Here is a 104,929-nt window from a genome sequence, read left to right as displayed (position 1 = left end):
CGCATCCGACGAACGATCTCGATCATGGGGCTGTGTCGTGGCCACAGCCACAGCCTCCCATCACCCCATGATCAAGATCTAGCCCTGTAGTACTAGGGCGCTCCGGACGGCCGTGCCGCGTATCGGGGTCATGCGCCGATCATGGCACGGCCCGCCCGCGGGACTCCGTCATCGCCCGCGGGACTCCCTCATCGCCCGCGGGACTCCGTCGTCGCCCGCGCGCGGGGCGTCCGCGCTCCCGCACGGGGCACAGGCCGTCGACGGCGGCCACGGTCACCGCACGGGTACGGAGCGAGTTCTCCCTTCCGCCTCACGGAGAGTCGTGTGACACTGTCGTCCCGTCCGCGTGCGGACCTCCGCACCATCCCCCCACGAGAGATGCGCCATGCGTTCTCTTCCTCTGCCGCTCGCGCTCACCGCGCGTCTGCTGCCGGTCGCCGTGCTCGCCTCGGCGGGCTGGGCGCTGGCCTCCGGCCCGCTCGCCCCGGCGTCGGAACCGGCCGCCCAGGACAGGCCGCCGCGGAAGTCGCAGGCGACGTCGGGGCCGTCCGAGTCGGCGGCGCCCGTCGCGTACCGCAGCGCGCCCGCGCCCTGCGGCAGCGTCGCCGGGAAGACGGTGGCCTCGCTGGTCCCGGGCGCGAAGGCGGTCGGCAAGGAGATCCCGTCGACGGACGAGTCCCTGCGCCGCACCTGCTCCTGGAACGCCCTGAAGGGCTACGACTACCGCTGGCTCGACGTCTCGTACGAGATCAAGGACGCGGAGAGCACCGCGGACACCGCGTTCGGCGAGCGGACGGAGAGCGGCGAGGCGGGCGAGGCCGAGTCCGGCCTGGGCGACGAGGCGTACTCCACGGTCGGTCTGACCACCGAGGACGAGCAGGAGACCCGGGAGGCGGTGGTCACCGTCCGGGTCTCCAACGCGCTCGTGGTCGTCACCTACAACGGCAGCGACTTCGAGACGAAGAAGGCGCCCGCCGCCGCCGGCATGCGCGAGGGCGCGCTGAAGGCGGCGAAGGAGGCCGTGGCCGCCTTGGACGAGGCCGACGAGGACTGACGCCTTCCGGACCCCTGGGGAACCGGCCGCCTCCCCGGGGCGCGGCTCAGCCCCGCGAGCTCCCCTGGCTTCTCCTGGCTCAACTGCCGAGCGGTCCGGGCGGCGCGGACACGGTCCCCGATCTGCCGGCGTCGGGCGATGACCCAGTCGGGCAGGGGATCGGATGGCACACATACACGCTGGTCAACAAAGTGATCATTGTCTGTACCACCCGTGGTACAACCGCACGGGCGGCACCACTCCGCCCCTCATGAGCGGCCCCCTCCGAGAACTTCCCAGGCGACCGGAGGGCGGACCAGCAGCGCCCACGGACCGTGGCTGGGGGCGTTGTCATCTCCACTTGATCTTTACCGCATCCGCGTCCCAGTATGTGCCGTCAGGCTGGCGTCCCGGCCGCGCCGGATACACCGTGACCGTCATCATCCAGTCCAGCACCGCGCGCTTGCGCGACAGGTCCAACGCGCCCCAGGCCGCCGCCACGTCCTCCGCGCCGACGAGGCCGGCGACCGGATTCACCTGGACCGCGGTCCGCAGCGTCGCCTCCGCCTTCTCCCGCCGGGCCCGCGCCGCGGCCGTGGCCACCCGCCACTCCTGCATGTCCATCTCGCCCGCGCCGAGCGCTTTCGCCAGCTCGTCCAGCATGGCCCGCGACTCACGGAGATCCCGCTGCGCCTCGCGCGTGTCCACCGGGTCCTCCCGCTGCGCGAGGAGGTCAGCGGCGTCCGGCCGCGACAACCGCTTGATGATGTACGACTGCACCCACTTGTCGAGCTTGTCGAGGTCCCGCGTTACGCACCCCTTCTCCCGGCACTTGTACTCCTTGCGGACCGTGCCGGGCGCCAGGCCCTTCTTCTTCTGCGCGCCCTTCGAGTTGGCCTTGAGGGTGCCGCCGCACGGGCCGCACAGGTAGATGCCCGACCCCAGGTGCTTACGCACGTTGGACGCGGTCGGCATGCGGGAGGGGTCGTCGAGGACGGCGCACAGGCTGCGCCATGTCGGCTCGTCGACTGCGGCGTCCCACTCGGACGGGCCGGCTTCCTGCCCGCGGTGCTGGAGGATGCCGGCGTTGCGGGGACGCCGCAGCATCTGCCCGAGGTTGCTGCCCTCCCACAGGGCGCCGGTGGACGTGCGCAGGCCGCGCAGGTTCAAGTCCGCGGCCACGGACCGGACGGAGGCCCCGGCGAGGATCGCCTCGGTGGACTCGCGGATGACGGTGATCTCCTCGGGAACCGGGGTCACGCCGTCCTCTTCCCAGCCGTACGGGCGCGGCCCGCCGCTCCACTCACCGCGCTGGACCTTCTGCTCGCGTGCTCGCCGCTGCCGCTCGATCATCCGCTCGACCTCGTAGCGGGCCTGGACGCCGAGCTGCCGGGCGATCATGCGGCCGGTGGCGGTGGTGAGGTCGAGGTGGCCGGCCTTGACGGTGCGGGTCTCGATGCGGCGGGGCTCGCAGACGTCGATGTACTCCTCCAGCTCGACGGGGCGGCGGTGGAGGCGGTCGGTGTGCCAGGCCAGGACGGTGCCGTAGGCGCCGGCGCGGAGGTCCTCGAGCATCTGCTCGTAGTCGGGGCGCGGCTTGCCGCTGTAGGCCGACAAGTCGTTGTCGGCGTAGACGCGGACGACGGTGAGGCCGAGCTGCGCGGCGAGCTCTTCGCAGTCCTCGCGCTGGCGGTCGATGCCGAGTCCGCCGCCTTCGCGGTCTTCGCTCATGCGGCAGTAGATGCAGGCGAGTTCGGGGTCTGCGGGGTCGTGGCGCATGCCCGGCATGATGACACGTTAGAGGGGGGTTCCGCGAGTATTCGGTAGGCCGAGGCTCTGGCCCCACACCTGGGCGCGCTGGCCCTTCCCGAAGCGCGTGAAGTCCGGGATGTTCAGCGACAGCGTGGCCCAGAAGCCGATCATGCCTATCAGGCCGGGGAAGAAGACCGGCCAGAAGTTGGCGCCCCAGCCCAGCTCGGAGGGGCGGCTCAGCAGGGTGCCGAGGCCGCCCGCCCTGCCAGCGATCCACACCAGCAGGACGACCGCGCCGACGAGGACGAAGGGCGCGGCCCAGTTCTCGAAACGGCGCAGGGTCTCCATGCCCCGGGCGATGACGGCGAGTTCGAGGAGCCAGAAGAGGCCGAAGCACACCCACAGCGTCCACGGCTGGCCGGCGACCCGCGCGGCGCCGGTCCAGCCGCCGAAGATGTTGCCGAGCAGCAGGAAGATCCCCTGGCCGCCGATCCAGGTCTGGATGCCGAACCAGCAGCAGGCCACGGCGGCCCGGATCAGCGCGGGCAGGTTGGCGCCGCGCAGCCCGAAGGAGGCGCGCGCGAACACCGGGAACGGTATGCCGTACTTGGGTCCCGCGTGCCCGGTGAGCAGCATCGGGACCAGCACGATCAGGTTGGCGAGCGCGATGGTGAACACCGCCTGGCGCCAGTCCATGCCGAGGGCGATGAGGCCGGAGGCGAGGGTCCAGGAGGGGATGCAGTGCGCCATGCCGATCCACAGGGCGACGAAGTTGTACGTCGTCCAGTGGCGGTCGGCGACGGGGACGGGCCGCAGGTCGTCGTTGGCGAACGGGTTGCCCCCGGAGGAGGTCTGCGGGAACGCCCCTGGGGTGAGTTCGACGCGGCCCTCGGCGTCCACGGTCTGGGTCGCCGGCGGCCCCGTGGGAACGGTGTCGGTCATGAGCAGGCCAATCGTGAGACGGGACGGGAGTGGCCGTGCGGGAACGGTGGAACCGTGCGGGTGGCGCCGTGCGGGGCGTGGGCGGAGCCGTGCGGGGGCAGGGGATGGAGTTGTGCGCGGCGGGCGAAGCCGTGCGGGTGCGGTCCCAAGGGGGCGGGCGGGTGCCTCAGGAGGTCCGGGCGACCGCCGGGATCACCGCCGTCCCGTAGACGTCGACGACCCTCTCCTGCGCGTCGTGCATGGCGTACACCGCGAACTGGTCGACGCCCAGCTCCCGCAGGGCGTTCAGCTTCTCGACGTGCGCCTCGGGCGGGCCGATCAGGCAGAACCGGTCGACGACGTCGTCGGGCACGAACGCGGTGTCCGGGTTGCCGCTGCGCCCGTGGTGCGCGTAGTCGTAGCCCTCGCGGGCCTTGATGTAGTCGGTCAGCTCCCGCGGCACCGCCTCGGAGCGGTCGCCGTACTTGGCGACGAGGTCGGCCACGTGGTTGCCGACCATGCCCCCGAACCAGCGGCACTGCTCGCGGGCGTGCGCGAGCGCCCCGGGCGAGTCGTCCTCGGTGACGTAGGCGGGCGCGGCCACGCAGACGGTGATCCCGGAGGGGTCGCGTCCGGCCGCCGCCGCCGCGTCCCGGACCGCCCGGACCATGTACGCGGTCAGGTACGGGTCGGCCAGCTGGAGGATGAAGCCGTCGGCCACCTCGCCCGCGGTCCTCAGCGCCCTGGGCCCGTACGCCGCCATCCAGACCGGCAGCTCGGCGCCCGGCCGCACCCACGGCAGCCGCAGCGGGGTGCCGTCGACCTCGGCCTCCTCTCCCCGGGCCAGGGCCCGGATGACGCGGACGGCCTCGGCGACCCGGGCGAGGGTGTCGGGCCTGCGCCCGGCCACGCGCATCGCGGAGTCGCCGCGGCCGATGCCGCACACGGTGCGGTTGCCGTACATGTCGTTGAGGGTCGCGAAGGTGGAGGCGGTGACCTCCCAGGTACGGGTACCGGGATTGGTCACCATCGGGCCGACCGTCAGCCTCCGCGTCTGGGCGAGGATCTGGCTGTAGATCACGAAGGGCTCCTGCCAGAGCACGGCGGAGTCGAAGGTCCAGCCGTAGCGGAAGCCGTTGCGCTCCGCGCGCTTCATCAGGCTGATCACCCGGGAGGCGGGCGGGTCGGTCTGCAGGACGAGTCCGAAGTCCATGATCACCACTCCTGGTAGGGGCGCCGAGGGTGCGGCTAGTGCCGTGACCGGAAAGGTCTGCCGTGGGCTCGCGGCGTCCGGTGCGGTGCGTCGCGAGGCGGAGGACCACCCTCGTACCGGGCGTACCCGGGTGGTTCCGACAACGCGGCGTGGGGGTCCCCCCTGCTCGAAGAGCCAGGGGGAGTGCCGTGCCGGGCGTCGTGAGCCGGTGAACCTTTCCGGTCACGGCACTAGCTCAGGTACTGGCAGGTGGAGCGGGGGGTGTAGGTGCCGTGCCCGGCGCGGCCGGTGAACTCCCGGCCGGTGACGACGAACTCGCCGCGCGACAGGACGGTCTCGACGCGGCCGGTCACGCGCCGGCCCTCGTACGCCGAGTAGTCGACGTTCATGTGATGGGTCTCCGCGGAGATCACCTGCTCGGCGTGCGGGTCGTAGACCACGACGTCGGCGTCGGCGCCCGGGGCGATGGTGCCCTTCTTCGGGTACAGGCCGAACATCCGGGCCGGGGTGGCGCAGGCGATCTCGATCCAGCGGCGGCGCGAGATGCGGCCGTCGACGACGGCCTGGTGGAGCAGGTCCATCCGGTTCTCCACGCCCGGCAGGCCGTTGGGGATCTTCGAGAAGTCGCCCCGGCCCAGCTCCTTCTGGCCGGAGAAGCAGAAGGGGCAGTGGTCGGTGGAGACGACCTGGAGGTCATTGGTGCGCAGGCCCTGCCACAGGGCGGCCTGGTGGTCCCTGGGACGCAGGGGTGTGGAGCACACGTACTTCGCGCCCTCGAAGTCCGGCTCGGCGAGGTTGTCGGTGGACAGGAAGAGGTACTGCGGGCAGGTCTCGCCGAACACGTCCAGGCCCTCGTCCCGGGCACGGGCCAGCTCGGCCACCGCCTCCCGCGCCGAGACGTGCACGACGTACAGGGGCGCGCCGGCGACCTGCGCGAGCCGGATCGCCCGGTGCGTGGCCTCGGCCTCCAGCAGCGCCTTGCGCACCTCGCCGTGGTACCGGGGGTCGGTCTCGCCGCGCGCGAGCGCCTGCTCCACGAGGACGTCGATCGCGATGCCGTTCTCGGCGTGCATCATGATCAGCCCGCCGTTCCCGGCGGCCTGCTGCATGGCCCGCAGGATCTGCCCGTCGTCGCTGTAGAAGACGCCGGGATACGCCATGAACTGCTTGAACGAGGTGACGCCCTCGGTCACCAGGAGGTCCATCTCCTTGAGCGTCTCCTGGTTCACGTCGGAGACGATCATGTGGAAGGCGTAGTCGATCGCGCACCTGCCGTCGGCCTTGGCGTGCCAGGCGTCGAGGCCCTCGCGCAGCGGGCGGCCCACGCTCTGCACGGCGAAGTCGACGATCGTGGTGGTGCCGCCCCAGGCGGCGGCGCGGGTGCCGGTCTCGAAGGTGTCGGAGGCGTAGGTGCCGCCGAAGGGCATCTCCATGTGCGTGTGCCCGTCGACGCCGCCCGGGATCACGTACTTGCCGGTCGCGTCGACGGTCCGCTCCGCCGTCCAGGCGCCGGCGGCCGGGGTGCCGGTCGCGGCGAGGGCGGCGATCCGGCCGTCCTCGATCAGGACGTCGGCGTGCATCTCGTCGGAGGCGGTGACGACGAGGCCACCGCGGATGACAGTACGGCTCATGCTCCCTCTCCTTCCGGTGGTGCGTGTATGCGCTGGGCAGGGCCCGTGGGGCGGGCCACGGGGCGGCGCCGTTCCGCGGGGGTGAAGGACGGGGCGGGGGCTCCCCGGGCCGGGCGCCGGACCGCCCGGCCCGGGGACGACGCGGGGAGCGGACGGCCGTGCTACCGCACGCTCCTCAGCGCCCGCTCCAGGATCGCGGCGCCCTCCTCGGCCTCCGCGACGGTGAGCGACAGGGGCGGGGCGATGCGGAGCACGCTGGTGTCGTGGCCGCCGCCCTTGCCGATCAGCAGGCCGCCCGCGCGGGCCGCCTCCAGCACCTCGGCGGCCGCCTCCGGGTCGGCCTCGTCCGTGCCGGGGCGGACCAGCTCGACGCCGATCATGAGTCCGCGCCCGCGCACCTCCCGTACGCCGGGCAGTCCCGCCGTGGCGGCCCGCAGCAGCTCGGCGAGGAGGCCGCCGACGCGCCGGGCGTTGCCCTGCAGGTCGTGCTCCAGCAGGTACGTGAGGTTGGCGAGGCCCGCCGCCATGGTGACCGGGGAGCCGCCGAAGGTGGAGATGGAGTTGGCGTCGAGGCAGTTCATGATCTCGGCGCGGGCGACGACGCCGCCGACCGACATGCCGTTGCCGATGCCCTTGGCGAAGGTGACCATGTCGGGCGGGCCGTTCTGGGCGTGCGCCTGCCAGCCCCAGAAGTGGTCGCCGGTGCGGCCCCAGCCGGTCTGCACCTCGTCGGCGATCCACAGCACGCCGCGTCGCTGCAGCACCTCGCGGAAGGCCGCGTACAGGCCGTCGGGCGGCGAGGTGAACCCGCCGACGCCCTGGACCGGCTCGGCGATCAGCGCGGCGGGCGGGCGGACGTGGCCGAGCAGGTCCTCCAGGTCGGCCACGCACGCCTGGACGAACGCGGCGTCGTCGAGGTGGGCGTAGGGGCCGCGGGTGCGCACGCCGCCGTGCACGTACAGCGTCTGCAGCGGCGACAGGGCCGTCGGGGACCAGCCGCGGTTGCCGGTGACGCCGACCGCGCTGAAGGAGCGGCCGTGGTAGCTGTTGCGCATCGCCAGGATCTGGTTGCTGCGGCGGTAGGCGGTCGCCAGCAGCAGGGCGGTGTCGTTGGCCTCGGTGCCGGAGGTGGTGAAGAAGACCCGGGCGTCGGGGATGCCGGAGATCTGCGCGATCCGCTCGGCCAGCTCCACCATCGGGCGGTTGAGGTAGAGCGTGGAGGAGTGGATGATCCGCCCGGCCTGCTCGGCGACCGCCTTGGTGACCTCGGGCAGCGCGTGCGCGGTCATCGTGGTGAGGATGCCGCCGAAGAAGTCGAGGTAGCGGTTGCCGTCGGCGTCCCACACGTGGCGGCCCTCGCCGTGCGTGAGCTCCAGGGGGTCGCGGTAGTACAGCGCGAGCCAGTCGGGCAGGACGGCGCGGTGGCGGCGGTGCAGCTCCCCGGTCACGGCCGCACCAGCCCCTCGTAGGCGTCGGGCCGCCGGTCGCGGTAGAAGGCCCACTGCTGCCGGACCTCGTCGATCAGGCCGAAGTCCAGGTCGCGCACGACGAGTTCCTCGCTCTTGTCGTCGGCGACGTCGCCGACGAACCGGCCGCGCGGGTCCACGAAGTAGCTGGTCCCGTAGAAGTCGTTGTCGCCGTACTCCTCCTGGCCGACGCGGTTGATCGCGGCGACGAAGTACTCGTTGGCGACCGCCGCGGCGGGCTGCTCCAGCTGCCACAGGTAGGCGGACAGGCCGCGCGAGGTGGCGGACGGGTTGTAGACGAGCTGGGCGCCGTTGAGGCCGAGCTGCCGCCAGCCCTCGGGGAAGTGGCGGTCGTAGCAGATGTAGACGCCGATCTTCCCGACGGCGGTGTCGAAGACCGGCCAGCCCACGTTGCCCGGCTTGAAGTAGTACTTCTCCCAGAAGCCCTTGACCTGCGGGATGTGGTGCTTGCGGTACTTGCCGAGGTAGCTGCCGTCCGCGTCGATCACGGCGGCGGTGTTGAAGTAGAAGCCGGACTGCTCGACCTCGAAGACGGGGACGACGATCACCATGCCGGTCTCGCGGGCGAGCGCCTTCATGCGGGTGACGGTCGGGCCGTCCGGCACGGGCTCGGCCCAGCGGTAGTGCTCGGGCTCCTGGACCTGGCAGAAGTAGGGGGCGTTGAACACTTCCTGGAATCCGATGACCCGCGCGCCCTGCCGGGCCGCCTCGCGGGCGTGCTCCTCGTGCTTGGCGACCATCGACTCGGTGTCGCCGGTCCAGGTCGCCTGGACCAGGGCGGCGCGTACGACATTGGCCATGAGCTGCTCCTTCGACGGGACGTCAGAGAGCCTCTACGCCCGTAGAAGCGGGCCGTAGAGGGACGAACGTAAGGCTCCGGAGCGGCCTTGCCAAGACCGTCGTCGTCAACGCGCGGGGTCGATCGTGTTTCCCACACCTGTGGGTGACGCCCCGTGCGCCGGCGCCCCGCGCGTCACGCGGTGAAGCCGGCGACGCGCAGCGCGTGCACGAGGTCCCAGTGGCGTTCCTCGGAGACGGCCCCGGCCGCCTCCAGGAGCAGCGGCACGAGCCGCCCGGGGTCGGGGGACGCGCTCTGCGCGGCCTCGGCGGGGGTGCGCATCCGGACGTGGGCGTCCAGGAGCGCGCGCACCGCGCGGTCGCGGCCCTCGGCGGCGAGGACGAGCACCGCCTCCCCGATCTCCTCCGCCGGGCGCACCACGCCCTGCCGCAGCAGCTGCTCCCCGTCCGCGGCGCGGCCCGCCGCGACCAGCGCGTCGGCCGCGGCGACCAGCCGGGCGGGCGGCAGCGAGGCGGCCTCCCACAGCAGCGTGGACCGGTCGGCGCCGAGGCCGGCGCGGTCCAGTGCGGCGGCGAGCGCCGGCAGCCGGTCGGCGGGCCAGGACACGGCCTCGGCGAGCAGGGCGTGCGCCTCGCCGCTGCGGCCCTCGGCGCGCAGCCGGACGAGCCGGCCGACGGTCTCGGCGACGATCCCCCGCGCCTCCTCTGCGGGGTCCGGCAGACCGGCGGCGGCGCCGGCCGACGACTGCGCCGGGGACGCCTCCTGCGCGGCGCCCGCGAACCGGGCACCGCGCGGGGTGCGCCGCGCCGGGGCGGCGGGGGCGGGCGGCTCCGGCACGGGGGCGACGGCGGCCCCGCCCTCCTCCGGCATCCCGGCGAACCGGGCGCCGCCCCGCAGCCGCCGCCTGCCGCGCTGCCCGGGGAGGCGCCGCGCGGCGGCGCCGGGCCCGTCGGGCCCGCCTCCGGCGGCCCCGTCCCCGCGCGCCTCGCCGGCCTCGCGCACCGCGGACGCGGACGCAGGCGCCTCGGGACCGTACTCCTCGGGTCCGGGCGCCTCGGGTCCGGACGCCTCGGACCACTGCCCCTCGGGCCCGTACGGAGCGGGGACCGGGAGGGCCGGGACGGAGGCGTCCCGCGCGGCGGCCGGGCTCTTTGCGGACGGCGCCCCGGCCGCCGGGGCTCCCGCGGACGGCACCCCGGCCGCCGTGTGCCGGACCGGCCGGGGCTCCGGGGACGGCTCCCCGCCGGGCGGGGCGTCCGCCGTCCCGTGCGCCTCGCGCCGGAAGACCGTCGCCCCGCTCCCCGGCGGGAACGCCAGCGGGGCCCCGTCCCCGGACGCGGCGCCGGGGTCCTGCCGGGCGGGGCCGCCCCAGGACCGGCGGTCCAGCACCTCCATACGGGTCCTGAGCTCGGCGCACCGGGCGGTGGCGCGCTCGTGGTCGTCGCGGGCCCAGGCCAGGTCGCGGCGGAGGGCGTCGGACTCCTCGGCGGTCGCGGCGACGCTCAGCGCCCGCGCGAGCCCCTCCTGCCGCTCGGCGGCGTAGCGCTGCTCCCGGAGCATGATGTCGAGGCGGTCGCCGAGGGCGTCGCGGCCGCCGGGCCGCGCGTCGTGGGCGTGGGACGACGCCCGGTGCAGCGCCCGCGCCCGTTCGGTCTCCCGGGCCGCGGCCTCCGCGCCGTATGCGGCCGCGAAGTCCTGCAGGAGCGCCTCCACGACGTCCCACGGCGGCACCTCGGCCCCGTCGAGGCAGGCGCGCATCCCGTCGGGATCGCGCTGCCGGAACACGCCGTACCAGCCGCCGCCCTGGTCGAGCAGGGCCGCCAGCTCCCGCAGGTACCCCGCGAACTCCCGCACCTGGCGCGGGAGTTGTTCCACTGTCATCACATCCACCCCACGCGAGACTGGAGTACTCCGTTCCGGCAGAGAACACCAGTCGTGTTACGTGATCGCTACGGCGGGTTTTCGTACCGGACGCGGAGCGCTCCTCCCCTTCCGGAGTGTGACGCTACCGGGAACGGACACCCGCCGACACGAAAGCGCAGGCGGGAAGTCGGGCGCCCGGCGACCGGCGCAGGCGCGCACGATCCGGCACGGGCGCACGGACCCCGGCACGGGCGCACGGACCCCGGCCCGGGACCCGCCACCCGGAGCGAGGACTCACACTCCCCGGCCGGAGCGCACGGAGCAAGGACTCACAGCCCCGGTCGGAGCGCACGGGGCCGGGGCTCACACCGCGATCGGAGCGCACGCTCCCGCGAGCTCGTCCATCGACAGGCCCAGGACCCGGGCCAGCGCGGCGACCGTGAAGAACGCCGGCGTCGGCGCGCGGCCCGTCTCGATCTTGCGCAGCGTCTCCGCCGACAGACCGGCGCTGGCGGCGACCTCCACCATGCTGCGGCCGCCGCGGGCCTCGCGCAGCAGCCGGCCGAGCCGCTCGCCGCGCTCGCGCTCTTCAGGGGTCAGGGGGGTGCGCACCATGCCCCCATTCTAATACCGTCTCCGCCATGGCGACCGGTAAAGTAATTGGCATGGTGGAACTGAAGACGGACGCGGCGATGGACGCGATGCACGAGGCGGGGCAGGTCGTGGGACGGGCCCTCACGGCCGTGCGGGAGGCCGCCGACGTGGGCGTGTCCCTGCTGGAGCTGGACGAGGTGGCGCACGGCGTGCTGCGGGACGCGGGGGCGTCCTCCCCCTTCCTCGGCTACCACCCCTCGTTCGCGCCGACCCCCTACCCCGCGGTCGTCTGCGCGTCCGTCAACGACGCCATCGTGCACGGCATCCCGGACGGCTACCGGCTGCGCGACGGCGACCTCGTCTCCGTCGACTTCGGCGCCGAGCTGGGCGGCTGGGTCGGCGACTCCGCGATCAGCTTCGTCGTGGGTTCGCCGAGCACCGCCGACCTGCGGCTGGTGGAGACCGCCGAGCGCGCCCTCGCGGCGGGCATCGGGGCGGCGGTCGTCGGCAACCGCATCGGCGACATCGCGCACGCCGTCGGCTCGGTCTGCCGCGCGGCGGGCTACGGCGTGCCGGACGGCTTCGGCGGCCACGGCGTGGGCCGCCGCATGCACGAGGACCCGCCCGTGCCCAACGAGGGCCGTCCCGGCAGCGGGCTGCCGCTGCGCCACGGCATGGTCCTGGCGATCGAGCCGATGCTGATCGGCGGCGGCACGGACGGCTACCACGCGGCGCCCGACGGCTGGACGCTGAGGACGGACGACGGCTCGCGCGCCGCCCACGTCGAGCACACGGTGGCGATCACGAACGACGGCCCGCGCGTCCTGACCGCCCGCACGTCCTGACCGCCCGTACCTCCTGACGGCCGGCCGTCCCGCGCCCGACGGCTCCCGTGCCACTGCGGCCCCACCGCCCCCGACGGCCGGGCCGCCCCGCTTCCCCGCGCCCGTCCTCCCCGTCCGCACGGGAAGGGGCGGGTGCCCCGGACCGCTCCTCACCGCGGTCCGGGGCACCCGCCCCTGTCCCCTCTCCGTTCCGGCCCGTCACCTGCCGGGCCGGACCACCATCGCCGAGCCGCCGCCCCGGCGCTCGGTCTCGGCCGCCGCCAGCCACCTGCCGTCCGCCAGGCGCTGGACGCCCGTCGCGGCGCCGATCTCGGGGTTCGCCTTGAAGGCGTGCCCCAGGGACTCCAGGCGGGCCCTGAGCGGGCTGTCCCACAGGCCCGGTTCGAGTTCCGTGGTCGCCGCGTTGCGCTGGCTGGCGCGCGGCGCCGCGATCGCGTCGACGAGCGGCATGCCGCGGTCCAGGAAGTTGGTCAGCGTCTGCAGCACGGTCGTGATGATGGTCGCGCCGCCCGGCGAGCCGAGGGCGACGACCGGCTTGTCGTGCCGGTCCAGGACGATCGTCGGGGAGATCGACGAGCGCGGCCGCTTGCCCGGGCCGGGCAGGTTCGGGTCGTGCACGTCCGGGCTCGCGGGCGCGAAGGAGAAGTCCGTCAGCTCGTTGTTGAGCAGGAAGCCGCGCCCGGGCACGGTGATGCCGCTGCCGCCGGTCTGCTCGATGGTGAGGGTGTAGGCGACGACGTTGCCCCACTTGTCGGCGACCGTCAGGTGCGTGGTGTTCTCGCCCTCGTACGTCGTCGGGGCCGCCTTGCCGCCGGTGCGGCAGGACTCCGGGTCGCGCGGGTCGCCGGGCGCCAGCGGACTGGTGAGCACCGCGTCGTCGCGGATCAGGCAGGCCCGCGAGTCGGCGTACCGCTGCGACAGCAGCCCCTTCGTCGGCACGTCCTCGAAGGCGGGGTCGCCGACCCAGCGGCCCCGGTCGGCGAACGCGATGCGGCTCGCCTCGATGTACCGGTGCAGGTACCGGACCTCGGACGCCTTGGAGAGGTCCGTGCGCTCCAGGATGTTCAGCGCCTCGGCGACCGACGTGCCGCCCGAGGAGGAGGGCGCCATGCCGTAGACGTCGAGTCCGCGGTACGAGGTCCGCGTCGGCGCCTGCCGCTTCACCTCGTAGGCCGCGAGGTCCTTCAGGGACAGGTCGCCGGGGCGGGCGACGCGGCCGGAGTCCGGGTCGACGGGCGGCTCGTTGACGGTGTCGACGATGTCCTCGGCCAGATCGCCGCGGTACAGCGCGCGTACGCCCTTGCGGCCCAGCTCCGCGTAGGTGCGCGCGAGGTCGGGGTTCTTGAAGGTCGAGCCGACCACGGGCAGTTCGCCGCCGGGCAGGAACAGCTTCGCCGTGTCCGGGAAGTCCGCGAAGCGCTCCTGGTTGGACTGGGTCTGCGAGCGGAAGGTCGCGTCGACGGCGAAGCCGTCGCGGGCGAGCTTCTCGGCGGGCCGCAGCAGCGTGCCGAGCTTCCTGCTGCCCCAGCTGTCCAGCGCCGCCTGCCAGGTGGCGGGGGTGCCGGGGGTGCCCACGCCCAGCCCGCTGGTGACGGCGTCCGCGAACGCGACCGGCTTCCCGTCCTCCAGGAACAGGTCCTCGTCCGCGGTCAGCGGCGCCGTCTCGCGGCCGTCGATCGTGTGCACCTTGCGGGACTTCGCGTCGTAGTAGACGAAGTAGCCGCCTCCGCCGATGCCCGCGGAGTAGGGCTCGGTGACGCCGAGCGCGGCGGCCGTGGCGACGGCCGCGTCGACCGCGTTGCCGCCCTTGCGCAGCACCTCGACGCCAGCGGCGGAGGCGTCCGCGTCGACGCTGGCCACGGCCCCGCCGTAGCCGGTGGCCACCGGTGTCTTGACGGGCGCGTCGGCGCCCGTGGCCGGCGGCGCCGCCGCGCCGACCGAGACCACGGCGGCCGAGACCGCGAGGGCCGCCAGTTTCCGTGCGACAGGACGCCGCATCCGTACCTCCAGTCGACTGCCGTCCGCCCTGCGGGACGGATCACATGGTCCGGACAGATTCCCTCGAACACGGCTGCGTATGCCAGTTACCATCCCCGCCCATGAATGACGACGTGCGCAACATCGTCCTCGGCGTGGCGGCGACCGGCATCAGCGCCGCGCTCGGCTGGCTCGCGCGTACCTACCTGTGGCGGCGCAGGCTCCGCCGCAAGCAGGCGTTCTTCGGGCTGCCCGACCACTCCGAGTCGCTGCTCGTCGTGAACCGCGACGCGGGCAGCTCCGAGCTCGCGGTGCACCGGTACGACGTGTTCGCCCTCCTGGAGCTCTCCGCGCTGATCAAGGACTGCGGCGCACACGCCGAGGTGATCACCCAGGACGCGGCCCGGCAGGGCTTCGGGGAGCGGACGGAGTTCTGCCTCGGCGGTCCCGGGTCGAACCGGCGCATGGCGGCCCACCTGCGGGCCATGCTGCCCGGGGTGCGGGTGAACACCGACCGGGAACCGGGCCCGGACCGGCTGGCGTTCCGGATCGGCACCGAGCACTACCGCATGGAGTCGGGGCTGGCCGAGTACGTCCTGCTGGCCCGCCTCACCGCGGGCCGGGAGCGGGGCACCAGACCCGTCTTCCTCTTCTGCGGCCAGCGCGCGATCACCAACCAGGCGGCGACCCGCTATCTCGCCCGCCACCACGAGCGGCTGGCGCGCAAGTACGGGGGCGACTCCTTCGTGCTGCTGCTGAAGGTCGTCAACTCCCAGGCGTACGGGCCGGACGTGGTCGAGCTGGTCGCGGACGTCACGCGGGCCGCGCGGACCGCGCCGCCCGCCGCCGCGGCGTCCGGAGTCCCCTCCGGGGCCGGTGCCTGAGCCGCCGTCCGCCCCGTTCCCCTGCCGCGTCCCGCGGGCGGACGCCGGGCCGGCCGTCCGCCGCCGGCCCGGAGCTGTGCTCCGCGGCCCGCGGCGTCCCGGCCGGACACCGGCTCGCCCTGGTGGCCGACGCCGTCGGCCCCCTCTGCACCGGGCACGGCCCGTCCGGCGCGCAGCTGACCTTCTCCTCGTCCGCGGCCGACCCGTCGTGACGGATCGATCCCGCTGCGCGAGCAGTGATCACCGGCTGCTGCCGGGCGGGCATGGCCCTTCAGCTACTGCCTCCCGGGTTCCCGGGGGCCAGGAGGCACCCCCCTCGGCAGCAGCGTCCCTGGTTCGGCCGGGGCGACGTCCACGGCCTCCGTCTTGGGACTGCGCCGCTCCCACCGGGCCACCCAGTGGGCGAGCCGGGAGAGCAGCATGCACATCCCGATGTAGATCGGCGAGATCACCACGACCACGGGGATGAACGGCAAATCGTAGTCGAGATTCGAAGCGATCAGTTTCCCGGCATGGAGGAACTCCTCGTAGGTGATCAGGAAGCCCAGCGAGGTGTCCTTCAGGGCCACCACCAGCTGGCTGATGATGGCGGGCAGCATCGCCCGCACCGCCTGGGGCACCAGGACGTACGTCATGACCTGGGTCTTGCGCATGCCGAGCGCGAACGCGGCCTCCCGCTGGCCGCGTTCGACGGCCGCGACGCCGGAACGGAACACCTCGGCGAGGACCGAGCCGTTGTAGAGGGTCAGCCCGGCGACCAGCGCGGGCAGCGGCTGGACCTTCAGCGCCACGAAGACGAAGAAGATCATCACCAGGACGGGCATGGCCCGGAAGAACTCCACGACCACGGTGGCCGCCCAGCGCACCGGCCGGTGGTCGGAGAGCCGCCCGGCGGCCAGGACGGCGCCGAGCGCCAGCGACAGCACCGCGGCGATCGCGAACGCCTTGAGCGTGTTGCCCAGGCCCCGCAGCAGCATCCGCTGGATGCCCTCGTACTGGAAGGGCGTCCACTTGGTGTGCGTGAACTGGCCGGTGTCGAAGAGCAGGTACACCACCCAGGCGACCAGGGCCAGGACCGCGGCGGTGGTCAGGATCCCGTAGAGGCGGTGGCGCCGGCGGGCGCGGGGGCCCGGAACGTCGTAGAGGGCGGTGGCCCCCGGGGCGGCCGCGGTCATCGGGCGACTCCCCACGTGCGCTCCAGCGCGGTGAACAGGGCACTGATCGCCAGGGTGACGACCAGGTAGCCGAGGGCGATCCAGACGAAGGTCCACACGACGTCGTAGCCGAGCTCGCCGAGCGTCTTGTAGGTGCCGAGCAGCTCGGTGACGCTGAACGCGCCCGCGATCGCGGAGTTCTTGGCGAGCGCGATGAGCGTGGAGCCGACCGGCGGGATCACCGACCGGAAGGCCTGCGGCAGCACGACGAGGGTCAGGGTCTGGCCGAAGGTCATGCCCAGGCTGCGGGCCGCCTCGCCCTGGCCGCGCGGCACGGTGTTGATCCCCGAGCGCAGCGCCTCGCAGATGAACGCCGAGGTGTAGCAGCCCAGCGCGAGGACCGCGAACACCTTGAACGGCAGCACGAGCCCGAAGCGCGGCAGGCCGAGCAGCACCGCGAAGAACAGCAGGGTGAGCGGGGTGTTGCGCAGGACCGCCACCCACACCGTCCCGACGGCCCGCAGGGAGGCGACGGGCGCGACCCGGAAGGAGGCCATGAGGAAGCCGAGGGCGAGGGCCAGCAGGGAGGAGTAGACGGTGAGCTCGACGGTGCCGAGGAAGCCCTCGCCGAAGAGGGGGAGGTTGTCGGTCAGTACGTTCACGGCACCCCCTCAGCCCCGGTAGCGGTCGACGGCGGGCGGGGCGGGCGCCGGCACGCCCGACAGGCCGAGCGTGGCGTCGTAGGCCTTCTTCCAGTCGCCGTTGCGTTCACGGGCCTCCAGGGCGTCGTCGAGGGCGAGGCGGAGGGTGTCGTCGCCGTGCGGGACGCCGATGCCGTAGGGCTCCTGCGAGAAGGGCTCGCCGGTCACCCTCAGTTCGTCGGGGACCTTCGCCGCGTAGCCGATCAGGATCGCGTCGTCGGTGGTGACGGCGTCGACCTGGTAGGTGAGCAGGTTGTCGACGCAGATCGAGTACGTGTCGTACGCGACCAGGCGGGCCTTCGGGTGGTCGGCGCGGATGCGCTGGTACGGGGTGGAGCCGGAGGCCGAGCACACCCGCCTGCCCGCCAGGTCCCGCGGCCCGCGGATGCCGTCCTCGCCGGTGCGCACCAGCAGGGACTGCCCCGCCATGTAGTAGGGGCCGGCGAAGCCGACGAGCTTCTTGCGGTTGTCGTTGATGGTGTAGGTGCCGACGTAGTAGTCGATCTGCCCGTTCTGCAGGGCGGTCTCGCGGTTGGCGGAGGCGATCGTCCGGAAGCGGATCCCCGCGGGGTCCAGGCCGAGCGAGGCGGACACCATCCTGGCGATCTCGATGTCGAAGCCGGAGTAGCGGCCGCTCGCCGGGTCCTTCTCGCCGAGGTAGGGCTGGTCCTCCTTGGCCCCGACGGTGAAGTACCCGCGCTGACGGGCGCGCCTCCAGGTGGCCGAGCCGTCGAGCCGGACGTTCTTCGCGACCCCGTAGACGGGCAGTTCGTCGGGGGCCGGGCCCTTGACGGGCGGGCTGCCCTCCTTGCCGCAGCCGGCCGCGGCGAGCGCCGCGCACAGCAGCGCCGCCAGGGCGCGCCCCGCTCGTGCCGCACGTGTCGTACGCATTCGGGTCCACACCCCCGTCAGTGTTTGAGGATCTTGGAGAGGAAGTCCTTGGCCCGGTCGCTGTGCGGGTTCGTGAAGAACTCCTCCGGGGTGCGGTCCTCGACGATGCGGCCGTCGGCCATGAACACGACGCGGTGGGCGGCGGAGCGCGCGAAGCCCATCTCGTGGGTGACGACGACCATGGTCATGCCCTCGCGCGCCAGCTGCCGCATGACCTCGAGGACCTCGTTGATCATCTCCGGGTCGAGCGCGGAGGTCGGCTCGTCGAAGAGCAGGGCCTTGGGGTCCATGGCGAGGGCCCGGGCGATCGCGACGCGCTGCTGCTGGCCGCCGGAGAGCTGGGCGGGGTACTTGTCGGCGTGCGCGGCGAGGCCCACCCGGTCCAGGAGTTCCCGGGAGCGCCTCTCGGCCTCGCCCTTCTTGCGGCCCCTGACCTTGACCTGGGCGAGGGAGACGTTCTGCAGGACCGTCCTGTGCGCGAAGAGGTTGAAGGACTGGAAGACCATGCCGACCTCGGCGCGGAGCCGGGCGAGCGCCCTGCCCTCCTCCGGCAGCGGCCGTCCGTCGAGCGCGACGGTGCCGGACTCCACGGTCTCCAGCCGGTTGATCGTCCTGCACAGCGTGGACTTGCCGGACCCCGAAGGGCCGACGATCACGACCACCTCCCCTTTGCCCACGGTGAGATCGATGTCCCGCAGGACGTGCAGATCGCCGTAGTACTTGTTGACGTCACGCAGCTCGATCAGAGGATCGACAGCCATGCTCAGCCCTACTCACTCTCAGCTGTGTCGCGATGGCCGCAAACTATCCAGACAAGAGTGACGCCTCGCGTAGACACGCACATTTCGGGCAATAGCCGTATTTACCTCTGTACCGGGCTGATAAGCGGAGCGCCGGGTGTCCGGGGGGCCGCCGGAGGGGGTCAGTCCTCGGCCACCTCGGCGTACACCTGGGAGAGTTCGGGCACGCCGCTGGCCGCCCACTCGTGGCCGGAGGCCACCACGTCGACCTCCCGGCCGGAGGCCATCCGCACCACGGGCCGCCCGCTCGGCCACACCTGCCACACCGCGCCGGGCACCGTGCGCACGATGACGGTGCCGAGGTAGAGGCCCGCGTCGTTGCCCAGCCAGGCCAGGGTGTCCTCGTCGTCGCGCCAGCGCGGCAGCAGCTGGTCCAGCTCCTCCAACGAGGTGGTGGAGTTGTCCAGTTCGACCCCCGCCAGGTGCGCCTGGGAGCGCAGCAGCTCGCACTCCGAGAGGAGTTCCGCGACGCCCTCGGGGTCGCCGCCCCCGTCACCGGGGACGACCGCGGCCCCGTCGCCCCCGTCTGCATGATCCCGCTTCTTGCGCCGGTTGCCCAGGAAAGGGATGTTCATACCCCCAGCCTTTCATTTGTATCGGGCCGGGCACCACAGGCGCGCGGGCCGCCTATTCCGGGGAAGTTCGCACCGAGTTCGCGCCCGGCTCATTGACGCGTCCCCGCCGCCTCTTTAGCTTCGCTGGGCGCCTGTGGTTCCACGGGCCGTCCGTCGTCTCGTCGGTGAGCGGGAGGAGTTCGTTCGTGCGCCGAGGTGTGATCGGTCCGGCCCTCGCCCTGGCCCTGCTGGCGGCGGCGCCCCCGGTGGCGGCGCGGGCCGACGACGGCCGTGCCGCACGGGCCGCCGAGGACCGTGCCGCGCAGGCCGTCGAGGACCACGCCGCGCGGCCCGTTCCGCTCGACCGGCTGTTCGACAACCGGGCGGTCAGCGACGACGCGCGTCCCGGCGCGGCGGACTTCGACGGCTCCGGCGCCTCCCTGTCGGCCCAGGACCTGGCCGCCGCGGGCTGGACGCCGGGGCGCTCCCTGACGGTCCAGGGCGCCCGGCTGACCTGGCCGCGCCCCGCGGCGGGCCGGCCCGACAACGTCCGCGCCGACGGCCAGACCGTCCGCGTGCGCGGCCGCGGCGACGCCCTCGCCTTCCTGGCCGCGGGCACCGGCGGCGAGGACCTCACGGGCACCGGCACGGTCCGCTACGCCGACGGCTCCCGCTCCGCCTACCGGCTGGACGTCGGCGACTGGCGCACCGGACCGCTCGCCACGAAGGCGGTGGCGCTCCCCCACGTCAACACGCCCGGCGGCCGCCTCGCCGAGCGGGCCCGCCTGTACGTCGTGACCGTGCCGCTCGCACGCGGCCGCGAGGTGGCCTCCGTACACCTGCCGCGCGAGCCCGACCTGCACGTGTTCGCGCTGTCCGTGCGCGGTGACACGGCGGGCTGGACCGGCAGCTGGGCCGCCTCCACATCCGGGCAGCCGCCGGCCGGCCCCTGGACGGACCGGACGCTGCGGCTGGTCGTGCACACCTCGGCGGGCGGGCCGCGGGTGCGGCTGCGCTTCGACAACACCTTCGCGGGCACGCCGGTGCGGATCGGCGCCGCGACCGTCGCCGTGCGGGAGTCCGGCGCGGCTCCCCGGCGGGCACCCGTGCCGCTGTCGTTCCGCGGCGCGGCGGGCACCGGGATCCCGGCGGGCGCGCAGGAGTTCAGCGACCCGCTGGGCTTCGACGTGCCGGCCGACACCGATCTGCTGGTCAGCTTCCACCTGCCCGGGACCGTGGCCGCGGCGCCCGTGCACAGCCTGGCCGTGCAGCGCTCGTACGTCAGCGAGCCGGGCGACCACACCGCGGACGCCTCGGGGGCGCCCTACACCTCGACGATCGCCACCTGGCCGCTGCTGACCGGCGTCGACGTGAGCGGCGGGCCCGGGTCCGTGGTGCTGCTCGGCGACTCGATCACGGACGGCGAGAAGTCCACGGTGGACGCGAGCCGCCGCTGGCCGGACGTGCTCTCCGACCGGCTGCGCGCCCAGCGCGAGGTGCCCCGCTACGGGGTCCTCAACCAGGGGATCTCCGCCAACCGCGTGGTCACCGACCGCTATCCGGGCGACGGCGTGTCCACCGACACCGGCGGGGTGAGCGCCCTGCACCGGCTCGACCGCGACGTGTTCGCGCAGACCTCGGCGCGTACGGCGGTGGTCTTCCAGGGGATCAACGACGTGCGCTGGGGCGCCACGGCGGACCAGGTGATCGCCGGGCTGCGGGAGATCGCCGGCCGCGCCCACGCCCGCGGGGTGCGCGTCCTGGCCGCGACGGTCGCGCCCTGCGAGGGCGAGGCGCGCTGCACGGCCGCGGCCGACGCGCAGCGCACCGCGGTCAACGCCTATCTGCGCTCCACCGGCGACTTCGACGGCGTCCTCGACTTCGACGCCGTGCTGCGCGACCCCGACCGCCCGGCGCGGATGCTGCCCGCGTACGACAGCGGGGACCACCTGCACCCCGGGGACGCGGGTCTCGCGGCGCTGGCGGACTCGGTGGACCTGCGGGAACTGGTGCCGTAGCCGGTCCGGGACGGCGGGCGGAACGCGTCCCGCCGGGCCGGGGACCCGCGCCACCCGTCCCGGCTGAACGGGCGTCACCTGTTCCGGTTGGGCGGGCACCTCCCCGTCCCGGCCGGGCGGGCGCCTCCTGGCTCTGCCGGGCGGGCACCTTCCGTCCCGGCTGAACGGGCGTCACCTGTTCCGGCCGGATCGGCGTCCGCCGGCCAGTCGGGTGGGTGTCCGCCGTCCGGCCGGGTGGGCGGCCGGACGAGGTGGGCGGCCGGACGGGCTCGGTCCACCGGTCCGGACGGACGGGCTCAGACGTCCAGGTCGACCACGACCGGCGCGTGGTCCGAGGCGCCCTTGCCCTTGCGCTCCTCGCGGTCCACGTAGGCGTCCGTGACGGCCTTGGCGAACGGTTCGTTGCCGTACACCAGGTCGATGCGCATGCCGCGGTTCTTGGGGAAGGCGAGCTGGCGGTAGTCCCAGTACGTGTACGGGTGGTCGTACTTCAGCGGGCGCGGCACCACGTCCTGCAGGCCCGTGCCGCGCAGGGCGGCGAGGGCCTCGCGCTCGGCCGGGGTGACGTGCGTGGACCCCTCGAAGACGGTGAGGTCCCAGACGTCGTCGTCCGTCGGCGCCACGTTGTAGTCGCCGAGGACGGCGAACGGGCGGCCGCCCGCCGCGTCCTGCGCGACCGCCGCCCGCAGCGCCTCGAACCACTGGAGCTTGTACTCGTAGTGGGGGTGGCCCACCTCGCGGCCGTTGGGCACGTAGACCGACCAGACGCGGACCGGGCCGCAGGTCGCCGACACGGCGCGGGGCTCCTCGACGCCCTCGTAACCGGGGCCGCCCGGCAGGCCCTTGACCACGTCCTCCAGGCCGACGCGGGAGAGCAGCGCCACGCCGTTCCACCGCCCCGTCGCGTTCACCGCCGACTCGTAGCCCAGTTCACGCAGCGCGTCGACGGGGAACTGCTCGGCGGTGGTCTTGGCCTCCTGGAGGCACAGCACGTCCGTACCGCTGCTCTCCAGCCAGGCCAGCAGCCGCGGGAGGCGGGCGGTGATCGAGTTCACGTTCCAGGTGGCGATGCGCATGGACCACAACCTACCCGGCGGGTGCGACAACGGACGGCCGGAGGGCCGGGGCGCGCGTCCCCGCCCTCCGGCCGCCGACGCGGATCGCCTGCGCGGGCCGGCGGGGCGGTGGGCCACCGGCGCGGCTCAGAGGTCGGTGGAGGAGCCCGGGGCCAGCCGGAGGTGCTCCGTGCCGCCCAGCGCACCGATCTGGCGGTCGTAGACCGGGCGCGCCAGGTCGGCGAGGAGGGCGTCGTGGACGTCGTACGCGCGCTGCGGCCTGACCTCGCGTACGTAGTCGATGACCTCGGAGATCTTGTTCCAGGGGGCCATGACCGGGAGCATCAGCGTCTCCACCGGCCGGTCCGGGACGGTGAACGCGTCACCCGGGTGGAAGACGCGGCCGCCGTCGATCAGGTAGCCGACGTTGGTGATGCGCGGGATGTCCGGGTGGATGACCGCGTGCAGCTCGCCGTGCACCTGCACGTCGAACCCGGCGGCGGTGAACGTGTCGCCGTGGCCGACGGTGTGCACCCGCCCCGGGAACGCCGCCGCGAGCCGCTCCGCCACCGATTTCAGCGTCCAGATCTCGGCGGCCGGGTTCGCCTCCAGGCCCACCCGCAGCCGCCCCTCGTCGAAGTGGTCCGGATGCTCGTGCGTGACCAGGATCGCGTCCGCGCCGACCGCCGCGTCCTCCTCGCTGAAACCGCCCGGGTCGACGACGAGGGTGCGGCCGTCCTTCTCCAGGCGGACACAGGCATGCGACTTCTTCGTGAGCTTCATGGCTCCATCCTGCCCCCGCCCCGGCGGACGGGGGCGGGGAGTGCCGGAGGGCACGAACGCCGTCACTCCTGGGGCGTGGTCTCCTCGCGGATGACCTGCTGGGCCACCTTGAAGGCGCTGCCCGCGGCCGGGACGCCGCAGTAGACGGCCGCGTGCAGCAGGACCTCCTTGATCTCCACCGGCGTGAGGCCGTTGCGCAGGGCGGCGCGGGTGTGGAAGGCCAGTTCCTCCAGGTGGCCGCCCGCGACGAGCGCGGTGAGCGTGACACAGCTGCGGGAGCGCCGGTCGAGCCCCGGCCGGTTCCAGACCTCCCCCCACGCGTAGCGGGTCAGGAGCTCCTGGAAGTCGCCGGAGAAGTCGTCGGCCGCGGCCAGCTCCTGGTCCACGTGCGCGTCGCCCAGCACCTCGCGGCGCACCTTGACGCCCGCGTCATACGGGTCCGGGCGCCCCACGGCCACGGCCTCGGGCTGCGCGGCGGCCGGGGCGATCGCGGCGACGGGCCCGGTCATCTGGGCCGGGGAGGCCGGCACCGGCTTGATCGGGGAGGCCGCCTGGGGCGGCATCGCGATCTGGCCGGTGGACGAGTCGTACGCGGGCTGCCAGGCGGTGGAGAAGTGACGGACCAGCAGGTCGGTGACCGCGCCCGGCTGTTCCACGGGCACCAGGTGCGAGGCGCCGGGCACGACCGCGAGCCGCGCGTCCGGTATCCCGGCGACCAGGGTGCGCGCCTCGGCGGGGCCGGTGACCTGGTCCTCCGAACCGACCAGGACGAGGGTCGGCACCCCGATGCGGGTGAGTTCGGCACGGATGTCGAAGGCGGCCAGCGCCTCGCAGGCGGCGATGTAGCAGCCGGGGTCGGTGGTGCGCACCATCTGCACGGCCCACTCGGTGATCGCCGGCTGGTTCGCGGCGAACCCGGCGGTGAACCAGCGCTCCGGGGACGAGCGCGCGATCGGGTCCAGGCCGTTGGTCCGCACGATCACGCCGCGCTGGCGGAACTCGTCGGCCGTGCCGAAGCGGGGCGAGGCGGCGATGAGCGCGAGTGAGGCGATGCGCTCGGGGTGGCGCAGGGCCAGCTCGGCGCCGATCGCGCCGCCGAGGGAGCAGCCCGCGTAGCCGAAGCGCTGCACGCCGAGCCCGTCGAGCGTGCCGAGCAGCCGCTCGGCCAGGTCGGTCACCGAACCGGCCGGGTACGCCGGGGCCCCGCCGTGGCCGGGCAGGTCGAACCGGAGGACCCGCCAGTGCTTCGCCAGTTCGGGGACCTGCCGGTCCCACATGTGCCAGGTGGTGCCGAGCGACGGTCCGAGGACGATGACCGGGGCGTCTTCCCGTCCGTCGAACCGGTACTGGAGGGCAGGGGACTTCGTCTCACTCACCGCACCAAGCTAACTTCCGCTCCCGGGGCTCCCGACATGGGCCCTCCCTGTCCACGCCGCCTGCACGTTCCCGCCACATCACGGGTCGTGGGCGCGGGGCGCGCGGGCGGTGGGGCGCGCGGGCCGTGGAGTGGATCGCGCGGGTCATGTCCCGCCGCCGTCCGCGAGGCCCAGATCCGTGAGGGCGCCGACCGGGTCGGGGTCGGGGGTGCCGCGCGGCCACCAGTCCTCCCGGCCCGGCTCCGACTCGTACGCGTACCAGAGCCCGTCCCGGCCCAGGCGCAGCTGTGCGTGGCCGTACGGGTGGGTGAGGCGGTTGTGCCGGGGGCGGAAGGCCGGGAGGTCGGCCGCCAGGAGGAGGGGGCGCGCCCGGTCGAAGCGGCCGGCCGGCGGGTCCCACTCCTCCTCCAGGACGGCGAGGCCCTCCAGTCCCCCCTGCCGCCAGGCGGCGACCGCGCGCGCCAGCTCGGCCGTGGTGCGTCCGGCGGCGGAGGCCAGCGCGGAGTACAGGCCCCGGGTGGCGGCGGTGAGACCGGAACCGGGGCGGGCCGCGGCGAGCCGTACGGCGTCCTGCCAGAGCGTCAGCCCGGCGAGCGGGTCGCGGCCCGTCGTCAGCAAGGCGTGCGCGCGGGCGGCCGCGTCGGTGGCCAGCTGGTCGAGCGCGAACGGGTCGGGGCCGCCCGGCGACGCGGGCAGGGCCGGCGGGGGCCCGGGACGGGCCGGCGCGGGCAGCGGCGGGGGCAGGGGCGGCGGCGTACGAGGCGCGAGGGCGTCGCGGGCGCGCACGCCGGGCAGGACCGGTCCCTCCCCGTCGTCCTCGGCGCGGGCGGAGTCCGCGTCCCTGGCCGAACGGGCGGTCCAGGCGGCGTTGCGGCGGGACAGCGCGTCGATCAGCTCGCGCTCGCCCCGGCCGCGCAGCAGCAGGAGGACGAAGGGGTCCTGGTCCAGCAGCCGCGCGGTCTGGTAGCAGACGGCGGCCGCGTGCTTGCAGGGGTGCCCGGAGTCGGGGCAGCTGCACCGGGCGGCGAGGTCGCCGGGGCCGGGGAGCAGGGCGGCCCCGCAGTCGGCGAGCGAGTGGGGCAGCTCCTTGTCGAGCAGGGCCGCGATGTGGCCCGGCCGCTCGGCGGCGGCGTCGAGGAAGCGGTCCCAGTCGGCGTCGGACAGCGTCCGCAGACGGATCTGCACGCGGTAGGGCCGGGCCCGGCTGCCGCGCACGTACGCCAGCACGAGTCCCGGCGTGACGGTGATGGCGTCGACGTGGCCCTGCCACGCGTACGTCCGCCCGCGCGCGAGCCGTGCCGCGTCCAGCGCGCCCTCCTCCAGGGCGGTCACCCACGCGTTGCCCCACCAGGTGTCGGCGACCCCGTCCGCCGACGGGTCCCGCGGCAGGCAGGCCGGGAAGGTCCGGCGCAGGTCGCCGTCCCGGCCGGGCGCGGCCATGGAGACGGGAAGGGGGCGCGGCCGGGACGCCACCGCCCCGCCGACGCTCCTGCGGTCCGGCTCGACGGGCGCGGTGGGCGCGGTGGGCGCGGACTGGGACGATGCCGTCCTGCCGGTGGCGGCAGGTGCGGACGGTGCCCCCTCGCCGTCGGCGGCGGGCACGTACGGTGTCCTCTCGCCTCCGGCGGCGGACGCGGACGGAGACGGTGCCACCCCGCCCCTGGCGGCGGACCCGGACGGCGCCCCCTCGCCCTCGGCGGTGGACGCGGACCGGAACGGTGCCGTCTCACCGCCGGTCGTGGGCCCGGACGGCGGAGGTGTCCCCTCGCCGCCCACGGCGGACGCGGACGGAGACGGTGTCACCCCGCCCCTGGCGGCGGACCCGGACGGTGCCGCCTCGCGGCGGGTCGTGGGCTCGGACGACGACGCTGTCCCCTCGCTGCCCGCGGCGGACGCGGACGGTGCCGCCTCGCCCTTGGTGGCGGACCCGGACGGTGCCACCTCGCCACCGGTGGTGGACGCGGACGGCGGAGGTGTCCCCTCGCCGCCCACGGCAGGCGCGTCGTCCGCGGCGGGGGTGGGCAGGGCGAAGGCCGCGCCCAAGCCGTCCGCCACCGTACGGACGCGGCCGGCGGCGGCCCGGCGCTCCGGCGCGCCCGGGCCTTCCGGCGTGCCCGAGCCTTCCGGCGTGCCTGAGCCTTCCGGCGCGTCCGGGCGGGTGCCCGTGTCCGCGCCCCTGTCCGGGGACACGTGTGCGTACGCATCCGTGTCCGCGTCCGGGCGTACGCGCGGGCCCGGGTGCGTACGGCCGGCGGCCTCCCGCCTCCCGGCGGCTCCCGGCCCGCGCCGTCCCGTACGCCCGTGCCCTTCCGCTCCTCGCTCCGACGCGGCCTTCCGCGCCCTCTCCGCGTCGTCCCGGGCGGCCCTCAGCGCCTCCCGGGCCACGTCGCCCGGGCGCGGCGCGGGCGCCGGACCGGTCGGAGCCGTCGCCCCGGCCGTGCCCGCCGCCCCGGCCGGAGCCGCCGCGTCCGCCGGACCCGACGCGTTCTCCGACGCCGTAGCGTCCGTCGGACCCGCCGCGGGCCCGGCTCCGGAATCCGTTCCGGACACGGGGGCGGGGGCGTGGCCGGCCGCCGGTCCGTTCTCCCGGGCGGATGCGCTCCCGCCGTCCGTCGCCTCGCCCGCGGGCCCGTCCCCGCCGGCCGCGCCTCCGCCGTACGCGCGCCTTCTCCTCCCGGCCGCGCGGCGCAGGGCCTCCCGCGCCACGTCCCCCGGCCGCTTCCCCTGAGCCGCGCCGCCCGCGCCGTCCGGGGCGCCGTGCCCCGTCTCCGCGTCGGCGTCGGCGTCGGTTCCGGACTCGGGTGCGGCGGTCGCCGGTGTACGCGCCTCCGTCGGCGCCGCTCCGCGCCTCGCCTCCCGCAGGGCGCGCCGGGCCGCGTCTCCCGGACGGGCCCCGCCGCCCGGGTGGCGCCCGCCGTCCGGGCGGGGCTCCTCCTCCGTCCGCCGCTCCATGCCGCTGTCACCGCCGCCGTCGCGGCCGGCCCGGATCGTCACGACGTCCTCCTCAGGGAGACCAGGTCGGACAGCTCGCGGTCCGTCAGTTCCGTGAGGGCCGACTCGCCCGAACCGAGGATCGCGTCGGCCAGGGCCCGCTTCGCCTCCAGCATCTCGGTGATGCGGTCCTCCACCGTGCCCTCGGTGATGAGGCGGTGCACCTGGACGGGCTGGGTCTGGCCGATGCGGTAGGCGCGGTCGGTGGCCTGCTCCTCCACGGCGGGGTTCCACCAGCGGTCGAAGTGGACCACGTGGCCCGCGCGCGTGAGGTTCAGGCCCGTGCCGGCGGCCTTGAGGGAGAGGACCAGCACCGGGGTCCTCCCGTCCTGGAAGCGGTCGACCATGCGCTCGCGGTCGGCCACCGGCGTGCCGCCGTGCAGCAGCTCCACCGGGACGGCGCGGGCGGCGAGGTGGGCCCCGATCAGCCGGGCCATGCCCACGTACTGCGTGAACACGAGGGCCGAGCCGTCCTCCGCGAGCACCGTGTCCAGCAGTTCGTCCAGCAGGGCGAGCTTGCCGGAGCGGGCGGCGAGCCGGGACACCGCGGCGGCGGGGACGTCCCGCGTCTCCTCCTTCAGGTACAGCGCGGGGTGGTCGCAGATCTGCTTGAGCGAGGTGAGCAGCTTGAGGACCAGGCCGCGGCGGGCGATGCCCTCGCTGGACTCGATCGCGAGCAGGGACTCGCGCACCACCGCCTCGTACAGGGATGCCTGTTCGCGGGTGAGGGGCACCGGGCGGTCCGTCTCCGTCTTGGGCGGCAGCTCGGGGACGATGCCCGGGTCCGACTTCCTGCGGCGCAGGAGGAAGGGCCGCACCAGGCGGGCCAGGCGCGCCACCGCCTCCTCGTCCTCGCCGTTCTCGGCGGCGCGCGCGTGCCTGGCCCGGAAGGACTTCAGCGGCCCGAGCAGCCCCGGGGTCGTCCAGTCGAGCAGGGCCCACAGCTCGGAGAGGTTGTTCTCCACGGGCGTGCCGGTCAAGGCCACGCGGGCCGGGGCCGGGATCGTGCGCAGGGCCTTCGCGGTCGCCGAGTACGGGTTCTTGACGTGCTGGGCCTCGTCCGCGACGACCATGCCCCAGGGCTGTCCGGCCAGCGTGGCCGCCGCCGAGCGCATCGTCCCGTACGTGGTGAGCACGAAGCCGCCGTCGAGGCCGTCCAGACTGCGGGCGGGGCCGTGGAAGCGGCGGACGGGGACGCCGGGAGCGAAGCGGGTGATCTCGCGCTGCCAGTTGCCCAGCAGGGAGGCCGGGCAGACGACGAGCGTCGGCTCGCGGCGGGCGCGCCGCAGGTGCAGCGCGATGAGGGTGACCGTCTTGCCGAGTCCCATGTCGTCGGCGAGGCAGCCGCCGAGGCCGAGCGAGGTCATGAGGTCCAGCCAGGCCAGGCCCCGCAGCTGGTAGTCGCGCAGCTGCGCGTGCAGGCCGGGGGGCGGCTCGGCGGGGGCGAGGCCCGCCGTGAGCTTCTCGCGCAGGGCGGCGAGCGCGCCGGCCGGGACCGCCTCGACCGTCTCGCCGTCGACCTCGGCGGTGCCGGTGAGCGCCACGGAGAGGGCGTCGACCGGGTCGAGGAGGCCCAGCTCGCGCTTGCGGGCCTTGCGGACCAGCGCGGGGTCGACCAGCACCCACTGGTCCCGCAGCCGGACGACCGGGCGGTGGGCCTCCGCCAGCCGGTCCATCTCGCCCTCGGTGAGCGGGTCGCCGCCGAGGGCCAGCTGCCAGCGGAACTGCAGCAGGTCCCCGCTCTCGAAGAAGCCGGTGCCGTCCGTGGCGGAGCCGGGCGCCGGGCGCACCACCGCGGTCGCGGAGAGGTCCTGCGCCAGGTCGCGCGGCCAGTGCACGGCCACCCCGGCGGCCGCGAGCCGGGTCGCGGCGACGCCGAGCAGGTCGGACAGCTCCTCCTCGGTGAGCGCGAGCACGTCGGGCACGTCCTGCTCGGCAAGGCGCTCCAGGGGCGGCCAGACCCGGGCGGCGCGGCGGACGGCGAGGGCCGCGTCGACACGGGCGCGCGGCCCGAAGGAGCCGTCGGCCTCGCCCGACCACAGGGCCGCCGCGTCGGCGACGAGGGTGGGGTCGGCGAGGCTGTGCACCTGGACGACGGCCGTGCCCGCCCGGCGGGCGCCCTCGGCGTCGTCGAACAGCTCGAACCCGGACAGGTCCAGGCGCAGTGAGATCCGTACGCCCGCGTCCATGCCGGCGGCCACCTCGGCGGCCCAGTCGTACGCGCCCGGCAGGTGCTGGGCCCCGCGGGCCGCGAAGGGGCGCCCGGCGGCGACGGGCGCGGCCGCGGTGCGGGGCAGCGTGTCCGCGACGGCGTCCAGGAAGGCGCGGACCAGCGCCTGCGGCTCGGGAAGCCGGAGCGGGCCGGAGCCGGGCAGCGGCACCGCGTGCCCCTCGTACGGGAGGGCCGCCGCCACGGCCTTGAGGTGGGCGGCGTCGTCGGGGTCCAGCGGTCCGGCGCGCCAGGCGTCGTACGCGCCGGGGGTGAGGCCGGGCAGCAGCCGCCCGCGCGCGAGGAGGTGCAGCGCGTGCAGGGCCGCGGCGCCCCAGCAGGCCGTGGCGGGGTGGGCGGCGGGGTCGTGCCGGGCCCGGACGAGCAGGGGCAGGGCCTCGTCGAGAGACAGCACCAGCGCGGGAGCCGTGCTCCGCCGGGGCGTGCTCCCGTGCCGCCGTACGACGGTCAGCGTCACGCGTGCCGCGGCCCGTCCGTCCTCGCCGCCGGCCTCGCTCGCGCGCCCGTCCGGCCGCGGGTCCCCTTCGTCCGGTCCGTCCGGCGGCAGGAGGCCGCCGTCCGGGTCCCAGAAGGCGATCCGCCCCTCACGGGGCAGCGCCCCGGGCAGGAAGACGGCGGCCAGCCGCACGGACACCTCACGCGCGGGGTCGTCCGGTCCCGGCGCCGGGCCGGGCACGGCGGGCGTCGCGGACGCCGGGGCGGCCGTGCGGGGCGGGCGGGCCGTGCGCGGCGGACGGCCGGCGGCGCCTCGCGCGTCCGTCGTCTGCGCCCGCTCCGTGCGCGTCCCCGTCTCCATGCCGTCGGCACCTCCCTCGCCACGACCCCGCCGGTCGTCCGCCGGCCGCCGGCCGGCTCCCACCGGCGTCCACGACTCTACGGGCGGGGTCTGACAATCGGCTCCGGCGCCCGGGCGGGCGGGGGAACGCGGCTCAGGGTGTCGTCCTGGAGACCACGTAGACCATGGGGTGCTCGGGGTCGGACCAGTTCACCACGATGTCCTGCGTGGGCGCCGGGTCCTCGCGCTCGTGCGTCAGCCCCCACCAGGGGCCGGAGCCGGTGAACTCCCAGCCGACGATCCTGCGGTCCCGCGCGCTGACGGCGATGTCGTCCTTCTTCAGTGCCTCGCGGCTGGAGCCGATGTTCTTCAGGAACGTGTCCAGGCCGTCGTTGCTGGTCAGGAACTGCGCGTAGAGGCGACTGGTCTTCCAGTTGTTCGTCTCGTAGTACGCGACCTCCCGCGAGTACCCCGGAATGGGCACCCGGTACAGGCGGCGCTGCACGCGCGAGGGCCAGCCCTCGGTGAGGCCGGTGGCCGAGTACTTCTCCTCCTTGTCCCGGCCGCTGTCGCGGCTCTGGTTGGCGGAGATGACCAGGTAGCCGGCCGGTACGCCGATGAGCAGCACGATGATCAGCAGGGTGAGCGCGCGGCGGCGGATCCGGCGGCCCCGGCTCTCGGGGGGCCGGGGCGGCTCGTCCGGCGGTGACGCCTGGTGCGGCAGGGAGGTGGTCACAGCGACCCCGACCCCTGGGCGGCGCGGCGCGCGTCGGAGTAGCGCTCGTACCGCTCGTAGCGCTCCACCCGGCGGCGCTTGGCGCGCCGGAAGCGGCGGGCGACGAGGCGGGCGAGGTCCGCCGCGCCGACCATGCCGGCCTCGGGGCCGAGCTGGGCGCGGGCGATACGGGCCTCGGGGCGGTAGCCGCGGCCGGTCAGGTGGCGCCGGAAGGCGTCCCGGGCGGGGCCGATCAGCAGGTCGTCGGCCGCGCTGACCCCGCCGCCGATGACGAAGCAGGAGGGGTCGAGGGCGGCCGCGAGGTTGGCGATGCCCACGCCGAGCCACTGGCCGATGTCCTGGAGGAGCTCGACGCACATCGCGTCGCCCTCGCGGGCCAGCTCGGTGATGAGGGGGCCGGTGATCTCGGGGATGTTGCCCTGGACGCGGTCGATGATCCCGTACGCCACCGGGGAGTCGGCGGCGGCGAGCTCGCGGGCCTCGCGGACCAGCGCGTTGCCGGAGCTGTACTGCTCCCAGCAGCCGCGGTTGCCGCACGGGCAGCGGTGGCCGCCGGGCACGACCTGCATATGGCCGAACTCGCCCGCGACGCCGAACCTGCCCCGCTTGACCTGGCCGTCCTCCAGGATGGCGCCGCCGATGCCGGTACCGAGCGTGATCATCACGAGGTGGTCCTCGCCGCGTCCCGCGCCGAAGCGCCACTCCGCCCAGGCGGCGGTGTTGGCGTCGTTGTCGACCATGACCGGGACGGCGAGGCGGCCCGCGAGGCGGTCGCGCAGCGGCTCGTTGCGCCAGTTCAGGTGGGGGGCGAACAGGACGTTGCTGCGGTCGGCGTCGACCCAGCCGGCCGCGCCGATGCCCACCGCGTGCACGTCGTGCCGGTCGGAGAGGTCCAGGACCAGTTCGACGATGGTGTCCTCGACGACCTTGGGGCTCTTGGACTTGTCCGGGGTCTCGGTGCGGACCTTCTCCAGGATGGTGCCGTCGGCGTCGACGACGCCCGCCATCACCTTCGTGCCGCCGATGTCGATGCCGACGGTGGGCACGCGGGGGGCCGTCAGGTGCGAGCGGCGCTCCCGGGGACCGACGGTCCGCAGGACGGTGGCCCGCCGGGATCCGATGGGGGCGCCGCCCGTCCGCGCGGAGCCGAGGGCCCGGGGCAGGGCGAGGTCGCGGTAGGTGCTCATCGGGCGGCTCCCGCTGACGGCTGTCGGCGGTGGGGGCGGCTGGGTGCTCGCACGAGTCGTATCGTCCCTAGGTGGTGATCGGGTCCTGACGGGCCGGAGCCCGCCGTGGTCCCCGATTCTGCCTCACGGGCCTCGGCCGGTGCACGGCGGCGCCGCGGGGTGCCCGCGGCGCCGCTCCCCGGTACGGGGACGGTCCCCGGTCCGCGGCCCGCCCGCCGCGCGGGACGCCGGCCGCCGGGACACCGCCGTCCACCGCGGGCGCGGGCCCTCCGCCGCGGCCCCGCGAACGGCCCCCGCCGCCCTGCCGCGAGCGCGGCGGCACCCGGGAGGCCGGTCGTGAGCGCCGCGGCACCGGGAGGTCCGTCGTGAACGCGGCGGCACCGGGAGGGCGGCACCTCGGTCCGGACGCGACACGGGTCCGGAAGGGCGACGCACGCAGGGCCCGGCCGCTCCACGGCCGGGCCCTGCGGGGGTATGGTCCCGGTCGGCCTCCGGGCCCGGTCGGGGACGACCGGGCCCGGAGGCCGGCCGGGACGGCCGGGCGTCTACCGGCCGCCGTCCTTCTGCTTCTCCTGCTTCTCCTGCTTCTCCCCGGTCCCGCCGGTCCCGTCGGCCCCGTCGGCGACCGCGCCGAGGTGCGCCGGTGCCGGGGCCCGCTCCAGCTCGTGCCGGAGGTCGTCCAGCTCGTTGCCGCCCGCCATCTGGCGGGTCAGCTCGTCGAGGGTGATCCCGTCGCGGGTGTGGCTGCCCGACATCGTGCCGCGCTTGAGCAGGACGAAGCGGTCGCCGACGAGGTAGGCGTGGTGCGGGTTGTGGGTGATCAGGACGACACCCAGACCGGCGTCGCGCGCGGCGGCGACGTACTTCAGGACGACGCCCGACTGCTTCACGCCCAGCGCGGCGGTCGGCTCGTCGAGCACGAGCACCTTCGCGCCGAAGTACACGGCGCGGGCGATCGCCACGCACTGGCGCTCACCGCCCGACAGCGTGCCGATGGGCTGGTCCACGTCGCGCAGGTCGATGCCCATGCGCAGCAGCTCCGCACGGGTCGTGCGGCGCATGAACTCGACGTCCATCCGCTTGAAGGGCCCGGTGCCCTTCGTCGGCTCGGAGCCGAGGAAGAAGTTGCGCCACACCGGCATCAGCGGCACGACCGCGAGGTCCTGGTAGACCGTGGCGATGCCCCGGTCCAGGGCCTCGCGCGGCGACGACAGGCTCGTCTCCTCGCCCTCGATGCGGAACGTGCCGCCGTCGTGCCGGTGCAGCCCGGCGATGATCTTGATGAGCGTCGACTTGCCCGCGCCGTTGTCGCCGAGGACGCAGCTGATCTCCCCGGCGTGCACCTCCAGGGAGACCCCTTCGAGGGCGCGGATGTTGCCGTAGTACTTGCTGACGGAGTCGAGCTCCACCAGCGCCGTGCGCTCCCCGGCCTCCGTACGCTCTGCGGTCTGCGTCATTTCGTGGCCTCCGCGCGCTTGCGGACCCAGGCGTTGAGCAGGGTCGCGAGGAGCAGCATCGCTCCGAGGAAGAACTTGAACCAGTCGGGGTTCCACTCGGCGAAGACGATGCCCTTGCTGGTCATGCCGAAGATCAGGGCGCCGACCGCGGCGCCGACGGCGGAACCGTACCCGCCGGTGATCAGGCAGCCGCCGATGACGGCCGCGATGATGTAGATCAGCTCGTTGCCGACGCCCTCGCCGGACTGCACCGTGTCGAACGAGAACAGCAGGTGCTGGCCGGAGACCCAGGCGCCGAACGCGACGCCCATGTAGAGGCCGATCTTGGTCTTGTCCACCGGGACGCCGACCGCGCGGGCGGCCTTCTCGTCACCGCCGACGGCGAAGATCCAGTTGCCGACGCGGGTGCGCAGCAGGATCCAGGTGGCGATCACGACGAAGGCCAGCCACCACAGAATAGTGATCTTGAAGTCGACGCCGCCGACCGTGAGCGTGGAGGCGAAGACGGCCTTGGCGGAGGGGAAGCCCTCCATGTCGGCGATGGTCTTCGTGGAGACGGTGCCGCTGATCAGCTTGGTCAGGCCGAGGTTCAGGCCCGTCAGCATCAGGAACGTGCCCAGCGTGATGATGAAACTGGGTGGGTCGGTACGGGTGAGCATGACGCCGTTGAAGACGCCGATCGCCAGGGTGACCAGCAGCGACACCCCGACACCGACCCAGGTGTTGGCGGTCATCTGGAAGCTGAACATCGAGGAGACCAGCGCGGAGGTGGTCACCATGACGCCCGCCGACAGGTCGAACTCGCCGCCGATCATCAGCAGGGCGACGGGGACGGCCATGATGCCGATGGTCGAGGAGGCGTACAGGACCGTGCTGAGGCTGGACGCCTTCAGGAAGCTGTCCGCGAAGATCGCGAAGAAGACGAAGACGGCGACGGCGCCGACGATCGAGCCCAGCTCGGGGCGGCCGAGCAGCTTGCGCAGCGGCGACCGCTTCAGCAGGCGCTCGTCGGCGTGCGCGCCGGTGTCCGGCGAGGGCGACGGCGTGGGGGCGGGTGCGGTGGCGGTCATCGGGTGCCACGCTCCGCGTACTCCTGCAGGTCCGCCGCGTCGTCCTTGGTGATGATCTGCGGTCCGGTGAGCACCGGCCGGCCGCCGCCGAGGACGTCCGCGTTGTACTTGTACAGCCACAGCAGGTCGACGGCCTGGTAGCCCTGGAGGTAGGGCTGCTGGTCGACGGCGAAGCCGAGCGTGCCGTCCTTGAGCTTCGCGGCGACCTTGGCGTTCAGGTCGAAGGTGTCGATCTCGGCCTTGCTGCCGGCGTCGTCCCTGGCCTTGACGGCGGTGTCCGCGAAGGGCGCGCCGAGCGTGACGACGGTGTCGATGGAGTCGTCCGCCTGGAGCTTGGCGCCGATGGCGGCCTGCACGTCGGGCATGTTGGTGCCGTCGACGTACAGGTTCTGCACCGTGCCGTCGAAGGTCTTCTTCACACCGGCGCAGCGCTGCTCGTGGCCGACGTTGCCCTGCTCGTGCAGCACGCACAGGGCCTTCTTCTTCTTGCGCTCGTTCAGCTCCTCGCCGACGGCCTCGCCCGCGATGGACTCGTCCTGGCCGATGTGCGTGAGCGCGCCGAACTCCTTGGACTCGGCCGAGCCGGAGTTCACGGTGATCACGGGGATGCCGGCCTTCTCGGCCCGGGCCACGGCGGCCTTCATCGCGTCGGGCTTGGCGAGCGTGACGATGATGCCGTCGACGCCCTTGTCCACGGCGGCGTCGACCAGCTGCGCCTGCTGCTGGGCCTCGTCGTTGTGCGAGTACAGGAACTTGATGTTGTCCTTCACGGCCGCCTGCTTGGCGCCGTTCTGGACGATGTCCCAGAAGGTGTCGCCGTCGCCGGAGTGGGTGATCATCGCGAAGGTCCAGCGGGGCGTGTTCACCGCTGCCTTCCCCTCGGCCGCGGCCGCCTTGCGGGCGTCCTCGGCGCGCTTGCCCCCCGTACTGCTGCAGCCTGCCAAGGACAGGCCGAGCACCCCTGCCACCGCGATACTCACCCAGGTCCTGAACCGTGCCACGAGGCCGCGCCCCTTTTCTTGCCGTGATGTCTGGTCGGGCCCAAGTATCGGACACAAGGGTCACGGACCCGGCCATCGGGTACCGCCCCGCGCTGCTCCGGCGCCCGCGGCGGCGGCCCCCGGGGGCCGTCCGGAAACGGCCGCAGGACCGTCCGCGGGACGACGCGGAGACGCCCCCGGACCGTCCGGAGACCTCCCGGACACCCTCCGCAGACCGTCCGGCGGATGCCCGGACACCCTCCGCAGACCGTCCGGCGGATGCCCGGACACCCTCCGCAGGCCGTCCGGCGGATGTCCGGGGAGCCCCGGAGTCCTGTCCGGGGCTCCCCGGAGGTTCGCCCGGACGCGCCCAGGAGAACCCGAGAGCGTCCGGAAAAGCCCGGAAACGCCCGGAGGCACCCCTCACGGCGCCCGGAAGCGCACGGCGGCGCTCAGGATCGTACGAGCAGCTGGAACTCGAAGGAATACCTCGACGCACGGTAGGTGTGATCGCCGTACTCGACGGCCCGGCCGGTGTCGTCGAAGGTGGTCCGCCTCATGGTGAGCAGCGGGGCGCCCTCGCGCTCGTCGAGCCGGTCGCCCTCCGCGGCGGTGGCGGTGCGCGCCCCGACGGACTGGCGGGCGCTGTGCAGGGTGATGCCGGCGGCCCGCATCAGCCGGTACAGACCGGTGCTCTCCAGCCGGTCGCCGTCCAGGTCGAACAGCCCGACGGGCAGGTGGTTGCGCAGGTGCGCCACGGGCTCGCCGTGGGCCAGGCGCAGCCGCTCGATGCGGTGCACCTCGCTGCCCTCGGCCACCCCGAGGGCGGCCGCGACCTCGGCGGACGCCGGTACGAGGGTGTTGGCCAGGAGCCGGGTCGCCGGGCGCTGCCCGGCCGCCTCCAGGTCGTCGTAGAGGCTGGTCAGCTCCATCGGGCGCTTGACCTGGCTGTGCACGACCTGCGTGCCGACGCCCCGGCGGCGCACGAGCAGTCCCTTGTCGACCAGGGACTGGATGGCCTGGCGGACCGTGGGCCGGGACAGGCCGAGCCGGCCGGCGAGCTCGATCTCGTTGCCCAGCAGGCTGCCGGGCGTCAGCTCGCCGCGCTCGATGGCGGTCTCCAGCTGCTGCGACAGCTGGAAGTACAGCGGGACCGGACTGGTGCGGTCGACGCCGAGCCGGAGCGAGACGGTCGGGTCCACTTCTGGTTTGGGCACGGGCCGAGCGTAGCTCCGGGGCAGGATGACGGGAAGTTGTGAAGTTCGATTGTCCGGACAAACCATTGACAGGTCGCCGGACGCGCCAGCACTTTGTTGCCATGCGCATCGGACTCATCGGAACGGGTCGTATCGGCACGCACCACGCGACCACGCTCAGCCGCCACCGTGATGTGGGCTCGCTCATCGTCACCGATCCGGACCGGGCCCGGGCCGCCGAACTCGCCGACCGGCTCGGCGCCACGCTGGCCCCCGGAATTGACGAGATCTTCACCTGGGGGGTGGACGCGGTCGTCGTCACGGCGGCCACGGCCGCCCACGCCGAGCTGATCGGCCGGGCGGCGCGGGCGGGCCTGCCGGTGTTCTGCGAGAAGCCGATCGCCCTCGACCTGTCCGGCACGCTCGCCGCGCTCGCCGAGGTCGAGGCCGCCGGGACCGTGCTGCAGCTGGGCTTCCAGCGCCGCTTCGACGCCGGGTACACCGCCGCGCGCGAGGCGGTGCGCGCGGGCCGGCTCGGGCGGCTGCACACCGTACGGGCGGCGACGTCCGACCCGGCGCCCCCGCCGGCCGGCTACCTCCCGCTCTCCGGCGGCCTGTACCGCGACTGCTCGGTCCACGACTTCGACATGCTCCGATGGGTGACGGGCCGCGAGGTCACCGAGGTGTACGCGACGGGGTCCGACGCCGGCCCTCCGATGTTCCGCCGGGCGCGGGACGTCTCCACCGCGGCGGCCGTCCTCACCCTCGACGACGGCACGCTCGCCACGGTGACGGCGACCCGGATGAACGGCGCGGGCTACGACGTGCGCATGGAGCTGGCCGGCGAGCTGGACCAGATCGCGGTGGGCCTGGACGACCGCACGCCGATCGCGTCCACGGAACCGGCCGGACCACCGCCCGCGGACAAGCCCTGGACCGGCTTCCTGGAGCGCTTCGGCCCGGCGTACGAGGCCGAACTGGCCGCGTTCGTCGGGGTGCTCTGCGGGGAGCGGGCCAACCCGTGCGACGGCCGGGAGGCCCTGCACGCCCTCCGCATCGCCGAGGCCTGCGAACTGTCGCGCCGCGAACGCAGGCCCGTGCACCTGGCGGAGGTCCCGGGCGGACGGGAGTGAGGAGGGGCCGCCGGCGGCGGATCTGCCGCCGGTTCCTCCGCCGCGCACCCGTCACGTCGGCGCCGCCGTCTACCACCGCACCGGCAGGTGCCGCACCCCCCGTATCAGCATGCCCGGGAGCCAGCCGGACGGCGGGCCGTCCAGGGCCAGGTCCGGGCAGCGCTCCAACAGGGTGCGCAGCGCGATCCGGGCTTCGAGGCGGGCCAGCGGAGCGCCCAGGCAGTAGTGGATGCCGTGCCCGAACGCCATGTGGCCGCGGGCGTCGCGCCGGATGTCGAAGCGGTCGGGCTCGGCGTGGCGCCCCGCGTCGCGGTCGGCCGAGGCCAGGCCGATCAGCACCGGCTCGCCCGCCGGGATGGCCGTGCCGCCGATCTCCAGAGGCTCGGCGGCGTACCGGAACGTCGTGTTCTCCACCGGCCCCTCCCAGCGCAGGGTCTCCTCGACCGCTCCGTCGAGCAGGCTCGTGTCGGCGCGCAGCGCGGCGAGCTGGTCCGGGTGCGTGAGCAGGGCGCGCACGGCGCTCGTGATGAGGTTGACCGTCGTCTCGTGCCCGGCGACCAGCAGCAGGAAGGCCATGCCGCGCAGCTCGCCCATCGACAGCCGGTCGCCGTCCTCGGCGGTGGTGCGGATCAGGCTGCCCAGCAGGTCGTCCGAGGGCGGGGAGCAGCGCTTGTCCTCGATCAGCTCGGTGAGGTAGTCGGCGAACCGGGTGAAGGCCTCGTGCTCGGTGTCGAGCCCGGAGGGCGCCACCACCTCGGTGGACAGGGCGCGGAACCGGGACCGGTCGGACTCCGGCACCCCGAGCAGCTCGCAGATGACGGTCAGCGGCAGCGGATACGCGAAGGAGTCCACGAGGTCGGCGCGGCCGAGCGGCAGCATCGCGTCGAGCAGGTCGTCGGCGATGCGCTGGACGCGCGGCGCCAGCGCCGCCACCCGGCGGCCGGTGAACTCCCGGGTGACCAGCGAACGCAGCCTGGTGTGCTGCGGCGGATCGGCGATCAGCAGATGCGTGCCGATCAGCTCCTCGTCGAGAAAGCTGAGCCCGAGCTTCCTGCTGTCCTTGGCCAGCCGGGAGTCGGCGAGCGCCGCCCGCGCCTCCTCGTGGCCGACGACGAGCCAGGTCTCCACGTGCTCACCGGGCGGCGGCAGCCGTACCCGGTGCACCGGCCCGAGGGCCCGCAGCTCCGCGTAGACCGGATGCGGGTTCTCGGTGAACTCCGGTCCGTACTTCCCCAGATCGATCAGGTCCGTCATCGGTTCCCCCTCGTCCCCTCGGACACGGCCTTTCTCCGTCAACGCGTCGCGTCCGCCGCTAGTGCCCGTCCGCCGCGCTTGCGTCCCCCGCGTGCCCGTCGCGTCCACCGCGTCCGTCATGTCCACCGCGCCCGGCGCGCCCTTCGTACCCGTCGTGCCCGTCGTGCCCGTCGAGGAGTCCGGCGTCGTACGTCAACAGGGCGATCTGCACGCGGTTGTTCAGGCCCAGTTTGGCGAGGATGCGGGAGACGTGGGTCTTGACGGTGGCGACGCTCATGTACAGCGCGGCGGCGATCTCCGCGTTCGATCTTCCCTGGCCGACCGTGACGGCCACCTCGCGCTCCCGGTCGTTGAGGACGGCGAGCCGGGCGCGGGCGTCCGCGCGGCGGGTGTCCGGGCCGGTGCCGACGGCGTGCCGCACCAGCTGACGGGTGACGGTGGGCGAGAGCACGGGGTCGCCCGCCGCGACCTTGCGCACCGCGTCGACGATCTCGGCGGGCGGGGTGTCCTTGAGGACGAAGCCGGCCGCCCCGGCACGCAGCGCCCGCAGCACCTGCTCGTCGGCGTGGAAGGTGGTGAGGACGACGACCTGGGGCGCGTCCTCGCGGCTCCTGAGCAGTTCGGTGGCGGTCAGGCCGTCCACCGTCGGCATCCGGATGTCCATCAGCACCACGTCGGGCCGGGCGCGGTCGACCAGCGCCGCGACCTCGTCGCCGTCGGCGGCCTCGCCCACGATCTCGATGTCCTCCGCGCCGCCCAGCATGAGGGCCAGGCCCGCTCGGACCAGCGGGTCGTCGTCGACGAGAAGCAGCCGGATCACAGTCATGGGGCCACGTAACCACGATTCGGGAGATCACGAAGAAGCCTGTGGACAACCCCCGCCGGCCCGGTCCGCCCGCCCCGTCCGCAGCGGTCCGGCCCTTCGCCTCGTCCGCGGAGTCACCCGGTCCCTCGGTCCGCGTCCGCAGCTGCCCAGTCCCTCGGTCGGTACGGAACGGTTCGGTCCCTCGGTCCGACCGGGGCAGCCCGGTCCCCCGGCCCGGCAGGAACGGTTCAGTCCCTCGATCCGTCCGGGGCGGTCCAGTTCCTCGGCCCGGCAGGAACGGTTCAGTCCCTCGATCCGACCGGGGCAGCCCGGTCCCCCGGCCCGGCAGGAACGGTTCAGTCCCTCGATCCGTCCGGGGCGGTCCGGTTCCTCGGCCCGGCCGGAGCGATCCACCCCTCAGTCCCCCGCCCCGCGGGGGCGGTTCGGAATGGTTCCTCAGTCTTTCCCGGGTAGTTCGGACCGGCACCTCAGCCCTCCCAGGGCAGCTCGGCCCGGACCTCGAAGCCGCCGTCCGGCCGGCCGCCGTGGATGAGGCGGCCGCCCGCCAGCGTCACCCGTTCCGTCAGGCCGATGAGGCCCTGGCCGGAGCCCGGGACGCGCGGGACCGGGCCCGGCGGGGGCGGGTTGCGGACGGTCAGGACGAGACCGTCGCCGGGGGCGCCCGCGACGGCCACGGTGACCTCCGCGCCGGGCGCGTGCTTGCGCGCGTTGGTCAGTCCCTCCTGGGCGACGCGGTACGCGGTGCGCCCCACGGAGGCGGGCACGGCGCCCGGATCGGCCACGCGGTCCTCCAGGACGACCCCCATGCCGGCCTCGCGGGACTCGGCGACCAGCCCTTGAAGCGCCGCGAGCGTCGGCTGCGGGCGCCCGGCCTCGTCGCCGGACTCGCCGGCCCGCAGCACTCCGATGATCTCCCGCAGATCCTCCAGCGCCTCGTGCGCGCTCTCGCGGATCACCCCGGCCGCCCGGACGACCTCCTCCCGCGACGCGTCCGGCCGGAACTCCAGCGCGCCCGCGTGCACGCTGAGCAGCGTCAGCCGGTGGGCCAGCACGTCGTGCATCTCGCGCGCGATGGCCTCCCGGGCCAGCCGCTGCGCCCGCTCCACCCGCAGCGCGGCCTCCGTCTCGGCCCGCCGCGCCCGGTCCCGCAGGCTCAGCAGCAGCTGTCTTCGGGAGCGCACGAACATGCCCCAGCCCACGACCGTGCCGGTCAGCAGGGCGGTCAGGACGACGGAGGGGAGGTACGGCAGGTCGGGGTCGGGGCGCAGCAGGAAGAGGAGCGGGGTCAGCGCCAGGGAGGCACCGCCGATCGCGGCCACGTAGGGGAAGGGGCGGTGCACGGCGATCGTGAAGAGGGCGACGAGGATCGCGCCGCTGGCCGTGTTCGAGACCAGTCCGACCAGGGTCGTCGCCACCGCGAGTTCGACCGGACGGCGCCTGCGCAGCCAGACGGCGGCGCAGGCGAGGACGCCGAGCGCCTGGTCGACGGCCTTCAGCGCGTCCGGCGTGTTCGGGTCGCCGGACACGGTGTCGGCGGCCAGGGCGCCGATGAGGACGGACAGCAGGAAGCAGAGGACGTCCACGATCCAGTCGCGCACGGTGCGGCGCGGACGTCCGCTCCGGCCCGGGACGTCCGGGTCCAGCCCGGTGAGCACGGCGGAGGGCAGCAGGCGGCGCCGTCCCGGTGTGGTCCAGGCACCCGGCCTTGGTTCGTCCTCGCTCACGGTCGCCCAATCTATGCGCCGACGACGGCCCCGGCCGTCCCGCACACGGACGCGGATACCAAAGTCGCGCGATCACCGACTTTCGTCCCGGCATCCCGGTTCGCATAGCGACTTCCGCCGGGTACGCCTCGCCCCGCGGCCGATGACGTGAGGGGTCCGCGGGGCGAGGATTTCGAGGGTGAAACGGATCGCGGAAGTACTCGGTTTCCTGGCCCTGGTGCAGGGCCTGATCGGCCTGTCGCACGCCCTCTTCGGATGGCCGCGCGGCTGGGGCCTCGTCCAGCGGCTCGCCGTCCTCGACGGATACGAGGTCTACGCGAGCGGCGGACTGCTCGTGCTGGCGTGCGCGCTCTTCGCGGCCGCCGACCGACTGAGACCCGGCTGACCGACCCGCTGCCGGATGCGCCCGTGCGGACCGTGGGGAAAGTCCGCCCGGCCGGACACGAACGCAGGTCGGCCCGGCCGGACACGAACGCATGGGCCACGGGGGATGCCCACTTCGCCGGACGCAACCATGCAGACCGTGGGAGCCCCCTCGCCGGGAGCGCCCGTGCGGGCCGTGGGAAAAGCCCCGCACCACGCGCCGCCGGGGCGGCCGCACGGACTGTGGGGAGTCCGCACGGCCGACTCCGGCGGCCGGCGTCGCGAGCGCCCCGGGCAGGTGGTCGACAGCCACGGTCCCGATCGGCCCGTCAGCCCAGGCCGCCGGCGACCGCGGTCGATGCGAGCCGGGCCGGTCCCGACGGTCCGTCAGCAGCCGTAGTCGACCAGGTCGAACGACGCGTAGTGGTCGGCGGTGTAGTAGTCCTCCTGGTAGTCCTCACCGGTGACGATGCGACGGGCGCCGCGGGTGGAGGAGCCGGGAGTGATCACCGTGTACTCGTGGTAGTAGCCGGAGCTCCGGGAGGGCAGGATGCCCTCCCGGTTCTGGAAGACGACACCGTCCTGGTCGTACGGGAAGGGGCCGCCCGCCTCGATCAGGTCGAGCGTGTCGTGCGCCTGCGAGGGCAGCGCGCTGTAGCAGATGTCGCCGACGGCCGCGGTCGCGGCGGGTGCGGTGGCCGCGGCGGGTGCGGCGCTCGCGGGTGACGCCACGGAGCCGCCGACGAGCAGACCCGACAGGAGGGCGATGAGGGCGCCGGTACGAGTGATGCGTGGGGGGAATCTCATGTCTTTAGCATGACGCGCGTAGAGCATGGCATGTCAATGTCAAAACGTTGAATTTTTCGCGATGGGCCGGAGGATTTTTCCGGGAGTCAACACAGCCCCCGGGTCAGGCGGGACCGATGCCCCGCCTCGGGAACCACCGCCCCTCGCCCTCCACCCGCCGCGACTCCGCCGCGGCTCCTGCCGCCCGTTCCCGGCCTCAGTCCTCTCCCCCGTCGGCCGGTTGCGTCAGCGAACCGAACAGCCGCAGGCGGGAGATGCCACCGTCGGGGTGGATGTCGATCCGCGCGTGCGTGCCGACGGCCGGGGCCGGGAGGACGAAGCGGTGGTTGGTGTCGGGCTGGAGGCGGGTGCGGGGCAGCACCTCGGTCCACGGGGCGTTCTCGCCGTCCCCGTCCCGTACCGACACCGACGCCCAGCCCGCGCTGTTGCCCTTCAGGCAGGCGGTGTCGATCTCCAGGGCGCGGATCTCGGAGCGGGCGGTGAGCCGGTAGCGGATCCAGTCGTGGCCATGGTCGCGGCGGCGCCGGGTCTCCCAGCCGTCGTCCATCCTGCGGGAGCGGCCGGGGCGGATGGTGTGGGCGGCGGGCGAGTAGAAGAGGTCGGAGGCGTCCTCGACGCTGCCGCCGTTCTCCAGGGCGACGACGTCGAAGGTGCCCAGCGCGGCCAGCCACTCACGGTCGGGCACGACCTCGCCGTGCACGCGCAGCCGGGCGATGCCGCCGTCGGGGTACTGGTTGACGCGCAGGTGCGTGAAGCGCTCCTGCGACGTCACCTCGAAGCCGTTGGCGGCGTGGCCGCCGATCGGGGTGCGCGGGACCAGCGTCGTCCACTTCACGTCGTCGGCGAGCAGCTCCTCCGGCGTGGGGGTGCCGGGCACGGAGGCGGCCTCGATCGACACGGCCTGGGGGTGGTTGCCGCGGAAGTGGGCCGTGTCGACGACGATGCCCCGGATCACGCCCGGTGCGCCGAGCCGTACGAGCGCCCAGTCGTGGTCGTCGTCGGCGGGCCAGGGGTGGTCGGCCGAGACGCCGCGCCGGCGCCGGGTCTCCCAGCCGTCCATGACCTTGCCCTTGTGCCCGAAGCGCTCGGGGTCGAACTCGGCGCGCCCGGGCACGAGCAGGTTCTCGCGCTGCGCGAAGAACTCGTCGTTGGCGGCGACGACACCGGCGCCGAGCAGCCGGTCGGCGAGGTCGGCGTGGCGGGTGAAGGGGAAGTCGGCGGTGCGGTAGTCGGCGTACGGGTCACCGCCCGCGTAGGGGCGGGCGTCACCGGTGAAACGGGGGATCGCCGTCACAGTGATCAGCGCTTCCTTTCCAGGAGTCGGCCGGAGGGTTCGCGGAACCAGCCGTCGGCGGCGGCGATGCGCTCGCCGCGCAGCCAGGTGGACTTGACGACGCCGTACAGGGTCCGGCCCGCGTACGCCGTGACCCGGTTGCGGTGCTGGAGCGCGGCGGCGTCGACGGTGAAGGTCTCGTCGGGCGCGAGGACCGCGAAGTCGGCGTCGCGGCCCGCCTCGACGGCGCCCTTGCGGTCGAGTCCGGCCAGTTCGGCGGGGCGGGCGGACATCCAGCGGACGACGTCCTCCAGGGTGTGGCCGCGCCGGCGGGCCTCGGTCCAGATCGCCGGCAGGCCCAGTTGCAGCGAGGAGATGCCGCCCCAGGCGGTGGCGAAGTCGTCGGTCTTCAGGTCGGCGGTGGAGGGCGAGTGGTCGGAGACGACGCAGTCGATCGTGCCGTCGGCGAGCCCCGCCCACAGCGCGTCCCGGTTGGCGGCCTCGCGGATGGGCGGGCAGCACTTGAACTCGCTCGCCCCGTCCGGGACCTCCTCCGCGGTGAGGGTGAGGTAGTGCGGGCAGGACTCGACCGTGACGCGGACGCCGTCCCGCCGGGCGGCGGCGATCAGCGGCAGCGCGTCGGCGGACGACAGGTGCAGCACGTGGACGCGCGCGTCCAGGCGGCGGGCCTGGTCGAGCAGTTCCCCGATGGCGGCGTGCTCGGCGTCCCGGGGCCGCGAGGCGAGGAAGTCGGCGTACTTGCGGCCGCCCTTCTGCGGGGCGGCCGCGAGCCGTCCCGGGTCCTCCGCGTGCACGACGAGCAGGCCGCCGAACCCGGCGATCTCGGCGAGCGAGCGGCCCAGCTGCTCCCGGTCGAGCTCGGGGAACTCCTCGACGCCGGAGGGCGACAGGAACGCCTTGAAGCCGAAGACCCCGGCGTCGTGCAGTGCGCGCAGGTCCTCGACGTTGTCGGGCAGGGCGCCGCCCCAGAAGCCGACGTCGACGTGTGCCTTGGGCGTGGCGACGGCCTGCTTGACGCGCAGGTTGGCGACCGTCGTGGTGGGCGGGATCGAGTTGAGCGGCATGTCGATCAGGGTCGTGACGCCGCCGGCGGCCGCCGCGCGCGTGGCGGTCCAGAAGCCCTCCCACTCGGTGCGGCCCGGGTCGTTGACGTGCACGTGGGTGTCGACGAGGCCGGGCAGCAGGACGTCGTCGCCGAGGTCTTCCAGGCGGGCCCCCGCCGGTACGCCGGCGTCGTGGGCGCGTACGGCCGCGATCCTGCCGTCGGCGACCTCGACCGAGGCGGGCCGGGCCCCTTCGGGGGTGATGACGCGTGTCGAGCGCAGCACCAGTCGGACGTCGGACACCCGGACCCCTCTCCAAGCCACCGTTTACTTCCGCGTAACGAAATTCAACGATCTGTTGAAGAAGTCTTCACTCCCCGCCACGCACCCGTCAAGAGCCCCCTCGGACACCGCGCTCACCCCGGACCGAAGTCTGGATGTTTCCACAAAACGAAATTAGAATTTCACTTACCAGAAGGTGTGGAACGACAGCGAGGGAGGTCGCTCTCCCCCCGGTAGGCTGCGGCTCTGCCAGTCAGCCGTGAAAGGACCCTTCCGTGCCGACGCCCAGCGCCAGCGACGCCCCTGCCGACGCCACCCCCGCCAAGTCCTCGGCCTCCGGCGGCGGCGTCCAGTCCCTCGAGCGCGCCTTCGACCTGCTGGAGCGGATGGCGGACGCGGGCGGCGAGGTCGGTCTGAGCGAGCTGTCCGCGAGCAGCGGACTGCCCCTTCCGACCATCCACCGCCTGATGCGCACCCTCGTGGCCTGCGGGTACGTACGGCAGCAGCCGAACCGGCGGTACGCGCTCGGCCCCCGGCTCATCCGGCTCGGCGAGTCGGCGTCGCGGCTGCTCGGCACCTGGGCCAGGCCCCATCTGGCGCGGCTGGTCGAGGAGACCGGCGAGACCGCGAACATGGCGCTGCTCGACGGCGACGAGGTCGTGTACGTGGCGCAGGTGCCCTCCAAGCACTCGATGCGGATGTTCACCGAGGTGGGCCGGCGGGTGCTGCCGCACTCGACCGGCGTCGGCAAGGCGCTCCTGGCGCACGTACCGGCGGACGAGGTGCGCGCCCTGCTCGCCCGTACGGGGATGCCCGCCGCCACGGAGAAGACGATCACCACACCCGACGGCTTCCTCGCCGCGCTGGAGGAGGTGCGCCGCGCCGGCTACGCGGTGGACGACAACGAGCAGGAGCTGGGCGTGCGCTGCCTCGCGGTCTCCGTGCCGGGCTCCCCCACGGCGGCCGCCGTCTCGATCTCCGGCCCGGCGGGCCGGGTCACGGACGCGGCGACCCAAAGGATCGTCCCCGTGCTCCAGCAGGTCGCGGCGGACCTCGGCGAGGCGCTGGCCAGCGCGGGCGGGGCGGGCGCCTGAACGCACCGCTCCCGCGGCACGACACGGACGACCGGCCGGCGTCCCGCTGACCAGCGCCCGGCCGGCACCCGATCGGCTAGCGGCGCGGCGCCTCGCCGAAGAGGTCGACCGCGCTGCGGACCTCCGCGAGGCCCGCGGACAGCGCGCTGACCGAGCCTATGGAACCGGCTATCAGCAGCAGGGACCTGCGCAGCCGCGGGACGTCCGGGACCTCGTGCCCGGCCAGCGCCGCGAGCGCCGCCAGTTCCTCCTCCGCCACGACGCGGTCGGTGAACCGGGCCGGGTGCGCGGCGAGTTCGCGGCGCAGCCTGGACACCGCGGTCCGCAGCCCGACCACTCTCGGATCCTCGCTCCTGCCGGTCACCGCCGTCTGCCCCACGATCCGCACCACAGCTCCCCCTTCGCACGCCGTCGTGCGCGAGTCCTGCGTACGCCCCTGACCCGCTCTCCCGCGAGCGCCCCCGCGCGCCGTCGGCGCCGGGGACGCGGGCCAGTAAACGCCACTCGCCGCCGCGGCGCCACCGGACTGACCGAAATTCAGTCCCACGGCACCGGCCCGTCCACCGGGGTTCCCCGGTGCGCCCGGTCCGGGCCGGGTATGCGGTCGGGTATGCAGGGGGACATGACCGACAACGATCACCAGATCGCCGGCCTGCTGCTGGCGGGCGGCGGCGGACGGCGGCTCGGCGGGCGCCCCAAGGCGCTGCTGGAGCACCGGGGCCGCCTCCTCGTCGACCACGCGGCCGAGGTGCTGCGCGCGGCCGGCTGCGCACGGATCCACGTGGTCCTGGGCGCGCGGGCGGACACCGTGAGGGAGCGGGCCGAACTGCCCGGCTGCGTCCTGGTCGACAACCCGCGGTGGGAGGAGGGCATGGGCTCCTCGCTGCGGGCCGGGCTCGCCTCGCTCGCCGGGACGGGCGCGCGGGCCGCGCTCGTCTCGCTCGTCGACCAGCCGGGCATCGGGCCCGAGGCCGTCGCCCGCGTCCTCGCCGCGTACGGCTCGCCCGCCTCGCTGGCCGCGGCGGCGTACGGCGGCCGGCGCGGCCACCCCGTCCTGTTCGGCCGGGACCACTGGGCGGCGGTCGCGGCGGGGGCGGTGGGCGACCAGGGGGCGCGCGCCTATCTGCGGGAGCACGCGGCGGACGTCGCCCTGGTCGAGTGCGGGGACGTCGCCCGCGCCCATGACATCGACACCGAGGAGGACCTGGTGCACCTGGAATGACACCTGGAGCGAGCCGGGGCGCGGGTCCTCGCGGGCCCCGCGCCGCGCGCCGCCTCATGTCCTGTGTGCGTCGACGCGAAGAGTCTCGACATCAACAAACCATTGAACTTCCACCATGAGGAAACTACTATCCACTAACCAGAAGCGTCCGGCCGCTTCCCGGAGGCCGTTCCGGGGTCGGCGACCGCTCCGGCGGCTCCGGCACCGAGTGCCTCCGTCCCGCCGCCCGCACGCGGCCCCCGCCGCCCGGCCCGGTCCGCGTGGTCCGCGCACGCAGCCCGCTGAAGGAAGTGACAGCTCATGTCCGCACCAGCGCCGTCCCCGCTGGCCATCGTCGACGCCGAGCCCCTGCCGCGGCAGGAGGAGGTCCTCACGGACGCAGCGCTCGCCTTCGTGGCCGAGCTGCACCGGCGGTTCACGCCCCGGCGGAACGCACTCCTCGCCCGCCGCGCCGAGCGCCGCGCCGAGATCGCCCGCACCTCCTCCCTGGACTTCCTGCCGGAGACGGCGGCCGTCCGCGCCGACGACTCCTGGCGGGTGGCCCCGGCCCCGGCCGCCCTGGACGACCGCCGCGTGGAGATCACCGGCCCCACCGACCGCAAGATGACCGTCAACGCGCTCAACTCGGGCGCGCGGGTCTGGCTCGCCGACTTCGAGGACGCCTCCGCCCCCACCTGGAAGAACGTCGTCCTCGGCCAGCTCAACCTGATCGACGCCTACGAGCGCCGCATCGACTTCACCGACGAGCGCACCGGAAAGTCGTACGCCCTGCGCCCGAACGAGGAGCTGGCCACGGTCGTCACCCGCCCGCGCGGCTGGCACCTGGACGAGCGCCACCTCGTGGACGCCGGCGGCACCCCGGTCCCGGGCGCCCTCGTCGACTTCGGCCTGTACTTCTTCCACAACGCCCGGCGCCTGATCGACCTGGGCAAGGGCCCGTACTTCTACCTGCCGAAGACCGAGTCGTACCTGGAGGCCCGCCTCTGGAACGAGATCTTCGTCTTCGCGCAGGACCGCCTCGGCATCCCGCAGGGCACCGTCCGCGCGACCGTGCTGATCGAGACGATCACGGCGGCGTACGAGATGGAGGAGATCCTCTACGAGCTGCGCGACCACGCCTCCGGGCTGAACGCGGGCCGCTGGGACTACCTCTTCTCGATCGTCAAGAACTTCCGTGACGGCGGGCCGAGGTTCGTCCTGCCCGACCGCAACGCGGTCACGATGACCGCCCCCTTCATGCGGGCGTACACCGAACTCCTCGTGCGCACCTGCCACAAGCGCGGCGCGCACGCGATCGGCGGCATGGCGGCGTTCATCCCCTCGCGCCACGACGAGGAGGTCAACAAGGTCGCCTTCGAGAAGGTCAAGGCCGACAAGGACCGCGAGGCGCACGACGGCTTCGACGGCTCCTGGGTCGCGCACCCGGACCTGGTGCCGATCGCCATGGAGTCCTTCGACGCGGTCCTCGGCGAGCGGCCGCACCAGAAGGACCGGCTGCGCGAGGACGTCGACGTGACGGCGGCCGACCTGATCGCGATCGACTCGCTCGACGCCAAGCCGACGTACGCGGGCCTGGTCAACGCCGTGCAGGTCGGCATCCGCTACATCGAGGCCTGGCTGCGCGGCCTCGGCGCCGTCGCCATCTTCGACCTCATGGAGGACGCGGCCACCGCCGAGATCTCCCGCTCCCAGATCTGGCAGTGGATCAACGCGGGCGTGGAGTTCGAGAACGGCGAGAAGGCCACCCCGGAACTGGCGCGCGAGGTGGCCGCCGAGGAGCTGGCGAACATCCGCGCCGAGCTGGGCGAGGAGTCCTTCGCGGCCGGCAGGTGGCAGCAGGCGCACGACCTGCTGCTGACGGTCTCGCTCGACGAGGACTACGCGGACTTCCTGACGCTGCCCGCGTACGAGCAGCTGCGCGGCTGAGCCCCCGGGCTGGCGGGGACCCGCTCACCCCTCCGCGGGTTCCGCCGCCTCCGCCCCCGTGCGCTCCGAGTGGCCCAGGGCCTTGCCCGGGGCCACCCGGTCGCGGACGAGGCGCTTGACGGCGGTGGGCTCGGGGAAGCCCTGCTCGCGGCGGTCCCACACCACCTCGTCGTCGACGCGGACGACGAAGACGCCGCCGGTGCCGGGCTTGAGCGCCAGTTCGTCCAGCTCGGTCTCGAAGGTGGTGAGCAGTTCCTGGGCGAGCCAGGCCGCCCTGGGCAGCCAGCGGCACTGGGTGCAGTACTCGATCAGGACACGGTGTGCGGTGGCCACGGAACTCAGCCCTTCTCGTCGAGGTGGACCGACCAGTCCTGGGCGGCGGCCGGCTTGCCGTGCAGGTCGGGGACGCGCTTGAGCCAGGCGGGCCGCCCCTTCAGGGTGCGGGCCGCGCGCCGCGCCTCCTCCGCCTCCCGCTCCTCGGCCGTCGGGAAGCCGGTGGGCAGCCAGGCCGGGGAGACCGCGACCCGGGCGCACAGGTACCGGACGTAGGCCTCGCGCACGTCGTCGGGGGCCGCGAACCCGGGCTCGCCGGCCAGCCAGGCGTCGGGCACCTCGGCGGTGACCGCGCGCAGCAGCTCCTCGGTGACCCGCGGCGCCAGCTCGGCGTCGGCGGCGCGCAGGTCGGGCCCGTAGCCGCCGAGGGCGTGGTGGCGGAAGTCGTACGCCTTCTCCGGGTCCGCCGCGTCCCAGCGGTGGTGGAAGACGAGGGCCGCGCCGTGGTCGATGAGCCACAGCCTCGGCTGCTGGACGCCGAAGGTCGGCCACACCAACAGGTTGGAGCTGTGCACGGTGCGGTCGACGTTGGCGGTGAGGGCGTCGAGCCAGACCACCCGGCCCGCCTCCAGCGGGTCGACGGAGAAGGCGGCGGCGACCTCCGGGTCGAAGTCGCGGGCGCCCGGCAGGTAGTCCATGCCCAGGTTGAGCCCGGCGCTGGCGTGCAGGAGGTCCTGGACCTCCTGGTGCGGTTCGTCGGCGGCGACGGCCGGGTCGAAGTGGGCCAGCACCAGCTCGGGCACGCGCAGCCCGAGACGGCGGGCCAGCTCGCCGACGATCACCTCGGCGACCAGCGCCTTGCGGCCCTGCGCGGAGCCGGTGAACTTCACGACGTAGGTCCCGAGGTCGTCGGCCTCGACGACGCCGGGCACCGAGCCGCCCGCCCGCAGGGGGGTCACGTATCGGACGGCAGTCACTTCGCGCAGCACACCGGCCACTGTAGATCAGCCGGCCGGGGCGGGGACGGACGGCCGCCCCCCGCCCCGCGGACGGGGCGTCCCCGCCCCGCGCGGGGCGTCGGAGCGTGGCCGCCCGGGGCGTCACACCGTCGTCGCCCCGGCGTGCCGCAGCGGGTTCGGCAGCGGCCGGTAGCGGGCGGCGGCGCCGTCCGCGCCCGTCCAGCGCAGCAGGAGGTTGGTCTTGCCGGGCAGGGCGGGCGCGTCGAGCAGGTCCGCGGCCTCGGGGACGAGGGCGGTGTGGCGCGCCAGCTCGCGGCGCACGGCGGCCCACGGGTCCGTCGCCGGGTGCCGCTCGCGCAGCGCCGCGGCCAGCTCGGCGAGGTGGTTGACGACCAGGGTGTAGACGAGCCGCTCCCAGCCCGCGGCCCGCTCCGTCTCCGGCAGCGTCTTCACGCCCTCGGCGTCCCGGAAGAGGGCCTGCACGGGCATACCGGCGGCGTCCACGGCGACCAGGCAGTTCTGCAGGTGCGCCTCCAGGACGACGCCGTGGCGGGCGAACAGCTCCAGGACCGGCGGCACGACCTCGCGCAGGTACGCGGCCCACCAGGCGTCGGGGTCGGGCGCCGTGTCCAGGGGGCTGCCCTCGAAGCCCTCCGCCAGCGCGGCGGCCAGCAGCGGCGTGGCGCCGGGGACGAGGTGCCCGCCGAGACCGTCGCGGGCGAGGACGGCCAGTTCCTCGAAGGCGAAGTCCGCGGTGCGGTAGCCGCGGTCGCCGAGCCAGGCGGCGCGCCCCGGCAGCGCGGCGAACCCGGCGGTGACGGCCTCGTCGGTACGGCGCAGCCTGCGCAGGTCGTGCCGCCACAGCCGGCGGATGTCGTTGGTGATGCGCACGTCGAGGCTGAACTTCACGAACAGGTCGGCGCTGGGCACGTACAGCGTGCGGACGGCGGCCGTGGGCCACGCCCGGAACGCGGTGGTGCCGAGCCGGACCAGCCGTCCGTCGGCGAAGGCGTCGCGGATCTCGGGCACGGCGCCGACCAGGTCGAGCTGCCAGGGGTGGGCGGGCAGCAGCCGGTAGCCGGGCGGGGCCTCGCCGAGCGCGTCCAGCGCCCGCAGGTCGCCCTCCTCGCGCACCGCGTCCTGCCGTACCCCGAGCAGGACGAGCGAGAAGCGGGCGTACGCCTCCGGGGCGTAGGGCAGCCAGGCCGCCGCCGGGCCCCCGCCGCGCGCCTTGGGCGCCGGGTGGAAGGGGTGTCCGGTGATCAGGGACTGCTCCGAGCGGCGGTAGAGGTCGGCGGGCACGGCCCTGCGGTCCCGCACGGCCTGCCGCTCGGCGAGGACCGCCGCCACGGCGTCCCGGCTGTCGAGCATCTCGGCGGTCAGCTCGGAGTTGGGCAGGCCCGTGTGCCGGCGCAGCACGTCGGCGGTGAGCTTCACCAGCTCGGAGTGGCCGATACGGTGCCAGGCCCCGGCGTCGTACACCTCCGGGCGGGCGGGTCTGCGCCCGCCGCGCACCCTCAGCAGCAGGCCGTCCGGCGGCAGCCGGAAGACCCGCTCCCCGCCGTGTCCCGGCGCGGGCGTCCCCACCTCCCGCAGCAGGCAGTTGAGCAGCGGCGCGGCCGCGTACGCGTCGGCGCTCGCCCCGACGTAGTGGCCGGTGTGCATGGAGTCCATGCGAACCATCCGTTTTCCCCGGTGTACGGACAATCAGTATCCCCGACGTCGTACCCGACCGCGTCGCCGTCCCCACCGCCAGGAGTCGTGCCGTGTCCCCTTCCCGTCCCCCCGCCGAGGCCGTCCTCGCCGCCGAACTGCGCGCCGTACGCCCCGACCTGCTCGACCGGTACGCGGCCGGACTGCCGGGCGCCCGCGCTGCCGTGCTGACCCGGCTGTGGCGCGGCCTGGTGCACGAACCGCTGCCCTGGGTCACCGGCCGCGAGGCCGGACGCGACGGCCCGGTGCTCCGGCTCGCGGACGGCCGGCGCCTGCACGGCCCGCACTCCGACCCGTACGCGACGGACGACTCGGTCACCGCAGTGGAACTGGACGGCACGGTGTACGACCACCCGGCCGCGCTGACGACGGCGCTGGCGCTGCCGCACAGCCTCCCCTTCGCCGGCGAACTGGCGCACAGCGTCGCGTCGCTGGCCCTGTCGCGCGCTGGCCGGCCGCCGCTGCCGCGGCCCGCGGCCCTGCGGGAGTGGGAGCAGCGCGTCGTCGACGGCCACCCCTTCCACCCCAACTGCCGCTCCCGGCCCGGCTTCTCGGCGGCCGAGCAGCTGGCGTACGGGCCGGAGCACCGGCCCGTGGTGAAGCTCCTCCGCGCCTCAGTACCGGCCGGGGAGTGCCTGGTGACGGGCGCGTGGCCGTACCGGGACGGCGGGCACGTGCTGATCCCCGTGCACCCGTGGCAGGCGCGGCACGTGCTGAAGGACGCGCCGCTCGCCGCGGACGCGGCGCTCACCGCGCACCCGCTGATGTCGCTGCGCACCCTGGAGGTCGCCGAGCCCGGCGGCCCGCACGTCAAGACGGCCCTGAGCGCCCGGCTCACCTCGGCCGTCCGGGACATCTCCACGTACTCGGTCGCCATGTCCCGGGCGGTGTCGGCGTTCGCGGAGGAGCTGGCCGGGCGGCTGGACGGACTGCTGCACGTCACCCGCACGCTCGGGGCGGCGACCGCGCACAGCCCGGACCTGGCGGCCGTGGTGCGCGAGTCGCCCGAGGTGTACGCGGGCGCCGGCGAGCAGGTCCTGCCGGTCGCCGCGCTCGCGACGACGGACCTGCCCCGCTCCGCCGCGTGGACGGCCGGCTTCGCGCGGCTGGTGCTGACGGTGGGGCTGCGCCTGCTCGACCTGGGAGTGGCGCTGGAGGCGCACGGCCAGAACCTCCTCGTGGTGCTCTCCCCCGCCGGCGCGCCGGTCCGGCTGGTCTACCGCGACCTGGCGGACATCCGGGTGAGCCCGGCCCGGCTCGCCCGGCACGGCATCGGCGTCCCCGACCTGTCGGGGCGGCTGGTCACGGACGACGAGGCGACCCTGCGCCGCAAGCTGTTCGGCTCGCTCGTCACCGGCTCGCTGGGCGCGACGGCGGGTTCGACCCCGGCCCTGCGCGCGGCGCTCGCGGCGGTCGCGCCGGACCTGCCTCGCACCCCCGACCTCGCCGCGCTCCTCGGCGATCCGCTGCCCACCAAGGCGCTGACGGCGATGCGGCTGACGCCGGAGCGGCCGGGCGACCTGTGGACGGAGGTCCCCAATCCCCTTGCCGCGCACGGCATGTGACGGCCCGCTCCCCGGACTCGTTTTGAAGGGCGGCCCGCCGGTTCCGTAGGATCCGCCGATGATCACAAGAAAACGGCTGGCGGCGGGAGCGTGCGCCCTGCTCGCCGTCCTGACGGCCGGGGCCGCACTGCCGGCCCCGGCCGCCGCCGACGAAACGGCGGACCGACCAGCGCCACAGGTCGAACTCGTCCTGGACGTCAGCGGCTCGATGCGGACCAAGGACATCGACGGCGGCACCCGCATGGCCGCGGCGAAGCAGGCGTTCAACGAGGTCCTCGACGCGACGCCCGAGGACGTCGAGCTCGGCATCCGCACCCTGGGCGCGGAGTACCCGGGCGACGACCGGAAGACGGGCTGCAAGGACACCGAGCAGCTGTACCCGGTGGGGCCGCTGGACCGCACGGAGGCCAAGACCGCCGTCGCGACGCTCGTCCCCACCGGCTGGACGCCCATCGGACCCGCGCTGCAGGCCGCCGCCGGCGACTTCGGCGACGGCGAGGGCGGCTCCCGCCGCATCGTCCTCATCAGCGACGGAGAGGACACCTGCCAGCCGCTCGACCCGTGCGAGGTGGCCCGCGAGATCGCCGCCAGGGGGATCGGGCTCACCATCGACACCCTCGGCCTGGTGCCCAGCACCAAGCTGCGGCAGCAGCTGAGCTGCATCGCCGAGGCGACCGGCGGCACGTACACCTCGGTGGAGCACACCGACGAACTCACCGACCGCGTCAACGAGCTGGTCGACCGGGCCGCCGACCCCGTGGTGACCCCGGTCGCCGTCGAGGGCGCCGGCACCTGCGCCAAGGCGCCCGGGCTGGAGTCCGGCCTCTACACCGACCGCGTGGGGTTCGCCCAGGACCGCTGGTACCGCGTGGACGTCCCGGCCGGACAGGAGCTGCGCGTCTCGGCGAGCGTGTCGGCCGACCGGGCCGTGGACCCCGGGTACGGCGTGCTGCTGCGGGCCGTGACCACGCACGGCCGCGAGATCGTGCGCGGCGAGGCGACGGGCACCGGCCGCACCGACGTGGTCTCCACCGGCCTGCGCTACCCGAAGGCCGAGGCCGACGGCGATGACGACGCGAAGCCCGCGGCCGAGACCGTGTGCGTCCAGGTGTCGCACTCCTTCTCCGCCGCCTCCGGCGTGCAGAGCACGCCCGGCCTCCCCCTGGAGCTGACCGTCGACGTCGTCGACGGGCCGGACGGGGCGGGCGACGTGGCGTCGTTCGGGCTCGGCCGCGGCTGGTGGCTGCTGGGCGTCCTGGTGCTCGTCGGCTTCGTCGCGGGCCTGCTGTGGGGCTGGCTCTCCCGCTGGCGCGTCGCTGTCTGGAGGACCAACTGATGGTGCGTGACGCACGAGATGCACGAGATGCACGAGATGCGCGGAGCGCGCGGGGCCGGGGCGCACGCGCGCTGCGGGCCCTGACCGCCGCGGGCCTGCTGGCCCTGGCGGGCGCCGCGCCCGCCGTCGCGGACTCCTCGCCGTCCGCGAGCCCGTCGGACGACGGCGCCGGACCCACCCGGGCCGGCACGTCCTTCCGTACGGCCACCGAGATCGACCAGGGGCAGCGGGCCACGGCGCGCGCGGCCGCGGGCGACTACCTGTACTGGTCGTTCCCGGCGGACGCCGGCCAGCGCCCGACGGTGAGCGCCACGGTGAAGCTGCCCGCGGCGCACGCCACCGCGACCTGGCAGGTCGACGTGTACGACGGGCTGCGGCGCCGTCAGGCGTGCCAGTACGGGGCGCAGACGCGGACGGCGGCGCAGAACGCGGCCTCCGTCGAGCTGTCCTGCACCCTGCGGACGGTGCGCGCCTGGTCGGAGCCGTGGGCCAACGACCCGCTGCCCGGCACGTACTACGTCCGGCTCACCGTCGTCTCCCTCAGCAACGCCGACCGGGGCCTGCCGGTGGACGCCGAGGTGCGCGCCGACGCCAAGGAGATCGGCGGGTCCGCCGCGGTGGACGGCTCGCTGGCCGAGCCGCTGGTGCCGGGCATCGCGGTCACGGGCACGGGGTCGGACGAGGGGTCCGACCCGGACTCCGGCGCGCCGGGGGCCGTGCTCTCCGCCATCGAGCCCGAGGACGGCTGGTCCTCCGGCTGGTGGTCCGACCGCTGGGTGTGGACCGCGGTCGGCGGTGTGCTGGCCGCGCTCGCGGGCGTCGGCGGCTACGCGCTGACGCGCGGCTCGGGCCGCCCCTCACGGGTGCCGCCGGGGGCCTGACGGCCTCTCGGCCGAAGCGGCGGGAGGCCCGCCGCGCCACGGACCCGGTCCCGGCGCGGCGGGCCTTCCGGCATCCGGAGCGGGGAGCCTCCAGGTCTTCCGGCGTTCCGGCCCGGCCTCCTCGGACCGCCGGGCCCGGCTCCCTCAGCCCTCCCGCAGCCCCTTGGCCAGCGGTCCCTCCCCCGTCACCGCCACCCGGCCCGCCCGTACCGCCGCCGGCAGGGCGAGGGTGCCGCGGCTGATCTCCTCGCAGGTGGCGGCGTCCAGGGTCAGCCGGGCGTCCGGTTCCCCCGGCGCGGGCCCGTCCCCGTAGACGGGGCCCTCCTCACGGCCCGGCCACAGGTGGAACACCCCCTCCTCCAGGCGGACCTCGACCAGCCCCTCCTCCCCTTCGAGACCTTCGAGGCCGCGCAGGAGCGGCAGCGCGAACCAGTGGGCGCGTACGGCGTCCGTCGCCGCGCGCTCGCCCAGCGCGGGCGCGCCCCACGCGCTGAGCGCCTGGAGCACGGGCAGCAACTGCCGTCCGCGAGCGGTGAGTTCGTAGACGTAGGCGGCGCCCGGCGGCGGCAGCCTGCGCCGGGTCGTCAGCCCCTCCCGCTCCATGTCCCTGAGCCGCGACGCCAGCACGTCCGTGCTCACGCCCGGCAGGTCCGCGTGCAGGTCGGTGTAGCGGCGCGGACCGGCGAGCAGCTCCCGGACGATCAGCAGGGTCCAGCGGTCACCGACCGAGTCGAGGGCACGGGCAGCGGAACAGTACTGGTCGTAGCTACGGCGAGGTGACATGCGACGCAGTCTATTCATGTTGTTGGACTTTCCAAGCACCCACTTGGTAAAACCAAGCATCACAACGACCTGGAGGTGCGCACCGCATGGAGTTCCGGCAGTCGAGCAAGCTCAGCGAGGTCTGTTACGAGATCCGGGGCCCGGTCATCGAGCACGCGAACGCCCTGGAGGAGGCGGGCCACAGCGTGCTGCGACTGAACACCGGCAACCCCGCCCTCTTCGGCTTCGAGGCGCCGGACGAGATCCTCCAGGACATGATCCGGATGCTGCCGCAGGCGCACGGCTACACCGACTCGCGCGGCATCCTGTCGGCCCGCCGCGCCGTCGCCCAGCGCTACCAGACCCTGGGCCTGGAGGTCGACGTCGACGACGTCTTCCTCGGCAACGGCGTCTCGGAACTGGTGTCGATGGCGGTGCAGGCGCTGGTCGAGGACGGCGACGAGATCCTGGTCCCCGCACCGGACTTCCCGCTCTGGACGGCCGTCACGACACTCGCGGGCGGCAAGGCGGTGCACTACCTGTGCGACGAGCAGGCCGAGTGGTACCCGGACCTGGAGGACATGGCGGCCAGAATCACCGACCGCACGAAGGCCGTCGTGATCATCAACCCGAACAACCCCACGGGCGCCGTGTACCCGAAGGAGGTCGTCGAGGGCATCCTCGACCTCGCCCGCCGCCACGGCCTGATGGTCTTCGCGGACGAGATCTACGACCAGATCCTCTACGACGGCGCCGTGCACCACTCGGCCGCCGCCCTCGCCCCCGACCTGGTGGTCCTCACCTTCTGCGGCCTGTCGAAGACGTATCGCGTGGCGGGCTTCCGCTCCGGCTGGCTGGTCGTCACGGGTCCTCGTCAGCACGCCAGGAACTACCTGGAGGGGCTGACGATGCTCGCCTCCATGCGGCTGTGCGCCAACGCCCCCGCCCAGTACGCCATCCAGGCCGCGCTGGGCGGCCGCCAGTCCGTCCACGAGCTGACCGCGCCCGGCGGCCGGCTGCGCGAGCAGCGCGACCGCGCCTGGGAGAAGCTCAACGAGATCCCGGGGGTGAGCTGCGTGAAGCCGAAGGGCGCCCTGTACGCCTTCCCGCGCATCGACCCGGCCGTGCACAGGATCCACGACGACGAGAAGTTCGTCCTCGACCTGCTGCTGCGCGAGAAGATCCAGGTCGTCCAGGGCACCGGTTTCAACTGGCCGCGCCCGGACCACTTCCGCATCCTCACCCTGCCGCACGCGGACGACCTGGAGGCGGCGATCGGGCGGATCGGGCGGTTCCTGAGCGGATACCGGCAGTAGCCGCGGCCGGAGTGTCACACCCGCGTCGTAGCCTTCGAAGTACGTGATCGGAACGCGGAGGACATTCCGGACCGCCGTCGGGAGGAGCGCGCCATGAGCCGGCCGCCGACCGCCGCTCAGCGGCGGGTGATCGAGTCCGCCGAGCCCGTGACCGGGCGGCTGCGGGGCACACCGTCCCAGCTCGACGCGCTGGTCAGGCGCGGCCTCGCCTTCCGGCACCCCCGGCCGCCCCACGACCACTTCCTCACCCCGGCGGGCCACCGGATACGGGAGGCGGGGCCGCAGGACGGGCGGTCCCCGGACGCACCGCCCGCCGAGCCCGCCGCACCCGCCCTGCCGGCCGCCGGGGAGCGCCCCTGCGGCGGGGTGTTCGCCGCGCGGGTGGGCGGCGAGGAGGCGCCCGGCTCGGGGCCGGCGCGGGCCCGCGAGGTGCACAGCGCCTGGCAGGGACTGCTGGAGATGCGGCGGATGACCAACCCGGACGGCGCCACGGACCGCCCGTGCGCCTGGGAGCGCGCGCACCTGGTGCGGGCGGCCGCGCTGGCCCTGGAGGCGGCGGGCCACCCGCCGGCCACGGGCGGAGCGGGCGGCGGCTACCGGGTACGGGCGACCCCGCAGCCGGAGGCCGTCGCCGTGCACGAGCCGGACGCCGGGGCGCTGCGGGCCTGCGCGGCCACGCTGGAGCGGGCGGGCTGGCAGGTCGGCGAGCACACGCAGCCGCGCACGCGGGCCCGCTACCTGCTGGCCTCGCCCCGCCGGGCGTGACGGACCGCGGGCCCGCTCCTCACGGCACCAGCGGCCGTCCCTCCCGTGCCGCCCCGATGTGCTCGGGCCCGAGCGCGTCCTCACCGTACTCGGCGGTGAACGCCCTGACCCGGCCGAGCGGCGAGTCGGGCGGCGGCGGCTCCTCGCCGATCGTGCCCCCGAGGATCATCGCGCCGAAGGCCGCGCCGACGTCCTGCGGATCGTCCCTGTCCATGGCCTCACGATAGGACCCGGGTACGACAGCGGCCCGGCCCCGGGGCCGCCCGGCCGATCGCGGAGCAGTCCGGCCGCTCGCGCGGTATCGGACGCCACCGCCGGCGGAGCCCGTGAAGCAGGTGAAGCAGGTGCGGCGGTACGGGTCCGCCTGCCATGCCCCGGGCCCGTGAGCACGAGATCCGGCCGTCCCCGCGCGATCAGGCCCAGCCTCCACATCTCCGTGGACGTCGAGGCCGACGGGCCCGTCCCGGGCCCGTACTCGATGCTGAGCCTCGGGGCGGTCGTGGCCGGGCGGCAGGACGCGGACGGCTTCGTCCCGGCCGGGCGCGGCGCCGCCGCCTTCTACCGCGAACTGCGGCCGGTCGGCGAGGACTTCGTCCCCGGGGCGCCGGCCGTCAGCGGGCCCGACCGGGAGCGGCTGGTCCGCGAGGGCGCCGACCCGGCCGTCGCGCTGCGCGAGTTCGGGCCCGGGAGGGACCGCGGCCGGACGCACGGGGACCGGCGGACGCGCGGAAGCCGGCGGACGCGCGTCCGGCCGCGGGTGCGCGCGGGCCGTCGCAGGCACACGGCCCGTCGGACGCCCGGGGACCGGCGGGTCCGGGGGCGTCCGCGGCCCGCTGAGCCCCGCCCCGCTCCCGCTCCTGCTCCGCCTCCACGGCCGGCCCCGCGGACGGCGGATTCGAGCCACCGGTCCCCCGCCCACCGCCACCGCACCGCTCCCCCGGCTGTCGAGGCACGCCCCAGCGGGTATCCCCCCGACTGGCCGGTCCCTCGGCCCCGAGAACGGAGGCGCTCATGCCGATGGCCCGTAGATCCTTCCTCTCCGCCGTCGCCGGTTCGGCGGGGGCCGGCGCCGCGTGCACGCCGCGCACGCCGGACGACGGCACGGACGGTGCGGACGGCCCCCTGGAGGCCGTGGCCCACGTGGACGGCGGCGCGGCGGCGACCGCGGCGGCCCGGCGGCTGCTGCCGGACCACTGGGAGCAGTTGCTGTTCCGCACGACGGAGGAGACCGACACCTTCCACGTCGCGGGCCGCGCGGGGCGCGTCACCCTCGGCGGCGACACCGCCTGCGTCCAGCTCACCGGCCTGCGCTGGTACCTGAAGCACGTCGCGCACGCCCACATCGGCTGGGCGGGCCGGCAGACGGAGCTGCCGGCCGAGCTGCCAGGACCCGGCGAGGCGGTCGCGCGGACCGCCGACGTCCCGCACCGCTTCGCGCTGAACGACACCAACGACGGCTACACGAACGCGTACCACGACTGGGCCTACTGGGAGCACGAGATCGACGTGCTCGCGCTGCACGGCTACAACGAGGTGCTCGTGTACACGGGCGCCGACGCGCTGTACCACCGGGTGTTCCAGGAGTTCGGGTACGCGGACGAGGAGCTGCGGGCGTGGATCCCGGGCCCGGCCCACCAGCCGTGGTGGCTGCTGCAGAACCTGTCGGCGTTCCCGCACCCGGTCTCGCGGCAGCTGCTGGACGCGCGGGCCGCGCTGGGCCGGCGCATCGCGGACCGGCTGCGCGAGCTGGGCATGACGCCGGTGTTCCCCGGCTGGTTCGGGACGGTGCCGCCGGGCTTCGCCGAACGGAACCCGGGCGCGCGCACCGTTGCCCAGGGCACCTGGATCGGGCTGCCGCGGCCCGACTGGCTGGACCCGCGCGGCGAGCACTTCGCCCGGGTCGGGGAGGTGTTCTACCGCGTGCAGGAGGAGATGTTCGGGCCGTCCACGCTGTTCAAGATGGACCTGCTGCACGAGGGCGGGAAGCCGGGCGACGTCCCGGTCGGCGAGGCGGCGCGGGGCGTCGAGCGGGCGCTGCGCACCGCCCGCCCCGACGCGGTGTGGGTCATCCTCGGCTGGCAGCGCAACCCGCCGGCCGCGATCATGGACGCCGTCGACAACGCGCGCATGCTGATCGTGGACGGGCTCTCCGACCGCTTCCCGAGGGTCACCGACCGGGAGGCGGACTGGGGCGGCACGCCGTACGCGTTCGGCTCCATCTGGAACTTCGGCGGGCACACCGCGCTCGGCGCCAACACCCGCGACTGGGTGGAGCTGTACCCGAAGTGGCGCGACAGGGAGGGCAGCACGCTGCGCGGCGTCGCGCTGCTGCCGGAGGCCGCCGACAACAACCCGGCCGCCTTCGAGCTGTTCTCCGAACTGCCCTGGTCGGACGGGAGCCCCGTGGACCTGAAGCAGTGGTTCGCGAACTGGGCGCACGCGCGGTACGGGGCCCGCGACCCGCACGCCGAGGCCGCCTGGGACGTCCTGCGCCGCACCGCGTACGGCACGACGCGCGCGGACTCCTGGAGCGAGCACGCCGACGGGCTGTTCGGCGCCCGGCCCTCGCTCACCGCCCGGCGGGCCGCCTCCTGGTCGCCCAAGGAGCTGCGCTACCGCGCCGAGGACTTCGAGCCGGCCCTGGACGAACTGCTGAAGGTCCGCGCGGAGCTGCGCGGCTCCTCCGCCTACCGCCGTGACCTGCTCGACGTGGCCCGGCAGGCCCTGTCCAACCGCAGCCGGGTGCTGCTGCCGCGGATCAGGACGGCGTACGAGGCGAAGGACGCGGCCGCCTTCGAGGAGCTGACCCGGGTCTGGCTGTCGCTGGTCGACGCGCTGGAGGCGCTGGTCGCCACCGACGCCGACCATCTGACGGGGCGTTGGGTGGCCGACGCGCGCGCCTGGGGCGCGGACGCGGCGGAGCGGGACCGGCTCGCCTACGACAACCTGTCGCTGCTGACGGTGTGGGCCACCCGCGAGGGTGCGAACGCGGGCCTGCGCGACTACGCCAACCGCGAGTGGTCGGGCCTGGTGGGCGGGTTGTACCGGCTGCGGTGGTCGACGTGGTTCGCGGAGCTGTGGGCCGCGCTGCAGAACGGGCGCGCGCCGAAGGAGATCGACTGGTTCGCCCTGGAGGACCGCTGGACCAGGGCGCCGGGCGCCCTGGCGGCCGAGCCGTCCGGGGACACCTACCGGGCGGCCGTGCGCGTGCGCGACCTGCTGACGGAGTCCCCCGGAGCACCCGGCGCCCCCGGGCAGGGGCCCGTCCGGGACTCCCGTCAGGCGTAGGGAAGCGCTACTGCCTCGGCGCTGGGCGTGGATTCGGCGGCCACGGCGGCTCCTCCGGTCGGGTACGCGTCGTCGTCGGCGCGGGTTTCAAGGAGGTGGTGCGGGCGGTCGTGCGGGACCGGGCGTGCGGGCCGGGAGGGCCCGGGGCACGCGTCGTACGGGTGGGGACCGTCCCGGGGCGCGCACGTCCGCGCGCACCCCGGGCCCGGCCGCCGCGGACCCCGCTCGGGTCCGCGGCCACCGGCCGAGGGCCGTCCCCCTCGGCCGGGGCTGTCGGGCGGTACGGGCCGCGGTGGGCCGCCCGTTCCCGCGGTACCGGTGCGCGGGCGGGCCCGTCCGGACTCCGGGCCGCCGGGCGCGGCGGGGCTCCACCGCCGGCTGCGAACGCGCCACCGGTATCCGGCTCCGGCTCCGGCTTCATGACGCGGAAGGCCGGCCCGGTGGACGGCCGGCTGCCGGACGGACAGACGGACAGGTGGGCGGACGGACAGGCCGGCGGACGGGCCGACGGACGGCCGGCGTCCGTCCGTTCGGCCGCCACCGGCACGGGTCCGGGCGACCGAACCGTCCATCACCAGCACGGACGCGGGCGACCGAACCGTCCGGCACCGGCACCGGCACGGGCGGTCGGCGTCTTCTCCGGGGACGCCGGCAGCGGGGCGGGCGCGCCTCCCCGCCGCCGGGCGGTGCTCAGTCCCGTCCGGCGGCCCGTGCCAGGCGGCGGGCCTGCGTCCGCGTGGCGCGGGCGACGGCCTCCTCGTCGACGTGGAGCAGCCTGCCGTCCTCGACGACCGGGCGGCCGCCGACGAGCGAGAGCGTGACGGGTGCCGGGGCGCCCAGGACGAGCGCGGCGACGGGGTCGGCGATGGACGCGTGGGCCAGCGTGTCCGTCCGCCACAGGACCAGGTCGGCCAGCTTGCCGGGTTCCAGCGAGCCGATCTCCCGCTCCCTGCCCAGGACCCGGGCGCCGCCGTACGTACCGAGACGCAGCGCCTGACGGGTCGTCAGGGCGGTTTCCCGGTGCGGGCCCAGACGGTTCACCAGCAGCGCGTTGCGCAGCTCGGTGTGGAGTTCGCCGGACTCGTTGGAGGCGGTGCCGTCCACGCCGAGGCCGACCGGGACGCCGGCCGCGAGCATGTCCGGGACCCGTGCGATCCCCGCGGCGAGGCGGGCGTTGGAGGACGGGCAGTGGGCGACCCCCGTCCCGGTCCGGGCGAACGCGGCGATGTCGGAGTCGTTCATGTGGACGCAGTGCGCCATCCACACGTCCTCGCCGAGCCAGCCGGTGGACTCGAAGTAGTCGGTCGGGCCCATGCCGAACAGCTCGTGGCAGAACTTCTCCTCCTCCACGGTCTCGCTGCCGTGGGTGTGCAGCCGCACGCCCTTGCGCCGGGCCAGTTCGGCGCCCTGCCTGAGCAGGTCGGTGGAGACGGAGAACGGCGAGCAGGGCGCGACCGCGATCTGCGTCATGGCCCCGAAGGAGGCGTCGTGGTGCGCGTCGATCGTCGCCTCGGTGGCGGCGAGCGCGCCCTCCAGGCTCTCCACGGCGAAGTCCGGCGGCAGTCCGCCGTCGCTCTCGCCGCGGTCCATGGAGCCGCGGGCGAGGGTGAGGCGGACGCCGGTCCCGCGCGCGGCCCGGATCACGGCGCCCGACAGGTCGCCGCACCCCTGCGGGTACACGTAGTGGTGGTCCATGGCGGTGGTGACGCCGCCGCGGGCCATCATGGCGAGGGACCCCTGCGCCGCCGTGTGCACCATCTCCTCGTCGATGCGCGACCACGTCGGGTAGAGCGCGACGAGCCAGTCGAAGAGGTTGTGGTCCGTGGCGAGGCCCCGGGTGAGCCACTGGTAGAAGTGGTGGTGGGTGTTGACCAGGCCGGGCGTGGCCAGGTGGCCGGTGGCGTCGATCCGGCGGACCACGTTCTCCACGTCCCGCGGGGCGGGCCCCGCGCCCACCGACTCGATCGTGGCGCCGGCGACGACGACGTGGCCCGAGGCGTACTCGGTGTCGTCGGCGTCCACGGTCGCGACGGCGCAGTTCTCGATGACGATGCGCTCGGTCATCGTTGGTCCTCCACTTTCCGTGGGCCGTTCGGGGGTCCGGGGTCTCAGAGGTCGGTCGTGTCGGCCGGTATGCGCTGCTCGCGGCCCTCGCGCAGCACGGTCGCCTCGATCAGCCCGTAGGGGCGGTCGGCCGCGAAGTAGACCTCGTTGTCGTTCTTGAGGCCGAAGGGCTCCAGGTCGACCAGGAAGTGGTGCTTGTTGGGCAGCGAGAAGCGGACCTCGTCGATCTCGTCGCGGTGCTCGACGATCCGCGCGCCCATCTCGTACAGGGTCTGCTGCAGCGACAGCGAGTAGGTCTCCGCGAAGGCCCGCAGCAGATGTGCCTTGACCTGCGCGTACGAGGTGTTCCAGTCGGGCGCCTGCTGCGCGTCGTCGGTCCAGTTGAAGCGCCAGCGGCCGGACACGTCGGTGGCGAGGATGCGGTCGTACGCCTCGGGCAGCGTCGTGTACTTGTCCTTGACGTAGCCCCAGAACTCGGAGTCGGTCGAGTTCAGCACGGTGAGGTCCTTCAGCCCGGAGACCACCTCCCAGCTCTCGCCGTCGTAGGTGACCTGGGCGAGGCGGGTCTCCTGCCCCTTGCGGACGAACGAGTGCCCGGTCTCCGCCGCGTCCGGCGCGTCCGAGGCCGGGATGCGCTCCCAGGCGTACTCCTCGATCCGGACGCGGGCCCGCCGGATGGGCTCCTGCGAGGTCACGAAGTGGCGGGCGAGGTGGATGCCGAACTGCTCGGGCGACTCGATGCCGTGCTCCTTGGCGAAGGCGAACACGGTGTTCTTGGTGGTGTCGGTCGGCAGGACGTTGGCGTTGGACCCGGACAGGTGCACCTCGTCCATGTCGCCGGACAGGGCGACCGAGACGTTCAGGTCCTTGATGTGGTGGGTGGCACCGTCGCGCACGATCCGGACGACGCGGTTCTCGGCCTTGCCGTACTGGTTCCGGCCGAGCACCACGGGTCGGGCGGGGCGGGAGGAGGTGGTCATGTCTGCTAGCTCCCTCGGTATACGGAGTAGCCGAACGGGTTGAGCAGCAGCGGTACGTGGTAGTGCTCGCCCGGCACGACGGCGAACGTCACCGTCACCTCCGGGAAGAACACGGCCGCGGCACCGCTGTCCCGATTCGCGGGGGCGTCCTGCTGCGCATCGGCTCGCTTCTGCGTCTCCTGCTGCTGGTACTGGTGCTTCTTCTCCAGGTACGGCTCGACCTCGAAGTCCAGCCGTACATGGGTCGTGCCCTCCGGCGGGGCCGGGAGGTCCCTGCACCGGCCGTCCGCGTCGGTCGCGGAGCCGCCGAGCGGCCGCCAGTCCGCGTCCCGGCCGCCGCGGGCGGCGAGGCGGACGGCGACCCCGGCGGCGGGGCGGCCGGCGCTGGTGTCCAGGACGTGCGTGGACACGGAGGCGGTGGTGTCGGTGCTCATGCGCTCTCTTCCTCTACGTCCGCCGCGGGGTCCGCGCGTGAACCGGGCCGGCCGCGGTGGCCGGGCCGGCCGCCTCGGTCACGCGCCCTCGGCGAGGCGGGTCAGCCGGATTCGGTTGATCTTGCCCAGTTCGCGGCGCACGATCTCGCGCTCCCGCTCGGCGGTGTTGCCGAGCCGGTCCCGCAGCGCGTCGCGCAGCTGCTCGCCGCTCGCGCCGGTGGCGCAGACGAGGAAGACGTGGCCGAACCTCTCCTGGTAGGCCAGGTTCAGTTCGAGCATCTCGGCCCTGAGCTCCTCCGGGGCGCCGGCCATGCCCCGCTGCTCGCGGGCCGAGGCCGGGTCCCCGGGCCTGGGACGGCCGATCGGCGGGTGTCCCGCCATGGCCTCCTCCAGGTCGGCACCGGTCAGCGCGGCCACGGCGGCGTCGCCTGCGGCGAGGAGCGCGTCCGTGTCGGGGTAGGGGCGGCCCGCGAGCAGCCGGCTCCCCCACTCCGACGAGGCGCACACCTCGTGCAGGACGGCGGCCGCCGCCCGCTCCTCCAGCGCGTTGAACCGGTCGAGACCGGATGTCGAACTCGGTGTCACGACTGCCTCCGTGGCCTGGTGCCGGTCGGGCTGCGGACAGCTAACGCCCTGCGGAAGAACACGTCAACAGTTTGTTGAAAAATCGAGGTAACAAAAGCCCGCGCCGGGGGCGCCGCGGCGGGAGACGGAAAACCGCCGCCCGGAGGCACGGACGGCGGCACACCTCGGAGCGGCCCCGCTCAGGCGCCCTTCTCGCGGTTCAGGTAGTTGTAGACGGTGAAGCGGCTGACGCCGAGGGCACTCGCCACGGTCTCCACGCCGTGCCGCACGGAGAACGCGCCCCGCGCCTCCAGCGTCCGCACGATCTCCTGCTTGGCCTTGCGGTCCAGTTCGGCCAGCGGCTTGCCCCGCTTGCGCTCCAGGGCGGCCAGTATGTGGTCCAGGGAGTCGGCGAGCTGCGGCAGGCGCACGGCGACGACGTCCGCGCCCTCCCAGGACAGCACGACGTCGTCGGCGCCGGCCCTCTCCGGCGGCAGCAGCTCACCCCCCATGGCGTCGACCAGCGGCTTGACCGCCGTGACGAAGGGGTCGTCCCCGAGAGTGGTCACCCTTTCCCCTCCCCGATCACGTTGACCTGGAGCGAGACCCGGGTGGCCCCCGCTTCCAGGGACTTGCGCAGCAACGCGTCGACCGCGGCGAGCACCGCCTCGGCGCCGCCCTCCACGGTGTTGCCGAACGGGCCGACGTCCACGGCGTCCAGCTCGGCGCCCTCGACGACCTCGCGGGCCACGAGCGCGTGCCGCGGCGGCTCGTCGAGGTCGAAGGGCTCGGTCGTGAACTCCACTCTCAATCGCACGCGGCCAACCTACTGCGGGCGCCCGTTTTTCCGGCAGCCCTCTCTTGACACGACCGGCGCGAACCGGCAGCCTTCCGTTAAGCAGAAAGTCAATTCCACAATACGGAAATATAGGGTGCACGGGCCGGACGCCCCACGGGCCGCGGTCCGCGTCCCCGCCGGACACGGAAGGAGCACCGCGCTCCATGGGCTTCGCCGACCAGCGCTTCGACGTCAACCTGTCGATCCTCTTCACGGAACTGCCGCTGCTCCGGCGGCCCGCGGCCGCCGCCGCGGCCGGCTTCGGCGCGGTCGAGCTGTGGTGGCCCTGGGTCGACACCCCGGTCCCGGACCGGGCCGAGCTCGACGCCCTGAGGCGGGCGATCGAGGACGCGGGCGTCCGGCTGGTGGGCCTGAACCTCTACGCCGGCCGGCTGCCCGGGCCCGACCGGGGCGCGCTGTCGGTGCCCGGCGAGGAGTCCGCGCGGTTCCGCGCGAACATCGACGCGGCGGCGGACTTCGCCGGTTCGCTCGGCTGCGGCGCGCTCAACGCCCTGTACGGCAACCGCGTCGAGGGCGCCGACCCGGCCGCCCAGGACGCCCTCGCCCTGGAGAACCTCGTCCTGGCGGCCCGCGCGGCCGACCGGATCGGCGCGGTCCTGCTGATCGAGACGCTCAACGCGCCGGAGTCCCCGCACTACCCGCTGGTGACCGCGGCCGCGGGCGTCGAGCTCGCCGACCGGGTCGACGAGGCGAGCGGCCTGGGCAACGCCCGGTTCCTGATGGACCTGTACCACCTGTCGGTCAACGGCGAGGACCTGCCCGCGGTGATCGACCGGTACGCCGCCCGCACGGGGCACGTCCAGATCGCCGACAACCCCGGGCGGGGCGCCCCCGGCACGGGGTCGCTGCCGCTGGAGGACCTGCTCGACCGGCTCCGCGAGGCGGGGTACGACGGCTGGGTGGGCCTGGAGTACAAGCCGGGCGACCGCCCGAGCGCGCAGACCTTCGACTGGCTCCCGGCGGCGGCCCGCGCGGCCCGCTGACCCGCGGCGTACGCCCCTCTCCCCGCGTACCGGCGCACCTCGGACCGACGCACCTCGGACCGACGCACCTCGGACCGACGCACCTCGCACCACCGCACCGACGCACCACCGCACCGACGCACCTCGATCCGAGCAGTCTTCGAGCAGTCAGAGAGGCAGGAGAGGCACCTCGATGAGCAGCAATCTCCCCAAGATCGCCTGGATCGGGCTCGGCATCATGGGCTCGCCCATGTCGGAGAACCTGGTCGAGGCCGGGTACGACGTCACCGGCTACACCCTGGAGCGGGACAAGCTGGACCGCCTCGCCGCGGCCGGGGGCACCGCCGCCGGGTCGGTCGCCGAGGCCGTGCGGGACGCCGACGTCGTGATCACCATGGTGCCCGCCTCCCCGCAGGTCGAGGCCGTGGCGTACGGGCCCGACGGCGTCCTGGAGAACGTCCGGGCCGGCGCCCTGCTGATCGACATGTCGTCCATCACCCCGCAGACCTCGGTCGACCTGGCCCGGGCCGCGCGGGAGAAGGGCGTGCGGGTGCTGGACGCGCCGGTGTCCGGCGGCGAGGCCGGGGCCGTGGAGGCGGTGCTGTCGATCATGGTCGGCGGCGAGCGGGCCGACTTCGACGAGGCCCGGCCGGTCCTCGAGGCGCTCGGCCGGACCATCGTGCTGTGCGGTCCGCACGGCTCGGGCCAGACCGTGAAGGCGGCCAACCAGCTGATCGTGGCCGTGAACATCCAGGCGTGCGCCGAGGCCGTCGTCTTCCTGGAGAAGTCGGGCGTCGACCTGGCGGCCGCGCTCGACGTGCTCGACGGCGGCCTCGCCGGCTCCACCGTGCTGACCCGCAAGAGGGACAACTTCCTCGGCCGCGACTTCGGGCCGGGCTTCCGGATCGACCTGCACCACAAGGACATGGGCATCGTCACGGACGCCGCCCGCGCGGTCGGCGCCGCGCTGCCGGTGGGCGCCGTGGTCGCCCAGCTGGTCGCCGCGCTGCGCGCCCAGGGCGACGGCGGCCTGGACCACTCCGCCCTGCTGCGCGGCGTGGAGCGCCTCTCCGGGGCGGAGGTCTGACGGCAGCCCCTCGCCCCTCCGGGCGGCCGGACGACGCCGGCCGCCCGCTGCCCCGAGCTTCCGGGCGGCACCGCCGCTGACACCTGTTCCGTCGCGCCCGAGCGGCGGCGCCGCCCGGAACCCCGCGCCCCGCCGCCGTTCCCGGCCTTCCCCCGCACCCCTCCCGTCGCCCCCACCGCTCCCCGTCACCCCGGCCTGCGTACGTATTCGTGCGTACTTCACGTACGAAATGCTCAAATCAACCTCTGAACACGCGCCGGAAGGCTTCGGCCACCCCTGCCCGCGGGCACATCCTCGGCACACGGAACCCGCCGGCACGGGGGCGGCGGGCTCCGTGCCAGGGGGTGTTCACCATGGACGAGGCCACGACGCCGCGCCGGGACGAGGCCACGGCGCCGCACCGGGACCCGTACGCGGTCGCGCTGGTGCGGGGCGGTGCCCGCGCCGCCGTGCAGACCGCCGCGCTCGCGCTGCATCTGCGGGGCGCCGTCAAGTCCGCCCGGCCGGGCACCCTGCGCGCCACGGGTGCGCCCGTGGACCCGCGGGCGCACCCCTTCGAGCGGGCGGTGCACGGCGCGCTGCACCGGACCTCGAGCGTACGGGAGCTGCTGCGGCGGCCGGGCGTGCTGCGCGCGGTGGGCGAACTGCGGGACGACGCCGTCGCCGCGGGGCTCGTGCGCGTGCTGCCGCCCGGCCGGACCCGGGCGGGGCGGCGGCTGCTCACGGATCTGCGGGCCCGGCTGCCCCTGCCCGCCACCGGTCCCGACGGGGCACCGGCAACGGCGGGCCGCGCCGTGGACGACCTCGTCCTCATGGCCGCCGTCCACGGGGACGCGGCGCTGAGGGCCGCGGCGCCGCGGTTCGTCACGCGCTCGGGCCTGCTGGAGCGGCGCGGGCCCGACGACGCGCTCCTGCCGCACTCCTGGGGCGGTGGTGACACCGACCGCGTGTGGCACAGACTGGCGGACGACTCGGACCACGGATCGGACCACGGCTTCGGGGGCGGCGGAGGCGGGGGCGGCTCGGACTGAGAACCGGTCGCGGTCCCGTTCCCGGCGTCATGAAAAGGGGAACGGGACGGCGGTCGCAGTGAGGTGACGGGCCGTCAGGGCTTCAGCGTCCTGATCGCGGTCGGCGCGTGCCACGGCTCGGTGGCGGTCTCCTCGAACTCCACGACGGCGCCGATGTCGTTGGTCGCGGACATCGCGATGTTCGTGACGCGCTCCAGGATCACCTCGACCACGACCGGCACCCGGTGCTCCGCCGCGAGCTCGCCCGCCCGCTCGAACGCGGGCGCCAGGTCCCGCGGCTCGGTGACGCGCAGCGCCTTGCAGCCGAGCCCCTCGGCGACCTTGACGTGGTCGACGCCGTAGCCGCCCGCCTCGGGCGAGTTGACGTTCTCGAACTCCAGGTCAACCTGGAAGTCGATGCCGAAGGCCCGCTGCGCCTGCCGGATCAGCCCCAGGTAGGAGTTGTTCACCAGGACGTGCACGTACGGGATGCGGTGCTGGGCGCCGACGGCCAGTTCCTCGATCATGAACTGGAAGTCGTAGTCGCCCGACAGGGCCACCACGGGCGCCTCCGGATCGGCCTTGGCGACGCCGAGCGCGGCCGGGACGGTCCAGCCGAGGGGGCCCGCCTGCCCGGAGTTGATCCAGTGGCGCGGCCGGTGCACGTGCAGCAGCTGGGCGCCGGCGATCTGCGAGAGGCCGATGGTCGACACATAGCGCGTCTTTGGCCCGAAGACCTTGTTCATCTCCTCGTACACGCGCTGCGGTTTGACCGGCACGTCGTCGAAGTGCGTGCGCCGCTGGAGGCGGGCCCGCCGCTCCTGCGCGGCCGCGGCCCAGGCGGACCGGTCGGGCAGCCCGCCGCGGGCCCGCAGCTCGCGCGCCGCGTCGACGAAGAGCCGCAGCGCGGCCCCCGCGTCGGAGGCGATGCCGTAGTCGGGGGCGAAGATGCGGCCGATCTGGGTGGGGTCGACGTCGACGTGGACGAAGGTGCGGCCGGCCGTGTAGACGTCGAGCCGGCCGGTGTGGCGGTTGGCCCAGCGGTTGCCGACGCCGAGGACGAAGTCGGACTCCAGGAAGGTCGCGTTGCCGTAGCGGTGCGCGGTCTGCAGGCCGACCATGCCGGCGTTCAGCTCGTGGTCGTCGGGCAGGACGCCCCAGCCCATCAGGGTCGGCACCACCGGCACGCCGGTCAGCTCGGCGAACTCCACCAGCAGGCCGGACGCGTCGGCGTTGATTACGCCGCCGCCCGCGACGATCAGTGGGCGCTCGGCGGCGCACAGCATGCCGAGCGCCTTGTCCACCTGGGCGCGGGTCGCGGCCGGCTTGTGGACGGGCAGCGGCTCGTACGTCTCCGGGTCGAACGCGATCTCCGTGAGCTGGACGTCGAGCGGCAGGTCGATCAGGACGGGACCGGGGCGGCCCGACCGCATCAGGTGGAATGCCTGCTGGAAGACGCCCGGGACCTGCGCCGCCTCCAGGACCGTGACCGCCATCTTCGTGACCGGCCGGGCGATCGAGGCGATGTCGACCGCCTGGAAGTCCTCCTTGTGGATCACCGCCGTCGGCGCCTGACCGGTGATGCACAGGATGGGCACCGAGTCGCCGATCGCCGAGTACAGGCCGGTGATCATGTCGGTGCCGGCCGGCCCCGACGTGCCGACGCAGAGGCCGATGTTGCCGGGGCGGGCACGGGTGTACCCCTCGGCCATGTGCGAGGCGCCCTCCACGTGGCGGGCGAGCGTGTGCTGGATCGCGCCGGACGCCTCCAGGGCCGCGTAGAAGGGATTGATCGCCGCGCCCGGGACGCCGAAGGCGTCGGTCACGCCCTCGCGCCTCAGGATCTCCACTGCCGCGCGGGCAGCGGTCATTCGAGCCATTGCGTCCTCCTGCTTCGGCCTCGGAACGTCGCGCTCCCGTCGCGCCCCTGCGGGAAGCATCGATCGAATTTTCCGTATTACGGAAACTATCTTCTGCTATATGGAAGCAATGTAGGTGGGGGTCCTCAGTGCGTCAAGGCGGCGGGAAGGGCCGTTCCGATGACGCGGGCCCCGGCGGAGGGGCACGATGGACGTGCAGCCCGCCATCACCTCCGGGAGTGGGTCCATGGCCGAGAGCGTGCCGGTGCGGTGCCCCGTCTGCGGACGCGAGCACCTCTACGCCGCCCCCTCCTACCCCTGCCGGTGCGGCGTCCCCGTCGCACCGCCGCTCGACCCCCGCGCGGACCCGCGGGTGGTCACGCACCGCACGTGGCAGGAGGACTGGGTCGCGGTCCGCTGCGCGACCTGTGGCGACACGGGCCAGTGGCCCCGGCCGGAACTGGACTGCCCGTGCGGCGTCGTGCTGCGCGTCCCGGTGGCACCGGCCGGCCCGGCGGGCGGCCACACACCCGCGCACGGCCAGCCGGCGGCGACCAGGGACGGGGACAGGGACGGGGACGGGGGCGGGAACAGCGGGCCGGAGGGCATCGGGCCGGGCGGTGCCACGACGAACCGCGGTACGGCGGACGGCGGTACGACGAACCGCGGTACGGCGCCGGAGGGACCGGTCCCGGAGGACCGGGCACCGGGTCCCACCGCGCCGGAAAAGACCGCGGACACCGCGGCGGGGGACGCCGCGTCGGCGCGGGCCGGGGCGGGGAGCGCCGGTGCGGAGGACCGTCCCGCCGCGGCCGGCGGGCCCGCCGGACCCACCGTCTCCGCGCGTGTGCCGCTCCCCCGTACCGCAGCACCCGTACCCGCGTCCGCACCCGTGCCCGCGTCCCGCCCGGCCTTCCGGCCGGTGGCGATCCGCACCGCCCGCGACGCGGTGACCGCGGCCGCGCTCTACCTGCGCTGGCTCGGCCACCACGACATCCGCCGGGCCGACCAGCGGCCGCCCTCGGGGATCGGGCTGGCCGCCCCCGGCCTCGTGGCGCAGGTCGACCCGGAGGTCCGGCCGGCCACGCTGCGCGACGTGGAGTGCCTGTGGCTGACGGCGATGACGGAGTCCGCGGCGTGCGTCTACTTCTCGCTGGCCGGGTACGCGCGGGACGCCCGCGAGCGGGCCGACGCGCTGGGCGTCCCGCTGTTCGTCCTGGACCTCACCGGCACCCCGCGGCCGGTGAACGAACCGGCCGACGCGCTCGCCGCCGCGGGGGCGTGAGTCCGCCGGCCGGTTCCGCGGCCCGTGGCGCTAGCCGGTGTAGCGCTGCCGCAGTTCGACCTTGCGCACCTTCCCCGAGACGGTCATGGGGAAGGTCTCCAGGATCTCCAGTCTGCTGGGGACCTTGTAGTGGGCCAGCCTGCCGCCGCAGAACTCCCGCACCTCCTCCAGGGTGGGCGGGTCGGCCGGGTCGCGCGGGACGACGCAGGCCAGCACCTCCTCGCCGTACCGCTCGTGCGGCACGCCGACCACCTGCACGTCGGCGATCTTCGGATGCGCGTACAGGAACTCCTCGATCTCGCGCGGATAGACGTTCTCGCCACCGCGGATGATCATGTCCTTGATGCGGCCGACGATCCGCACGTAGCCGTCCTCCTGCATGACCGCCAGGTCGCCGGTGTGCATCCAGCGCCCGGGGTCCACCGCCTCGGCGGTCCTCTCCGGCTCGTCCCAGTAGCCGAGCATCACGCTGTAGCCGCGGGTGCACAGCTCGCCCGGCGACTCGCGCGGCAGGGTGACGCCGGTGACGGGGTCGACGACCTTGACCTCGATGTGCGGCAGGACGCGGCCGACGGTGCCGGTGCGGTGCTCCAGGTCGTCGTCGCGCCGGGTCTGCAGCGACACCGGGGAGGTCTCGGTCATGCCGTAGCAGATGGACACCTCCGCCATGTGCATCTCGGCGACGACCCGCTTCATCACCTCCACCGGGCAGGGCGAGCCCGCCATGATGCCGGTGCGCAGCGAGGACAGGTCGTACGAGGCGAAGTCCGGCAGGTTCAGCTCGGCGATGAACATGGTCGGCACGCCGTACAGCGAGGTGCAGCGCTCCCGCTCCACCGCGCGCAGGGTGGCGGCCGGTTCGAAGGACGGCGCCGGGATCACGATGCAGGCACCGTGGGAGGTGGCGCCCAGGTTGCCCATGACCATGCCGAAGCAGTGGTAGAAGGGCACGGGCAGGCAGACCCGGTCCTGCTCGGTGTAGCCGACCGTGCGGCCCACCCAGTAGCCGTTGTTGAGGATGTTGTGGTGGGAGAGCGTGGCGCCCTTCGGGAAACCGGTGGTGCCCGAGGTGTACTGGATGTTGACCGGGTCGTCGCAGCTCAGCCCGGCGGCGCGGGCCGCGAGGCGCTCGCGCGGGACGTCCGCGCCGCCCGCGACGAGCGCGTCCCAGCCCGGGTCCCCGATGTACACCGTCTCGCGCAGGGTGGGGCACGCGCCGCGCACCTGCTCGACCAGGGCACGGTAGTCGCTGCCCTTGTGCGCGAGGGAGGCGACCAGGACGGAGATCCCGGCCTGCCGCAGCACGTACTCCAGCTCGTGCGCGCGGTAGGCCGGGTTGATGTTGACCATGATCGCGCCGATGCGGGCGGTGGCGTACTGCACGAGCACCCACTCGGGGCAGTTGACCGCCCAGATGCCGACGCGGTCGCCCTTCTCCACGCCCCTGGCCAGCAGGCCGAGGGCGACCTCGTCGACGGCGGCGCCGAACTCGGCGTAGGTCCAGCGGCGTCCCGACGGCACGTCCACGAGCGCGTCGCGCTCCGGGAACGCGGCGACCGCGCGGTCGAGGTTCGCGCCGATGGTGTCACCGAGCAGGGGCGTGTCACTGGTCCCGTGCGCGTACGACCGCGCGGACGAGGCCGTGGCTGTCTCCGCGGTCAGAGGCTCGCTCACCGGAAGTCCTCCTCGCGGTACTCGGCGGCGGAGCCCGCGGCCGTGGCCTCGCGCAGCTCGATGCGGCGGATCTTGCCGGACACGGTCTTGGGCAGCTCGCCGAACTCCAGGCGGCGCAGGCGCTTGTAGGGCGCGAGGACGGAGCGGGAGTGCTCGAAGAGCACCTTCGCGGTGTCGGGGCCCGGCTCCCAGCCCGCGGCGAGGACCACGTACGCCTTCGGCACGGCGAGCCGCAGCTCGTCGGGGGCGGGCACGACGGCCGCCTCGGCGACGGCCTCGTGCTCCAGCAGCGCGCTCTCCAGCTCGAAGGGGCTGATCTTGTAGTCGGACGCCTTGAAGACGTCGTCGGCCCGGCCGACGTAGGTGATGTAGCCGTCGGCGTCGCGGGAGCCGATGTCACCGGTGCGGTAGTAGCCGCCGGCCATCGCCTCGGCGGTGCGGTCGGGGTCGCCGTGGTAGCCGGTCATCACGCCGACGGGGCGCTCGGACAGGTCCAGGCAGATCTCGCCCTCCTCGACGCCGGGCTCGCCGGATACCGGGTCGAGCAGGACGACGCGGTAGCCGGGGCTGGGCCGCCCCATCGAGCCCGTCCTCAGCGGCTGGCCGGGGCTGTTGGAGACCTGCACGGCGGTCTCGGTCTGCCCGAAGCCGTCCCGGACGGTGACGCCCCAGGCCCGCCGCACCTGCTCGACGACCTCGGGGTTGAGCGGCTCGCCCGCGGCGACGGCCTCGCGCGGCGGGGTGCGCAGCTGGGTCAGGTCGGCCTGGATGAGCATGCGCCACACGGTGGGCGGCGCGCAGAAGGTGGTGACGCCGGCCCGGTCCATCTCCGCCATCAGCCGGGCCGGGTCGAAGCGCGTGTAGTTGTGGACGAAGATCGTCGCCTCGGCGTTCCAGGGGGCGAAGAGGCTGGACCAGGCGTGCTTGGCCCAGCCCGGCGAGGAGATGTTGAGGTGCACGTCGCCGGGGCGCAGGCCGATCCAGAACATCGTCGTCAGATGCCCGATCGGGTACGAGGCGTGGGTGTGCTCGACCAGCTTGGGCCGGGCGGTGGTGCCGGAGGTGAAGTACAGCATCAGCGGATCGTCCGGGCGGGTGACGCCGTCCGGCTCGAAGGCGGCGGGGGCGGCGTACGCGTCCTCGTACGCCAGCCAGCCCTCCCGGGCGCCGCCGACCGCGATCCGGGTGTAGCCGCCGGGCACCTCGTCGAACTTGGCGGCGTCCTGCGCGCGCACGACGACGTGCCCCACCCGGCCGCGCTCGACGCGGTCGCGCAGGTCGAGCGGGCCGAGCAGCGGGGTGGCCGGGATGACCACGGCCCGCAGCTTCATCGCGGCGAGCGCGATCTCCCACAGCTCGACCTGGTTGCCGAGCATGACGAGGACGCGGTCCTCGGGCCGCACGCCCCGTTCGCGCAGCCAGTTGGCGGTGCGGTCCGAGCGCTCGGAGAGGTCCGCGAAGGAGTGTGCGGCGCTCGTGCCGTCCTCCTCGGCGATGTGCAGGGCGGTCCGGTCGTTGCCCCGGGCGATGACGTCGAACCAGTCGAGCGCCCAGTTGAAGGTCTCCGGACGGGGCCAGGCGAAGTGCTCGTACGCCGTGGCGTAGTCCTCGCGGTGCTGCAGCAGGAAGTCACGGGCGCTGCGGAAGTGCTCCGTCGCCGTCGTCATCTGTCCCCTTCTTTCCGGTCGATCGCCACGGGGCGCTCCAGCCGTGCCGGGAGCCCGGCCGCACCGGGCCCTCCGGCCTCCGACGCTCGACCTCTCGACACCGACACGCCCCTGCGGCTCGCTCCACTCGGTTCCGGCCATTGCCGGGCGGCTCCCTGACATCGTGTAATCCGTGACGTAGATCTCACCACCCCCGGACGGGGGTGGGCCGCGGCGAAAGGACGAGCACGTGGCGGCGAACATCCAGGCGTGCGCCGAGTCGGCGGGGATGCGGGGCGCCCTGCTGCGGCTGAGGCGGGCGACGGGGCTGCCGGTCGCCTTCGGCGGGCTGGTGGAGGCCGGGCGTCCGCAGGTGCGGATCAGCGAGTTGAGCGGCACGGGCACGGCGGCGCTGCGCGCGCTGGCGGTGTCGTCGGGCAACGGGCTCGGCGGCAAGGCCGTGGCCCTCGCCAGGCCGTGCGCGGTGACCGACTACTCCGCCTCGCGGCGCATCAGCCACGAGTACGACGCGGCGGTCGCGGCGGAGGGGCTGCGCTCGGTACTGGCGGTGCCGGTCGTGGTGCGCCGCCGGGTGCGCGGCGTGCTGTACGCCGCCCTGCGCACGGCGCAGCCGCTGGGCGACCGCACGCTGAGCGCGGCCGTGGAGGCGGCGCGGGACGTCGAACAGGCGCTGGTCGTACAGGACGAGGCGCACGGCCTGCTGGCGGCGGCCCGGGAGCCTGGCCACGCGGCGGGCGCGGCGTGGGAGCGGGTGCGGGAGGCCCACGCGGAGCTGCGGGCGCTCGCGCCGCGGATCGCGGACGCGGACCTGCGCGCGCAGGTCCTCGCGGCGTGCGGGAAGCTGGCGGCCGCCCCGCCGTCCGCCCTCCCGGTCCCCGAGGTGCGGCTGGCCCCGCGCGAGGTGGACGTGCTGGTGTGCGTCGCCGCGGGCGCGACCAACGCGGCGGCCGCCGACCGGCTGGGGCTGCGCCCGGAGACGGTGAAGGCGTATCTGCGCTCGGCGATGCGGAAGCTGGGCGCGCACACGCGCCTGGAGGCGGTGGTGGCGGCCCGGCGGACGGGCCTGCTGCCCTGAGACCGGGACGGCGACCGGGACTCGGGACCGCCGCCCGAGGCGGGAACTCCGCCAGGACCGGCCGGGCGGACCGCGCCCCGGCATCGCGACGGCCGCCCCGGACGACACCTTCGCAGGCACAGGCACACACGCCTCCCCGGCATCGCGGGACCGCCCCGGACGACACCTTCGCGGGCACAGGCACACACGCCTCCCCGGCGTGGCGGGACCGCCCCGGGCGGCACTTCCACGGACGCAGGTGGACGCGCCCCCGGCGTCACGGCTGCCGCCCCGGGCCGCGTCCCCGCGGATGCGCGTACGCTCGGCCTCCGGGGCCGGCGGTGCGGGGCACGGCCGGGGTCCGGCCGCGGCGCGCCTTCGCCCGCCCGCCGCCATTCACTCGGCACCTCTCTGAAATTCCCCATGCACGCCCGGCCGCCACACGGCCACCTGCGCGACTCCCCGATTTTCCGTGCCGGTTGGTGCTTAACATTGAGCAGAACACGACACGAGGGGAGCGGTGCGCGTGCGGGACGTCGAGGCGCCTGTCAGATCCCGTTCCGAGGAGGTCGTCGGCCGCGACGACCTGCTGGCGCGGGCGCGCGAACAGCTCTCCCGGGGCGGCAGCGTGCTGCTGCACGGCCCGCCGGGCATAGGCAAGTCGGCCGTCCTGCGGACCCTGGCCGCGGAGTACGCCGGCTCGGCGCGGACCGTGCTGCGCTGCTCCGCCACCGAGTCGGAGTCGCACCTGCCGTTCCTCGCCCTCGTCGACCTGCTCGGCCTGGTCGCCGACGAGGTGGCCGACGCCCTGCCCGCACCCCAGCGGGTCGCCCTGGAGGCGGCGCTCACCGGACGCGGGGAGACCTCCCCGCACCGCGACGGGCTGGCCCTGCGGCTCGCCGTCCTCTCCGTCCTGCGCGCCCTCGCCGCCCGCGGCCCCGTCCTGATCGTCGCCGACGACCTGCAGTGGCTGGACGCGCCCAGCGCGGAACTCCTCACCTTCGCGGCCCGCCGCGTGGCCGGCCTGCCGGTGCGGATGCTCGGCGCGGTGCGCACCGAGGCCGGGCACAAACAGCGGGAGTACGGCCACGAGCCGTATCTACGCGCGTATCCGCCGGACGCCGTCGCCCTGCGGCTGACCCCGCTGTCGCGGACGCACCTCGGCGAGCTGCTCACCGCCCGCGGCTACGGCGGCCTGCGCCGCTCCGTCGTCCGCGACGTCCACCACACCAGCGGCGGCAACCCGCTGTTCGCCCTGGAGCTCGGCCGCGCCCTCGCCGAGAGCCCCGCCCCGCCGCGCCCGGGCGAGCCGCTGCCGGTGCCCACCTCCCTGCGCGCTCTGGTCCTCGGCCGCCTCGGCCTGCTGTCCCCCGGGGCCCGGCACACCCTGCTGGTGGCGGGTGCGGGCGCCCGCCCGACGCTCGCCCTGCTGCGGGCCGCCGGCCGTACGGACGCCGAGGCGGAGACCGCGCACGCCGCCTCGCTTGGCCTGGTGACGACGGACGCGGCGGAGACGGCGCACCCGGCGTACCCGCCGGGGACCGCGGAGACCACCGGGGCCGCCACGCCCGCGGAGGGCCCCGGAGGACGGGACCGGCGGGACCGGCAGGACCGGGCCGTGCGGTTCACGCACCCGCTCGTCTCGGCCGCGCTGTACGCCGAGGCCACGCCCGAGGAGCGGCGGGCCGCGCACGCGGCGCTGTCGACGGCGGCCACCGACCCCATCGAGCGGGCCCGCCACCTGGCGCTGGCCACGACCGGCACGGACGCGTCCGTGGCCGACCGGCTCGCCGAGGCGGCCGGGCTGGCCCGCGACCGCGGCGCCTCCTCGGTCGCGGCGCAGCTCGGCCTGCTGGCCGCCCGGCACACCCCGCCCGGCGCCGGGGCGAGCGCCGACGAACGGCGCCTGCGCGCCGCCGAGGACGCGCTCACCTCGGGCGAGGCGGACCTGGCGCGCGAGGCCGCGTACGACGTCCTGGACCGGTCCGCCGACGCGGCGGTGCGGGTACGGGCCTGGATCGTCGTGATCGACGCCGCCGGGCAGGCGATGGCGGACGTCGACGCCGTCTTCCCGCGGGCGCTCGCGGACGCGGGCGACGACCCCCGGCTGCTCGCCCTCGTCCACTACCAGCTCGCCTGGCGGGCGCTGCTGGTGGAGGGCGGGATGGCGCGGGGCCGCGAGGAGGCCGCCCGCGCCGCGCGGCTCGCCGCCGAGGCCGGGGACCGCACCACCGAACTGCTCGCGCTGGCGTTCCGGGCCCAGATGGAGACCCTGATGGGGCACCCGGACGCTCCGGCCACCCTGGAGCGCGCCCTCGCCCTGCCGCAGGACCCGCGGGTGGCCTGCGACCACAACGGCGCCGCCGCCACCCTGTTCCGCCGGCAGATCATGGACGACCGGCTCACGGAGGCCCGGGCCACCATCACCCGGCTGCTCGCCGAGGCCCGCAGGCGCGGCATGGTCGAGAGCGAGGTGCACTTCACGCGCGGCCTCGCCGAGACCGAGCTGCGCGCCGGGCACTGCGGACGCGCCCTCGAACTCGCCACCGAGAGCCTGCGCCTCGGCCGGGACACGGGCATCGGCGAGGCCGCGGGCGCCATGCTCGCCTCGCTGGCGGAGGCCGCGGGCGGCGACGTGGAGCGCGCCCTCGCGCTGAGCCGCGACGCCGTGCGCCGCGCCGAGGACGACGGCGACCCGGTCTACCTCTCCCGCGCCCTGGCCGCCCTGGGCCACGCCCAGCTCGTCGCCGGGGACGACGCCGGGGCGGTGCTCTCGCTGCGCCGCGTCGGCGCGCTGGAGCACTCCATCGGCATCTTTGACCCGGCACGCGGCCGCTGGCACGGCGACCTGGCCGAGGCCCTGGTGCGCCTCGGCGAGCCCGGCGAGGCGCAGCACGTCATAGACACCACCCGTACACACGCGGCCCGGCTCGGCCGGGCGGGCGTCCTCGCCGTGCTGGACCGGGCCGAGGCCCTGGTGCGCGCCGCCCGCGGCGACCACGAGGCGGCCGTACGGCAGGCGGCCGCCGCCCGCAAGCGGCTGGCGGCGCTTGGGCTCGGCCTGGAGGAGGCGCGGGCGGCGTTCGCGCTGGCCCGCCTGCGGGCGGAGTACGCGGGCGGCGCGCAGGCGCGCGGCGAGCGGCCGGGCGGCGCGCTCGCCGCCCGCGGTCCGCGCGCGATGGGCGGCGCCGCCGCCCGCGGCCGGCTCTCCGTGCGGACCGCGTACGCGCAGGCGGGACAGGGGTGGTACGGCTCGGGCGACCCGTACGACGAGGCGGCGCGGCTGTTCCGGCGCTGCAAGGCCGCGCCCTGGCTGCGGCAGCTGGACGCGGCGGCGGCCGCGACGTCCCCGCGCGGGACCGTCGCCGTCACGCCCTCCGTCCCCTCCGCTCCCGCGCCCGCGCCCGTGCTCCCGGAGCTCGACCGGCTCGCCGCGACGGAGCGCCAGGTGGCCGGTCTCGTCCTGGAGGGCGCCACCAACCGCGAGATCGCGGCGCGCCTGTTCATCAGCGTGAAGACGGTCGAGGCGACGCTCACCCGGGTCTACCGCAAGCTCGGCATCCGCTCCCGCGTGGACATCGTCCGCCTGGCGGCGGGACGGCAGCGCACCGGCTGACGCTCCGTCAGCCCATCCTCTCCGGAGGAACCGACCGCCGGACGGCCGGCGTCCTCCGAGCGACCGGCCACCGGACGGCCGTGGCCCCTCCGCGCGGCCCACCGGCACCCCTCCCGGAAGCCGGCCGGCGGACGGCCGGGAGCCCTCCGAGCGACCAGCCGGCAAACGGCCGGGCGCGCCCTCGTGCAGTCGGCCGCCGGCCCGTCAGATCCCTCTTCGAGGTGCCGGGCGCCGGGTGCCCGGTGCCCTGCCGAGCGCGCACCTGACGTGCCGTCAGACACGCCTCCGGCAGCCGCCCGTCGGCCGGTTCACCGGCCACCCGGCCCCGCGGGGGCCGGGTGGTTTCGCGTGTGGGCAAACAATAAGTGGCCGGCTTTGTTCCGGATGCCAGGACGACGCGGAAGAAAGGCGGTTCAAACCGCCGGCCGTCGAACCGAGGGTTTTCCCTCACCGGCTCCCGCAGGGTGTTCCCTCATTGGGCGGCGTCCGGCGCGCTTCTAGCGTGAACACGCACCCGCAGGCTGTCGCACCACCCCCCACAGCACCCCCCACCGGCATTCTGAGGAGATCCATGTTCGGGCTCACCCGTGTCAGAAAGACCGCCGCCGCCACCCTCGCCGTCGCGGCGGCCGCGACCACCGCGCTGCTGGGCGCGGGCACCGCGAGTGCCGCTCCCCAGCCCATCGTCGGCGGTACGACGACCACGACGTCCGCGTACCCGTACGTCATGCAGATCACCGACGCCTCGCAGAACCAGTTCTGCGGCGGCACGCTCGTCTCCCCCACCAAGGTCGTCACCGCCGCCCACTGCATGGTCGGCGAGACCACGAGCAGCGTCCGCGTCGTCGGCGGGCGCACCTACCTGAACGGCACCAACGGCACCGTCGCCCGGGTGAGCAGGATATGGATCCACCCGAGCTACACCGACGCCACCAACGGTGACGACATCGCCGTACTGACCCTGTCGACGTCGATGCCGTACTCGACGATCGGCTACGTCTCGTCCTCCGACACGGGCCTGTACGCCGCCGGCACCACCGCCCGCGTCCTCGGCTGGGGCACCACCAGGGAGAACGGCTCCTCCTCCAACCAGCTGCGCACCGCCACCGTGCCGACCGTGTCCGACGCCAGCTGCACCTCCTCGTACGGCTCGTCGTACGTGAAGTCGGACATGATCTGCGCCGGCTACACCTCCGGCGGCACCGACACCTGCCAGGGCGACAGCGGCGGCCCGCTGATCATCGCGGGCAAGCTGGCCGGCATCACCTCCTGGGGCGACGGCTGCGCCCGCGCCGGGTACCCGGGCGTCTACACCCGCCTCACCTCCTTCTCCAGCCTGGTGACGACGCAGCTCAGCTCGTGACCCGCGGGCCCCTCGGGGACCGTCACTGACTCCCGGGTACGGCCCGGGCAGCGCCGGGGGCGCTGCGCATCGCCACGAGCGGTGCGCAGCGCCCCTTTCCACGTGGTTCCGTCCCCCAGGGCGCCCCACCCCGTCCGCCCAGGTCATTTGCCCCGTATATCCTGGCCGTTCCCGGGAGGACGGGAAGCGAGGCCCGCGGGGCCGAGGACCGGGGACCGACGTGCGGGCGGCTGCGTCCGGGACGGGAGGCACCGCTCATGCCGGAGCGACGGGTACGTCCGCCGGCCTCGCCGAGGGCCGTCCGAAAGTCGATGTGGCGGCGTGTCGCGCCCTCGGCGGCCGCGTCCTCCGCGCTGCCCCCGGCGCCCCGCACGGGCCCGGCCGCCGCGGAACCCGCGGAGCAGGACAGCGTCGTGGAGGCGGTCCTGTACCGGGACGGGGTGCGCGTCTCCTCCCCCGTCTCGCTCGCCGACACCTACCGCGAGCTGCGCGACCGGCCCGACGGCATGGCCTGGATCGGCCTGGCCCGCCCCACGGAGGCCGAGATCCTCTCCCTCGCGGCCGAGTTCGACCTCCACCCCCTGGCCGTCGAGGACGCGATGGAGGCGCACCAGCGGCCGAAGCTGGAGCGGTACGGCGAGACGCTGTTCGTCGTCCTGCGCGCCGCGCGCTACCTCGACGCGCCGGAGGAGGTCGACTTCGGCGAGCTGCACGTGTTCGTCGGCCCGGACTTCGTGATCACGGTCAGGCACGGGGCGGCGCCGGACCTGTCGGCGGTGCGCCGCCGCATGGAGGACACCCCCGACCTGCTGCGCCTGGGGCCCGAAGCGGTGCTGTACGCGATCCTGGACGCGGTGGTGGACGGCTACGCACCGGTCGTGGAGGGCGTCCAGAACGACATCGACGAGATCGAGACCGAGGTGTTCCGCGGCGACCCCGAGGTCTCCCGCCGCATCTACGAACTCTCCCGCGAGATGGTCGAGTTCCAGCGCGCCACCCGCCCGCTGGTCGGCATGCTGCACGGCCTGATGGCGGGCTTCTCCAAGTACGGCACGGACGACGAGCTCCAGCGCAACCTGCGCGACGTCGCCGACCACGTCACGCACACCAGCGAGCGCGTCGACGGCTTCCGCCAGGCCCTCGCCGACATCCTCACCGTGAACGCCACCCTGGTCACCCAGCAGCAGAACGCCGAGATGCGGGCCCTGGCCGAGGCGGGCTTCGAGCAGAACGAGGAGATCAAGAAGATCTCCTCGTGGGCCGCCATCCTCTTCGCCCCGACCCTGGTCGGCACGGTCTACGGCATGAACTTCACCCACATGCCCGAGGTGCACTGGGTGTTCGGCTACCCCTTCGCCATCGGCCTCATGGGGGTCGTCTGCCTCACCCTGTACCTGGTGTTCAAGCGCCGGGACTGGCTCTGAGAGCCCCTTCCGGCGGCGCTCCCGGCGCCGGGCGGCGAGCCGCGCGAGGACCACGGGACAACCCGGTCCTCGAATGTCACCGCCATGACATACGCTGCCTCCTCGGCAGCGTCCGCGCGCTCTCACCGGCGCGAAGGGGGGCCGCTGCCCTCTCTCTTCGCCCGGTGTTCACCGGGCCCACTCCGTGGGGGTTCACATCACTGTGCGCAGGCGCAGCATCTCGACCGCGACGGCGCTCGCGGTCCTCTTCAGCTCCGCGGCGCTCGCCGCGGGCACCGCGGGGCCGGCGGCGGCCGACTCCGCGAAGGTCCTGCCGGTGTCGTCGGTCGGCGACATCGTCGTGGACGGCGCGCACCAGCGGGTCTACGTCTCCGACCCGACCGGCGGCAAGATCGTCGTCACTGACTACACCGGTACCGTGAAGGCGACCCTGACCGGGCTCTCCGGCGTGACCGGCCTCGCGCTGTCCGCCGACTCCGGGCAGGTGTACGCGGCCGTGAGGAGCGGCAACCGGATCGTCTCGGTGGAGACGGCGACGTACACCCGGACCGCGAGCTACCCGGTGGGCGCGCCCCCCGGCGACCTGGAGGTGGTGGACGGCCGGATCTGGTTCGCCCACGGCACCGACTTCGGCTCGCTCGACGTCTCCGGCACCGAACCCGTCGTCCGCCTCGCCCAGCGGGGCGACGTGGACTTCTACGGCGCCTTCGGCATGTTCCTGGCCGCCGACCCGGCCGTCCCCGGCGTCCTCGTGGCCGGCAACGGCGGCGACCTCGCCGTGTACGACGTCTCGGCCGACGGGGCCGCGCTGCGGGTCAAGGGCAGCATGGACACCGCCGTGAGACAGCTGGACCTGACGCCCGACGGCGGCCAGGTCCTCACCTCGTGGGGCGACCCGGACTACGGCTACGGCCTCGGCGCCTACTCGGCCACCGACCTCACCGAGCAGGCCGGCTACCCCATCGACGCCTACCCGAACGCCGTGCGGGTCGCCCCCGACGGCACCGTCGCGGGCGGCAGCGACTCCTGGTACGACCCGGACGTCCACATCCACCGGCCCGGCGACCCGGAGCCGGTGCGGGAGTACGACTTCCCCAACACCGGCGACAGCAGCGGCGCCGACACCCTCGTGGACGGCGCGCTGGCCTGGGCCCCGGACGGCAGCCGGGTGTTCGCGGTCTCCGTGAACACCTACGGCACGTACACCCTGCGCGCCCTGACCGACCCCGCCAAGGAGCTGCCGGCCCTGACGGTGTCGGCCCCCTCGACGGCCGACCGGGCCGAGAAGCTCACCGTCACCGGCAAGCTGACCTCGAAGACACCCCTGCCGGCGGGCACGAGCCTCAAGGTGACCCGCACGGACGTCGAGTCGCCGAACGGCAGGGCGCTGGCCGCCGTGAAGACGAAGGCAGGCGGGGGCTTCTCCTTCACGGACACCCCGCCCGCCGGCGGCAAGGTCACCTACAAGGTGTCCTACGCGGGCGACGCCGCGCACGCCGCCGTCTCCGGCTCCGACGCGGTGACGGTCTCGCGCAAGGCGACCGCGCTGACGCTGTCCAACGACGGCAAGCTGTACGCGTACGGCAAGGACGTCTCCTTCACCGCGCACCTCGGCACGACGTACAAGAACCGCACCGTCGAGATCTACGCCGACCCCTTCGGCTCCGACAAGCCGAAGAAGCTGCTGAAGAAGGCCAAGGTCAACTCCAGTGGGAACCTGTCGGCGACCGTCGACATGGCTCGCGACACCACCGTCACGGCCGTCTTCGCCGGCGACGCCCGCTACGCGTCCAAGACGGTGAAGTCGACCGCGTACGCCGAGGCGAAGGTCTCCACCGCCGTCTCCAAGCACTACAAGACCGGCAGGATCGGCTCCACCACGTACTACTACTTCCACAAGAAGACCGACCCGGTGTTCACCACGACCATGAACTACTACAAGGGCCGCAAGCAGCGGTTCCAGCTCCAGATCCGCTACCAGGGCACGTGGTACGACTCCGGGACCGAGTACTTCGCGCTGGGCACCGACGGCAAGTCGGCCGTGCGCCTGGAGGCACCGGGCGAGTCCGGCATCCGCGCCCGGATGCGCTCGTCGTACGTCAACGGCTCCTCGGGCGACAGCGTCAACTCCACGACGCACGGCGCCTGGAAGTACTTCACCTTCACCACCTGACGCGCGGGCCGTCCGGCCGGTACGGCTCCCGGGTCCGCCCGGGAGCCGTACCGCCGCGACTCAGCCGGCCCGCCGCCCGGCGTACCCCACGAAGGCGGCCCAGGCGTCCGGACCGAGGATCAGCCCGGCACGGCCGGTGTCCTTGGAGTCCCGCACGTGGACGGCACGGGCACCTGCGGCCACCTCCACGCACTGGCCGCCCTCGCCGCTGCTGTACGTGCTCTTGACCCACGTCAGTTCCGTCGCGCCCCTCATAGCTCTCCCAGCAACCCCTCGACGAAGGCCATCGACTCCCGTGGAGTGAGAGCCTGAGCCCGGATGATTCCATACTGCGCCTCGAGCTCCCGGACGGGCGCCCGCTCGGTGTAGAGGGTGCTGCTCCTCTGCACCTCCGTGTAGGCGACGCGCTGTCCCGCCTTCGTCTCGATGAGGGTGAACGGCCCTGCGAGCCCCGCATGGTCCTCCCGTTGCAGCGGCATGACCTGGATCTCGACGTTGCGGTTCCGTCCGGTCAGCAGGACCTGCTCCAACTGCCCTCGGTGCACCCGTGTCCCGCCGATGGGCCGGCGCAGCACGGCCTCTTCGACGACGAAGCTCATCAGCGGTGCGGGCCACCGTGAGAAGACCTCCTGCCTGTGCATCCGAGCCGCCACCCGCTGTCGGATCGTCTCCTCGTCCAGAAGCGGCCGCCGCATCCTGAACACGGCCTCCGCGTACTCCTCCGTCTGCAGGAGCCCGTTGATCACGTGCGTGTCGTACACGTGCAGCTCGACCGCCTCGGTCTCCAGGCGCGCCGCGTCCCGGAAGAGCGCCGGGTACTGCGCCCGCGCCACCTCCTCCTTCGTCTCCCGGAGGACTCCGCCCGCGTCCAGCAGTTCGTCGGCCGTGTCGATGAACCGGGGCGGCGGCACCCGCCGCCCCTGCTCGTACGACGCGATCGTGGACGTCGAGTAACCGGTCCGCGCGCCGAACTCGGCGCGCTCCAGTCCCGCCCGCAGCCGGAACCGCTTGAGCTGGCGCCCGAACACCCGGAGGACGCCCGACCCCGGTTCGGGCCGTCCCGGGTCCTCCGTGCCGTCGGCCGCACCCCCGCCGGGCTCCCCCCGTACCGGTCCGCTCACTGGCCCACCCGCCTTCGCGCCCGCCGGCGGGACACCCCGCCCGGTCGGCCCCAGGCTAGGAACCGGGTGCCGGCCGCGCCCGCGAACGCGGGAAGTTCACCGGAACAAGTGCCCGCCGCACGCCTCCGTCCGCGGGCGGCCCGTCAGCGCCCGCGCCCGGCGCGGCACGTGACGCACTGGTCCGCGTGCGGCACCGCCAGGACGCGTTCGCGGGCGACGGGTCCGCCGCAGGCGGTGCAGCGGCCGAGGGTGCCGGCCCGCAGGCGCTCCAGGGCCGCGTCCGTCTGCTCCAGGAGGTCGCGGGCCCGGCCCGTGTCGGCCTGCAGCTGCTCCACCGCCGTGACCCGCGACCCGATGTCGGCCGCGTCCAGCTCGCAGTCGTCGTAGAGCGCCAGGCGCGCCGCCTCGGCCTCGGCGAGCTCCCGGCGCAGGCGCTCGGCCTGCTCGGTCAGCCGCTCCTCGACCTCCCGCAGGTCCTCGGCGGAGAGTTCCGTCGTCGTGTTCGTCATGTCCAGCATGTGTCGCCTTCCACCGGGCCCCTCATCCGGAAAGGGCCGTTTCAATGCGAGGTGGTTCCCCCGAAGCGCGACGGCACACCGGCCGAACGGGGGGCAATGTCGTACAAGCCCGGCCACGGGGCCGGGCCGGTGTTTGCGGCGGTGGGGCGGGGGGCACCCGCGGGCGCTGGAGGTGGTCGTCGTGCCCGAGCCAGGCAGCAAGAAGTACGACGTCAGGCGTGCGCATGAGCGCAAGGAGGCCGAGCGGTCCGGCGCCGGGAAGCACGCCGCCGAAGAGGCGGCCGAGAAACTGCAGGCCGACCCGCACTGGCGCAGCGGCGGGCCGCGCACCGAACGCGGTCGCGGGCCCAAGGGCGAGCGCCCCGAGCACGCCGGGCGGACCGGCCGGAACGTCCGGGGCGGCAAGGGCTCCGACGGCACCGAGGACACCGGGAACACCGGCTGACCTGCGGCGCGGTTCGGCCGTAGGGCCCACGCGGATGTGCGGGACGTGCCGGACGGTAGCACCGGACGGACGCGGCGCCCCGTCCGGCGTCCGGTCACCCCAGCACCACCGGCAGGTTGCGGAACCCGTGGGCGACGAACGACCGCACCTGCCGGGGCAGGGGCGCCGCCGCGTCGAGGCGCAGGCCCGGGAAGCGGGCGAAGAGGGCGGGCAGGGCGACGGACGCCTGGAGCCGGGCCAGGGGCGCGCCGAGGCAGCGGTGCACCCCGTGGCCGAAGGCGAGGTGCTCCTTGTCGGCGCGTGTCAGGTCGAAGCGGGCCGCGCCGCCGCCGTGCCGGAGCGGGTCGCGCCCGGCCGCCGCGTACGTCGCCAGGATCGCGTCGCCCCGCGGTATCACGGTGCCGTCGGGCAGGGCGATGTCCTCGACGGCGTACCGCAGCGGCATGTTGGCCAGCGGCGGGGCCCAGCGCAGGGTCTCCTCGACGGCCTCGCCCCAGCCGACGGTCCCGTCGAGGACGCGGGCGAGCTGGCCGGGGTGGCCGAGCAGGGCGTGCACGGCGTTGCCGATCAGATGGGCCGTGGTGTCGTGGCCCGCGCCGAGCACCAGCAGCAGCGTGCCGGTGAGTTCGGTGCCGGTGAGCCGCGAGCCGTCCGCGTCGCGGGCGGCGAGCAGCGCGCTGGTCAGGTCGTCGCCGGGGCGCGCGAGCTTCTCCGCGACGAGCCCGGCGAGCGCCTTGTGGACCTCGCGCCCGTGGGCGGCGGCCCGGACGGGCGTCGGGGCGGTGTCCATGCGCGCCTCGGCGAGCCGGACGAGGCCGTCGCGCCGCTCCTCGGACAGTCCGAGCAGGTCGCAGAGCACGTGCAGGGACAGCGGGTGGGTGTAACCGGGGCGCAGGTCGGCCCGGCCGCCGGGCGTCGCGGCCAGCCGGTCGAGCAGGTCCGCGACCCGTTCCTCGACGCGCGGCCGCAGCGCCTCGACGCGGTCCCGGGAGAACGCCGGCTCGATCAGTCCGCGCAGTCTGCGGTGGTCGGCGCCGTACGCCGTGGCCAGGGTCGAGCCGCCGACCCAGGCGTCGGCCCAGGTGTCCCGGTAGGCGCCCGAGGCCCAGGCGGGCCAGTGCCGGTCCGGGTCCTTGGACACCCGGGCGTCGGCGAGGAGGCCGCGCAGCACCGCGTACTCGGTGGGGGCCCAGGCCCGGACGCCGCCCGGCAGTTCGACGAGGACCACGGCCCCGCGGGACCGCAGGTACGTCGCCTCGGCGTGGAGGGCGCCGCCCTCGGGATCCAGCACGTGGGGGGCGGTGGTCTTGGTCGGCAGCACAGGGACTCCTGACGTCGGGGCCGGGACCGTACGCCGTCGTATACGTGCCGCTCCCACCGGCCGTCTCATCCGCCCCCGCGCCCCGGTCGGCCGGGCGGCGCCGGTGTGGGTCCCCGGTCCGCCGCCGGCCCGCCCGTACGATCGGCCCGTGGCTCTCTTCGTTGTCGAGCAGGACGCCCCGCTGACCGTCGCCGAGGCATGGCGGCGCGTCACGGACTGGCCGCGGCACGGCGATCTCGTGCCGTTCACGCGCGTCACCGTCACCACGCCGGCGCCGACCGGCGAGGGCACGGTGTTCGTGGCCCGGACGGGGGCGGGGCCGCTGGGCTTCGACGACCCGATGGAGGTCGTCGTGTGGCGGCCGCCGAACGGCGCGGAGGCCGGGTTCTGCCGGCTCGTCAAGCGGGGTTCGTTCGTCACGGGGTGGGCGGAGATCGAGGTCGGGCCGACGCGCGGGGGCGCGCACGTGGTGTGGCGCGAGGACGCGGCGGTCCGGCCGCTCCCCCGCGCCCTCGACCCGCTGCTGCGGGCCGGGGCGGGGGTGATGTTCGGGCAGGTGCTGAAGCGGCTGCTGCGGGCGCCCTCGGATCGCTCCTGAGTCCCGCTGGTCCGCCGATCCCGGCCCCCGCTGCCCGGCGCCCCGCACCGGGCGCCCCGGGCCGCCCCGGCGCCCGCGGCCTCAGAGCGCCGAGCCCACCCGGCGGGACGCCCCGGGCGCGGCGTCGTGGTGGATGGGCGTGTGCGCGCCGGTGAGCGGGACGCCGCTGCCGCCGCGCCGGACGGCGACGATCTCCGCCGCGATCGACAGGGCCGTCTCCTCGGGGGTGCGGGCGCCCAGGTCGAGGCCGATGGGCGAGCGCAGCCGGGCCAGTTCCGGCTCGCCGAGGCCCTCCTCGCGCAGCCGGCCGAGGCGGTCGAGGTGGGTGCGGCGCGACCCCATGGCCCCCACGTACGCGACCGGCAGGCGCAGCGCCAGGCGCAGCAGCGGCACGTCGAACTTGGGGTCGTGGGTCAGGACGCACAGCACCGTGCGGCCGTCCACCCGCGTGGACTCCAGGTAGCGGTGCGGCCAGTCGACGACGATCTCGTCCGCCTCGGGGAAGCGGGCGCGGGTGGCGAACACGGGCCGCGCGTCGCAGACGGTCACGTGGTACCCGAGGAACTTCCCGGCCCGGACCAGCGCCGACGCGAAGTCGACCGCCCCGAAGACGATCATGCGCGGGGCGGGGAGGGCGGACTCGACGAGCAGGTCGAGCGGCGCGCCGCAGCGGGCGCCGTCCGCGCCGACGCCGACGAGGTCCGTGCGGCCCGCGTCGAGCAGGGCCCGGGCCTCGGCCGCCGCGGTGCCGTCCAGCTCCGGCGGACCGCCCAGACTCCCCTCGCAGGAGCCGTCGGGGCGGACGAGCAGGGCGCGGCCCAGCAGGTCCCGGGGGCCGGAGACGACGCGGGCGAGGGCCGCCGCAGAGCCGTCCGCGGCGGCCGCGAGGGCGGCGGCGTACACGGCCCGGACCGGATCGGCGGCCCGGACCGGCACGACCAGGACCTCGATGACGCCGCCGCAGGTCAGACCGACCGCGAAGGCGTCGTCGTCGCTGTAGCCGAAGCGCTCGCGGACGGGGACGCCGTCCGCGAGCGCCTGCCGGCACAGGTCGTAGACCGCGCCCTCCACGCAGCCGCCGGAGACCGAGCCGACCGCCGTGCCGTCGGCGTCCACCGCGAGGGCGGCGCCCGGCGTGCGGGGCGCGCTGCCGCCGACGGCCACCACGGTGGCCACGGCGAAGTCGCGTCCCTGCCCGGCCCACCGGTGCAGTTCTGCGGCGATGTCCAGCATCTGTTCGGTCTCCCAGTCGTGTGAGGGGCGGGCGTACGGACGTCAGTGGACGCCGAGCCAGCCCTCGATCGGGTGCAGTGCGAAGTAGACGAGGAAGACGGCCGCCAGGCTCCACATGAGCGGTCCGGGTTCCCTGAACCGCCCCTGGGCAGTCCTGACGGCGACGTGGCTGATCACTCCCGCCGCGACGCCGGCGGTGATGGAGTACGTGAACGGCATGATCACGACGGTCAGGAAGACCGGGACCGCGGTGGCGCGGTCGGCCCAGTCCACGTGCCGGGCCTGGGACATCATCATGGCGCCGATGACGACGAGCGCGGCGGCGGCGACCTCGCCGGGGACGATCGCGGTGAGCGGGGTGAAGAACAGGCAGGCCGCGAAGAGGAGTCCGGTGACGACCGAGGACAGGCCGGTGCGGGCGCCCTCGCCGACGCCGGTGGCGGACTCGACGAAGACGGTCTGCCCGGAGGCGCCCGCCACCCCGCCGATCGCGCCGCCCGCGCCGTCCACGAACAGGGCCCTGGACAGCCCGGGCATCCGGCCGCGCCCGTCGGCGAGCCCGGCCTCGGTGCCGACGCCGATGACGGTGGCCATCGCGTCGAAGAACCCGGCGAGCACCAGCGTGAAGACGATCATGCCGACGGTCATCGCGCCGGCCTGCCCCCAGCCGCCGAATTCGACCTGCCCGAGGAGCGAGAAGTCCGGCATCGAGACGGCGGAGCCGTGCAGGGCGGGGGCGCCGTTCGCCCACTGCCGCGGGTCGACGACGCCCAGCGCGTTCAGGGTCACCGCGGCGGCGGTGCCGGTGACGATGCCGAGGAGGATCGCGCCGGGTACGCCGCGCGCCTGGAGCATGAGGATCAGCAGCAGGGTGACGGCGAAGAGCAGCACCGGCCAGCCGGCGAGTTCGCCGGCCGGGCCGAGGCTGACCGGCGTGGACTCCCCCTGGTGGACGAAGCCGGCCTTGTAGAAGCCGATGAGCGCGACGAACAGGCCGATGCCCATGGTGATCGCGTGTTTGAGCGCCGCCGGGATGGCGTTCATGATCATCTCGCGCAGGCCGGTGACGACGAGCAGCATGATCACGACGCCATAGAGCACGCACATGCCCATCGCCTGCGGCCAGGTCATCTGCGGGACGACCTGCGAGGAGAGCACCCCGGAGACGGAGAGCCCGGCGGCGAGGGCGAGCGGTACCCGCCCGACGACACCCATGAGGAGGGTGGTGAGGGCCGCCGCGAACGCGGTGGCCGTGATCAGGGCCCGCTGCCCGAGCGTGTCCCCCGCCACGTCCTTCCCGGACAGGATCAGGGGGTTGAGCAGCAGGATGTACGCCATCGCCATGAAGGTGGTGACGCCGCCGCGCACCTCGCGCGCGAGGGTCGAACCCCGCCGGGATATGTGGAAGTACCGGTCGAGCCGGGACCGTCCGGCCGGGACGCGGGTTCCCGCGCCCGCGTCGTCGGCGGTGGTGCCGGGCTTCACCGACTGCTGGGTCATGGTGGCCTGCTCCCAAGGTTCAAAGGGGCACCCGCGGCGGACGCCTCGGCGGCGGACGCGGGATCGGGAAAGGTCGCACGACCCGGGGGACGGCCCGAGGCGAACGTGGTGCTTGCGCGGTGTGCCGCGTCGGGGCGGCCGCCCGGCCGGGCGGCCGCCCCGACGGGCCTACGCCGTGCCCGTGAGGTGCTCCGGGCGTACCGGCGTCCGGTCCAGCTGGAGCCCCGTCGCGTTCCGGATCGCCGCGAGGACGGCCGGGGTGGACGACAGGGTGGGAGCCTCGCCGACGCCGCGCAGCCCGTACGGCGCGTGGTCGTCGGCGAGTTCGAGCACGTCGACGGGGAGGGTCGGCGTGTCGAGGATGGTGGGGATCAGGTAGTCCGTGAAGGACGGGTTCCTGACCTTGGCGGTCGCCGGGTCGACGAGGATCTCCTCCATGACGGCCATGCCCAGGCCCTGGACGGTGCCGCCCTGGATCTGGCCGACGACGGAGAGCGGGTTGAGCGCCTTGCCGACGTCCTGGGCGCAGGCCAGCTCGACCACCTTGACCAGGCCCAGTTCGGTGTCGACCTCGACGACGGCGCGGTGGGCGGCGAACGAGTACTGCACGTGGCCGTCGCCCTGACCGGTGCGCGGGTCGAAGGGCCGGGTCGGGCGGTGCCGCCACTCGGCCTCGACCTCGACCGCCTCCTCGCCCAGCACGTCCACGAGGTCGGCCAGGACCTCGCCGCCGTCGGTGACGACCTTGCCGTCCTCCAGGAGGAGCTCGGCCGTCGCCCAGGCCGGGTGGTACGTGCCGAAACGGCGCCGTCCCAGCTCCAGGACCTTCTCGCGGACCAGCTCGCAGGAGTTCTTGATCGCGCCGCCGGTGACGTAGGTCTGGCGGGAGGCGGAGGTCGAGCCGGCGCTGCCCACCCGGGTGTCCGCCGGGTCGATCGTCACCCGGGAGACGCCCAGCTCGGTGCGGGCGATCTGGGCGTGGACGGTGACGCCGCCCTGGCCGACCTCGGCCATCGCGGTGTGCACGGTCGCCACCGCCTCGCCTCCGACGACCTCCATGCGCACCCTGGCCGTGGAGTAGTCGTCGAAGCCCTCGGAGAAGCCGACGTTCTTGATGCCGACCGCGTAGCCGACGCCGCGCACGACGCCCTCGCCGTGCGTGGTGTTGGACAGGCCGCCGGGCAGCTGGCGCACGTCGGCGCCCTCGCTGCTCTCCCACTGGCGCTCGGGCGGCAGCGGCATCGCCTTGACCCGGCGCAGCAGTTCGGCGACGGGCGCGGGCGAGTCGACGACCTGCCCGGTGGGCATGACGGAGCCCTGCTTCATGGCGTTCAGCCGCCGGAACTCCACCGGGTCCATGCCGACCGCCGCGGCCAGCTTGTCCATCTGCGCCTCGTACGCGAAGCACGCCTGGACCGCGCCGAAGCCGCGCATGGCGCCGCAGGGCGGGTTGTTGGTGTAGAGCGCGACCGCCTCGATGTCGACGTCGTCGACGACGTACGGGCCGACGCCCAGGCTGGAGGCGTTGCCCACGACCGCGGGCGAGGCCGAGGCGTACGCGCCGCCGTCGAGCACGATCCGGGCCCTCACGTGGGTGAGCTTGCCGTCCCTGGTCGCCCCGTGCTCGTACGTCAGCTTGGCCGGGTGGCGGTGGACGTGCCCGAAGAAGGACTCGAACCGGTTGTAGACGATCTTGACGGGCTTGCCGGTGCGCAGCGCCAGCAGGCAGGCGTGGATCTGCATCGACAGGTCCTCACGGCCGCCGAACGCGCCGCCGACGCCCGACAGCGTCATCCGCACCTTGTCCTCGGGCAGTCCGAGGACGGGCGCGATCTGCCGCAGGTCGGAGTGGAGCCACTGGGTGGCGACGTACAGGTCGACGCCGCCGTCCTCGCCGGGGACCGCGAGCCCCGACTCCGGCCCGAGGAAGGCCTGGTCCTGCATGCCGAAGGTGTACTCGCCGCGCACGACGAAGTCGGCCCTCCTCGCGGCCTCCTCCGCGTTCCCGCGCACGATCGGCTGGCGGTGCACGATGTTGGGGTGCGGGACGTGGCCGGTGACGGGGGTCCCCCCTGGACCGGAGCCTGTCGGAGGCCCTTGGGGGAGGTCCGTGCGGTTCTCGTGGATCAGGGGCGCGCCGGGCGCGGTCGCGGACGCCTCGTCGGTGACGACGGGCAGCTCCCGGTACTCGACCACGATCTTCGCGGCGGCGCGGCGCGCGGTCTCCGGGTGGTCGGCGGCCACGATCGCGACGGGCTCGCCGTGGTGGCGGACCCGGCCGTGCGCGAGGACGGGCGTGTCCTGGATCTCCAGGCCGTAGTGACGCACGTCCGTCGGCAGGTCGTCGTAGGTCATCACCGCGTACACGCCGGGCTGGGCGAGCGCGGCGGAGGTGTCGATGGAGACGATCTCCGCGTGGGCGGTGGTGGAGCGCAGGATGTGGCCCCACAGCATGTCCTCGTGCCACATGTCGGAGGAGTACGCGAACTCGCCCGTGACCTTGAGCGTGCCGTCGGGGCGCAGCGTGGACTCGCCGATGCCGCCCCTGGTGCCGGAGTGCTGGGTGAGGCCGGCGGGGGTGCCGGCGGTCCCGGTCGTCCTCGCCGTCCCGGCGGCCCCGCCCGGTCCGCTCGCCCCGGCCGCCCCGGTCGTGGCCGTCCCGGTCCTGCTCGTCCCGGCTCCGGTCCCGGTCGTCATCGTGCCGCCTCCTCTGCCTGGCGGGCGGCCGCGAGGCGGACCGCGTCCATGATCTTCTCGTAGCCGGTGCAGCGGCACAGGTTGCCGGAGAGCGCCTCGCGGATGTCCGCGTCGGACGGGTCGGGGTTGCGCTCCAGCATCTCGTCGGCGGCGACCAGCAGCCCGGGCGTGCAGAAGCCGCACTGGACGGCGCCCGCGTCGATGAACGCCTGCTGGATCGGCGCGAGCCCGCCGCCCCCGCCGGCCTGCGAGTCCTGCGGCCGGGCCGCCCTGCTCCAGGCGTCGCCCGCGGGGACCCCCGGCGCCTCGTCCAGGGGGGCGCCGGAGGTGCCGCAGGCGCCGGAGGCGCAGGACCCGGACCCGTCGCCCCCGGCGCACCGCCGGGCCCGCCGCTCGGCGAGGTCCGCGAGGCCCTCGACCGTCACCACCTCGCGGCCCTCGGCCTGTCCGGCCGCGACCAGGCAGGAGCAGACGGGCACCCCGTCGAGCCGGACGGTGCACGAGCCGCACTCGCCCTGCTCGCAGGCGTTCTTGGAGCCGGGCAGGCCCAGCCGCTCGCGCAGCACGTACAGGAGGCTCTCGCCCTCCCAGACGTCGTCGGCCTCCTGCGGCCGGCCGTTGACCGTGAAACTGACGCGCATCAGGCGGCGCCTCCCCTCTCGTCCGCGGCGCGGCCGGTGCCCCGGTACGCCTCCCAGGTCCAGGTCAGGGTGCGGCGGGCCAGGACGCCGACCGCGTGGCGGCGGTAGCCGGCCGTGCCCCGTACGTCGTCGATCGGATTGCAGGCGGCCGAGCACAGGGCCGCGAACTCCTCGGCGACCGACGGCGGGACGGCCCTCCCGCTGTCCCAGAGGCGGTCCTCCTCCAGTGCCGCGTTCAGGAAGTCCTCGGCGGCCCTCGCGCGCACCGGGGTGGGCGCGGCCGAGCCGATGCCCGTACGGACCGTGCGCGTGTCCGGGTGCAGGGCGAGGCCGAAGGCGCAGACGGCGATGACCATGGCGTTGCGCGTGCCGACCTTGGCGAACTGCTGCGGTCCCGAGGCCCTCTTCACGTGCACCGCGCGGATCAGCTCGTCCGCGGCGAGCGCGTTGCGCTTCACCCCGGTGTAGAAGTCGTCGATCGGGATGCGCCGGGTACCGCGTACGGAGGCGACCTCGACCTCGGCGCCCGCGGCGAGCAGCGCCGGGTGGGCGTCGCCGGCGGGCGAGGCGGTGCCGAGGTTGCCGCCGACGCCGCCGCGGTTGCGGATCTGCGGGGAGGCGACGGTGTGCGAGGCGAGGGCGAGGCCCGGCAGCGGACCGCGCAGGTGCTCCATGATCCGCGTGTACGGGACGGAGGCGCCCAGGCGGACGGTGTCCCCGTCCGCCTCCCACTCGCCGAGTTCCTCGACGCGGTTCAGGTCCAGCAGGTGCTCGGGCCGCCGGTGGTCGAAGTTGATCTCGACCATCACGTCGGTGCCGCCCGCGATCGGCACGGCGCCGGGGTGCGCGGCCTTCGCGGCGAGCGCCTCCTCCCAGCTGGCGGGGCGAAGGAAGTCCATGACCGCTCTCTTCTCGTGTCGTGGGCCGTTCCGTACGGGCCGGCCGGTGCGGCGGGACCGGCCCCACGGATGCTGTTCACGCGAATCGGGGCCAGTACACAGGGCTGTCGTCCGGCCGGGTCAGTCACCGAAACCATGAAGGAGTTGGCTGGCCAGGGCGGTCATCTTGTAGATTCGTATGAACGGGGGTCATCAGTAACCTCTTCGTTTTCCCCCGGAAACAGGAGTACCGCCCGGGCACCCGCGGGCGCCCCCACCCTGCGGTCCAGGGGCGCCGGAGGTACGTGACCACTGTGCCCCGGGACGAGGCCGCCGGTCTCCTCCCCGGGGAGCCCGGGAACCCGTCCGGCGGGCCCCCCGGGCGCACCATGGATGTCGAGACAAGGAACGGCGGCGACGAGAATGCGGCTGCGCGCACTGCTGGAGACGGACGCGCTGGGCCTGCGGCTGCTCGGCGGCGGAGACGAACTGGACCGCGCCGTGCGCGGGGTGATGACCACCGACCTGCGCGACCCCAGCCGCTACCTGTCGGGCGGCGAGCTGGTGCTGACCGGGCTCGCCTGGCGGCGCGGCGCCGCGGACTCCGAGTCCTTCGTCCGCATCCTCGCGGGCGCCGGGGTCGCGGCGCTGGCGGCCGGCGAGGCCGAGCTGGGCGACATCCCCGACGACCTGGTCCTGGCCTGCGCCCGGCACCGGATGCCGCTGTTCGCCGTGCACGAGTCGGTGGCCTTCGCGACCATCACCGAGCACGTCGTGCGGCAGGTGTCGGGCGAGCGCGCCGGCGACCTGGCGGCCGTGGTGGACCGGCACCGCCGGATGATGACCTCGGGCCCGGCCGGCGGCGGCCCGGACGTGGTGCTCGACCTGCTCGGCTCCGACCTGGACCTGCGCGCCTGGGTGCTCTCCCCCGCCGGCCGGCTCGTCGCCGGGCCGGGCTCCGGCGGGCCGCGGCTGCCCGCCGACGTCCGCGCCCGGCTGGCCGCCGAGCACCTGGCGGCGGTCCGCGGCGCGCGGCGCGGCCCGTACCGCGTGGTCGTGGGCGGCACGACGTACTCGCTCTTCCCCGTCCGCGGCGGCGGGCGCGCCCCGGCCACGCCGCGCGACGTGCGCGAGACGGTGCTGTCGGACTGGCTCCTCGCGGTCGAGGCGGACGCCGGGGACTGGCCGGCCGAACGGCTGGACCTGCTGCAGGGCGTCACCCAGCTGATCGCGGTCGAGCGGGACCGGCGGGACGCGGCGCGCACGGTGCGCCGGCGGCTCGCCCAGGAGGTCCTGGAGCTGGTCCGGACGGGCGCCGCGCCCGCCGAGATCGCGGCCAGGCTGCGGGTCGCCGCGCCCGTGCTGCTGCCGGGCCTCGGCGCGGCACCGCACTGGCAGGTCGTGGTGGCACGTGTCGAGTGGGCGGACGGCGACGTCGAGGGCGGTCCGGTGGCGCAGTCGCTGCTGGAGGAGATCCTCGTCGACCCCCTGTCCTCCGGCCCCGAGCCCTCCGACCGGATCGCCGTGGCCCACACGGGCGGCGAGGCGGTCGCGCTCGTCCCGCTGCCCTCGGTGTCGGCCGAGCACGACGGGTCCGAGGGCGGGCTCGCCGCGGACGCGCTGCTGGAGGCCGTGCGCGCCCCCCTCTCGGCGGGCCTGGACGACGACGGGCGGCTCACGCTCGGCGTCAGCGCGGCCGTGCACTCCGCGGAGGGGCTGCGCGGCGCGCTGGAGGAGGCCCGGCACGCCCGCCGGGTGGCGGCGGCGCGCCCGGGCCGGGTGTGCGCGGCCGGGCACCAGGAGCTGGCCTCGCACGTCCTGCTGCTGCCGTTCGTCCCCGACGACGTGCGGCGCGCCTTCACCGCCCGGCTCCTGGACCCGCTGCGGGACTACGACCGCCGGCACCGCGCCGAGCTGATCCCCACCCTGGAGGCGTTCCTCGACTCCGACGGCTCGTGGACCCGCTGTGCGACGCGGCTGCACCTGCACGTCAACACGTTGCGGTACCGGGTGGGACGCATCGAGCAGCTCACGGGCCGCGACCTGTCCCGCCTCGAGGACAAGCTCGACTTCTTCCTCGCCCTGCGCATGAGCTGAGGTCCGCCCCGCGCACGAGCCGGGGCCGGGGTGCGGGCGGGGCGGTGCCGGGCGCCGTCCCGCTCCATGACTTTGTGAAATCCTTCACCCAGACCCTTGGCCGGGCCCCTGGGTTCGTGCTGAGATGCGGCCACCACTCAACTGCTCAATGGCGTGCTAGGGGAGGGCAACGTGGCGCATACCGCCATGTCTGGTAAAGGAACGACCCCCGGCGACGATCCACTCCAGACCGCGGTATGGCGGCTGCGCTCGCGCGCCTGCTGGGCCGACGCCGCCGCGCTGCTCGAGCCGCGCGCCGAGCACGACGCCGGGGCCGCGCTGCAGCGGGCCGCGCTGCTCGTCGAGCGCTGCCTCTACACCGAACAGGGCTGGGCCGAGGCCGAGGACGCCCTGCGCACGGCCGAGGCGCTGGCCCACGACGACACCGAGCGGGGCGCCGCGGCGTGCGAGCGCGGCCAGCTCGCGTACGCGGCGACGCTGCACGGCGTGCGGGACCGGGCCGACGAGGCGCGGGCGGCGCTGGGCCGGGCGGCCGCGCTGATCGCGCCCGGCGCGCCGGGCCGGGCGCTGCTGGACTTCCGCCGGGGCCTGCTCGCCGAGAACCTCGCCCGCTCCCCGCAGGCGGCCCGCGCCGCCTACCGCCGCGCCCACGCGGGCGCCGCCGCGCACGACGACCCGCTGCTGCTCTCCTTCACCTGGCGCCACCTCGCGGGCCTCGCCCTGCGGGACGGCGAGCTGGCCGAGGCGCGGCACGGCTTCGCCGAGTCCCTGCGCATCCGCGAGGAGCTGGGCTACCTCGTCGGTACGGCGCCGGCGCTGGCCTCGCTCGCGGAGGCGGAGGGCGAGCCGGAGGCGTCCCGGCTGCGCGCCGAGGCACGCCGGCTGTTCCGCCTGCTGGGCGGCGTCCCCACCTGGCTGGCGGCGCAACTGGCCCCGCCACCGCCGGCGGCCACGGCCTGAACGGGGCGGGCGCGGAGGCGGTGGCACCACCGCCGCGCGTGCCCCGAAGCCGGCCGCGGAGGCCGGCGTCGGGCCCGCCGCCGGCGCGCGGCGCCGAAGCCCGGCCCCGGAGCGCGGCGCCGGAGTCCGGCTTCGGGCTCGGCGCCGGAGCCCGGACCGGGGCTCGGGGACGAGAAGCCCGGGCCCGTCCGCGGCAGCGAAGGCCGGGCTCAGGGCTCGGCATCGGAGCCCGGACCGGGGCTCGGGGACGAGAAGCCCGGGCCCGTCCGCGGCAGCGAAGGCCGGGCTCAGGGCTCGGCATCGGAGCCCGGACCGGGGCTCGGGGACGAGAAGTCCGGAGTTGAGCGCGGCGGGGGCTCGGCGTCGGAGTCCGGGCCCGGGGCGAGGGGTGTGGCCTCAGGGGGTGGCCGTGCCGAAGTGTCCGCGCAGCAGGGAGTGGACCGCCGTGTGGTTCTCCGCGATCAGCGCGTCCAGCAGCGCGGCGTGCTCGGCCGCGTCGGCCACCAGATCCGTACGGCTGCGGGCGAAGCTCACCCCGGCCGGGAGCCAGTGGGTGCGGCGGTGCAGGTCGTCCGCGATCCGCACCAGCTGCCGGTTGCCGGAGAGCGTCAGCACCGCGCGGTGGAAGGCCCGGTCGGACTCGGCGTAGCCCGTGCGGTCGCCCGCCGACGCCGCGCGGACCGTCGCCTCGGCCAGCGGGCGCAGCTCCGCCCAGCGGGCCGCCGGCACCGTGCGGGCGAGGCGCAGGATCACCGGCACCTCCACGAGCGCCCTGATCTCGGTCAGCTCGGCCAGCTCGCGCGCGTCGCGCTCGACGATCCGGAAGCCCCGGTTCGGTACGACCTCCACGGCGCCTTCGAGCGCGAGCTGCTGCATCGCCTCGCGCACCGGCGTCGCGGAGACGCCGAAGCTCTCGCCGAGCGCGGGCGCGGAGTAGACCGCGCCGGGCTCCAGCTCGCCCGCGACCAGGGCGGCGCGCAGGGCGTCGAGGATCTGGGCGCGCACGGAGGCGCGCTGGACGACCGGGCGGCCGGGCGCCTGCGGGGCGGCGGCCGCCCGGGGTCTCGGCAGCGCCGGTTCGCCGTGGGTGTGCTCGCCGCGGGCCGTCTCCGCGCGCGCGGAGCCGCCCGGGCCCGCCGTGTCGTCGGCCGTGCCGCGCTCCCGGTCCGCCGCCCGCGGCTGCGCGGGCAGGGGCACCGCCTCGGCGGGGAACGGCCGCGGGCGGGCGGCGGCGTCCGCGCCGCGCCCTGCCTGGGGTGCGCCGCGGCCCGCCGGGGCAGCGGCGGCGGGGCGGTGCGCGTCGCGCGGGCCGGCCTGCTCCACGGGGGCCTCCTCCGGGCTTGGTGGCACTTGAGGTCATTGTGACGGTTCACCGTCGCTGTGGTCAGTTCAGCACCATAGGCCCCCGGAACGACAGTTCAAACCTCGCCGAAATCCAGTAAGGTTAGGCTTACCTGCAAGCGATCGCGAGATCGGTGGTTCCCGCATGTCCGTCCCCACCCTGGCCAAGGGCCCGACCAACGGCGTCGGCGCCTGGACGCCCCGGTCCGCCCTCATGGACGCCTACGCGCGTCTGACCGAGGTGTTCCCCGGGCTGAGTGTCACGGAGCTCGGCCCCGGCGAGACCGCGCCGCAGGGCGACGGCTGGGTCTCCGCCGCGCGCCTCGCGGAGGGCGGCGACGCCCTGGACGCCTATCTGGCCTGGGACGACGAGCAGGTCATCGAGGACTACGGGCAGCGCGCCCGCCCGGACGTGGTCGCCACCTTCGGACTGCACCGGTACGCCTGGCCCGCCTGCCTGCTGATCACCGCGCCCTGGTTCCTGCTGCGCCGCGTGCCCCGCTACCCCGTGGAGCAGGTCTCCTTCCACCGCGCCTCCGGCCGTCTCGCGGTCCGCGCCGAGGGGTTCGCGTGCCTGCCGGACGACCCGGCGGCGACGCTGCCCGGCGCCCGCGTCGTCCCCGACGAGGAGGCCCTGCGGGCCGAGGTCCGCGCGGCGGTCGCCGAGCACATGGAACCCCTCCTCGCCGGTTTCGGCCCCCGGATGCGCCGGCGCGGCCGCGGCCTGTGGGCCATGGCGACGGACGAGATCGTCGAAGGGCTCTGGTACGTCTCCCACCTGCTCGGCGAGGAGCAGCGCGCCACCGGGGAGCTGGAGCGGCTGCTGCCCGGCGCGACGCGGCCGTACGTCGGCTCCGCCGCCTTCCGCACGCTGACCGGCCCGAACGGCGAGAGCCTGCCGACCCGCGACCGGGCGAGCTGCTGCATGTTCTACACGCTGCGCCCCGACGCCGCCTGCGTCACCTGCCCGCGCACCTGCGACGCGGACCGCGTCGCCCGGCTGACGGCCACCGCTGCGGCCGCGCCGGCGGAGTGAACGCCCCGCGCGGCTCCGGCCGCGCGGACACCACGTCTTCGGCGGACATCGCGCCCCGGCGGACACCGCGCCACCCGACCCGACGGACCGGCCGTTCTCACCGGCCTGGTCGAGGACGCCCCGGCCGGTGAGGACGGCCGGGGCGCGTACGTCTTGTCCGGGCGCTCACGGGCACGCCTTCGCGCGGTCGGCGTGACGTCGTCCGCGGGTCTCTCCGCGGCTGCGCGACGGTGCTCTCGACGACCGTCTCCCTGACCGTTCCGTGCTGGAAAACGGCTGTCCAGGACCGTCTCGGGACCGTCCTGGACTACGGCTGGTTCACAAGTTCCTCACTTGCCGCAGGAGATTTCCGTAGAACCATTCGTACGGGTAATCTAAACCGCACTCAACTCCCGGCCCTCATGCAGCCGTTCGAGGACAATGTCGCCGCCCGTGTGCCCTGGCGCTTCATTTGGCGGCTTCTTGCCCCGAAACCCCCTGAGGAACCACGGGATTGGGCCACTATGGCGGGCGTTACGCCCCATCCCAATGCAAGGGACCCCAGATGAGATTGACCGACATATCGCTGAACTGGCTGCTTCCGGGCGCCGTACTTCTCCTGGGCATGCTGGCGGCGGTGGCGGTGCTCAAGCGTGGCAAGCGCACCGGGGAGAAGTCGGGTACGGACGACTCGTGGGAGCGCAGCGAGGAGCGCCGCCGGCGCAAGGAGGCCATCTACGGCACGGCCTCCTACGCGCTGCTGTTCTGCTGCGCGGCGGTCGCCGCGGCGCTGTCGTTCCACGGCCTGGTCGGCTTCGGCCAGCAGAACCTCGGGCTGTCCGGCGGCTGGGAGTACCTCGTCCCGTTCGGCCTGGACGGCGCGGCCATGTTCTGCTCCGTGCTCGCCGTGCGTGAGGCCAGCCACGGTGACGCGGCCCTCGGCTCCCGCATCCTCGTGTGGACGTTCGCGGGCGCCGCGGCCTGGTTCAACTGGGTGCACGCGCCCAGGGGCGCGGGCCACGCGGGCGCTCCGCACTTCTTCGCGGGCATGTCGCTGTCGGCGGCCGTGCTGTTCGACCGCGCCCTGAAGCAGACCCGCCGTGCGGCGCTGCGCGAGCAGGGCCTGGTGCCCCGTCCGCTGCCGCAGATCCGTATCGTGCGCTGGCTGCGCGCCCCGCGGGAGACGTTCAAGGCCTGGTCCCTCATGCTCCTTGAGGGTGTCCGCACGCTCGACGAGGCGGTCGAGGAGGTGCGCGACGACAAGCGCCAGAAGGAGGAGACCCGCCAGCGCCGGCGGGACCAGGAGAAGCTGGAGCGCGCGAGGCTGCGGGCGATCAGCCGGGGCCGCGGCTGGATGGGCCGCGGCGGCCACCAGGTGGAGGTGCAGCAGGCGATGGCCTCCTCGCAGTCCGCCCAGGTCACCGCGGAGCCTGCCATATCGGCGCCGGAACTGCCCTCGCGCACCCGGCCCTCCCTCGCAGCCGTCCGCAAAGGCGGTGACCAGGTGACGGTCGACCTCACCGCGGAGGACGACACACAGGCCCTGCCGCGTCTCGACTCCCTGGAGCGCAAGCTCAAGGACCTGGAGCAGCAGTTCGGCTGACCCGGCCGGGAACTACCGGGAACGACGGACGACAAGGATCCGGCGGCCGGTGGGCCACTGACGGCTCCGCGACGGACGGTGGCGTGGCACCTGACAGGTGCCACGCC

85 protein-coding genes and 2 pseudogenes are annotated in these 104,929 nt (G+C 74.7%); 31 read left to right on the top strand and 56 right to left on the bottom strand.

Annotated features, from left to right (window positions below; all coding sequences use genetic code 11):
- The first annotated feature begins 385 nt into the window (after nt 1–385).
- Nucleotides 386–1,054 (top strand): hypothetical protein, encoded by a 669-nt coding sequence (locus IE271_RS27165; RefSeq protein WP_190193073.1) that lies wholly within the window; start codon nt 386–388, stop codon nt 1,052–1,054.
- Between the two features lie 330 nt (nt 1,055–1,384).
- Here IE271_RS27165 and IE271_RS27160 read toward each other — a convergent pair whose 3' ends face one another.
- From IE271_RS27160 to IE271_RS27125, 8 genes and pseudogenes are all read right to left on the bottom strand, one after another.
- A complete protein-coding gene (locus IE271_RS27160) occupies nt 1,385–2,812 on the bottom strand; it encodes a recombinase family protein (protein WP_190193072.1) in 1,428 nt (475 codons plus the stop codon).
- 36 nt (nt 2,813–2,848) lie between these two features.
- Nucleotides 2,849–3,727: pseudogene (locus IE271_RS27155) on the bottom strand (cytosine permease); the annotation flags it as partial.
- Between the two features lie 166 nt (nt 3,728–3,893).
- Nucleotides 3,894–4,919, bottom strand: coding sequence for a TIGR03842 family LLM class F420-dependent oxidoreductase (locus IE271_RS27150; RefSeq protein WP_190193071.1), 1,026 nt, complete (start codon nt 4,917–4,919; stop codon nt 3,894–3,896).
- Nucleotides 4,920–5,149: 230 nt separating this feature from the next.
- Nucleotides 5,150–6,550, bottom strand: a complete 1,401-nt coding sequence (hydA, locus tag IE271_RS27145; protein WP_190193070.1) for a dihydropyrimidinase — start codon at nt 6,548–6,550, stop codon at nt 5,150–5,152.
- A gap of 161 nt (nt 6,551–6,711) precedes the next feature.
- Nucleotides 6,712–7,998, bottom strand: a complete 1,287-nt coding sequence (locus IE271_RS27140; RefSeq protein WP_190193069.1) for an aspartate aminotransferase family protein — start codon at nt 7,996–7,998, stop codon at nt 6,712–6,714.
- On the bottom strand, nt 7,995–8,837 hold the full coding sequence (locus tag IE271_RS27135; protein WP_190193068.1) for a nitrilase-related carbon-nitrogen hydrolase: 843 nt from the start codon (nt 8,835–8,837) through the stop codon (nt 7,995–7,997). The genes IE271_RS27140 and IE271_RS27135 overlap by 4 nt, the downstream gene beginning before the upstream one ends.
- A gap of 173 nt (nt 8,838–9,010) precedes the next feature.
- A complete protein-coding gene (locus tag IE271_RS27130; RefSeq protein ID WP_190193067.1) occupies nt 9,011–10,717 on the bottom strand; it encodes a hypothetical protein in 1,707 nt (568 codons plus the stop codon).
- Nucleotides 10,718–11,062: 345 nt separating this feature from the next.
- Nucleotides 11,063–11,314 (bottom strand): helix-turn-helix domain-containing protein, encoded by a 252-nt coding sequence (locus tag IE271_RS27125; RefSeq protein WP_190193066.1) that lies wholly within the window; start codon nt 11,312–11,314, stop codon nt 11,063–11,065.
- A gap of 50 nt (nt 11,315–11,364) precedes the next feature.
- On the opposite strand from IE271_RS27125, the gene map reads away from it, so the two are divergent.
- Nucleotides 11,365–12,138 carry a type I methionyl aminopeptidase gene (gene map / locus IE271_RS27120; RefSeq protein WP_190193065.1) on the top strand — a complete coding sequence of 258 codons (774 nt, stop codon included), beginning with the start codon at nt 11,365–11,367 and terminating at the stop codon, nt 12,136–12,138.
- Nucleotides 12,139–12,336: 198 nt separating this feature from the next.
- On the opposite strand, the gene ggt is transcribed toward map, so the two are convergent.
- Nucleotides 12,337–14,136 carry a gamma-glutamyltransferase gene (ggt, locus tag IE271_RS27115; protein WP_190193064.1) on the bottom strand — a complete coding sequence of 600 codons (1,800 nt, stop codon included), beginning with the start codon at nt 14,134–14,136 and terminating at the stop codon, nt 12,337–12,339.
- A 101-nt stretch (nt 14,137–14,237) separates the two neighbouring features.
- Here ggt and IE271_RS27110 point away from each other — a divergent pair, with 101 nt between their 5' ends.
- Nucleotides 14,238–14,999 (top strand): hypothetical protein, encoded by a 762-nt coding sequence (locus tag IE271_RS27110; RefSeq protein WP_190193063.1) that lies wholly within the window; start codon nt 14,238–14,240, stop codon nt 14,997–14,999.
- Between the two features lie 29 nt (nt 15,000–15,028).
- Nucleotides 15,029–15,239: pseudogene (locus IE271_RS42335) on the top strand (acyl esterase); the annotation flags it as partial.
- A 35-nt stretch (nt 15,240–15,274) separates the two neighbouring features.
- Here the strand turns inward: IE271_RS42335 and IE271_RS27105 are convergent.
- The 5 genes from IE271_RS27105 to IE271_RS27085 all read right to left on the bottom strand — a co-directional run bounded on the left by IE271_RS27105 (nt 15,275) and on the right by IE271_RS27085 (nt 19,120).
- Entirely contained in the window at nt 15,275–16,174 is a 900-nt protein-coding gene (locus IE271_RS27105) for an amino acid ABC transporter permease (RefSeq protein WP_190193062.1), read from the bottom strand.
- A complete protein-coding gene (locus tag IE271_RS27100) occupies nt 16,171–16,815 on the bottom strand; it encodes an amino acid ABC transporter permease (RefSeq protein WP_190193061.1) in 645 nt (214 codons plus the stop codon). Before IE271_RS27100 ends, IE271_RS27105 begins: the two co-directional genes overlap by 4 nt.
- A gap of 9 nt (nt 16,816–16,824) precedes the next feature.
- On the bottom strand, nt 16,825–17,745 hold the full coding sequence (locus IE271_RS27095; protein WP_190193060.1) for a glutamate ABC transporter substrate-binding protein: 921 nt from the start codon (nt 17,743–17,745) through the stop codon (nt 16,825–16,827).
- A gap of 17 nt (nt 17,746–17,762) precedes the next feature.
- Entirely contained in the window at nt 17,763–18,506 is a 744-nt protein-coding gene (locus tag IE271_RS27090; RefSeq protein WP_190193059.1) for an amino acid ABC transporter ATP-binding protein, read from the bottom strand.
- 161 nt (nt 18,507–18,667) lie between these two features.
- The gene (locus tag IE271_RS27085) at nt 18,668–19,120 is read right to left on the bottom strand and encodes a DUF6278 family protein (RefSeq protein ID WP_190193058.1); all 453 of its coding nucleotides are present in this window, start codon (nt 19,118–19,120) and stop codon (nt 18,668–18,670) included.
- 185 nt (nt 19,121–19,305) lie between these two features.
- On the opposite strand from IE271_RS27085, the gene IE271_RS27080 reads away from it, so the two are divergent.
- Nucleotides 19,306–21,117: an SGNH/GDSL hydrolase family protein gene (locus IE271_RS27080; protein ID WP_190193057.1), complete on the top strand. Its 1,812-nt coding sequence runs from the start codon at nt 19,306–19,308 to the stop codon at nt 21,115–21,117.
- Between the two features lie 296 nt (nt 21,118–21,413).
- Here IE271_RS27080 and IE271_RS27075 read toward each other — a convergent pair whose 3' ends face one another.
- The 11 genes from IE271_RS27075 to IE271_RS27025 form a co-directional block, all read right to left on the bottom strand.
- Nucleotides 21,414–22,193, bottom strand: coding sequence for an exodeoxyribonuclease III (locus tag IE271_RS27075; RefSeq protein ID WP_190193056.1), 780 nt, complete (start codon nt 22,191–22,193; stop codon nt 21,414–21,416).
- Nucleotides 22,194–22,319: 126 nt separating this feature from the next.
- Nucleotides 22,320–22,955, bottom strand: coding sequence for an MBL fold metallo-hydrolase (locus IE271_RS27070; protein ID WP_190193055.1), 636 nt, complete (start codon nt 22,953–22,955; stop codon nt 22,320–22,322).
- A gap of 62 nt (nt 22,956–23,017) precedes the next feature.
- The gene (pcaDC, locus tag IE271_RS27065; protein WP_190193054.1) at nt 23,018–24,331 is read right to left on the bottom strand and encodes a bifunctional 3-oxoadipate enol-lactonase/4-carboxymuconolactone decarboxylase PcaDC; all 1,314 of its coding nucleotides are present in this window, start codon (nt 24,329–24,331) and stop codon (nt 23,018–23,020) included.
- Nucleotides 24,332–24,475: 144 nt separating this feature from the next.
- The gene (locus tag IE271_RS42330; protein WP_308435219.1) at nt 24,476–26,386 is read right to left on the bottom strand and encodes an SWIM zinc finger family protein; all 1,911 of its coding nucleotides are present in this window, start codon (nt 26,384–26,386) and stop codon (nt 24,476–24,478) included.
- Between the two features lie 935 nt (nt 26,387–27,321).
- On the bottom strand, nt 27,322–30,348 hold the full coding sequence (locus tag IE271_RS27055; RefSeq protein ID WP_190193053.1) for an SCO1167/SCO6262 family helicase: 3,027 nt from the start codon (nt 30,346–30,348) through the stop codon (nt 27,322–27,324).
- Between the two features lie 133 nt (nt 30,349–30,481).
- Nucleotides 30,482–31,063: a sugar kinase gene (locus IE271_RS27050; protein ID WP_190193052.1), complete on the bottom strand. Its 582-nt coding sequence runs from the start codon at nt 31,061–31,063 to the stop codon at nt 30,482–30,484.
- Nucleotides 31,060–32,250 carry an ROK family glucokinase gene (locus tag IE271_RS27045; protein ID WP_190193051.1) on the bottom strand — a complete coding sequence of 397 codons (1,191 nt, stop codon included), beginning with the start codon at nt 32,248–32,250 and terminating at the stop codon, nt 31,060–31,062. The genes IE271_RS27050 and IE271_RS27045 overlap by 4 nt, the downstream gene beginning before the upstream one ends.
- A gap of 545 nt (nt 32,251–32,795) precedes the next feature.
- Complete coding sequence (locus IE271_RS27040; protein WP_229919585.1) at nt 32,796–33,707, bottom strand: ATP-binding cassette domain-containing protein; 912 nt, start codon at nt 33,705–33,707, stop codon at nt 32,796–32,798.
- Nucleotides 33,704–34,777: an ABC transporter permease gene (locus IE271_RS27035; RefSeq protein ID WP_190193050.1), complete on the bottom strand. Its 1,074-nt coding sequence runs from the start codon at nt 34,775–34,777 to the stop codon at nt 33,704–33,706. The genes IE271_RS27040 and IE271_RS27035 overlap by 4 nt, the downstream gene beginning before the upstream one ends.
- Entirely contained in the window at nt 34,774–35,778 is a 1,005-nt protein-coding gene (locus IE271_RS27030; RefSeq protein ID WP_190193049.1) for a sugar ABC transporter substrate-binding protein, read from the bottom strand. Before IE271_RS27030 ends, IE271_RS27035 begins: the two co-directional genes overlap by 4 nt.
- 431 nt (nt 35,779–36,209) lie before the next feature.
- On the bottom strand, nt 36,210–36,959 hold the full coding sequence (locus tag IE271_RS27025; RefSeq protein WP_229919586.1) for a GntR family transcriptional regulator: 750 nt from the start codon (nt 36,957–36,959) through the stop codon (nt 36,210–36,212).
- Between the two features lie 116 nt (nt 36,960–37,075).
- Here IE271_RS27025 and IE271_RS27020 point away from each other — a divergent pair, with 116 nt between their 5' ends.
- The gene (locus IE271_RS27020; protein WP_190193047.1) at nt 37,076–38,086 is read left to right on the top strand and encodes a Gfo/Idh/MocA family protein; all 1,011 of its coding nucleotides are present in this window, start codon (nt 37,076–37,078) and stop codon (nt 38,084–38,086) included.
- Between the two features lie 69 nt (nt 38,087–38,155).
- Here the strand turns inward: IE271_RS27020 and IE271_RS27015 are convergent, their stop codons facing one another.
- The 3 genes from IE271_RS27015 to IE271_RS27005 all read right to left on the bottom strand — a co-directional run bounded on the left by IE271_RS27015 (nt 38,156) and on the right by IE271_RS27005 (nt 41,890).
- The gene (locus IE271_RS27015) at nt 38,156–39,340 is read right to left on the bottom strand and encodes a cytochrome P450 family protein (RefSeq protein WP_190193046.1); all 1,185 of its coding nucleotides are present in this window, start codon (nt 39,338–39,340) and stop codon (nt 38,156–38,158) included.
- 58 nt (nt 39,341–39,398) lie between these two features.
- Nucleotides 39,399–40,166 carry a response regulator transcription factor gene (locus IE271_RS27010; RefSeq protein WP_190193045.1) on the bottom strand — a complete coding sequence of 256 codons (768 nt, stop codon included), beginning with the start codon at nt 40,164–40,166 and terminating at the stop codon, nt 39,399–39,401.
- 467 nt (nt 40,167–40,633) lie between these two features.
- A complete protein-coding gene (locus IE271_RS27005; RefSeq protein ID WP_190193044.1) occupies nt 40,634–41,890 on the bottom strand; it encodes a histidine kinase in 1,257 nt (418 codons plus the stop codon).
- A gap of 178 nt (nt 41,891–42,068) precedes the next feature.
- On the opposite strand from IE271_RS27005, the gene IE271_RS27000 reads away from it, so the two are divergent.
- Nucleotides 42,069–42,275, top strand: a complete 207-nt coding sequence (locus IE271_RS27000) for a hypothetical protein (protein ID WP_190193043.1) — start codon at nt 42,069–42,071, stop codon at nt 42,273–42,275.
- A 365-nt stretch (nt 42,276–42,640) separates the two neighbouring features.
- Here the strand turns inward: IE271_RS27000 and IE271_RS26995 are convergent, their stop codons facing one another.
- The 3 genes from IE271_RS26995 to allB all read right to left on the bottom strand — a co-directional run bounded on the left by IE271_RS26995 (nt 42,641) and on the right by allB (nt 45,700).
- Entirely contained in the window at nt 42,641–43,060 is a 420-nt protein-coding gene (locus IE271_RS26995; RefSeq protein WP_190193042.1) for a guanyl-specific ribonuclease, read from the bottom strand.
- 196 nt (nt 43,061–43,256) lie between these two features.
- Nucleotides 43,257–44,354: an allantoicase gene (gene alc, locus IE271_RS26990; RefSeq protein WP_190193041.1), complete on the bottom strand. Its 1,098-nt coding sequence runs from the start codon at nt 44,352–44,354 to the stop codon at nt 43,257–43,259.
- Nucleotides 44,355–44,359: 5 nt separating this feature from the next.
- On the bottom strand, nt 44,360–45,700 hold the full coding sequence (gene allB / locus IE271_RS26985; protein ID WP_190193040.1) for an allantoinase AllB: 1,341 nt from the start codon (nt 45,698–45,700) through the stop codon (nt 44,360–44,362).
- A 254-nt stretch (nt 45,701–45,954) separates the two neighbouring features.
- Between allB and IE271_RS26980 the strand changes: the two genes are divergently transcribed.
- Entirely contained in the window at nt 45,955–46,773 is an 819-nt protein-coding gene (locus IE271_RS26980; RefSeq protein ID WP_190193039.1) for an IclR family transcriptional regulator, read from the top strand.
- 76 nt (nt 46,774–46,849) lie between these two features.
- On the opposite strand, the gene IE271_RS26975 is transcribed toward IE271_RS26980, so the two are convergent.
- Nucleotides 46,850–47,164: a DUF5955 family protein gene (locus tag IE271_RS26975; protein ID WP_229919584.1), complete on the bottom strand. Its 315-nt coding sequence runs from the start codon at nt 47,162–47,164 to the stop codon at nt 46,850–46,852.
- 231 nt (nt 47,165–47,395) lie between these two features.
- Between IE271_RS26975 and IE271_RS26970 the strand changes: the two genes are divergently transcribed.
- Both IE271_RS26970 and aceB read left to right on the top strand, forming a co-directional pair.
- Nucleotides 47,396–47,995 carry a nucleotidyltransferase family protein gene (locus IE271_RS26970; protein ID WP_190193038.1) on the top strand — a complete coding sequence of 200 codons (600 nt, stop codon included), beginning with the start codon at nt 47,396–47,398 and terminating at the stop codon, nt 47,993–47,995.
- A 300-nt stretch (nt 47,996–48,295) separates the two neighbouring features.
- Entirely contained in the window at nt 48,296–49,921 is a 1,626-nt protein-coding gene (gene aceB / locus IE271_RS26965; protein WP_190193037.1) for a malate synthase A, read from the top strand.
- Between the two features lie 24 nt (nt 49,922–49,945).
- Here aceB and IE271_RS26960 read toward each other — a convergent pair whose 3' ends face one another.
- The 3 genes from IE271_RS26960 to IE271_RS26950 form a co-directional block, all read right to left on the bottom strand.
- Nucleotides 49,946–50,254: an Rdx family protein gene (locus IE271_RS26960; RefSeq protein WP_190193036.1), complete on the bottom strand. Its 309-nt coding sequence runs from the start codon at nt 50,252–50,254 to the stop codon at nt 49,946–49,948.
- Between the two features lie 5 nt (nt 50,255–50,259).
- On the bottom strand, nt 50,260–51,183 hold the full coding sequence (locus tag IE271_RS26955) for a HipA family kinase (RefSeq protein WP_190193035.1): 924 nt from the start codon (nt 51,181–51,183) through the stop codon (nt 50,260–50,262).
- Nucleotides 51,184–51,294: 111 nt separating this feature from the next.
- The gene (locus IE271_RS26950; RefSeq protein WP_190193034.1) at nt 51,295–52,836 is read right to left on the bottom strand and encodes an IucA/IucC family protein; all 1,542 of its coding nucleotides are present in this window, start codon (nt 52,834–52,836) and stop codon (nt 51,295–51,297) included.
- Between the two features lie 83 nt (nt 52,837–52,919).
- Here IE271_RS26950 and IE271_RS26945 point away from each other — a divergent pair, with 83 nt between their 5' ends.
- The 3 genes from IE271_RS26945 to IE271_RS26935 are packed head-to-tail and all read left to right on the top strand — an operon-like array spanning nt 52,920 to nt 56,648.
- Nucleotides 52,920–54,431 carry an IucA/IucC family protein gene (locus tag IE271_RS26945; protein ID WP_190193033.1) on the top strand — a complete coding sequence of 504 codons (1,512 nt, stop codon included), beginning with the start codon at nt 52,920–52,922 and terminating at the stop codon, nt 54,429–54,431.
- 58 nt (nt 54,432–54,489) lie between these two features.
- Entirely contained in the window at nt 54,490–55,767 is a 1,278-nt protein-coding gene (locus IE271_RS26940; RefSeq protein WP_190193032.1) for a VWA domain-containing protein, read from the top strand.
- Nucleotides 55,767–56,648 carry a hypothetical protein gene (locus IE271_RS26935; protein WP_229919582.1) on the top strand — a complete coding sequence of 294 codons (882 nt, stop codon included), beginning with the start codon at nt 55,767–55,769 and terminating at the stop codon, nt 56,646–56,648. The genes IE271_RS26940 and IE271_RS26935 overlap by 1 nt, the downstream gene beginning before the upstream one ends.
- 144 nt (nt 56,649–56,792) lie before the next feature.
- Here the strand turns inward: IE271_RS26935 and IE271_RS26930 are convergent, their stop codons facing one another.
- Nucleotides 56,793–57,431: a winged helix-turn-helix transcriptional regulator gene (locus IE271_RS26930; protein ID WP_229919581.1), complete on the bottom strand. Its 639-nt coding sequence runs from the start codon at nt 57,429–57,431 to the stop codon at nt 56,793–56,795.
- Nucleotides 57,432–57,517: 86 nt separating this feature from the next.
- On the opposite strand from IE271_RS26930, the gene IE271_RS26925 reads away from it, so the two are divergent.
- Together IE271_RS26925 and IE271_RS26920 are read left to right on the top strand one after the other, a co-directional pair.
- Nucleotides 57,518–58,726: a pyridoxal phosphate-dependent aminotransferase gene (locus tag IE271_RS26925; protein WP_190193030.1), complete on the top strand. Its 1,209-nt coding sequence runs from the start codon at nt 57,518–57,520 to the stop codon at nt 58,724–58,726.
- 93 nt (nt 58,727–58,819) lie between these two features.
- Nucleotides 58,820–59,491 (top strand): hypothetical protein, encoded by a 672-nt coding sequence (locus IE271_RS26920; protein ID WP_190193029.1) that lies wholly within the window; start codon nt 58,820–58,822, stop codon nt 59,489–59,491.
- 19 nt (nt 59,492–59,510) lie between these two features.
- On the opposite strand, the gene IE271_RS26915 is transcribed toward IE271_RS26920, so the two are convergent.
- A complete protein-coding gene (locus IE271_RS26915) occupies nt 59,511–59,705 on the bottom strand; it encodes a hypothetical protein (protein ID WP_190193028.1) in 195 nt (64 codons plus the stop codon).
- A gap of 797 nt (nt 59,706–60,502) precedes the next feature.
- Between IE271_RS26915 and IE271_RS26910 the strand changes: the two genes are divergently transcribed.
- Nucleotides 60,503–62,779 (top strand): alpha-N-acetylglucosaminidase, encoded by a 2,277-nt coding sequence (locus tag IE271_RS26910; RefSeq protein WP_190193027.1) that lies wholly within the window; start codon nt 60,503–60,505, stop codon nt 62,777–62,779.
- A gap of 690 nt (nt 62,780–63,469) precedes the next feature.
- On the opposite strand, the gene IE271_RS26905 is transcribed toward IE271_RS26910, so the two are convergent.
- The 6 genes from IE271_RS26905 to IE271_RS26880 all read right to left on the bottom strand — a co-directional run bounded on the left by IE271_RS26905 (nt 63,470) and on the right by IE271_RS26880 (nt 67,638).
- The gene (locus IE271_RS26905) at nt 63,470–64,843 is read right to left on the bottom strand and encodes an 8-oxoguanine deaminase (protein WP_190193026.1); all 1,374 of its coding nucleotides are present in this window, start codon (nt 64,841–64,843) and stop codon (nt 63,470–63,472) included.
- A 44-nt stretch (nt 64,844–64,887) separates the two neighbouring features.
- Nucleotides 64,888–65,823 (bottom strand): factor-independent urate hydroxylase, encoded by a 936-nt coding sequence (gene pucL, locus IE271_RS26900; protein ID WP_190193025.1) that lies wholly within the window; start codon nt 65,821–65,823, stop codon nt 64,888–64,890.
- A 5-nt stretch (nt 65,824–65,828) separates the two neighbouring features.
- The gene (uraH, locus tag IE271_RS26895; protein ID WP_190193024.1) at nt 65,829–66,257 is read right to left on the bottom strand and encodes a hydroxyisourate hydrolase; all 429 of its coding nucleotides are present in this window, start codon (nt 66,255–66,257) and stop codon (nt 65,829–65,831) included.
- 78 nt (nt 66,258–66,335) lie between these two features.
- On the bottom strand, nt 66,336–66,842 hold the full coding sequence (gene uraD / locus IE271_RS26890; RefSeq protein ID WP_190193023.1) for a 2-oxo-4-hydroxy-4-carboxy-5-ureidoimidazoline decarboxylase: 507 nt from the start codon (nt 66,840–66,842) through the stop codon (nt 66,336–66,338).
- 179 nt (nt 66,843–67,021) lie between these two features.
- A complete protein-coding gene (locus tag IE271_RS26885) occupies nt 67,022–67,390 on the bottom strand; it encodes a helix-turn-helix domain-containing protein (RefSeq protein WP_190193022.1) in 369 nt (122 codons plus the stop codon).
- Nucleotides 67,387–67,638: a YkoF family thiamine-binding protein gene (locus tag IE271_RS26880; RefSeq protein ID WP_190193021.1), complete on the bottom strand. Its 252-nt coding sequence runs from the start codon at nt 67,636–67,638 to the stop codon at nt 67,387–67,389. The genes IE271_RS26885 and IE271_RS26880 overlap by 4 nt, the downstream gene beginning before the upstream one ends.
- A gap of 185 nt (nt 67,639–67,823) precedes the next feature.
- On the opposite strand from IE271_RS26880, the gene IE271_RS26875 reads away from it, so the two are divergent.
- The 3 genes from IE271_RS26875 (at nt 67,824) to IE271_RS26865 (ending at nt 70,760) form a co-directional block, all read left to right on the top strand.
- The gene (locus IE271_RS26875) at nt 67,824–68,663 is read left to right on the top strand and encodes a TIM barrel protein (RefSeq protein ID WP_190193020.1); all 840 of its coding nucleotides are present in this window, start codon (nt 67,824–67,826) and stop codon (nt 68,661–68,663) included.
- A 172-nt stretch (nt 68,664–68,835) separates the two neighbouring features.
- Nucleotides 68,836–69,729: a 2-hydroxy-3-oxopropionate reductase gene (locus IE271_RS26870; RefSeq protein ID WP_190193019.1), complete on the top strand. Its 894-nt coding sequence runs from the start codon at nt 68,836–68,838 to the stop codon at nt 69,727–69,729.
- Nucleotides 69,730–70,082: 353 nt separating this feature from the next.
- On the top strand, nt 70,083–70,760 hold the full coding sequence (locus IE271_RS26865; RefSeq protein ID WP_190193018.1) for a TIGR04222 domain-containing membrane protein: 678 nt from the start codon (nt 70,083–70,085) through the stop codon (nt 70,758–70,760).
- A gap of 74 nt (nt 70,761–70,834) precedes the next feature.
- Here IE271_RS26865 and gcl read toward each other — a convergent pair whose 3' ends face one another.
- Complete coding sequence (gcl, locus tag IE271_RS26860; RefSeq protein ID WP_190193017.1) at nt 70,835–72,619, bottom strand: glyoxylate carboligase; 1,785 nt, start codon at nt 72,617–72,619, stop codon at nt 70,835–70,837.
- A 226-nt stretch (nt 72,620–72,845) separates the two neighbouring features.
- Between gcl and IE271_RS43625 the strand changes: the two genes are divergently transcribed.
- Nucleotides 72,846–73,883 (top strand): hypothetical protein, encoded by a 1,038-nt coding sequence (locus IE271_RS43625; protein WP_190193016.1) that lies wholly within the window; start codon nt 72,846–72,848, stop codon nt 73,881–73,883.
- Nucleotides 73,884–73,913: 30 nt separating this feature from the next.
- Here the strand turns inward: IE271_RS43625 and IE271_RS26850 are convergent, their stop codons facing one another.
- Both IE271_RS26850 and IE271_RS26845 read right to left on the bottom strand, forming a co-directional pair.
- Complete coding sequence (locus tag IE271_RS26850; RefSeq protein ID WP_190193076.1) at nt 73,914–75,545, bottom strand: AMP-binding protein; 1,632 nt, start codon at nt 75,543–75,545, stop codon at nt 73,914–73,916.
- 8 nt (nt 75,546–75,553) lie between these two features.
- A complete protein-coding gene (locus tag IE271_RS26845; protein WP_190193015.1) occupies nt 75,554–77,224 on the bottom strand; it encodes an AMP-binding protein in 1,671 nt (556 codons plus the stop codon).
- Nucleotides 77,225–77,492: 268 nt separating this feature from the next.
- Between IE271_RS26845 and IE271_RS26840 the strand changes: the two genes are divergently transcribed.
- From IE271_RS26840 to IE271_RS26820, 5 genes are all read left to right on the top strand, one after another.
- Nucleotides 77,493–78,299 carry a response regulator transcription factor gene (locus IE271_RS26840; protein ID WP_190193075.1) on the top strand — a complete coding sequence of 269 codons (807 nt, stop codon included), beginning with the start codon at nt 77,493–77,495 and terminating at the stop codon, nt 78,297–78,299.
- Between the two features lie 499 nt (nt 78,300–78,798).
- The gene (locus IE271_RS26835) at nt 78,799–81,894 is read left to right on the top strand and encodes a helix-turn-helix transcriptional regulator (protein WP_373308845.1); all 3,096 of its coding nucleotides are present in this window, start codon (nt 78,799–78,801) and stop codon (nt 81,892–81,894) included.
- A gap of 571 nt (nt 81,895–82,465) precedes the next feature.
- Nucleotides 82,466–83,257, top strand: a complete 792-nt coding sequence (locus tag IE271_RS26830; protein WP_190193013.1) for a S1 family peptidase — start codon at nt 82,466–82,468, stop codon at nt 83,255–83,257.
- A 257-nt stretch (nt 83,258–83,514) separates the two neighbouring features.
- Nucleotides 83,515–84,681: a magnesium and cobalt transport protein CorA gene (locus IE271_RS26825; protein ID WP_190193012.1), complete on the top strand. Its 1,167-nt coding sequence runs from the start codon at nt 83,515–83,517 to the stop codon at nt 84,679–84,681.
- Nucleotides 84,682–84,883: 202 nt separating this feature from the next.
- Complete coding sequence (locus IE271_RS26820; RefSeq protein WP_190193011.1) at nt 84,884–86,854, top strand: YncE family protein; 1,971 nt, start codon at nt 84,884–84,886, stop codon at nt 86,852–86,854.
- A 60-nt stretch (nt 86,855–86,914) separates the two neighbouring features.
- Here IE271_RS26820 and IE271_RS26815 read toward each other — a convergent pair whose 3' ends face one another.
- From IE271_RS26815 to IE271_RS26805, 3 genes are all read right to left on the bottom strand, one after another.
- Entirely contained in the window at nt 86,915–87,109 is a 195-nt protein-coding gene (locus IE271_RS26815; RefSeq protein ID WP_190193010.1) for a DUF397 domain-containing protein, read from the bottom strand.
- Nucleotides 87,106–87,975 carry a helix-turn-helix domain-containing protein gene (locus tag IE271_RS26810; protein ID WP_190193009.1) on the bottom strand — a complete coding sequence of 290 codons (870 nt, stop codon included), beginning with the start codon at nt 87,973–87,975 and terminating at the stop codon, nt 87,106–87,108. Before IE271_RS26810 ends, IE271_RS26815 begins: the two co-directional genes overlap by 4 nt.
- Nucleotides 87,976–88,118: 143 nt before the next feature.
- Complete coding sequence (locus IE271_RS26805) at nt 88,119–88,493, bottom strand: TraR/DksA family transcriptional regulator (RefSeq protein WP_190193008.1); 375 nt, start codon at nt 88,491–88,493, stop codon at nt 88,119–88,121.
- 181 nt (nt 88,494–88,674) lie between these two features.
- On the opposite strand from IE271_RS26805, the gene IE271_RS26800 reads away from it, so the two are divergent.
- Nucleotides 88,675–88,938 (top strand): hypothetical protein, encoded by a 264-nt coding sequence (locus IE271_RS26800; protein ID WP_229919580.1) that lies wholly within the window; start codon nt 88,675–88,677, stop codon nt 88,936–88,938.
- A 94-nt stretch (nt 88,939–89,032) separates the two neighbouring features.
- Here IE271_RS26800 and IE271_RS26795 read toward each other — a convergent pair whose 3' ends face one another.
- Complete coding sequence (locus IE271_RS26795; protein WP_229919579.1) at nt 89,033–90,259, bottom strand: cytochrome P450 family protein; 1,227 nt, start codon at nt 90,257–90,259, stop codon at nt 89,033–89,035.
- 148 nt (nt 90,260–90,407) lie between these two features.
- On the opposite strand from IE271_RS26795, the gene IE271_RS26790 reads away from it, so the two are divergent.
- On the top strand, nt 90,408–90,857 hold the full coding sequence (locus IE271_RS26790; RefSeq protein ID WP_190193006.1) for an SRPBCC family protein: 450 nt from the start codon (nt 90,408–90,410) through the stop codon (nt 90,855–90,857).
- An 81-nt stretch (nt 90,858–90,938) separates the two neighbouring features.
- Here IE271_RS26790 and IE271_RS26785 read toward each other — a convergent pair whose 3' ends face one another.
- The 5 genes from IE271_RS26785 to IE271_RS26765 form a co-directional block, all read right to left on the bottom strand.
- The gene (locus tag IE271_RS26785; RefSeq protein WP_190193005.1) at nt 90,939–92,090 is read right to left on the bottom strand and encodes an XdhC family protein; all 1,152 of its coding nucleotides are present in this window, start codon (nt 92,088–92,090) and stop codon (nt 90,939–90,941) included.
- Nucleotides 92,091–92,132: 42 nt separating this feature from the next.
- The gene (locus IE271_RS26780; protein WP_190193004.1) at nt 92,133–93,590 is read right to left on the bottom strand and encodes an NCS2 family permease; all 1,458 of its coding nucleotides are present in this window, start codon (nt 93,588–93,590) and stop codon (nt 92,133–92,135) included.
- A gap of 168 nt (nt 93,591–93,758) precedes the next feature.
- The gene (locus IE271_RS26775; RefSeq protein ID WP_229919578.1) at nt 93,759–96,287 is read right to left on the bottom strand and encodes a xanthine dehydrogenase family protein molybdopterin-binding subunit; all 2,529 of its coding nucleotides are present in this window, start codon (nt 96,285–96,287) and stop codon (nt 93,759–93,761) included.
- Complete coding sequence (locus IE271_RS26770) at nt 96,284–96,928, bottom strand: (2Fe-2S)-binding protein (RefSeq protein WP_190193003.1); 645 nt, start codon at nt 96,926–96,928, stop codon at nt 96,284–96,286. Before IE271_RS26770 ends, IE271_RS26775 begins: the two co-directional genes overlap by 4 nt.
- Complete coding sequence (locus IE271_RS26765; protein WP_190193002.1) at nt 96,928–97,827, bottom strand: FAD binding domain-containing protein; 900 nt, start codon at nt 97,825–97,827, stop codon at nt 96,928–96,930. The genes IE271_RS26770 and IE271_RS26765 overlap by 1 nt, the downstream gene beginning before the upstream one ends.
- 402 nt (nt 97,828–98,229) lie before the next feature.
- On the opposite strand from IE271_RS26765, the gene IE271_RS26760 reads away from it, so the two are divergent.
- Both IE271_RS26760 and IE271_RS26755 read left to right on the top strand, forming a co-directional pair.
- Complete coding sequence (locus tag IE271_RS26760; RefSeq protein WP_190193001.1) at nt 98,230–99,903, top strand: helix-turn-helix domain-containing protein; 1,674 nt, start codon at nt 98,230–98,232, stop codon at nt 99,901–99,903.
- Between the two features lie 171 nt (nt 99,904–100,074).
- Nucleotides 100,075–100,863, top strand: coding sequence for a hypothetical protein (locus IE271_RS26755; protein WP_190193000.1), 789 nt, complete (start codon nt 100,075–100,077; stop codon nt 100,861–100,863).
- A 396-nt stretch (nt 100,864–101,259) separates the two neighbouring features.
- Here the strand turns inward: IE271_RS26755 and IE271_RS26750 are convergent, their stop codons facing one another.
- Entirely contained in the window at nt 101,260–102,186 is a 927-nt protein-coding gene (locus IE271_RS26750; protein ID WP_190192999.1) for a GntR family transcriptional regulator, read from the bottom strand.
- A 163-nt stretch (nt 102,187–102,349) separates the two neighbouring features.
- Here IE271_RS26750 and IE271_RS26745 point away from each other — a divergent pair, with 163 nt between their 5' ends.
- Both IE271_RS26745 and IE271_RS26740 read left to right on the top strand, forming a co-directional pair.
- Nucleotides 102,350–103,240 (top strand): (2Fe-2S)-binding protein, encoded by an 891-nt coding sequence (locus IE271_RS26745; RefSeq protein WP_190192998.1) that lies wholly within the window; start codon nt 102,350–102,352, stop codon nt 103,238–103,240.
- 544 nt (nt 103,241–103,784) lie between these two features.
- Complete coding sequence (locus tag IE271_RS26740; protein WP_190192997.1) at nt 103,785–104,822, top strand: DUF2637 domain-containing protein; 1,038 nt, start codon at nt 103,785–103,787, stop codon at nt 104,820–104,822.
- Nucleotides 104,823–104,929: the final 107 nt, after the last annotated feature.

This window comes from Streptomyces minutiscleroticus (assembly GCF_014650875.1).
Lineage (GTDB): Bacteria > Actinomycetota > Actinomycetes > Streptomycetales > Streptomycetaceae > Streptomyces > Streptomyces minutiscleroticus.
Note: the sequence above shows the minus strand (reverse complement) of the source record. Positions and strands in the feature narration are given on the sequence as shown.

Coding starts and splice junctions, on each gene's coding strand:
- IE271_RS27165 (WP_190193073.1), top strand. CDS start 386: ATGCGTTCTCTTCCTCTGCCGCTCGCGCTCACCGCGCGTCTGCTGCCG.
- IE271_RS27160 (WP_190193072.1), bottom strand. CDS start 2,812: ATGCGCCACGACCCCGCAGACCCCGAACTCGCCTGCATCTACTGCCGC.
- IE271_RS27150 (WP_190193071.1), bottom strand. CDS start 4,919: ATGGACTTCGGACTCGTCCTGCAGACCGACCCGCCCGCCTCCCGGGTG.
- hydA (WP_190193070.1), bottom strand. CDS start 6,550: ATGAGCCGTACTGTCATCCGCGGTGGCCTCGTCGTCACCGCCTCCGAC.
- IE271_RS27135 (WP_190193068.1), bottom strand. CDS start 8,837: ATGGCCAATGTCGTACGCGCCGCCCTGGTCCAGGCGACCTGGACCGGC.
- IE271_RS27130 (WP_190193067.1), bottom strand. CDS start 10,717: ATGACAGTGGAACAACTCCCGCGCCAGGTGCGGGAGTTCGCGGGGTAC.
- IE271_RS27125 (WP_190193066.1), bottom strand. CDS start 11,314: ATGGTGCGCACCCCCCTGACCCCTGAAGAGCGCGAGCGCGGCGAGCGG.
- map (WP_190193065.1), top strand. CDS start 11,365: ATGGTGGAACTGAAGACGGACGCGGCGATGGACGCGATGCACGAGGCG.
- ggt (WP_190193064.1), bottom strand. CDS start 14,136: ATGCGGCGTCCTGTCGCACGGAAACTGGCGGCCCTCGCGGTCTCGGCC.
- IE271_RS27110 (WP_190193063.1), top strand. CDS start 14,238: ATGAATGACGACGTGCGCAACATCGTCCTCGGCGTGGCGGCGACCGGC.
- IE271_RS27105 (WP_190193062.1), bottom strand. CDS start 16,174: ATGACCGCGGCCGCCCCGGGGGCCACCGCCCTCTACGACGTTCCGGGC.
- IE271_RS27095 (WP_190193060.1), bottom strand. CDS start 17,745: ATGCGTACGACACGTGCGGCACGAGCGGGGCGCGCCCTGGCGGCGCTG.
- IE271_RS27090 (WP_190193059.1), bottom strand. CDS start 18,506: ATGGCTGTCGATCCTCTGATCGAGCTGCGTGACGTCAACAAGTACTAC.
- IE271_RS27085 (WP_190193058.1), bottom strand. CDS start 19,120: ATGAACATCCCTTTCCTGGGCAACCGGCGCAAGAAGCGGGATCATGCA.
- IE271_RS27075 (WP_190193056.1), bottom strand. CDS start 22,193: ATGCGCATCGCCACCTGGAACGTGAACTCGATCACCGCCCGCCTCCCG.
- IE271_RS27070 (WP_190193055.1), bottom strand. CDS start 22,955: ATGAAGCTCACGAAGAAGTCGCATGCCTGTGTCCGCCTGGAGAAGGAC.
- IE271_RS27055 (WP_190193053.1), bottom strand. CDS start 30,348: ATGGAGACGGGGACGCGCACGGAGCGGGCGCAGACGACGGACGCGCGA.
- IE271_RS27045 (WP_190193051.1), bottom strand. CDS start 32,250: ATGAGCACCTACCGCGACCTCGCCCTGCCCCGGGCCCTCGGCTCCGCG.
- IE271_RS27040 (WP_229919585.1), bottom strand. CDS start 33,707: ATGACGCAGACCGCAGAGCGTACGGAGGCCGGGGAGCGCACGGCGCTG.
- IE271_RS27035 (WP_190193050.1), bottom strand. CDS start 34,777: ATGACCGCCACCGCACCCGCCCCCACGCCGTCGCCCTCGCCGGACACC.
- IE271_RS27020 (WP_190193047.1), top strand. CDS start 37,076: ATGCGCATCGGACTCATCGGAACGGGTCGTATCGGCACGCACCACGCG.
- IE271_RS27015 (WP_190193046.1), bottom strand. CDS start 39,340: ATGACGGACCTGATCGATCTGGGGAAGTACGGACCGGAGTTCACCGAG.
- IE271_RS27010 (WP_190193045.1), bottom strand. CDS start 40,166: ATGACTGTGATCCGGCTGCTTCTCGTCGACGACGACCCGCTGGTCCGA.
- IE271_RS26995 (WP_190193042.1), bottom strand. CDS start 43,060: ATGAGATTCCCCCCACGCATCACTCGTACCGGCGCCCTCATCGCCCTC.
- IE271_RS26970 (WP_190193038.1), top strand. CDS start 47,396: ATGACCGACAACGATCACCAGATCGCCGGCCTGCTGCTGGCGGGCGGC.
- aceB (WP_190193037.1), top strand. CDS start 48,296: ATGTCCGCACCAGCGCCGTCCCCGCTGGCCATCGTCGACGCCGAGCCC.
- IE271_RS26950 (WP_190193034.1), bottom strand. CDS start 52,836: ATGGTTCGCATGGACTCCATGCACACCGGCCACTACGTCGGGGCGAGC.
- IE271_RS26940 (WP_190193032.1), top strand. CDS start 54,490: ATGATCACAAGAAAACGGCTGGCGGCGGGAGCGTGCGCCCTGCTCGCC.
- IE271_RS26935 (WP_229919582.1), top strand. CDS start 55,767: ATGGTGCGTGACGCACGAGATGCACGAGATGCACGAGATGCGCGGAGC.
- IE271_RS26930 (WP_229919581.1), bottom strand. CDS start 57,431: ATGTCACCTCGCCGTAGCTACGACCAGTACTGTTCCGCTGCCCGTGCC.
- IE271_RS26925 (WP_190193030.1), top strand. CDS start 57,518: ATGGAGTTCCGGCAGTCGAGCAAGCTCAGCGAGGTCTGTTACGAGATC.
- IE271_RS26920 (WP_190193029.1), top strand. CDS start 58,820: ATGAGCCGGCCGCCGACCGCCGCTCAGCGGCGGGTGATCGAGTCCGCC.
- IE271_RS26915 (WP_190193028.1), bottom strand. CDS start 59,705: ATGGACAGGGACGATCCGCAGGACGTCGGCGCGGCCTTCGGCGCGATG.
- IE271_RS26910 (WP_190193027.1), top strand. CDS start 60,503: ATGCCGATGGCCCGTAGATCCTTCCTCTCCGCCGTCGCCGGTTCGGCG.
- IE271_RS26905 (WP_190193026.1), bottom strand. CDS start 64,843: ATGACCGAGCGCATCGTCATCGAGAACTGCGCCGTCGCGACCGTGGAC.
- pucL (WP_190193025.1), bottom strand. CDS start 65,823: ATGACCACCTCCTCCCGCCCCGCCCGACCCGTGGTGCTCGGCCGGAAC.
- uraH (WP_190193024.1), bottom strand. CDS start 66,257: ATGAGCACCGACACCACCGCCTCCGTGTCCACGCACGTCCTGGACACC.
- IE271_RS26875 (WP_190193020.1), top strand. CDS start 67,824: ATGGGCTTCGCCGACCAGCGCTTCGACGTCAACCTGTCGATCCTCTTC.
- IE271_RS26870 (WP_190193019.1), top strand. CDS start 68,836: ATGAGCAGCAATCTCCCCAAGATCGCCTGGATCGGGCTCGGCATCATG.
- IE271_RS26865 (WP_190193018.1), top strand. CDS start 70,083: ATGGACGAGGCCACGACGCCGCGCCGGGACGAGGCCACGGCGCCGCAC.
- gcl (WP_190193017.1), bottom strand. CDS start 72,619: ATGGCTCGAATGACCGCTGCCCGCGCGGCAGTGGAGATCCTGAGGCGC.
- IE271_RS43625 (WP_190193016.1), top strand. CDS start 72,846: ATGGCCGAGAGCGTGCCGGTGCGGTGCCCCGTCTGCGGACGCGAGCAC.
- IE271_RS26845 (WP_190193015.1), bottom strand. CDS start 77,224: ATGACGACGGCGACGGAGCACTTCCGCAGCGCCCGTGACTTCCTGCTG.
- IE271_RS26840 (WP_190193075.1), top strand. CDS start 77,493: ATGCGGGGCGCCCTGCTGCGGCTGAGGCGGGCGACGGGGCTGCCGGTC.
- IE271_RS26830 (WP_190193013.1), top strand. CDS start 82,466: ATGTTCGGGCTCACCCGTGTCAGAAAGACCGCCGCCGCCACCCTCGCC.
- IE271_RS26825 (WP_190193012.1), top strand. CDS start 83,515: ATGCCGGAGCGACGGGTACGTCCGCCGGCCTCGCCGAGGGCCGTCCGA.
- IE271_RS26815 (WP_190193010.1), bottom strand. CDS start 87,109: ATGAGGGGCGCGACGGAACTGACGTGGGTCAAGAGCACGTACAGCAGC.
- IE271_RS26805 (WP_190193008.1), bottom strand. CDS start 88,493: ATGCTGGACATGACGAACACGACGACGGAACTCTCCGCCGAGGACCTG.
- IE271_RS26785 (WP_190193005.1), bottom strand. CDS start 92,090: ATGCTGGACATCGCCGCAGAACTGCACCGGTGGGCCGGGCAGGGACGC.
- IE271_RS26780 (WP_190193004.1), bottom strand. CDS start 93,590: ATGACCCAGCAGTCGGTGAAGCCCGGCACCACCGCCGACGACGCGGGC.
- IE271_RS26775 (WP_229919578.1), bottom strand. CDS start 96,287: ATGACGACCGGGACCGGAGCCGGGACGAGCAGGACCGGGACGGCCACG.
- IE271_RS26770 (WP_190193003.1), bottom strand. CDS start 96,928: ATGCGCGTCAGTTTCACGGTCAACGGCCGGCCGCAGGAGGCCGACGAC.
- IE271_RS26765 (WP_190193002.1), bottom strand. CDS start 97,827: ATGGACTTCCTTCGCCCCGCCAGCTGGGAGGAGGCGCTCGCCGCGAAG.
- IE271_RS26760 (WP_190193001.1), top strand. CDS start 98,230: ATGCGGCTGCGCGCACTGCTGGAGACGGACGCGCTGGGCCTGCGGCTG.
- IE271_RS26745 (WP_190192998.1), top strand. CDS start 102,350: ATGTCCGTCCCCACCCTGGCCAAGGGCCCGACCAACGGCGTCGGCGCC.
- IE271_RS26740 (WP_190192997.1), top strand. CDS start 103,785: ATGAGATTGACCGACATATCGCTGAACTGGCTGCTTCCGGGCGCCGTA.